The organism is Novosphingobium sp. CCH12-A3 (assembly GCF_001556015.1).
Classification (GTDB): Bacteria; Pseudomonadota; Alphaproteobacteria; order Sphingomonadales; family Sphingomonadaceae; genus Novosphingobium; species Novosphingobium subterraneum.
Genome location: NZ_LSIA01000020.1, coordinates 1 through 104,590, shown reverse-complemented (window position 1 = coordinate 104,590; position 104,590 = coordinate 1). Strand labels below are relative to the sequence as shown.

Here is a 104,590-nt window from a genome sequence, read left to right as displayed (position 1 = left end):
CAAATCCGCTAAAACCCACGCATTCCCAAAGGCTTCAGAGTTTTTCACGGGCGACCAGCTTGGGGACCGAATGCACCAGTTGCTGCTGCCGCCGCGCCGAGAAGGCCCGCCGCATAATCGAGACCGAATGAATTGACGTAGTAATTGTTGTTCGTCGTGATGCCACGCAGGTAATTTGCGCCGATCAGGAAGTTGAACATCCCGTCAAAATCGGAGTCAATGTGCGCCTCGGCAGCGTACTGCTTGTATTCCTGTCCGGACTCGTCGAAATCAAGCGACGTGTTGGCGCAGACTGCCTTGTTGCCCGCACCATAGACGCCGACATTGTTTGGATCGATGTCGGACTGACAAATCTTTCCGGTGGGACCGTTGGGGATCAGCCTTGCTGCAATCGGTGCGAAGGCAAAGCCCAGCGTCGGGCTTTGTGCGAATGCAGCTAGAGCAGCCAGACCCGGGTTGCCGACCAGGCTGCGCTGCGTGGCGAGGTTGTAGTCAGAACGGCTGCGGACCGCATTTCGCGAGAACCCTGCCGTGACGTTCAGCGTCAGGCCGGTGCCAAGGCTTTGCTGCAGCTTGCCCTGGTAGACTTCTTCCTGCGCGAAATAGGTCGGCAGGTAATCGATGTCGACAGTACGGACGTCTGCCGGGTTAACCACACCGGTATTGGCGTCACCGTCGTTGCTGTAGATGCTGCCGAGGCCAAGCGCAGCAAACGCTGGTGAAACGGCAATGCCAAGGAATTCCCGCGAAGAGAGCAGCGAGGCGAGGGTCGAGTCTGCGTTTGTCGTCTCGTTTGCAAGCTTGTCGGGCAAGCACCCCAGAACCCCGGTCGGATCACGATGACAAAGCTGCTTCTGGATGCGGCTGCGATTGTCGTTTTCGCGGAAATAGTATGCCGAAAGATCGATGGTTGTATCGGGGCTTGGCTCCCAGCGGAGCGAACCACGGAATGCGTACATGTCGCGACCGTCGATACGGCTGTTTGTGCCGATGTTGTAGGTATAGCCGTCACGACGATTATACATGCCCGCCACGCGGACGCCCAGCGTCTCGCCCAGTGGGACGTTAACCATACCTTTCAGCCGGACAGAGTTATATTTTCCGTAGTCAGCCTCGCCTGCAGCACCGAAGCCTGACAGGTCGGGCTTCGCTGTAATGATGTTGACCACGCCCGATGTCGCATTTCGCCCGAACAGCGTCCCCTGGGGCCCGCGAAGCACCTCGATACGCTCGAGATCGAAGAATTCGGTTTCGAAAAGTCGGCTGGAAACCATCGGCATGTCATTGAGATGGATGCCAGTCGCGGCGTCGCAGGAGACGCCAACGCACAAGTCACCGATACCGCGGATGGTAAAGCTGGAGGACGTGAAGTTCGTCTTCGTGAATGTCACGTTTGGCAGCGAAAGCTGCAGGTCAGTCGAGTTCTGGATCTGCTGTTTCGTCAGGTTCTCAGCCGAGAATGCCGAGACCGCGATCGGCACATCTTGCAGTGACTGGGCCTGGCGTTGCGCAGTAACGATGATTTCCTGCAAACCAATGCCTTCATCGGCGGATTGCGGCGCACTCTGGGCGAAAACCGGTGTAGCGACGGCTGCGGCGCACACGCCCGCAAGCAGGGAAAGCTTGCCCCTCATAGTCAGACCTCTCTCTCCAGCGGCCCCCGTCATTAACCGCGGGTGACCTGGAGACAGGACATAACTTCAGCAATTCTTTGTCAACCGGATAATTAAAAGTGCGGGTTTCCGTAGGGGAATGCCGTTGCAGAAGAGACCATTCTGGCAAGGTTTGCATGAAAATGCATGACATCTCAATGGGGAAATCTATGCGTGATGCGACATTGTAGTGTGCATATGCTGAATTAGATCGCTATTTCCCGTCACCCAAGCGAATCGGGTGCAAGAATCACCGGCCCAACCATGTCGCCCATGGCCTTCCGGCCAAGCTCGCACTAAGGCGGGCGAAAACGCGCCCTGCGGATGTGCAATCACTGAAGGATCAAGTTCCCATGGCCAAGTTTCTGATCGTCGAAGCCAGGTTTTACGACCACCTCAACGACATGCTGATCGCCGGCGCCACGGCCGTACTAAAAGAAGCAGGCCACAAGGTGGAAGTGCTCACTGTACCCGGCGCCCTCGAGATTCCCGGCGCCATTGCCCTCGCAGATGAGTCAGGCGATTTCGACGGCTACGTCGCCATCGGCGTGGTCATTCGGGGCGAAACCTATCACTTCGAGATCGTTGCCGGGGAAAGCGCACGCGGCATCATGGCACTTACAATGGATGGCGTAGCTATCGGCAACGGTATCCTCACCGTCGAGAACGAAGCCCAGGCCATCGTGCGCGCCGATCCTGCGCAGAAGGACAAGGGTGGCGAAGCAGCGAAAGCTGCACTCGCCCTGCTTGCACTTCGCGAACGCTGGGCCTGACCGATCAGCCGACCGGCGCGCAGCGATCGTCGCGGCGCGCCTTGTCTGCCAGATCAAATTCCTTCTGGGTAGGCGCCAGCCTACGATCGAGAATGATGCCTCGCTCAGTTGGCGTGTAGATGACCGGCAGTTCGCCGGGGTGAACCAGCCCACCTTCCTTTTGAAGGATAAAGCGGATGCCGTCCGGGCTGCGCAGTGAATCCATCACCGCCACGTTGTCTGTATTCGCCGCGAAGACTGATACCGATACGTAGCCCTTATTCGGGCTGGGCGGGACGTCGACAAGTATCGGGCCGGCAGACAAGTCATAGACGCAACTGGCGTAGGCAAGGTCTGGCGACGGACGAACGATCTGCCGGGAAGCTGCGGTCGTGCGATCTGCGAAGCGGAAGACGTTTACGCTTTCTCCGTCGCCGGAGAGCCTCCGCATCGCGATGTGCATTATGACTTGAGGCGCTGCCAACATCGTTGCCACGTGACCGACAGCCACTGCCGCGATGAAGGCGACGCCATATAGCACCCTGCCCCTCACCTGCTTTCTCCGCACGAAATGCGCTCGACCTTCGGGAATGCGATCGAAGCAAAATCCCGCTGTGCTTGCGAAGCAGGATTGTAGATTCGCAGCGTCAGGTCGAACTCGCCCGCTTGCCTGGTTGACAGCCACGGCATGGCCGGATTGGCCGACGGGCCGACTTCCGCCTCCCAGATGCCACGCTGGTCCGGCGTGACTTCCGAGGCGTCGACAGAAAGCGCGTCGTCCTTGTTCTGCGGAAGGTAGTCGTCAGAGGCGTATGCGGTGATTGACCACCACTTCCCCGGCAACGGCCCGCCCACCAGCCGGTAATGGCAGTCCTCTCGCAAAGGTTCGCCAAGATCATCGACCTTGCGTGTGAAATAGATTGCCTGGCTGCGGTTGAGCGCCAGCAGTCCTGTCAGCGCCACTCTGGCACGCAGCAAGGGCCCCGCCTCGGCAGATCCGGTTACGCGGCTGCCGCTCCAACCGCTGCACTCCTCGCCACCCATGCCGACGTGCTTCAGTGCAATGATCGCCGATGCAGCACCGACAACGAGGCCGATCGCGACCATAGCGATCACACCGACAGCCTTTGCGGGGCTACGCACCGGCATCGAAGTATTCAGTAAGGCCCCACGGGCCATATGGGCCGATAACAAGCTGCTCGAAACCACCGATGCCGGTTTCGCCATCGCTGGTGGACACGCGAGAGATGATCTGGACGTGGAGATTGTCGAGCGTTGGAGCCATCGGGTCGAGGTCAGCCAGGACGAAGTCCTCGCGCTCGACGGCGAGCGGCCCATGATAAAGGCCATGCCCCCACTTGGGACTGGTGTAGCCAAGCCCCCTCATCTGAAATCTCACGAGGGGTTCAAACGTCAACGCCAACGAACCTTCGGGCCGCTGGATGGTCAGCGTCCCGCCAGCGGGCCACCGTGTGCCCGGCTGCATCGGGGAGACCATGGCTGCGGCGGGGGTTTCGAAGAACGATTCCGTTCCGCCACCGTCTGGTGCGATCACGGCGCGAGTGTTCCACGGCGCACCATGGCGATCAGCGTTGATGTGGAAAAACAGGCTGCGTTTGGGCAGATTCACTGGCGTCCATTGCCAGAAGAAGGATGAGACCACGCCATGCCCGTGAGGCTGCGCATCGGACGCGCCGACGGGACGCACACCCCAACTGCGGTCACGAGTGCCGCAAGTTCCGGTGGCCAGATCAATTCTTTCGCCATCGACTTCGATCCACCCTGTGTAGCGGCCGTTCTGCGTCAGGCGGGTGTAATCCATGAAGGTCCGCGGGCCGATACGATGGATGAACCGTGGCTCTTCAATCGGAAAAGCGCGGCCGGTGAAAGTGAGGTCCGCCGCCAGCCCTTCCCCGCGCACTCGTACCCGAAGGACGTTCAGGGGTTCGATAATCTCAATGCTGATGGGCCCGACCACCAGATCGAACCGCTCCATGTTCAGTTCGCGGGAGGCATGGAGGTTGTACTGAACTCCCTCTCGAATGCAGGAGAAATGGGCATCAGCGACGTTCAGATGCGGGTAGATGCCGAGTGCAACCGCAAAGAACCCGGAGCCGTCGGGTGCATAGCCATTAAAGAAGTATCGATCGTAGAAGTTACGGTCCGTACCGGCATAGGCAATCGGTTCCGGGGTCTGGTGCAGCGGATAGTCGTCTCCCTTGGTCAACATCAGGCAAGCTCCATCCGGCGCTTCAGCGCCCCGAGACTGTCATGTTCAAGCGCAAGTTCGCAGGCACCGCGAGCCATCGACAGGAAATTGGCATCACCACGGTCCGTGCGCACCACGAAAGCGGCACTGAAAACGGCGGTAGACACACCATGGAGCGCTCCAATGCGATAGTCGTCCCAGACATCGTCTAGAGTAAGTGGCGCGCCCAGACGGGTCATTTCAGCGCAGTAGATGTCGAGCAACGCCCGTTCGTTCGGGCGGCGCAATTCCGAGCCGATGCCGCAGCCAAGGAAGTACCCGACGTCGGTCAAGCCGCATCCTGCCGCCGCCGTCTGCCAATCCACCAAGGCAATGGGCTGCTGACCTCCCATGATCCCGAAGAGCATGTTGTCGAGCCGAAAATCTCCGTGGAGGAAGGACCGGCGTGAATGTTTCCGATCGAACCACAGGTCGAGATTCTCGTTCAACGCCTCGCAGACCCCCATGAGATTAGGCTCCAGGGCATCGGCATAGCGATCCCGAAAGATTGCCTGGGCTTGCGGGTACAGGTCCCGCAACATCTGGCTCGCTTGCGGGTCGGGCTGCAGCCATGCAGCGTCGAGCACGGGATGGTCCATCGTGGGCGCATGCAGGGCTGCAGCCTGGCGCATGGCTGCTTGCGCCTGAGGCAAGGTACATCCCGCCAGTTGGTTTCCGGCACTGCAGGGACCAAGATCTTCGAACAGCAGCACGAAATCGCAACCGTTGTCGTCGAGCATGGCAGCATAGACCTGCGGTACCCGCATCTGTGTCAGAGATGCCACTTCCCGGTAGAACATGACTTCACGTGAATAGAGCGAGAACAGGGCCGCGGTCTGGCGACTGGTAGCATCGCTTGAGGGGAACTTTGCAGCGACACTTGCTGGTGCCCTAGGTGCATTGTCGGCGTATCGCAAAGTGAACCGTGCGGTATCGCCCACCTGCCCCGTACCGATTGCCTGCCATTCGATTTCAGCAATCCGCGCGTCACCCAGCACACCGGCCTCGGCAAGTTGCACTTCAAGCCATGCGACGTCGACCTCGTCAGCGCGCGTCGGAAAATCAGCCATCTCGTTCTCCCGAACGCAGGCTGACAGAGACTGCCATACTTTGGAAGGGCGATTCAAATGACCGATTAAATCAATGCGAGGGAACGGTCCGTCGTCCGCAGTTTTGGCAGAACGACACATGTAGAAAGGACAGCGATGTGGATGGCCCACTCGAATGGTTTGCAGCCCTGGGTACAATTGTCGCGGCGAGTCTCGTAGCGGCAGACCTGGGGCGTCGTTGGACGGGGTGGGGATTCGTCCTGTTCATGGCGGTGGCAATCACGTGGATCGTGTCGGGGTTGAGGAGCAATTCAGGTTCGCTCGTAATACAGAACGGCGCATTGCTGCTCATAAATGCCTGGGGAGTTTGGCGCTACCTGATCTCACCCAAACGTAGACTGTCGCCTGGTCAGCAATGAACCTGCTCCATTCTGGTTCGACTACGGATGAATACAACACGTCATCATTGCATCATATGATTGAAATTTGCGGATATCTTCTTGGCCATGCCCGAAGGACTACGAGCCAGCCCTAAGTGGAACGCCGAATGGCTGCGCCACGCACTCCTGCCAATTTCGCGAAGCTAACAAGGCTGATGGCGGACTGGTCCCGTGAAGCGCTTTGGGGCGCACAGCAGGGGTGATGGGATGGGCAGGGAACAGATGAGGTCACGGGCCAGGCGACTCATTTCAGTCGCCAATGAATTGCTCGCGATGGCCCATGAAATGGAATTGAACGAAGGTGAACTGCAGATCGACAGGGAAGCCATCACCATCCCGAAGGATAGCCACGTCTGGGCCGAAGTCGCCAGAACCGCCTATCGCGACAGGCGCCGGCGGTCGGACATTTTCGCAGACGCGACCCTATTTGGAGAGCCAGCCTGGGACATCCTGCTGGACCTTTTTATCGCCGCGAAAGAACGCAAGCGACTGCCGGTTACCAGCGCATGCATCGGGGCGGCGGTGCCAGCCACCACCGCATTGCGATGGTTGACAGTGCTTGAAGACAAGGGCCTGATCGTCCGTGAAGCCGATGCGACCGACGCCCGCCGTGTGTTCGTCCGGCTGTCGAGCGATGGCTACGAAAAAATGGTGGCCTACTTTTCGAATATCGCCGGTGATCTGCAGAGCGAAGAGGACATCGTGAAGCGCTCACTGAGAATAGCGCATTAAACTGCGTGTGAGAGGGACCGCCTTCAAATTGAGGCTGCCCCTCCTCACGCAAATTCAGGTATTACGAAGATCAGGCACCAAGCCGACCGAAGGCAGCCTTGCCGGCGTAACGGGCCGCTACGCCAAGCTCTTCTTCAATGCGGATGAGCTGGTTGTACTTGGCGAGACGATCGGAGCGGGCGAGAGAGCCGGTCTTGATCTGGCCGCAATTGGTGGCAACCGCCAAGTCAGCGATGGTCGCATCTTCGGTTTCGCCCGAACGGTGCGACATGACTGCGGTGTAGCCATTGCGCTGCGCGATCGACACGGCCTCGAGCGTCTCGGTGAGCGAGCCGATCTGATTCACCTTGACCAGCAGCGAGTTTGCCAAGCCCTTGCCGATGCCCATCTCGAGACGCTTGGGATTGGTCACGAAGAGATCGTCTCCCACAAGCTGCACGCGCTTGCCAACCTTCGCAGTCAGTGCTGCCCAGCCTTCGAAATCGTCTTCGCTCATACCGTCTTCGATCGAGATGATCGGATAGGCGTCGCAGAGCGCGGCGAGATAGTCAGCCATGGCATCGGGCGAGAGCGAAAGGCCTTCTCCGCTGATTTCGTACTTGCCGTTCTTGAAGAATTCCGTTGCGGCGCAATCGAGCGCGAGCATCATGTCTTCACCGGGCTTGAAGCCCGCCTTCTCGATGGACGCCATCACGAAGTCGAGTGCGTCGCGCGTGCTGGCAAGGTTCGGAGCGAACCCGCCCTCGTCTCCGACCGCCGTTGCGAGGCCCTTTTCGTGAAGACCCTTCTTGAGGGTGTGGAACACTTCCGCCCCCCAACGCGCGGCTTCGGCCAGCGACGGCGCGCCGACGGGCATGATCATGAATTCCTGGAAATCGATAGGGTTGTCGGCGTGCTCACCGCCGTTGATGATGTTCATCATCGGCACCGGGAGAACATGAGCAGCCACGCCCCCGACGTAGCTGTAAAGCGGCAGTCCGCGGGCGTCCGCCGCAGCCTTGGCAACTGCGAGGCTGGTGCCGAGGATCGCGTTCGCGCCCAGGCGGCCCTTGTTTTCAGTCCCATCGAGCTCGATCATGGCGAGATCGATGTCCCGCTGATCTTCAGCGTCCATGCCGAGGATGCATTCCGCGATGTCGGAGTTGACCGCAGTGACGGCCTTGGTCACACCCTTGCCCAGATAGCGGGCCTTGTCGCCATCGCGCAGTTCAACTGCTTCGTGGGCGCCTGTTGATGCACCTGAGGGAACAGCAGCGCGGCCAAAGCTTCCGTCTTCCAGAAGGACGTCGACTTCAACGGTGGGATTGCCACGGCTGTCGAGAATTTCACGCGCATGGATGTCGATGATCGCGGTCATTATCTGCTCCCTGCAGTTCGGCGAGAATTGAGCGCCAAGGTTGCCGCGGCTCCTATCGGCTGGAACCGTGGCAAGCAAGCCGCGTTTGCAGTGCAACATGCCTATCCGGGCCGGTCTTGTGCGCCAAGGCTCTTGCATTCCGCTGCAAGGGTCTAGCAAGATGGACAAGACCGCCCATATCGAGGGTCTAGCACCCGTGCGAACTGCCGAAGGGAAACAAACATGGCCGACACCACAATGACCCCCGCTGACACCCCCAAGAAGCGCGCTTCGAAGGCGGCAGAGAATGTGGTCGCCACTGTAGCCGACACCAACGAAAGCGCTGCAGATACTGCAAAGGGCCGCTTTACCAAGGCTATCGAGGAGGCAAAGGCTGGCGCCGAAGCTCTCAAGGGTGAGGCGATGGAAAAGGGTGCTGCCTACAAGGCCAAGGTCAGCGGCACGACCGCAGACTGGGTCGACGAAGCCAAGGTTTACGCGGGGCAGGCAAAGGAAAAGGGCGCTGCCCTTGCCGTAGAAGGCAAAGCCCGGGCCAGCGACGCACTCGGCGCGTTGGGCAAGACCATCTCCGACACTGCGACCACGATCGACGAAAAGCTGGGTGTTCAGTACGGCGACTATGCTCGCAGCGCAGCGCGTTCGATCCAGGAGACCGCGGCAAAGCTCGAAGCCAAGGACCTTGGAGAGCTTGGCGAAGACGTGAAGGAATTCGTGCGCAAGAGCCCGGGCGTGGCAATCGGTGTTGCCGCGGTGGCCGGCTTTGCCATCGCGCGATTGCTGTCGGGCGGATCGGACGACTGACCGCGCTGAACGCGGCGGCATTGGTCCGATGAGCGAGCACAATTCAACCTGGACGCCTGATCCCTCCCCGTCTGAGGCAGGGATCGGTGCAGCCATCAAAGCCCTGATCGATGACGGGCAAACACTCGTTGAAGCCGAAATCGCGTACAGGAAGGCTCAGGCGTCATATGGCCTGGGCGAAGCAAAGGCGATCATCATCTTTCTGCTGCTTGGGTTGGCATTCGGCTTCTTCACCCTGCTGGCAATCGTCGTCGGGCTGTTGCTTGCTCTTGCCCACTACGTGGGCGTTTGGGGAGCTCTTGCCATTGTCGGCGGTGCACTCGCTCTCTTGGCTGTCATATGCCTGGCGCGAGCGACCAAGCGCATCCGCGCTGCCAAGGCGGCGCTCAGCGCAGGAGGGAAGCCATGACCGCCCCACCAGAGTTGGCTGCCGCAAGGGTACTTCGGGATGAAGCGCTGGCCGTGGTCAAGGGCGATCTGGAAATAGCCAAGCTGGAGCTTTCTCCGGGGCGCGTCAAGGAACGTGCGGTGGGGGAAGCCGTTGAAATGCTCGATAGCGCTCGTGCAGTTGCCGACGAGAACAAGGTGGTGATCGGCGTAACCGTCGCTGCACTGTTTGGCTGGTTCCTCCGGGAACCGATCCAGGAATTGGCCGAGCGCGTGATCGACAAAGTCCGATCCGGAGATTGAGATGAGCGAAGAACTGCAAGTGAACGGCGCAGAGACCCTGCGTGAAAAGGTTGACGCGGCCAAGTCGCGCCTGGCGGAACGCACTGCCAGCTCGAAGTCGGTCCAGACCGTCAAGGGGCTGATCGAGGAGCACCCGGTGGCGTCGGTTGCTGCCGGTATAGTTCTGGGCGCGCTGGTGGCGAAGGCCTTGCCCTCTGTCGGCCGGCGCAGCACCAAGGCCAGGGGCGCCGCTGAGGACGCGGCCAGTTCGTTGCGCAAGAGCGCGTCGGGTCTGGCGGCAGTCGCAGGAAAGCTCGCAATCGACTATGCAACCCGTGCGCGGGACGTTGGCCGTGACGGCCTTCACAAGGTCGAGGAGCTCAGTGGCACGGTTGGCGAAAAGATTGCCGACGGCAGCGAAGAGGCCCGTCGCAAGGCTTTCGATCTTTCCGAGATCGTTCGCTCAGCCGCCATAGAGGCGAGCGAAGCGGCGCTGCGCAAGGTGAACGAACTCACTGCGCGCGCTAAGCCTTAAAAAGGGCTCGGGCGAGCCGTTCGCATAGACTTGCGCGCGGCTCGTCTTTTTGTCAGTGGCGCACACGAATCCTCCCCAAAGGAAAGTCGCCAATGCAAAAGCTGCACCTCGTTATGGGCGGGCGGGTCAAAGACCCCCAGGGCCTCGAATTCCAAGATCTCAAGGCAATCGACGTTGTCGGCGTGTTCCCCGATTATGCCAGCGCTGAAGAAGCCTGGCGCGGTGCCGCACAGAGGACCGTGGACGACGCCGAGATGCGCTACGTGATCGTGCACCTCCATCGCCTGCTTGAACCGGCCCTGCCGAAGGATTGAGCAAGCTTACAAAAAAAGGCCCCGGATCGCTCCGGGGCCTTTTTTCGTTAGTGATGCCGATCGCTCAAATGAACTCGATCTTCTGGACAAGGTAGAACTTGTCGCCCGAGGGGACAGTCACCTCGATCTCCTCATCGACCTTGCGGCCGATCAGTGCCTTGCCGAGCGGCGAGTTGTAGCTGATCATGCCCTTCTTGGCATCGGCCTCGTATGGACCGACGATCTGGTACTTCACCGGCTTTTCATCATCGTCGAGCAGGGTCACGGTGGCACCGAAGATGATCTTGTCACCCGAGAGAGTCGCCGGATCGATGATCTGCGCGCGGCTGACGCGATCCTCGAGATCGGCGATCGTCGCTTCGACTTGGCCCTGACGTTCCTTGGCCGCATGATATTCCGCGTTTTCCGAAAGGTCGCCATGGGCGCGCGCTTCCTCGATCGCGTCGACGATCCTGGGCCGCTCCTCGCGCAGCGCTTTCAGCTCGGCAGTCAGCTTTTCATAGCCTTCCGCAAGCATCGGCAGCTTTTCCACACTCGCCATTCGCAACTCTCTTTCCTGTCACGCCCCGGCTACCGCTACGGCAACCGAGGGAAAACCTGCCCCCGCCGACCGGCGCCGAATGCGCCGAGCCGGACCAGTCTCATGACAATGCCGGGGGACTAATAAGGTTCAAGCATAATAGTCCTGCAACGAACGCACTTCAAGTTCGGCAGAGCGAAGTGCCTCGATTGCCTCGACCGCAGCGACGGAAGCAGCAGCCGTCGTGAAGTAGGGAACGCGCGAGTTCAAAGCCGAAGCACGGATCGATTGCGAGTCCTTGTGGCTCTGCCAGCCCTCGGTCGTGTTGAAGATCAGCGCGATGTCGCCATCGATGATCCGGTCGACGATGTGTGGACGACCTTCGGCCACCTTGTTCACTCGTTCGATGATCAGGCCCGCATCGGTCAGATAGCGAGCCGTACCACCGGTGGCCACGATCTTGAAGCCCAGGCTGATCGCCTTGCGCACGGCGGGCAGGATCACCGCCTTGTCGCTATCCTTGACCGAAACGAAGATCGTTCCACCCTGCGGCAGCTTGGTGCCCGCACCAAGCTGCGACTTTGCGAAAGCGACCGCGAAGGTCTTGTCGACGCCCATGACTTCGCCGGTGGACTTCATTTCCGGCGAGAGCACGGGGTCGATGCCGGGGAAACGGGCGAACGGGAACACGGCTTCCTTGACTGCCATGTAGTCGATCTCGCGCTTGATCGCGGGGAGATCGGCCAGTTTCTCGCCCGCCATGACGCGCGCCGCGATCTTGGCAATGGGCGTACCCACGGCCTTGGCGACGAACGGCACCGTGCGGCTTGCACGCGGGTTCACCTCGATCAGATAGACCTCGCCGTCCTTGATCGCGAACTGGATGTTCATCAGACCGCGCACGTTGAGGCCGCGTGCCAGCAAAACCGCCTGGCGCTCCATCTCTGCGATGATCTCGGCTGACAGACTGTAGGGCGGCAAGGTGCAGGCGCTGTCGCCCGAGTGAATGCCCGCTTCCTCGATGTGCTGCATGACCCCTGCAACGGTTACGTCCGTGCCATCTGCCAGAGCATCGACGTCGCACTCGATCGCATCGCGAAGGTATTGGTCGATCAGCACCGGGCTGTCGCCCGAGACCTGAACGGCAGTGGCGATGTAGTCATCCAGCTGCGCCTGGCTGTCGACAATCTCCATGGCACGGCCACCAAGCACGTAGCTCGGACGGATCAGCACGGGATAGCCGATGCGGCTCGCCACCGCGACGGCCTCATCGCGGCTGCGGGCAATGCCGTTGGCAGGCTGCTTGAGGCCGAGCTTGGCGACCAATGCTGCGAAGCGCTCGCGGTCTTCGGCAAGGTCGATCGAGTCCGGCGATGTGCCGAGGATCGGGATGCCTGCATCCTGCAGCGCCTGCGCCAGCTTCAGCGGGGTCTGCCCGCCGAATTGCACGATCACGCCAACCAGTTCGCCCTTCGACTGTTCGACCGCGAGGATTTCCAGCACGTCTTCGGCGGTCAACGGCTCGAAGTAGAGGCGATCCGAGGTGTCGTAGTCGGTCGACACGGTCTCCGGGTTGCAGTTGACCATGATGGTCTCGAACCCGGCGTCACCCAGCGCGAAGCAGGCGTGGCAGCAGCAGTAGTCGAACTCGATGCCCTGACCGATGCGGTTCGGACCACCGCCGAGGATGACGATCTTCTTGGCGTCAGTCGGAGCAGCCTCGTTCTCCGGCTCGCCGAACAGCGCGCCTTCGTAGGTCGAATACATGTAGGGCGTGACCGCCTCAAACTCGGCGGCGCAGCTGTCGATGCGCTTGAACACCGGGCGCACGCCGAGCTTGTGGCGCAACGACCGCACTTCGGCTTCGCTGGTGGCACCGGCCATGGCGCGCAGCGCGTCATGCAGCAGGCCCGAGCGCTTGGCCTGGGTCTCTGCCATGCCACCGGCAACGCCAATCCCGCGCACGGCCAGTGTGGCGAGGCGCTTGTCGGAGAAGCCCATTGCCTTCAGACGGCGCAGGCCAGCCGCATCGTTGGGCAGGCCATCGCGCTGGATGACGATTTCTGCTTCCACGATCTCGTGGATATGGCGCAGGAACCACGGCTCGTACTTGGTGATGGCGTGGACTTCATCGACCGACAGGCCCTCGCGGAAAGCCTGCGCGATCACCAGCAGGCGATCGGGCGTGGCGCGAGCGAGCGCGGCGGTGATCTCGTCACGGCTGGCGCCTTCAAGGCCGACGACGCGATTGAAGCCATCAAGGCCGGTTTCCAGTCCGCGCAGGGCCTTCTGCATCGATTCCTTGATGTTGCGGCCAATCGCCATGACTTCGCCGACCGACTTCATCGCCGTGCCGAGCAGCGGCTCAGCGCCCTTGAACTTCTCGAAGGCGAAGCGCGGGATCTTGGTGACGACGTAGTCGATGGTCGGCTCGAACGCCGCCGGGGTAGCCCCGGTGATGTCGTTCATGATCTCGTCGAGCGTGTAGCCCACGGCAAGCTTGGCCGCGACCTTGGCGATGGGGAAGCCGGTGGCCTTCGAGGCGAGCGCCGAAGAGCGCGATACGCGCGGGTTCATCTCGATGACGATGAGGCGGCCGTCTTTCGGATTGACTGCGAACTGTACGTTCGAACCGCCTGTTTCCACACCGATTTCCCGGAGCACCGCGATCGATGCGTTGCGCATGATCTGGTATTCCTTGTCGGTCAGCGTCAGCGCCGGGGCGACGGTGATGGAGTCTCCGGTGTGGACCCCCATCGGATCGACGTTCTCGATCGAGCAGATGATGATGCAGTTGTCCTTTTTATCGCGGACAACCTCCATCTCGTACTCCTTCCAGCCGAGGAGCGATTCCTCGATCAGGACTTCGGTCGTGGGCGATGCTTCAAGCCCGCCCTTCACGATCTTGACGAACTCTTCCTTGTTGTAGGCAATGCCGCCGCCGGTGCCGCCCATGGTGAAGCTGGGGCGGATGATCGAAGGCAGGCCGGTGCGCTCGAGAATTTCGAGCGCCTCGTCGATGGTGTGCGCAACGCCCGAGCGCGCGGATTCGAGGCCGATCTTGTCCATCGCCTCGCGGAAGCGCTGGCGGTCTTCGGCCTTGTCGATCGCATCGGCATTGGCGCCGATCATCTGAACGCCGTACTTCTCCAGCGTGCCATCGTTGAACAGCGCCAGCGCGGTGTTGAGCGCGGTCTGCCCGCCCATCGTCGGCAGCAGCGCATCGGGGCGCTCCTTCTCGATGATCTTGGCGACGACTTCGGGCGTGATCGGTTCGACATAGGTCGCGTGCGCCATGTCCGGATCGGTCATGATCGTCGCGGGGTTCGAGTTGACCAGGATGATGCGATAGCCCTCTTCCTTGAGCGCCTTCACCGCCTGCGTGCCCGAATAATCGAACTCGCAAGCCTGGCCAATGATGATCGGCCCGGCGCCGATGATCAGGATCGAGGAGATGTCAGTGCGTTTGGGCATTATCGCTCTCGTGTTTCAGCCCCCGTCGCGTTTTACTCGCGCCAGGGGAAGGAATTTTAAGGGTGTCAGCCGCTCAGCCGAGCGACGCTACAAACTTCTCGAACAGATAAAAGCTGTCCTGCGGTCCCGGCGAAGCCTCCGGGTGATACTGCACCCCGAACGCTCGCTTGCCCTTCACCGCGATGCCGCAGTTCGAGCCGTCGAACAGCGAGACATGCGTTTCGATCACGTTCTCGCCCAGCGCGCCGGGGGCGTTGTCGACCGCGAAGCCGTGGTTCATCGAGGTGATCTCGACCACGCCGTCCTCGATGCGCTTGACCGGGTGGTTCGCGCCGCGGTGGCCCTGGTGCATCTTGGTTGTGCGGGCGCCGGCGGCGAGCGCCAGCATCTGGTGGCCAAGGCAGATGCCGAAGATCGGCACGTCGCGCTCGAGCAGCTTCTGGATCACCGGCACGGCATAGGCGCCGGTCGCCGCTGGATCGCCCGGGCCGTTCGACAGGAATACGCCATCGGGCTTGAGGGCGAGGATTGTTTCCAGCGAAGTCTCGGCCGGAACCACCGTAACCGCCGCGCCTGCCTTCACGAGGTTGCGGAAGATGTTGTCCTTCGCACCGAAGTCCATGGCGACGACGTGGGGGCGCTTGTCATGCGGTGAGCGGCCATAGCCCTTGCCGAGATGCCAGACCGAGCCTTCCCAGGCCTCCTGCCCGTCGCGCGTGACGACGCGGGCAAGGTCCATGCCTTCGAGGCCGGGCCAGTTGCGCGCACGCTCGACCAGCGCGGGGATGTCGAACTCGCCCTTGGGATCGTGCGCGATCACCGCGTTGGGTGCGCCGCTCATGCGAATGCGGCGGGTCAGGGCGCGGGTGTCGAGGCCGGAAATGCCGATCTTACCCTGCTTTTCCATCCACTGCTGGAAGGTGCCGGCGCTGCGGAAGTTGGCAGGCGCAGTCACATCCTCGCGCACCACGCAGCCGACGGCGCCGGGCGTGTCATGGCTTTCCATGTCTTCGGGGTTGGTGCCGACGTTGCCGACATGCGGGAAGGTGAACGTCACGATCTGCGCCGCATAGGACGGATCGGTCATCACTTCCTGATAGCCCGTCATCGCGGTGTTGAAGCACACCTCGCCCACGGCAGCGCCCGCAGCGCCGAAACCACGTCCCCAGGCAACAGACCCATCGGCAAGTACGAGGACTCCCGTCGCGCCATCTGGTTGAGGCGCGTGCGAAAGTGCGGGGTCGGCCATGATATGGGGCGCTCCGTTGGCAGGTGTTCTGGCGATGTTGCTAAGGGGCGGCTGCTAGACCCGACTCGACGCAGCGTCAACCTAGCGATTCCCGAAAGTTTGGCCTACATGGAAGGTTTCTCGCCATGACGGCGGAGAACTCCACGGGAAATACGATTACATGATCCGCGATACCATCAAGGCCGCGCAGGTTTCGGCCATGAAAGCGGGCGACAAGCCCCGCCTCGCCGCTGTCCGCCTGATCCTCGCCAAGCTCAAGGACAAGGACATCGAACTGCGCACCGCCTCGGCTGTGCCGGAGGATGACGTGCTCGTCACCGACGTTTTGCAGAAGATGGCGAAGCAGCGCCGCGAATCGATCTCGCTTTATGAACAGGGCGGCCGCCAGGAACTCGCAGACGTCGAGAAGGCCGAGCTTGCGGTGATCGAGGAATTCCTGCCCCAGCAGATGAGCGAGGACGACACCAAGGCCGCCATCGCTGCGATCATCGCCGAAACCGGCGCTGCGGGCATGAAGGATATGGGCAAGGTGGTTGCTGCATTGAAGGCCAAGCACGGCACACAGCTCGACATGGGCAAGGCCAGCGGGCTGGTGAAGGCGTCGCTTTCGGCCTGACCGCGCCATGAGCCTCTCTCCGCAATGGCTGGACGAACTCCGCTCCCGCATCTCGCTTTCGGGCGTGATCGGGCGGAGCGTTCGCGTCACCAAGGCGGGGCGCGAATTCAAGGCCTGCTGCCCGTTCCATAACGAGAAGACGCCCAGCTTCACCATAAACGACGAGAAGGGCTTCTACCACTGCTTCGGCTGCGGCGCGCATGGCGACGTCATCCGCTGGATGACCGACCATCAGGGCCTGCCCTTCATGGACGCGGTGAAGGAACTGGCGCTGCAGGCTGGAATGGAAGTTCCTGCCCCCGATCCGCGCGCAGCAAGGAAGGCCGAGCAGCAGAAGTCGTTGCATGACGTTATGCAGGCGGCGCAGGACTTTTTCGTGCGCTGCCTTGGCGATGAGCGTGGTGCGGAGGCGCGACGCTATCTCGCCTCTCGCGGGTTCCCGGCGCAGATCGTGCGGGATTTCGGCTTCGGCTTCGCTCCGGATAGCCGCACTGCGCTGAAAGAGGCGCTGTCGGCCTTCCCCGATGAGATGCTCATCGAGGCTGGCTTGCGAATCGTGGTCGAAGGAAAGGAACCCTACGACCGTTTCCGTGGCCGCCTGATGCTGCCGATCCTTGACCCGCGCGGTCGCGTGATTGCCTTCGGCGGACGCATCCTCACTGCGGAAAAGACCGACGCGCCGAAGTACCTGAACTCTCCCGATACGCCGCTGTTCGACAAGGGCCGCACGGTCTACAACCTGCATCGCGCCGGGCCTGCTACCCGCCAGAGCGGACGTGTCGTGGTCGTCGAAGGGTATATGGACGTGGTGGCGCTCGCGGCCGCAGGAATCGGCGAAGCGGTCGCCCCGCTTGGCACGGCACTGACCGAGCACCAGATCGAACGCCTGTGGCGACTGGTCGAAACGCCCACGCTTTGCTTCGATGGCGACAGCGCGGGCCAGCGCGCAGCGATGCGGGCGATCACGCGCGCCCTGCCCCTGCTCCGCCCCGGACATTCGCTGCGCATCGTCACGCTGCCAGCAGGCATGGACCCGGACGACGTCGTGAAAAAGCAGGGCGCGGCGGAGATGGAGGAATTGCTGGACGGTGGCCGAAGCCTCGTCGACGTTCTCTGGGAAGCGGAACGCGATGCTGCCCCGCTGGCGACGCCAGAAGACAAGGCAGGATTGAAGGCCAGGCTGCTTGCCCATTGCGAGACCATACAGCACCCAGACATCAAGTCGCTCTACAGGCGCGAACTGACCGAGCGATTTGGCGAACTGGCGTTCGCCCGAAAGGAACGGGCGCCTTTTCAGCCACGACCGTCAGGTTCACGCGCGAAAGGCCAGCCTTGGAAACCGGCACCGCCACCACTTGCCGAGCAGGACAAGGCGAAAATGCTGCGCATCGGCACGGGGCCGAGCAACAGCCTGCTGGCAGCCGTGCTCGACGGTCTGATCTGCCATCCGCAGCACATTGCGCGCCATGCTGACGCCCTCGCCCGCCTTCAGCCCGAGAATCCAGACACTTGCGCGCTGATCGATGCATTGCTTGTCACGTCGGACGGGGCACAACCGCTTGAAAGCGCGACCTTGCGCACCATATTGCTGGAACGTGGGCTCAGGCTCCCGTCGGCGCAGGACTATGCCGGGATGCGATTCGGTTTTTTGGCCAGCGGTGGTGATTCGGCAGGAGACGAACTTGCCGAGGCAATTGCCATTCTGGTTGAATGGCCAGCGGTTGAAGAGGCGCTTGTCGAGGCAAACAAGCGCGTTGAAACCGAGCTTTCGGAAGAAAACTTCGCCGAACAGCAAAGATTGATAGCGCGGAGTATGGCTTTGCGTGCCCGTTTGGGGCAAATGGGCCGTGCTCGTGCTGCGTTATAATTATAGCAATGGCGCAAACCGGGTCGCCTTCGGCCCGGTTCTCAGATGGTGGTACCTGGGTTAAATGGCTTCGAACGACAAGACCGATAGCGGCGACGCTCCGCTGATCGACCTCAACGATGCATCGATCAAGAAGTTGATCGCGCGCGCCAAGCGCCGCGGGATCATCACGTATGACGAGCTGAACGAGGCCCTTCCCCAGGACCAGATGTCTTCCGAGCAGATCGAAGACATCATGGCCGCGATCTCCGAGATGGGCGTCAACATCGTCGAGAGCGACGAGGACGCGGTTGATCCCGAGGAAAAGGCTCAGGACGACGAACTCGACGAAGCCGAGACCGTCGAGGACCGACCGGACGTTATCAAGCGCAAGGAAACGGTCGAGCGGACCGACGACCCGGTGCGCATGTACCTGCGTGAAATGGGCGCCGTTGAACTGCTCAGCCGCGAGGGCGAAATCGCCATCGCCAAGCGCATCGAGGCCGGTCGCGACACCATGATCATGGGCCTGTGCGAGAGCCCGATCACATTCCACGCCATCATCCAGTGGTCCGACGCGCTGAACGCCGGCGAGATGCAGCTGCGCGAGATTCTCGATCTCGACGCCATGCTTTCGAAGGAACCGCAGCCCGAAAACCTGTCGGAAGACGGTGAAGAGGCCGAGCCCGAGATCAGCGAAGCCACCGCCGGCCCCACCTTCAAGGAAGAAGAGGACGTAGAGGAGGAAGAATCCTCCGATGACGAGGACGACGAACTGCGCGAGCGCCGCGCCCGTCCGGCCGAGGAAGAAGAAGAGGACCACACCCTCAGCCTCGCCCAGATGGAAGCGCAGTTGAAGCCGGCAGCGCTTGAGCGCTTTGCCGAAATCACCTCGCTGTTCCGTGCCTTCGAGAAGATCCAGGCAGAGCGTCTCGACGCTCTTGGCATGGGCAATGATTTCCCCGCCGCCAAGGAAGCGCAGTACCAGAAGCTGCGCGAAGACCTGACGGCGCAGGTGGAATCCGTGCAGTTCCACGCTTCGAAGATCGAATACCTCGTCGACAATCTCTACGCCTTCAATCGTCGCCTGACGACGCTGGGCGGCCAGATGCTGCGCCTTGCCGAGCGCCACAAGGTGTCGCGCAAGGACTTCCTCGACATGTATGTCGGGCATGAGCTTGACGACGGTTGGCTGCAGGCCTTGGCCGGCCGCGACAAGAAGTGGGCAGCATTTGCTGCGAACGAGGCAACTCCGGTTGAGCGTATTCGCGCCGAGATTGCCGACATCGCAGCTGCCACCGGCATGTCGCTGGGCGAATTCCGCCGCATCGTGAACATGGTCCAGAAAGGCGAGCGTGAAGCACGCATCGCAAAGAAGGAAATGGTCGAGGCCAACCTGCGCCTCGTGATCTCCATCGCCAAGAAGTACACGAACCGCGGCCTGCAGTTCCTTGACCTCATTCAGGAAGGCAACATCGGCCTGATGAAGGCGGTCGACAAGTTCGAATACCGCCGCGGCTACAAGTTCTCGACCTATGCCACCTGGTGGATCAGGCAGGCCATCACCCGCTCGATCGCAGATCAGGCCCGAACGATCCGTATCCCGGTCCACATGATCGAGACGATCAACAAGCTGGTTCGCACCAGCCGCCAGTTCCTGCACGAGCAGGGCCGCGAACCGACGCCTGAAGAAATGGCCGAGCGTCTGTCGATGCCGCTCGAAAAGGTTCGCAAGGTGATGAAGATCGCCAAGGAGCCGATCTCCCTCGAAACGCCCATCGGCGACGAGGAAGATTCCCACCTCGGCGATTTCATCGAGGACAAGAACGCGATCATTCCGGTCGATGCGGCGATCCAGGCCAACCTGAAGGAAACGGTCACCCGCGTGCTTGCCAGCCTCACCCCGCGTGAAGAGCGCGTGCTGCGCATGCGCTTCGGTATCGGCATGAACACCGACCACACGCTGGAAGAAGTCGGCCAGCAGTTCTCGGTCACCCGCGAACGTATTCGCCAGATCGAGGCCAAGGCGCTGCGCAAGCTCAAGCATCCGTCGCGGTCGCGCAAGATGCGCTCGTTCCTCGACCAGTAAGCAATCCGCTGATGGAAGGCGCTGCCCCCGGACCAGTTCTGGAATGGGGTCATCGTCCCGAAAGTTGGCCATTGCGCGAACTGCGGCGACAATTGCGAGATCTGCAGACGCATTTTCCGGCGGTGCGTCGCGCAAAGTTTTCGGCCTACAACCTTGCCACGCGCCATCTTGGCCTGTTTGTCGACCCCGAGATACGACTGCTGGGAAAGCTCGCCCCGCTGGACCTCGCGATCGACATAGGCGGCAATTGGGGGCAAAGCGTTGTGGCCTTGCAGCGCTATGCACGGCCGCGAAAGATCATCACCATCGAACCGATCCCCTCGCTGGCGGAAGAACTTCGCCAGCGATTCTCAGGGGACAGCGACGTGGATGTGCGTGAGATTGCACTCGGCGCTGCAACTGGCGAACAGCACATCCACGTGCCGCGCTATCGCAACTTCGTCTATGACGGCATTGCCTCTCTTGACCGCGAAGCTGCGATCCAGTGGCTTGATGAGCGGCGCATGGCGCGTTTCACGCCAGATCGGCTTGTTATCGACAGCTACAAGGTAAGGATCGAGAAGCTCGACGCGCTGGAACTCGCCCCGGACATCATCAAGATTGACGTGCAAGGCTTCGAATCGAAAGTCATCGGCGGTGGCATCAAAACGATCGCCTCGCATCAGCCGGTGATCTTGATCGAACGGCCCGACGCGTCTGCCGTTGCGGTCCTCGGCAAACTCGGTCTGTCGCCTTACGGCTGGAACGGAAAACGCCTCGTGCCGGGCGATCTCACCCGAAAGAATGCGATCTTTCTCTCCAGCCGACACCGCGCATTGCTGGACTGACTTCCGGACCGGCAGTCGAAGCTGCTAGTCGATCCTGTAGACCGCCAGACGGACCGTATTCCCAACCTTCCCGCCCTTCGCGATGAACAGGGCGCGGTTGACCCAATCGTATCCGGCATGTCCGGTCTCGAGCCGGATTGCCGTGCGCATGTAGTACTCGGCCGGGTCGACTTCCTCGCCCCCAGCAATGCGCGCATGCACCTCTGCCGTTGCGTGGCGAATGCCTTGGCTGATGACTTCGATCACCGCGCCGTCGCTGGTCTCAATCGCATAGCGCGCATCCAGTTCGGCGATCCCTCCGCGTGAGACGGTCTGCCAGTCGGCCCCGATTGGCAGAATGCGGCCGCGGAGCAGTGATCCGTCCGCGCTACCTCCGACAATCGGGATGATCCGCCGGACACCCATTGGGCATTCGCCCATCTCGTGGGGCCTCGACAGTTCGACAACCAGATCGGTCACATGGGTCAGCGCAATGGTCACGCGGGCACCCTGGCGACTTGCGCACCTTCAGGAATGGTCCTCGGCGCGCCGTTCAGGCGGTGCTTGGCAAAGCCCGCAGCCTGCTGGTAGGCCAGCATGAAGGCACTTCGCTCCGCAGCCGGGATGACATCGTCGATATTCTCGAACTGACCGCCGCAACGTTCGTCCACCATATTGAGCAGGCCGAACGGGCCCGCCCCGCGGTTGCGCATCGCGACCTGGCCGATCGGGCCACAGAATTCGGCGTCGAACTGGGCAAGCGCCTCGGGCGTGACGCCCCGCTCCACCATGATGCGTCCGATCTGGCGTGCGTCGACAATTGCCTGCGAGGCGCCGTTGGACCCCGTGGGATACATCGGATGTGCCGCGTCCCCAATCAGCCCGACCGGCCCATCGACCCAGGTCGGCAAGGGATCGCGATCTATCATCGGGTTCTCGTAAGCCATGTCCGACTTTGCCAGCAGAGCCGGCAGATCAAGCCAGTCATAGACGAACCCGTCGAACTCGTGCGCAAACTCCGCCATTTCGACAGGCCTGAACCATCCCGACTTGGTCCAGTCGTGACTGGTGTCGTACGTCTGCTCGGCGATCCAGTTGATATCGGACAAGCCGTCCGCATCCGGGTGCGAAATCGGGTAGATCACCACGCGATGCCGGCTCGTGCCAAGGCCGACGAACGATGATCCCGAACGGATCGGTACGCCCTTGGCAGTGCCGCGCCACATGATCGTGCCGCCCCAATGGATCGGAGGCTGATCGGGGTGCATCTGCGCGCGGATTGCCGAATGTATGCCGTCTGCCCCGAACAGCAGCGTTCCTGCCGCCTCTTCGACTTTGCCCGAGCGATCCTCGACCAAGGCGGTGACCGAACCATTCGCTTCCATGCGATAGCCCGTAACCTTGCTGCCCAGTCTCACCGCTTGCGGCCCGATGCGCTCGATCACCTTGCGGTAGAGCAGCATGTGGAATTCGCCGCGGTGCACGGCATACTGGTGCCAGTTATACCCGGCCAGCTTGCCACGCGGTTCGGAGTAGATCTCGCGTCCATTCAGCCCGACCAGGGCCCACTCACGCGCCGGAATGCCCACGGCATCCATCTCGGCCTCACCGATGCCGAGGTCTTCGAGTTCGCGAACGGCGTTGGGCTGGAGATTTATGCCGACACCCAGCGGCTTCAATTCACGAACGGATTCGAAGACCGTGCAGGAGACCCCGATCTGGTGGAGCGTCAGTGCGAGCGTGAGCCCGCCAATGCCGCCCCCGGCGATGAGCACGTGTTCCTGCGGCATTCCTGTTCGTCCCGTCCGATCCTGAATGCCGGGCCTTTACGCATCGCGCGATCCGGTCGCAACCGCCATGACGCTCCCACCTGTTAGGATGAGCCCCATCGGGCAGATTTCCTCCAGCGATTTGCGGTGGCTTGTTGCGCTGCAAGAGCCTATGGGCGCGCCAACGAATCCCCTAATACCGCTGTCGAGTAACGATCCCCATGCGTATCGCCATCGCTTCCGATCACGCCGCTGTCGACCTGAAGGCCGCACTGCGTGAGTATCTCATCGGCCTTGGCCATGAAGTTGCCGACCTCGGGCCAGAGACCGCCGATCGCGTCGACTATCCCGACTATGGCTACAAACTGGCCTCGGTGGTAGCCGAAGGCATTGCCGAGCGGGGCGTCGCCCTGTGCGGATCAGGTATCGGCATCTCGATCGCAGTAAACCGCGAACCGGCCTGCCGCTGCGCACTGGTTTCGGAACCGCTCTCCGCAGCACTCGCGCGCGAACACAACGATGCAAATGTCATTGCGATGGGCGCACGCCTGACTGGCGAGGACATGGCCAAGGCCTGTCTTGACGCATTTCTTTCCACCGAATTCGGCGGTGGCCGCCATGCCGGCCGCGTCGAAAAGCTTTCCAACCCCGCAATCTGAAGGAGCCCCAGAGATGACCACCGCCACAGCAGCGCCGGAAATCCGCAAAGCCGGCTTCTTCACCGAGCATCTGGAAACGGCCGATGCCGAAGTGTTCGCCGCCATCAAGGGTGAGCTGCACCGCCAGCAGACCAAGATCGAGCTGATCGCTTCGGAAAACATCACCAGCCGTGCCGTGCTTGAAGCCACCGGATCGGTTTTCACCAACAAGTACGCCGAAGGCTACCCGGGCAAGCGCTACTACGGTGGGTGCGAATACGCCGATATCGTCGAGAACCTGGCGATCGAGCGCGCCAAGCAGCTGTTCGGATGCAACTTCGCCAACGTTCAGCCCAACTCGGGCAGCCAGATGAACCAGGCCGTGTTTCTCGCGCTGCTGCAGCCGGGTGACAGCTTCATGGGCCTCGACCTGAATTCGGGTGGCCATCTCACCCACGGCAGCCCCGTGAACATGAGCGGCAAGTGGTTCAACGTGATCCCTTACGGCGTGCGCCCTGACGATCACATGATCGACATGGACGAGGTCGCCCGTCTTGCCCGAGAGCACAAGCCCAAGCTGATCATCGCCGGTGGCACCGCCTATTCACGCACCTGGGACTGGGCCGCCTTCCGCGCCATTGCCGATGAAATCGGCGCGTGGCTGCTGGTCGACATGTCGCACATTTCGGGCCTCGTTGCAGGCGGCGCCCACCCCTCGCCGTTCCCGCATGCCCACGTCGTCACCACGACGACCCACAAGAGCCTGCGCGGCCCGCGTTCGGGCGTGATCCTCACCAATGACGAGGATCTGGCCAAGAAGTTCAACACCGCCGTATTCCCCGGCCTCCAGGGCGGTCCGCTGGTCCACGTCATCGCAGGCAAGGCGGTTGCCTTTGGTGAAGCGCTGCGCCCCGAATTCAAGGCCTATGCCCATCAGATCGTCGCCAATGCCAAGGCGCTTGCCGAAAGCATCAAGGACGCCGGCCTCGGCATCGTTTCCGGCGGCACCGACAACCATCTTATGCTGGTTGATCTGACTGCCAAGGACGTGACCGGCAAGGCCGCCGAGAAGGGTCTCGATCGCGCCTGGCTCACCTGCAACAAGAACGGCGTCCCGTTCGACAAGCGCTCCCCCTTCGTCACTTCGGGCATCCGCCTCGGCACGCCGGCTGGCACCACCCGCGGTTTCCGCGAGGAAGAGTTCCGCACCATCGGCAAGCTGATCGTGGAAGTGGTCGATGGCCTTGCGCGCAATGGCGATGAGGGCGATGGTCAGGTCGAACAGCGCGTGCGCGATCGCGTCGCGGAGCTTTGCGCGCAGTTCCCGATCTATCCGGAGCTGTAAGCTTATGAACGACCACGACGATCTCGCCGCTCGCGCCAAGCAGGAAATCTCCGGCATGGCCAAGCAGGGCATGGCCCACCCATCGACCAAGCCGGTCCTGACCGGCGCGGCCATCGGGGCGGTGGCCGGTGTGCTCCTTCCTGTCGTCTCGCTCCCGCTTGGCCTTGCCGTGGGTGCTGGCATTGCCTTCTGGCAGAGGATCAAGCGCTAAGCCGTGCGTTGCCCGTTCTGCGCCCATGACAACAGCCAGGTGAAGGACAGCCGGCCGAGCGAGGACAACACCTCGATCCGCCGGCGCCGTCAGTGCGAAGGCTGCGGGGCGCGGTTCACGACGTTCGAGCGGGTGCAGTTGCGTGAGGTCGTCGTAGTCAAGAGCGGGGAACGACGTGAACCGTTCGACCGGTTCAAGATCGAACAATCGGTTTCGCTCGCCTGCCGCAAACGCCCCGTCGCCCAAGAGCGCCTCGACCAGCTCGTGTCTGGCATACAGCGCCAGATCGAAACCATGGGCGATTCAGAAGTCCCATCCAAGGTCATCGGAGAGATGGTCATGGAAGGTCTGCGCCAGCTTGATAGCGTGGCCTACATCCGCTTTGCCAGCGTCTATCGCGATTTCACCGAAGCGCGTGACTTTGAAGAATTCGCTTCAAGCGTCCAGGAAATGAGCGGCCGCGCCTGAACATGACCGATACTGAACAGCGCCAGCCGGTCATCGTCCTGGTCCGCCCCCAGCTTGGCGAGAACATCGGCAAGGCCGCACGTGCCATGCTCAATTTCGGCCTGACCGAGATGCGACTTGTATCTCCCCGTGATGGCTGGCCCAATCCATCCGCCGGTCCCGCCGCTGCTGGTGCCGACAGGGTTCTGGAGAAGGCACAGGTCTTCGATACCCTCGCCGATGCCGTCAGCGATTGCTCGCATGTCTACGCCACCACCGTGCGCAAGCGTGGCGTGACCAAGCCCGTGCTGACGCCGGAACAGGCAGCGAAGGACATTATAGCCGCGCAGGGCCGCAGCGCGATCATCTTCGGACCGGAACGGTCAGGCCTTGAGACCGACGACGTGGCGCTGGCCCGCGCCATCATCACCGTACCGATCAACCCGGAATTCGGTTCTCTCAACCTCGCGCAGGCCGTCATCCTTTGCGCGTACGAGTGGTCCAAGCACGTCGATCTGGTTCAGCCTACCGTAGAGGACATGCTTCCCCCTGCCCCGCAGGAAGAGTTCGAAGGCATGTTCGAACAGCTTTGCACGATGCTTGAACCGCGCGGCTACTTCGAGCCCGAGGCACGCGCGGCCGCCACGCGACGCACATTGCGCACCATGCTGACCAAACCAGGCTGGAACCATCTCGAAGTGCGCACCATGCGCGGGGTGCTGAGCGCCCTGCGCCGCAAGGAAGGCTCGAAGCCGGGGGACGAGCCGCGCAGTTGAACTTCAGTCGTTGATCACGCGATGGTTTCGCTGGGCTTGTACCGCATCTGCGGCGTCCATCAGCCGATCCCAGAAATCGGTTACAAGCCCGACGGGAATACCGAGCTCGAAAGCGCGACGACGAATCACCGCCATCTGGGCCTTGCGCTCGTCGTCAGAAAGCTCTCGTTGAACCGTAGTGCTTGCAGCCAACCCAAATCGTTGAGACAAAAGCGAAAGTATTTGAAGGTCGATCGCCTCCAACCCGCCGGAAAGGGATTCCAACGGCTGCGACTGGTCGGAACGAGGCGGCCCTTCGTGCATCATTTTCGATAGCACCCCAATTTCGCTACCCTGTCTATGGCCGCTGCCCTTGACAAAGGGCTAATTGTCTGTTCTTGGCCGCGCTTCGCAATTGGCCCTGCACTCCCGGTGAAGCGGTGGCCGCACTTCGCAATTGGCAAAGTGGTGCGTGTCCGGGACTTGAAGCATCGGCGCGTTGCCGGTGCAGGCAGATTGAAAGGCAGCGCATGTCCAAGCGCAAGGCATCCAAGTACAAAATTGATCGCCGTCTCGGCGAAAACATCTGGGGTCGTCCCAAGTCGTCGGTGAACCGCCGCTCGTATGGCCCAGGCCAGCACGGCCAGCGCCGCAAGAGCAAGGTCTCGGACTTCGGCATCCAGCTCCGCGCCAAGCAGAAGCTCAAGGGCTACTACGGCGACGTGACCGAGAAGCAGTTCAAGCGCACCTACCAGGAAGCGTCGAAGATGAAGGGCGACACCGGTCAGAACCTGATCGGCCTGCTCGAACAGCGCCTCGACATGGTCGTGTACCGCGCCAAGTTCGCGCCGACCATCTTCTCGGCTCGCCAGGTCGTTTCTCACGGTCACATCTACGTCAACGGCGTGAAGTGCAACATCGCCTCGCGTCGCGTTCGCCCTGGCGACGTTATCAGCCTCGGCAAGAAGGCCAAGGAAATGGCCCTCATCGCTGAAGCGCAGTCGCTGCCTGAGCGTGAAGTTCCCGACTACGTCGCCGCCGAAGGCGACAAGGCCACCTTCACCCGCGTTCCGACGCTGGACGAAGTACCCTATCCGGTGAAGATGGAACCGAACCTGGTCGTCGAATTCTATTCGCGCTGATCGGTATTCCAACCACTGCGACACATGGAAGAGGCGGGGCGCAAGCTCCGCCTTTTTCGTATGTGCAAACAGGCTGTTACGTGTCGTTTCGCAGGTGAAATTTGCAGCAATTTGGGGAACTCTCGAGGCGCGCGACCATTGGGAAGGCATGTGTCTCTATCGCTTCGTCACCCCGCATCGCATCGGCAAATGGTATCCGGACTTGCTCACCGCGCAGCGCCAGGCTTTCGCCATCGGCGCCGGCTTTCTCGATGAGCGTACCGGCGAATTCTATGCCTACAAGGACACGAGGCTGGAGACGCAGGACCCGATGATGCAGGACGGTGCAGAGGGCATTGCCGCCTAACGCGCGAAGTAGTCCCGTCTGAAATCGGCTGCAAAGGCCGCAAAGCGCCCTTCTGCGATCGCCGCGCGCATGCCTGCCATGAGTTGCTGGTAAAACCACAGGTTATGCTCGGTCAGCAGCATGGCCCCAAGCATCTCGCCCGACTTGTGCAGGTGGTGCAGGTAGGCGCGGCTGTACTTGGTGCAAGTCGGGCACGGACAGCGTTCGTCGAGAGGGCCGGTATCTTCCGCATGCCGGGCGTTGCGCATGTTCACCGGGCCGTTCCACGTAAAGCCCTGCCCATTGCGCCCGGACCGGGTCGGCAGGACGCAATCGAACATGTCGACCCCGCGCTCAACCGCGCCGACCAGGTCATCGGGCTTGCCGACCCCCATCAGATAGCGCGGACGATCCGCAGGCAACTGCTGCGGCGCGAAATCGAGCGTAGCGAACATCGCCTCCTGCCCTTCCCCCACGGCAAGGCCACCAATGGCATAGCCGTCGAACCCGATGTCGGTCAGGGCGTCGGCGCTGGCCTTGCGCAAGCCTTCGTCAAGCGCGCCCTGCTGAATTCCGAACAGCGCCGCGCGTTCGGCATGGTCGGCCCCGGCGTTGAAAGCGTCGCGACTGCGCCTTGCCCAGCGCATCGACATTTCCATCGATCTTGCGATCACATCGCGCGGCTGGTCGGCGCGCGGGCATTCGTCGAAGCACATGACGATGTCGGACCCCAGCAGACGCTGGATTTCCATCGAACGCTCAGGGCTCAACAAATGACGCGAACCGTCGAGGTGGCTGGCGAAGGTCACGCCTTCCTCGGTGATCTTGCGCAAGTCCGAAAGGCTCATCACCTGGTAGCCGCCACTGTCGGTCAGGATCGGGCGGTCCCAACCGCCAAACTTGTGCAGGCCACCCAGACGCGCGACACGCTCTGCTCCGGGGCGGAGCATCAGGTGATACGTGTTGCCGAGGATGATGTCCGCACCGCTGGCGCGCACGTCTTCCATCTTCATCGCCTTTACCGTTGCGGCGGTCCCTACCGGCATGAACGCCGGGGTGCGGATGTCACCGCGCATCATCCGGATCGTCCCGGTGCGCGCCTTTCCGTCGGTGGCGTGGATATCGAAGGCAAAACGGGTCATCGTGCGGAGATCTCGGCAAAAAGAGTGTTGCGGCCCTTAGGCGCAATCGCCAAAGCGCGCAAATGCCAGACCTGCTCCTGATAGAACCCGCCAATCTCGATCTCTGGTTCTACCCGGCGTTGACCTGCGTTGCGGTGCTTTCGGGGTTTATCGACGCCGTGGCCGGCGGCGGCGGGCTGGTGATGATGCCGGTGCTGCTGTCCACCCCCCTGCCCCCGCATGTGGTGCTGGGGACCAACAAGATCCAGTCAATGTGCGGCACATCGATGGCCACGTGGCGCTATCACAAGGCAGGTCTGTTCAGTTTCCGCAAGAACGCCGCGACAGCCGCCATCGTTTTTGTCGGCGCAATGGCAGGATCGCTGGCAATTCAGCACCTTAGCGCGGACGTCCTCAAACTCGTCGTGCCAGTGCTGCTGATTGCTGTGGCGCTCTACACTGTCCTGTCGCCGGGCATGACCGACGAAGACCGCAAGGGCCACCTGTCCGAACGCGGCTACATGCCGGTCGGGGCCGGCGTTGCGTTTTACGATGGCTTTTTCGGGCCGGGCGCCGGACAGTTCTTTGCAACAACGCTGGTTGGCTTGCGGGGCATGGGGCTTACCCGTGCCACTGGCCTGACGAAATTTCTCAACGTCACCAGCAACATAGCCAGTGTGATCGTGTTCAGCATCGGTGGCCAGGCGATGTGGATTCTCGGGGCTTGCATGGGCGTCGGTGCCATGACCGGCGCGTGGATCGGCTCGCACTATGCCACTAAGTTCGGCGCCAAGGTGATCCGCCCGCTGCTCGTGGTGGTGAGCATCGGGCTGACCGTGCGGCTGGTATGGGGCTGGTTTTCCTAGGGATTCCAGACCAATGGCAGCGAAGTGCAGGCACCGACGTTGCCGCCCTTCATGGTGACGGGACGCTCCGGATCAAGGCGAACCTCAGGCATGCCAGCGAGCCATTCCTCAAGAAAAACAATCACTTCCATGCGCGCAAGGCCTGCGCCGACGCAGCGGTGGGCGCCCACGCCCATCGTGGTGTGCCGGATCTGGGTCAGGCCGCGGTCGAAACGCACCTCTTCCGGCGCAGAAAAGCTTCTCGGATCAAGGTTATGGAGTACGCTGGGCAAGTAGACAAGGTCACCGGCACGGATCGTGACGCCGTCGATTTGGATATCTCCAACTGCATTGCGACTCACGGCAACTGTCGGGTAGCGACGCATCAACTCATCGGCAACTGCGGGCAACTCTCGCGGGTTGTGGCGCATCCACTTCTGGTGCTCGGGGTGCCTCGCCAAGTGGAGCGCGACCATCCCGATCATCGCAGCAACCGTATCGAGTCCACCGAACAGAAGATTGCGGCACATTCGCCGCGCCTCGTCGACCGTCCATGGCCTGCCGTCGACCGGTTCCGACAGGATGCGGCTGAAGAGGTCGTCGCCGGGCTGTGCCATGCGCCTTTCGATAAAGGGCCACAGGTAATCGTCAGCCGCCTGCCGGAGTTGTTCTACCGTCATCGAACCGTCAGGGCGCGTGAGTTGGACACCGAGCTGGCGAAGTCGAGGACGGTCTTCGAGCGGTACGCCGATCAGGGTGAGGAAGATGTTGAGCGGCAGGATTTCGGCGAAGTCGCTGACGAAATCGCACTCGCCACGCGGGCGCAGCCCCTCGATCAGTTCGCGCGCGACTTCACGCACCTTGGGTTCCAAGGCGACGACAAAACGGGAGGCAAGGCCCTTCATCACCGGCGTGCGATACGCCTTGTGCGCTGCTCCGTCCTCCTGCAGCGGAATGAACTGCATGACTTCGCCAAGGCCCGGAGTCACGGCAAGGCACTGATTGGAGAGCCTTTCTGCATCTCCCCACAGTTGGCGCACAACGTCACCGCGCGCTGCGATCCAATGACCGCCATTGGCCGTAGTCCACACAAGGCCGGGGCCATCAAGCAGCGTCTTCCACGCGGCGAAGTAATCGCTCTCCACCCCCGGCGGATTGAAGATGTCGAAATCCACCACCCGGTCTGCCGGAACGTGTGCCGGTATCATGCCCTTCTCCCAGATCTGTTGGGGGGCAGGCTAGTCGGCACACCGTCGGCCGAAACTGCGCTTTATGGCAGGAGCAGGCTGGAATCGCCGTAGGAGTAGAAGCGGTAGCCGCTGGCAATGGCATGGGCATAGGCCGCCTGCATCCGGTCGAGCCCCATCAGCGCCGAAACGAGCATGAACAATGTGGACTTGGGCAGGTGGAAGTTGGTCATCAGCCCGTCGATTGCGCGGAAGCTGTAGCCCGGCGTGATGAAGATCGCGGTATCGCCTTCGAACGGGCGAATGACCCTGTCTTCGCCCGCCGCGCTCTCAAGCAGGCGGAGCGAGGTGGTGCCGACGGCGATAACGCGGTTGCCGTCCGCGCGGGCGGCGTTGAGACGGTCTGCAGTGGCGGATTCGATCGTGCCCCACTCGGCGTGCATCTGGTGGTCCTTGGTGTCGTCGGCCTTGACCGGCAGGAACGTGCCCGCGCCAACATGCAGGGTGAGCGTTTCAGTGCGGATGCCGCGCTCGGCAATCGCGTCCATGAGGCGCGGCGTGAAGTGCAGCGCGGCGGTGGGGGCGGCGACGGCGCCATCCTTGGCCGCAAACATCGTCTGGTAGTCTTCGCGGTCTCGCTCGTCGGTGGGGCGCTTGCCGGCAATATAGGGCGGCAGCGGCATTTGCCCTGCCCGTTCCAGCAGGACCTCGACGGGCTCTTCGCCGGGAAAGAACAACGTCCAGCTGCCATCGGGAAAGCGGCTTTCTGCAAAGGCAGACACGCCAGCGCCGAACCTGATCTCGTCTCCCTCCCGCAGGCGTTTGCCGTTGCGAACGAAGGCCTGCCAACGGCGCAGGTCGATCCGCTTGTGGAGCGTGGCGCCGATGCGCGCCCCCTCACCGTTCAAGCTTGGACGCTGGCCTTCAAGCTGGGCCGGAATGACACGCGTGTCGTTGAACACCAAAACATCGCCGGGATTCAACAGCGAGGGCAGATCAAGCACTGTGAGGTCACGGAACGGCCCGTCCATGCCAACGCCAAGTAGGCGCGCCGAATCACGCGGCCGGGCGGGACGCAGGGCAATATTTTCCTGAGGCAGTTCGAAGTCGAAGAGATCTACGCGCATGGGCGCGCCCTAGCCGCAATTGGGCAAGGATTCGAGACCCCTTAGTTTGACGTAGAATTGCTGAGCATGTCCGCCGTGATGGCAGCCGGTGCCGCTGGCGCGACCGGCGCCGGGGCCGCCTTGTTGTCAGCCGCAATCGAGGCCTGCACGATCTTGGTCGGGTTCTGCGGCGGTTCACCGCGCACGATCGCGTCCACAAAGTCCATGCCGGCGATCACACGGCCGAAGTTGGTGTACTTGTGATCGAGGGCAAAGCGCGGATAGAAGACGATGAAGAACTGGCTGTTGGCCGTGTCAGGTTCGTTCGTGCGCGCCATCGAAACCGATCCGCGCACGTGCGGAATGGCGTTGAACTCGGCCTTGAGGTCCGGGAGCGGCGAACCGCCCTGCCCAGTTCCCGTTGGGTCGCCAGTCTGGGCCATGAAGCCGTCGATCACGCGGTGAAAGATGATGCCGTTGTAGAAACCCTGGCGGACAAGAGTCTTGATCCGCTCAACGTGGTTGGGCGCCCACTCCGGCATCAGGCGAATGGCCACACGGCCACCGTTCGAAAGATCGAGGTAGAGGATATTCTCGCGATCCACGGACTGATCGGCATTGACCGTATAGGTCAGCGGCTTGGGCGCAGGTGCCGGAGCCTCGTCCTTCGCCATGGCAGGCGAGGCAATCAGGGCAGCGCCAAGCGCAAGTGCGGTGAGAAAGCGCGAAACCATGGAACAGTCGAACTCCGGATAACCTGCAGCGCCGATAGGCTTCTCGCGCTGTCGCTGCAATGAACGATTGCCGTTCTGTTTCAGTAGTCGCCCAGACGACCAAGCTTCTCGACCCTGGCGACCACTTCATCACGGACCATTGGCGTGACGAAATCGGCTATCTCGCCCCCGAAAAGCGCAATTTCCTTCACGAGCTTCGATGCGATGGGCTGAAGGCTGACGTCGGCCATGAGGAACACGGTCTCAATCTCGGCGTCGAGCTGCTGGTTCATGCCGGCCATCTGGTATTCGTACTCGAAGTCCGCAACGGCGCGCAGCCCGCGCACGATCACCGAAGCGCCTTGGGCGCGGGCGAACTTCATCAGCAGCGCATTGAAGCCCACGACCTCGACATTGTCGATTCCCTGGTCCGCCACTTCACGGCTGACCATGGCCATGCGTTCTTCCGGCGTGAACATCGGGTTCTTCGAGGGATTGGTGGTGACGCCGATGATCAGCTTGTCGACCAGCTTGGCTCCACGCCGGATGATATCGAGGTGGCCGAGAGTGATCGGATCGAACGTGCCCGGATAGACGCCGATGCGCTGCGCCATCAGTGATTCCTCTCGACAATGAAGCGCGCCAGTTCGCGCAGGAGATCGGCTTCAGGGCCATAGCTCGCCAGAAACTCGATCGCTTGTTCCACCAGGATGCGCGCCTGTTCGCGTGCCCTCTGTGCGCCCAGCAGCGAGAGGAACGTCTCCTTGCCCTGCGCTTCATCCTTGCGCAGGGCCTTGCCCGCCGCGGCTTCGTCGCCTTCGGCGTCGAGCAGGTCGTCGGCGATCTGGAACGCAAGGCCGATGTCTCGCGCATAGCCGCGCAAGTGCGTGCGGCCTTCTGGCGGAACCTTGGCGAGAATTGCGCCCATCTCAACCGAGGCGGAAAGCAGCGCACCCGTCTTGAGCTGCTGCAGCCGCGTTACGGTAGGCAGGTCGAAGCTCGAGGTTTCGGCAACGATGTCCATCATCTGCCCGCCGCACATGCCGTTCATGCCGCTGGCCGTGGCAAGCGTGCGGATCAGTTCGATGCGGGTGAACGGATCGCCACTGGTTGCAGGATCGGACAGGACTTCGAACGCGAAATCGTGAAGCGCGTCGCCAGCAAGGACCGCCGCAGCATCGTCGAAAGCGAGATGCACGGTGGGCTTGCCGTGCCGCAGGGCGTCATTGTCCATGCACGGCAGATCGTCATGGATCAGCGAATAGACGTGGATTGCCTCGATTGCGGTGCCGACCCGGACCGCGGCTTCGCGAGAAACGCCGAACAGTGCAGCGGTGGCGCAGACCAGCAGCGGACGGACGCGCTTGCCGCCACCGATCGTGGCATAGCGCATGGCTTCGACAAGCCGGTCGCGGGGATCGCCGGGCACGGGCAGGAGCAGGTCGAAGCTCTTGTCGATGTCTTCGGCGATAGCCTTGAGCGCAGGCTTGAGCAGACCGGTTTCGGCCATGACGGAAGCTCCGATCAGCCCTGGGTTTCGTCAAACGGGCGCAGGCCCTGCGGCTTGCCATCACGATCGGCCACGATCGCTTCGATCCGCGCCTGCGCCGCATCGAGCCGCGCCTGGCAGTGCGCGCGCAGTGCATCGCCGCGGGCATAAAGATCGATCGATTCATCAAGCGGGGCATCGCCGCTTTCCAGCCGCCGCACGACTGTCTCGAGTTCCTTCAGAGCCTCTTCAAAGCTGAGGCCAGCGATGCTTGGTGCGATATCAGGTGCGGTTCCCATTGGGGCAGCATTGACGGGGCCATGGGGCGCGGTCAAGCTTCGATCCGCAACAAGTCGGGGACCTGCACTCCATGCAATACGTGATCGCCTATGTCGCTGCCGCCGTGGTGTTTGGCGCAATGGACGCCGTGTGGCTGGGGTGGGCCGGGTCAAAGCTCTATCGCCCCGCGTTGGGCGATCTGCTGGCGCCGCAATTCCGCGCGGGGCCGGCGATCGTGTTCTACCTGCTCTACCTTGGCGGAATGATGTGGTTCGCCGTCCGACCAGGCCTGTCGCAGGGCCTGGGAGCGACGGCGCTGAACGCTGCGATCTTCGGCGCGATGTGCTACATGACCTACGATCTGACCAGCCAGGCCGTGCTGGCGCGCTGGCCGGTGCACGTGACCGTGATCGACGTGATCTGGGGGACGTTCGCGACGACAGTGGCCGCTACGGCAGCAACATGGATCGCGCTCAAATTCGCCTGACAGGACTAGCCTACACGCGCCCACATCGCTAAGGCGCGCGCCATGTCCGAAATCACGCCAGATGTCGTCGCCGCCCATGGGCTGTCCGAGGAAGAGTACCAGCGCGTCCTGAACGCGCTCGGACGCGAGCCGAACCTTGTCGAGCTCGGGATCTTCTCGGTGATGTGGTCAGAGCACTGCTCCTACAAGTCGAGCCGCATCCACCTCAAGAAGCTGCCGACGTCGGCGCCCTGGGTGATCTGCGGCCCCGGCGAGAACGCGGGCGTGATCGACATCGGTGACGGGCAGGCCGCCATCTTCAAGATGGAGAGCCACAACCACCCCTCCTACATCGAACCCTATCAGGGCGCGGCAACTGGGGTTGGCGGCATCCTGCGCGACGTCTTCACCATGGGCGCGCGCCCGGTGGCGAACATGAATGCGCTGCGCTTTGGCCGTCCTGATCACCCGAAGATGAAGCACCTTGTGCAGGGCGTCGTCGCAGGCATCGGCGGCTATGGCAACTGCGTTGGCGTGCCGACGGTCGGTGGCGAGACCAACTTCCACAAGGCCTATGACGGCAACATCCTCGTCAACGCGATGACCGTGGGCGTGGCCGACACCGACAAGATCTTCTATTCGGCGGCCACGGGCCTCGGCAATCCGATCGTCTATGTCGGCTCCAAGACCGGCCGTGACGGCATCCACGGCGCTACCATGGCCTCTGCCGACTTCGACGAGAAGTCCGACGAGAAGCGCCCGACCGTGCAGGTGGGCGATCCCTTTACCGAGAAGCTGCTGATCGAAGCCTGCCTCGAACTCATGGCGACCGATGCGATCGTCGCGATCCAGGACATGGGCGCGGCGGGCCTGACGTCGTCCTCTGTCGAAATGGCGACCAACGGCAAGGCTGGCATCATTCTCGACATGGACAAGGTGCCCTGCCGCGAAGAGGGCATGACGCCTTACGAAATGATGCTTTCGGAAAGCCAGGAGCGCATGCTCATGGTACTCAAGCCCGGCAAGGAAGCCATGGCCGAGGCGATCTTCCGCAAGTGGGAGCTGGACTTTGCCGTGATCGGCGAAGTGACCGACACTGGCCACATGGTGCTGAAGTTCAAGGGCGAGACGGTCTGCGACATTCCGCTGGGTCCGCTCGCCGAAGACGCCCCGCTCTATGACCGCCCTGCCCTATCGCTGGCAGACTACAAGGCGTGGGCTAACGTGGCGCCGCTCGGTTCTGTGCCGGAGAGCGCGGACCTTGGCGCCGATCTGGTCAAGCTGATCGGCTGCCCCGATCTCGCCAATCGCCGCTGGATCTTCGAGCAATACGATTCGCAGGTTGGTGCCGACACGTTGCAGAAGTCGGGCGGCGATGCTGCCGTGGTGCGCATCCACGGCTCGAAGAAGGCGCTGGCGATCAGCACCGACTGCACGCCGCGCTATTGCTATGCCGATCCCTATGAAGGCGGCAAGCAGGCCGTGGCCGAAACGTGGCGCAACATCTGCGCGGTTGGCGCGCGTCCGCTGGCAATCACCAACTGCCTCAACTTCGCCAATCCGCAGCGCCCCGAAATCATGGCGCAGATCGTCCAGGCGCTGAACGGCATGGGCGATGCTTGCCGCGCGCTGGATTACCCGATCGTCTCGGGCAACGTCTCGCTCTACAACGAATCGAAGGCCACCGGCGGTGGTTCGGCCATTCTGCCCACGCCTGCCATCGGTGGCGTCGGCCTGATGCTTGATCACGACGTGATGACCACCGTCGCGTTCAAGAACGAAGGCGACGTTATCTGGCTGGTGGGCAATGAAGGCTCGCATCTCGGCCAGTCGCTTTACCTGCGTGAAGTGCATGGCCGCGAAGATGGCGATGCGCCTGCGGTAGACCTTGCTGTCGAGCGCAAGAACGGCGAACAGGTGCGCGAATGGATCGCGGCCGGCAAGCTCACCGCTGTCCACGACATCTCGGACGGCGGCCTGCTCGTAGCGCTGACCGAAATGGCGCTGGCCGGTGACAAGGGCTGCTCGCTCGACGTGGCGCTGACCACGGCTTCGGCATTCGGCGAGGATCAGTCACGTTATGTCGTCATGACCAAGGCTGGCGAAGTTCTCCAAGGTGCAACCAGGCTTGGCACGGTCGGCGGAACGCAGGTAGCGGGCGTCGAACTGGCAAGGCTGCGCGAGGCCAACGAAGCCTTTTTCCGGGACTGGATGGAAGCGTGACGCACGGGTCCATCCGCGTCGGTATCGGCGGGTGGACCTACGAACCTTGGCGCGGGGGAGCTTTCTATCCGGTGGGCCTCCCGCACCGGCGAGAACTTGAATACGCCGCGTCAAGGCTGAGCTGCATCGAGATAAACGCGACCTACTACCGGCGGCAAAAGCCCGAGAGCTTTGCGCGCTGGGCAGCGGCCACTCCGGAAGGCTTCCGTTTTAGCCTGAAGGCGCTGCAATATACCATGCGGCGCAAGGTGCTGGCGGACAGCAAGGAGATCGTCGGCAAGTTCCTTGATCAAGGGTTCACTGCACTCGGCGACCGGCTGGGCCCGATCCTGTGGCAGTTCCGCGAAGGGAAGCGGTTTGAACGCGAGGACTTTGCGCGCTTTCTTGACCTGATCCCGGATCGCCAGGACGGCGTGGCGCTGCAACACGTGCTCGAGGTGCGCGACGTATCGTTCTGCGATCCAGCTTTCCTTGACCTCTGCCGCGATCGCAATTTTGCCGTTGCATTCTCCGACGACGCCGAGTTTCCGCAGATCGACGAGCAGACGGCGAATTTCTCGTACGCGCGGCTGCAGCAGTCGAATGAAGCTTGCGAGACCGGCTACGAACCCGCGGCGATCGGCAAGTGGGCGAAGCGCGGCCGCGACTGGGCACGGAACGGCAGGGACGCCTACATCCTGTTCATCGCGGGCGCGAAGCAGCGCAACCCGGCCGCAGCGCGGGCATTGATCGCAGCCCTCTGACCGTCAGGCGGCGAGCTTCTTAGCCGCATTTTTTCCGAGCAGGTCATAGGGATCGATTCCCATGCCGCGCCAGATGCCGTGCGCTTCCTTGTAGTGCATGGCAGGAGTGATGTTAAGGCGGGCACGCACCTCTTCGATGGGCAGCGGCAGCAGTTCCTTGATTGATTGTTCGCACAGCCGCGGGCATGCCTTGCCAAGTCGCTGGCCTTCGCGGACTGCGCGCAGGACCGGCGCGCTGCGCTTGGTCTGGCGATTGATGTTCATGCCGGCCATGTAGCCGATGAACAGATGTGCCGGGCTCGGCTGCTGGCTGTAGGTGAACGCAAGGACGCAGGCTTCGCCAAGTGCATCGCGCCCGTAACCGGTCAGCACGTGAAGCATGTCGTGCACGTCGCGCATGCGGTTGAGGTACCACAGGAACTGGTCCTCGAAGCGTTCTCGCTTGGCGGCGAAGCGATCGAACTCGTCGACCAATCCCTGCGCGGTCAGACCCTCGCTCTCCATGAAGTCGCAATAAGCGTGGGCCAGAGAACCCTCAGGCGTCTGCCGGAGCGCGGCGTGATCATCGAGAATCGCTGGGAGATAGGGCTCGGTCAAACGAAGGGCCTGACCGCGCTCGCTACGCAGAAAAGCCTCGGCCCGCCCCCGCAGGTTCCGCCACGGCAGCGCCTCGAAAATGTGGAACACCTCCTCGGTATTTTCCTTGTCTTTCAGGAGGTTCTGGAAATGGTGCCATGCCTTGAGCGGCTGCATCCGCATCTCCGGACGACGCTCATCGTAGATTGGCAGGTCAGCACTCAACGCGCCGGTCATGGCGTTCACGTCGATTCTCCCGGTTTTCTTGCCGCCGGAATACTAACAGCACTGTAAATAGATCGTCAATCGCCGTGCCCGGAGCACTGCTTGCCAGCGCCGACGGTGCAGTGCAGACTAGCAAAAACGTAGGGGGAGAACGGAACATGGCACGGAAGTGGCCAATGGCGCTGGGGCTGGCGCTTTCGTTGCTGGCCTTGGCTGCGGGTCTGGCCGCCGGCACGACGCAACATGAGAGTTGGCACCTCGCCGCACGTTGGACTGCACGAGTGGGCTTTCCGATTTTCCTCCTGACCTACCTCGCCTCCTCGCTCTTTCGCCTTTCCCCCGCCCCGTGGAGCCGTGCGCTGGTTCGTGATCGCAGGTGGTGGGGCCTTGGCTTTGCGGCAAGCCACACCGTCCACCTCGTGGCGCTGGTCGTCGCAGTCAGCCTCGATCCGGAACCGCGCACGTTGGCATCGCTTGTCCCGGGAAGCCTGGCCTACCTGTTCATTCTCGCCATGGCGTTGACCTCAAGCAGCGCTGCGATGCGCGCACTCGGCCGGAACTGGAAACGCCTGCACACAACGGGCATCCACGTGATCTGGCTGATCTTCACGCTGGCTTACGCCAAGCGCATTCCAATGCCGGAGACGCGCGCCATCGGCCTGACGATGACGACGCTCGCCCTGATGGCGCTGCTGGTTCGCGTGCTGGCGTACAGACGACGCAGCACGCCCGCCTTTGCCTGATCAGTCGAAGACCCAGTCCTGACGGGCAATGCCGAAGAGCGACAGGATCGAGGTCAGATCACCGCGGTCGACCCAGCCGTCGGCGGCAGAGCGGGCCTTGGGCTTGGCGCGATAGGCGATGCCGTAGCTTGCAGCTTCGATCATCGGAATGTCATTGGCGCCATCGCCGGTCGCAAGGCTGAACACTTCGCTGCCAAGGCGCTCTGACTCTTCGAGCAGGACCTTCTTCTTCACCGAACTATCCACGATTCCACCAACGAGCCCGCCAGTCAGCATGCCTTCGTGCAGGCCGAGGCGGTTGCCGACCACGCGATCGAACCCGAGCAGTTCCGCCACCGGATCGGCGAAGGAATGAAAGCCGCCCGTGACCAGTACGGTATGGCAGCCACGAGCCTTAAGCGTCGAAACGAGCGTCCGAGCACCCGGCATCGGGCGAATGCGCTCCTCGAGGCACTGCGCGATTGCGGTCTCAGGCAGGTCCTTGAGCAAGCCGACGCGTTCGCGCAGGGCGGATTCGAAATCGAGCTCTCCCTGCATCGCGCGTTCCGTGATTGCCGCGATACGGTCCATGAGTCCGGCGAAATCCGCCAGTTCGTCGATGCATTCCTGCTCGATCATGGTCGAATCCATGTCGGAAACGAACAGGCTTGGCACTTCGATCAGGCCGTTGGAGAGCAGCAGGTCGCTATCGGGGAAGCACTGGTCCAGGATCTTGCGGATGCCTGCGGGATTGCCTTCGACGACTTCGAGTTCGAGCACGTCGTCACAGAAGTCGAGCATCCCGGCACCCGCCACTTCCCAATCGCGCGCCTCGATCATTTCCATCGCAAGCGAGAGATTGTCACCAAGCGTCTCAGGGTCTGCTATCAGGCGCGCGATGATCAACGGGGAATCCTTTTCTGAAAGCACGGGGCACGACGCGGCTGACGGGCCACGCGTGGCGCTAATCGCAGGGCCGACGGCAAGCGGCAAGAGCGATCTCGCTGTGAAGCTCGCCCTCAGGCTGCGAGAGCAAGGCCGGGAGGCGGTGGTTATCAATGCCGACAGCGCGCAGGTCTATGCAGATCTGCGCGTGTTGAGTGCAAGGCCGTCGGAGGAGGAAATGCAGGGCGTGCCGCATGTCCTGTTCGGCGCGTGGGATGGTGCGCAGCCCTGCTCAACGGCAGACTGGGCAACAGCCGCCAAGGTTGAGATCGCTTCAGCCCACGAACGCGGTGCGATGCCGATCCTCGTCGGCGGGACGGGCATGTACATAAACACCCTGCTCCACGGCATCGCACCGGTTCCGGACATCGACCCTACTGTTCGTGCGGAGGTGCGAGCTCTGCCGGTTGAGGTCGCATATGCCGCATTGCGCGAGGAAGACCCGGCGCGCGCTGCACTGCTTGGTCCTGCCGATGTGCAACGCGTGACCCGCGCGCTTGAGGTGGTGCGTTCGACCGGGTATTCCCTCGCACATTGGCAGCAGCAGCGTGTTGGCGGGATCGGCAACGGGGTGGACCTCGCGCCGATCATTCTCCTGCCCGAGCGGCAGTGGCTTTATCGCCGCTGCGATCTGCGCTTCGAACTGATGTGGCAGGGCGGTGCACTCAACGAGGTCGAAGCGCTGCTGGCCCGGGGCCTGCCCGAATCGTGTCCGGTCATGCGAGCAATCGGCGTGCCGGAGATCGCCGCATTCCTGCGCGGTGAAATGTCTCAAGATCAGGCAGTTTCCGCAGGGCAGCAGGCGACGAGGAACTACGCCAAGCGGCAGTATACCTGGCTGAAGAACCAGAATCCCGGCAGTTGGCCACGCTTGACGTACGAAAATTCCATTGACTTCGACTATGCAGCAAGTTTATTGCGCGGTTAGCCGCTTGACACCACCTTTTATGTCAAGTAGCAGGCCGTCAATTGCCTGATCCTTTTTGCATGCCGATCAAGCACCCGAGAGGGAGAGACGGCCCGGCGCAGCCAAGCTGCAGCCGGGCCGAAATTTTTGATGGTTTTTTGTTTTTTCAGCGAAGCATCGGGTCTATCGGCCCGGTCACGCGAAGAAGGATGAAGTAACGTGACAAGCGAGCGCAGCGGCGCCGAGATCCTGGTCGAAAGCCTTGTCGCCAAGGGCGTCGAATTCGTGTTCGGCTATCCCGGCGGGGCGGTACTGCCGATCTACGATGCGCTGTTCGGCGATGAACGCATCCGCCACATCCTCGTCCGCCATGAAGCCGGCGCGGCCCACGCCGCCGAAGGCTATGCGCGCGCTACCGGCAAGCCCGGTGTCGTGCTCGTCACCTCCGGTCCTGGCGCGACCAATGCCGTCACCGGCATTGCCGACGCCTTCATGGATTCGATCCCGATGGTCGTGATCACCGGGCAGGTCCCCACCGGCCTGATCGGGTCCGACGCATTCCAGGAAGCCGATACGGTCGGCATCACGCGCCACTGCACCAAGCACAACTATCTGGTGAAGGACCCGTCGCAGCTTGCCGCGACCATCGACGAGGCGTTCCGCATTGCCACCGAGGGTCGTCCAGGCCCGGTCGTGATCGACATTCCCAAGGATGTGCAGATCGCGACCGCGACGTGGAGCAGCGCGGCGCCGCAGCAGCGCAACCGCTATTCGCCCCAGACCGAAGGCGGCGCCAGCGAGATCGCCGAGGCGATCGAAATGGTCGCCCAGGCCAAGGCACCGGTGTTCTACACCGGTGGCGGCGTGATCAATTCCGGTCCCCAAGCCGCGCGCCTGCTGCGCGAGCTGCAAGCGCTGACCGGCGCGCCCGTCACGTCGACCCTGATGGGTCTGGGCGCATTTCCGGCCGAGCATCCGGCATGGCTCGGCATGCTCGGCATGCACGGCACCTACGAAGCCAACCTGACGATGAACCAGGCGGACCTTATCGTCTGCGTCGGCGCCCGCTTCGATGACCGCGTCACCGGCCGTCTCGATGCCTTCGCGCCCAATTCGAAGAAGATCCACATCGATATTGACCGCGCATCGATCAACAAAACCGTCGCCGTGGACCTGCCGGTGATCGGCGATTGCGGCAAGGTTCTCGCGCAGCTGATCGAAGCATGGCTGGAACGCGGCTACAAGGCGCAGGACCTCTCGGGATGGTATGCGCGCATCGATGGCTGGCGTGGCAGGAAGAGCCTTGCCTACCCGCGCAAGTCCAAGGCGATCATGCCGCAGTATGCGGTCGAGCGTCTGTACGAGCTGACCAAGCATCTCGAGCCGATCATCTCGACCGAGGTTGGCCAGCACCAGATGTGGGCGGCGCAGTATTTCCACTTCATGAAGCCCAACAAGTGGCTGACCTCGGGCGGTCTCGGCACAATGGGCTATGGCCTTCCCGCGGCCATCGGCGCGCAGGCTGGCTTCCCCGAGACGCTGGTCATCGATATCGCCGGCGACGCCTCGATCCAGATGAACATTCAGGAGCTGGGCACGGCCACGCAGTATCGTCTTCCGGTCAAGGTCTTCGTGCTCAACAATGAATGGATGGGCATGGTCCGCCAGTGGCAGGAGCTGACCTACGAGAGCCGCTACTCCAACTCCTATTCGGACAGCCTGCCCGACTTCGTTCGCCTTGCCGAAGCCTATGGCTGGAAGGGCATCCGCATCACCCACGAAAGCGAGCTGGACGCGGGCATCCAGGCGATGATCGACCATGACGGTCCGGTCTTTGTCGATTGCCTCGTCGCCAAGGAGGCCAATTGCTTCCCGATGATCCCGTCGGGGGCTGCACATACCGACATGATCCTCTACGGGGACGAAGTCGCCGGCACGATGGACGACGAAGCCAAGGCGCTGGTCTGAGGGACACTGGAACAATGATGCACATCGCTCAGGAGGCGCAGGAGCGCCACGTCCTCACCATCACGGTCGACAACGAAGCGGGCATTCTCGCCAAGATCGCCGGCCTGTTCACCGCGCGCGGTTACAATATCGACAGCCTGACCGTGGCCGACATCACCGATGGCCACGACGTCAGCCGCATCACCATCGTGACGCACGGCCCCCCGCCGGTCATCGACCAGATCCGCGCGCAGCTTGAACGACTGGTACCGGTGCACAAGGTCACCGACCTCACCGAAGTGGGCCCCTTCGTCGAGCGTGAACTGGCGCTGGTCAAGGTGTCCGGCAAGGGCGAGAACCGCGTCGAGGCGCTACGCCTGGCTGACGTATTCCGCGCCAAGGTGGTCGATACCACGACCTCGAGCTTCATTTTCGAACTCACCGGGGCGCCCGACAAGATCGACAGCTTCGTCAGCCTGATGAAGGAACTCGGCCTCGTCGAAGTTGGACGCACCGGCATCGTCGGCATGATCCGCGGCGCCACCGCGGCCTGAATTTCACCGCTTATCCTTTCACGAATTCATCAAAGATTGGGAACGACATGAAGGTCTATTACGACGCAGACTGCGATCTGAACCTCATCACGGACAAGAAGATCGCGATCCTGGGCTATGGCTCGCAGGGCCATGCCCACGCGCAGAACCTGCGCGATTCGGGCGTCAAGGACGTGGCGATCGCGCTGCGCCCGGGTTCAGCCAGCGCCAAGAAGGCCGAAGCTGCCGGCTTCAAGGTTCTGGCAAATGCCGATGCTGCTGCATGGGCCGACATTCTGATGATCCTGGCACCGGACGAGCATCAGGCCGCGATCTATGCCGACGACCTCCACGCCAACATGAAGCCCGGCGCGGCACTGGCCTTTGCGCACGGCCTCAACATCCACTTCGGCCTGATCGAAGCGCGCGCCGACATCGATGTGATCATGATTGCGCCGAAGGGCCCTGGCCACACCGTGCGCAGCGAATACCAGCGTGGCGGCGGCGTGCCCTGCCTGATCGCGGTGCATCAGAACGTGACCGGCAACGCCCATGACGTTGCACTCGCCTATGCCTCGGGCGTCGGCGGTGGCCGCAGCGGCATCATCGAAACCAACTTCCGCGAAGAATGCGAGACCGACCTCTTCGGCGAGCAGGCCGTGCTGTGCGGTGGCACCACCGCGCTGATCCAGGCCGGTTTCGAAACCCTGGTCGAAGCCGGCTATGCACCGGAAATGGCCTACTTCGAATGCCTCCACGAACTGAAGCTGATCGTCGACCTGCTTTATGAAGGCGGCATCGCGAACATGCGCTACTCGATCTCGAACACCGCCGAATACGGCGACATCAAGACCGGTCCGCGCATCATCACTGAAGAGACCAAGAAGGAAATGAAGCGGGTTCTCGCCGACATTCAGTCGGGCCGCTTCGTGAAGGACTTCGTGCTCGACAACCGCGCCGGCCAGCCCGAGCTGAAGGCCGCCCGCGGTCTCGCCAAGCGCCACCAGATCGAGGAAACCGGTGCAAAGCTGCGTGCGATGATGCCGTGGATCGGAGCGAACAAGCTGGTCGATCAGTCGAAGAACTGATCTTCCCAATCAATTCGGAACTTTTGGAAAGGGCGGCTTCGGTCGCCCTTTCTTTTAGCGAACGACAGGCATCGACGAATGCAGTGGACGACAGAAATGTGATCTATATCACTCCGATCTGGAGAAAATGATCACACGATTCCGCCTTGTACCCCGGCTGACGCTTTGTGCCGCCGCGTTTTGCCTTGATGCCGGGCCAGTTCTTGCCGAGGCCAAGGATATGGCGCAGCGGCCGATACCCCCCGTTGTCAGGACCGAAGCCGGCTTGGTCGACACTTGCGGCCAGCGTTCTGCGCAAAAGCTGGTTGGCGCGATGTTTTCGCCCCAGTCACAGGCAGCCCTGATCAAAACCATCGGACACGACCGCATCCGCGTGATCCGGCCGGGAGCAATTATCACGCAGGATCGCCGCGAAAATCGCCTCAACCTGATCGTTGATGATGCCGGACGCCTGATGGCGGCGCGCTGCGGATAGCCGCGCAGGCTTACGCTACGACGCCGGGACTTTTACTTGCGTCGATCGTAGCACTTTGGCAACCAAGGCGCTCCTCATCCTCCCCAAGGAGATCCCGATGCCGAAGCTCTCGCGTATGCCACGCCCCCTTTTGCTCGCCCTTCCCCTCGCTCTCGCCGCTGCGGCCGCGCCGATGGTAGCGCAGATGCCGGAGGCCCCTGGCAAGGCCGACAAGGCGCGTGTCGTGGCGGGCTCCTACACTGCCGATGCCGGCCACTCACTGGTGGGGTGGCGCGTGAACCATTTCGGCTTCAACGATTACTTCGGCCTGTTCGGCGACGTTTCGGGCACGCTTGACATCGACCCGGCCAATCCCGCCGCTGCCAAGGTTTCGGTCAAGATTCCGGTCAGCAAGGTCATGACGGCCAGCAGCGGACTCACTGCCCACCTGCTCAAGCCGGCAGCTGACGGCAAGCCCGCCGACTTTTTCGGTGCGGCTCCGGCCGACGCGACGTTCGTTTCGACCAGCGTGGCGCCAGGCGCCGATGGCATGAGCGCGAAGATCACTGGCGACCTTACCCTGAATGGCGTGACCAAGCCGGTGACCATTGACGCGACCTTTGCCGGTGCCGGCACCAACCCCTTCAACAAGGCTGCCACGCTCGGCTTCCACGGGAAGGCCACGCTCAAGCGTTCGGACTTCAACGTGAAGTACGGCGTTCCCTTCGTATCCGACGAAGTGAAGCTCGACATCACTGTCGCCTTCGAAAAGAAGTAAGCGTTCAAGGCATCAGCGAAAACGCGGCCCGAAGCTCTTTCACGAAAGCTTCGGGCTGCTCCCACGCGGCGAAGTGCCCACCCTTCTCCTGTTCGCCCCAATAAACCAGCTTAGAGCATGTCCTCTCGAACCACTTGCGCGGGGCCGGGATGATCTCCTTGGGGAACGCGCTGACGGCAACAGGGATGTCGATCTGCACAGGGCTGAAACTGCCGAAACTCTCCCAATATAGACGGGCCCACGATGCGCCCGTAGCAGTCAACCAGTACAACATGAGATTATCGAGAATGTCGTCGCGGCTCAGGGCATCCTCGGCACGCCCGGCATTGTCGGTCCAGGCCCACATCTTCTCGTAAATCCAGCCCGCGAGGCCCACAGGCGAATCCACCAATCCGTAGCCGACCGTCTGAGGGCGGGTGGATTGCTGCTTGGAGTAGCCTGAATCCCACTCCTGATAATGTTGCAAACGCTCGAGCGCCTTCATCTCGTCGGGGCCGGGCGCGGCCATATCCTCGGGCAGCGGTCTTGCGATCGGCATGTTGAGATGGATGCCGGCGCATCCTTCGACCTTCAGCGCGCCGAGCGCGGTCGTCACTGCCGAGCCCCAATCGCCACCTTGCGCCAGCCACCTGTCATAGCCGAGCCGCCGCATCAATTCGCCCCAGCTTTGCGCGATCTTCTGAACGCTCCAGCCCTTGACCGTGGGTTTGCCAGAGAACCCGTAGCCTGGCAGGCACGGGATCACGAGATGAAAGGCATCCCGCGCCGCGCCGCCATGCTCCTCCGGCTGGGTCAACGGGGCGATGCAGCGGCGAAACTCGAGGATCGAGCCAGGCCAGCCGTGGGTTAGGAGCAAAGGTCGCGCGCCTGCGTGGGGCGAGCGTACGTGCAGGAACCGGATGATTACGCCATCGATCTCGGTTTCGAACATGCCCCAGTCGTTGAGCTTCTGCTGGCAAGCGTACCAATCATAATCATGACGCCAGTAGGCGACAAAATCCTGCAGTGCGGCGAGCGGCACGCCTTGCGACCAATCGTCAACCGTTTCCCTCTCCGGCCACCGCGTCATGTCGATGCGCCGGTTCAGGTCTTCGATCGCGGCTTGCGGTATCTCGACGGTGAACGGCGCAATATTCATGGCTCTTCTCTCCCGATCTGCTTGCATTCATTCTGGACAAGTGGCCTGCGATTCACCATAGGCTTGTGGCATGACCGCTCGACTGGACCTTACCCTGCGACTTATCCGCCCTTGGGCGTGAGCTGACGCGCGGGGACTCCCGGCGCGCACGGCGCCCAGGGGATCAGAAGCTCAACCGCCAAAATCCAGAAAATTCGAGTGCACTCTCATGACCATGCTCAAGAACCCTTCGGCCAAGTACCGTCCGTTCCCGCAGATCGACCTGCCCAACCGCCAATGGCCCGGCCGTACGATCACCAAGGCGCCGCGTTGGCTTTCAACCGACATGCGCGACGGCAACCAATCGCTGATCGATCCCATGGACGCGGAAAAGAAGAGCCGGTTCTTCGACCTTTTGCTCAAGGTTGGGCTGAAGGAAATCGAAGTCGGCTTCCCGTCGGCCGGGGCCACCGAGTATGATTTCATCCGGGGCCTGGTCGATTCCGGCCGCATCCCCGATGACGTCTTCGTGCAGGTCCTCACCCAGTCGCGCGAAGACCTGATCAAGACCTCGTTCGAAAGCCTGGCCGGAGCCAAGCAGGCGATCGTCCACGTCTACAACGCGGTTTCGCCGCTGTGGCGGAACGTGGTGTTCGGCATGGACCAAAAGGACGTGCGCGAGATCGCCATAGCCGGGGCCAAGCACTTGCGTGATCAGGCCGCTCGTTTCCCGCAGACCGACTGGCACTTCGAGTACAGCCCGGAGACTTTCTCCACCGCCGAACTCGATTTCAGCATCGAGTGCTGCGAGGCCGTGATGGAGATTCTCCAGCCGACAACGGACAAGCCGATCATCCTGAACCTGCCGGCGACGGTCGAGGCGGCGACGCCCAACATCTACGCCGATCAGATCGAGTACTTTTGCCGCAACCTGCCGAACCGCGATCGTGCAGTGATCAGTCTGCACACCCACAACGATCGGGGCACTGGTGTCGCCGCGGCCGAGCTCGGCCTCATGGCTGGGGCCGATCGCGTCGAGGGGTGTCTTTTCGGCAATGGCGAGCGCACCGGCAACTGCTGCCTCGTCACCGTCGGCCTCAACATGTACACGCAGGGGATCGACCCTGAACTGGACTTCTCGGACATCGACGAGGTGATCCAGACGGTCGAATACTGCAACCAGCTGCCTGTCCATCCCCGCCATCCCTATGGCGGCGAATTGGTCTTCACCGCGTTTTCCGGCAGCCACCAGGACGCGATCAAGAAGGGCTTCGCAGCGCAGGAGCAGCGCAACGACGAGCTTTGGGCAATCCCCTACCTGCCAATCGATCCGGCGGATCTCGGCCGCAGCTATGAAGCGGTGATCCGCGTGAATTCGCAGTCCGGCAAGGGCGGCTTTGCCTGGGTGCTCGAACAGGACCAGGGCCTCAAGCTGCCCAAGAAAATGCAGGCGCACTTCTCGCGCCATGTCCAGGAGCTGGCCGACGAACTGGGCCGCGAACTGCAGGCGGCAGACATCTGGGGCGTGTTCCGCAAGGCCTATCGACTCGATGCGCCGCAGCACTTCCAGCTGGTCGACTATGAGGAGGCGCGGGGCCCTGATGGCACACGCATCTTCGCCGGCAAGATCGAAGTCGATGGCAAGGTCCAGTCGGTATCCGGACGCGGCAACGGCCTGATTTCCTCGGTCGTCGCCACGCTCAAGGACGGCTTCGGGGTCGAGATCGACATCACCGACTATTCCGAGCATGCGATGGGTGCCGGCAGCAATGCCCGCGCCGCAGCCTACGTTGAATGCAAGACCGCCGATGGCCGCACGATCTGGGGCGTCGGCATCGATGAAGACGTGGCGACCGCTTCGGTTCGCGCGGTTCTCAGCGCAGCAAACGCTGCTGCATGAGCGTTAAATGGGCGGCCTCCGCGGCCGCCCGTTCAACCGATCGCTTAAATACCCGCTTGCCCGCGCAGATCCTTGCGCCATAGTCTGCCCGTGCCCGCAAGAGGCGCGCAACGGGACAGGACTTTATGGCCGACGAAGCGATTCTCGAACCCGACCTGCCGATCATTGATCCGCATCACCATCTGTGGGACTTGCGCCCGCTGATCGCGGCTTTCCCGCAGCCCCGCCATCCTTTCATCGAGACGCTGACGCACTCGGCCTATTACACGTTCGACCAGCTGCTGGCCGATGCGCGTGGTGGCCATAACGTGGTAGCCACGGTCTACATGGAATGCGGCGCCTTCTACCGCGCCAATGCGGAACCCGCGATGAAGCCGGTGGGCGAAGTCGAGTTTGTGAACGGCATCGCCGCACAAGGTGCGAGCGGCCTTTACGGAAACTTCCGCCCTTGTGCCGCGATCATCGGCCATGCCGACTTGCAATTGGGCGATGCAGCACGTCCTGTCCTCGAAGCGCTCGCGCAGGCAGGTAACGGGCGATTTCGCGGCATTCGCCACCAGGGCGCCTGGGATGCCAATCCTGACGTACTCGGGCCGCCGTTCCATGCGCCGCCTGAGCTTTATCTATCGGAGAGGTTCCGTGAAGGCTTCCGCCACCTCGGCGAGCTTGGCCTCACTTTCGATGCCTGGCTGCTGGAGCCGCAACTGGGTGATGTGCTCAGCCTTGCCCGCGCGTTTCCGGACCAGCCGATCTGCCTCGATCACTGCGGCACCCCGCTCGGCACCGCAAGCTATCACGGCAGGCTGCACGAGCGCTTCGATGGCTGGCGGAGCATGATCCGGCAGATTGCCGAATGCCCTAATGTCACGATCAAGCTTGGCGGTCTTGCCATGTCGTTCTGCGGACTTCCCGAGCAAGGCCCGATGGCGGGGCTGTCCTCGGAGACACTGGCAGCCATGTGGCGCCCCTATATCGAAACCTGCATCGAAGCCTTCGGGCCGGAGCGCGCGATGTTCGAAAGTAATTACCCCGTCGACAAGTGGGGCGCCAACTACACCGTGCTGTGGAATGCCTTCAAGCGACTGGCCCATGGCGCGTCCGAGAGTGACAAACGCGCGCTTTTTGCTGGCACTGCCGCCCGCTTCTACGGCATTGAGGACATGCTCCCCTAGACAGGCGACGTGTCATCACCTAGCACTTTAACTGCTCGATTAAGAACCTTGTGAAGGACACGCGCTGAATGCCCCTGCCCCCGCTGTTCGCAAACCTGCGTCTGCCGGTTATCGCGTCGCCCCTGTTCATCATCTCCTGCCCGGAACTGGTCATCGCCCAGTGCAAGGCAGGCATTGTCGGATCGTTCCCGTCGCTCAACGCGCGCCCGATCAGCCAGCTCGACGAATGGCTGCATCAGATTACCGAGGAACTTGCCGCCCATAACCGCGCCAACCCTGACCGCCCGGCTGCCCCGTTCGCCGTGAACCAGATTGTCCACAAGACCAACAACCGCCTCGACGAAGACATGGCGCTCTGTGCAAAGTGGCAGGTGCCCATGCTCATCACCTCGTTGGGTGCGCGCGAGGATGTTTACAACGCGGCCCATGGCTGGGGCGGCATTGTCCTGCACGACGTCATCAATGATCGCTTCGCCCGCAAGGCAATCGAGAAAGGTGCCGATGGCCTCATCCCGGTTGCCGCCGGCGCAGGGGGCCACGCCGGTGCGCAATCGCCTTTTGCGCTGATGCAGGAAATCCGCGAGTGGTTCGATGGACTCGTGGCACTATCGGGCGCGATCGCCCATGGACGTTCGGTGCTTGCCGCACAGGCGCTTGGTGCTGACTTTGCCTACATCGGCTCTGCCTGGATCGCGACCGTGGAAGCCAATGCCAATGCGGCCTACAAGCAGGCCATCGTGGACAGCCGGGCCGACGATATTGTCTACTCGAACCTCTTCACCGGCGTTCACGGCAACTATCTGCGCTCCTCGATCGTCAACGCAGGGCTCGATCCCGATAACCTACCCGAGAGTGACCCGAGCAAGATGAATTTCGGATCGGGCGGCAATACCGACGCCAAGGCCTGGAAGGATATCTGGGGTTCCGGCCAGGGCATCGGTGCCGTCACCGCTGTCGAACCGGTCGCAAGCCGCGTGGACCGGCTCGAGCAGGAATATCGCGAGGCAGCAGCGAGACTGACGGAAAATTCTGCCGCGTTCCTGCGTTGATTCAGGTCTAGTTCGCTCGCGCCACGACGGCCGTATCTGTCCAGAACAACTGGGCCATGTCATCGAGATGGCTGAAATCGAGCGACGGGTCGCGCGTGTTCAATGGCATGCGCGACCAATTGCGTGGATCGAGGAAGCGCCGGCGCAACGCGCGCTGCAGCAAGTCAAAGCGCATCAGGGCGGTGAAATCGGCCGTTGCCGAACCCTTGCGTCGTGCAAGAGACCAATCCGCTTCGATCTGACCGATTCGCTCGATTACCAGCTCGTTATAGGCACGGTGCGGGCCGCGATGGAGTGGCAACCCTGCGCGCAGCGCCGCGTGTTCGGACCCGGGCAACAATTGGCCGTTGCGGCGGAAGTCGTGAATCCCGATTCGTTCGTGGCCAAGCGTATCGATCATTCTCCGGAAGGCCGGAAGACTCAGAACCTGACGGGGAACGAGGTGATGGCGCTGCTGGTCCGGGCAATATCCTGCCTGGCCAGGGATATTCACGCTGCCGAACGGCAGAGAGGCCCTTTCAGGTTGAAATTGGTTCCGTTTCAGTCGCACCGGGCAAGGATAGGACTGCCGGACTCCGCCTCAAGACTGACTGCCCCCGTTCCGGCAAGAATTGCCCGTGTCGGCTGCAAAACGGGGCCATGGGCGACCAGCCAATCAACCAGCCGAACAGCGGTGCGAGCCAGCAGCGACGGATCTGCAGAATTGCCTGCTTTCAGGATAAATTCCTGCCCCATCAACAGATTAAGCCCGCGAGACGCCATCGAGCCATCGTCCAGGCGATGCATTGCGACAAAGGCTGGAGCCGGGAAAGGTCCGCCCTCCAGCCATGGCAACACGGCTTGCCTGAATAATCCCGGTTTTAGAACCAGATGGGCGGGAATCCACGAAATCCCTTCCGCCTGGCTCAATTGCGCAAGCTCAGTCAGAAGCATCGCCGCGACTCGGATGACCGGCAAGAGGCCGCCGGCACCTGCGAGGTGTGGCCCAAGTGCAAGCGTCAGCCATCGCATCTCGCCAAGATCCTGTTCGGCAAGACCAAGGGCAGTGGCGATGGGTGGTGCCGCTGCAGGTGGCCCGTCCTTCAAACCGTGCAGATCGAAGGTCAGCCCGCTGGCGAGCAGTTCCACCCAGCCTTCCGAGGCATCGGGCACGTGGGATGCCGAATATCCAAAGCCACGCTCCGGGCCAGCCAGAATATCGGCGAGGGCGGGCAGCATTTCGGCCCTGTAAAGAAGGGCTGCAATGGGTGCGCAAACTGCAGACCGGTCACTCGCGTCCACTTGCCCACCTTTCAGCCACGGCCCCAATTTGCACAGTCCTCCGGATGCGTCGAGTCACGCTGCATCCGGGAAAGCTTGGTTTTGGTCCATAAGCTCGAAAGCTTTAGAAAACTCCCAATGCGAGACCCGCCGCCAAAGCCCGTCCAAGATTTCGGCAATTGTGCAATAGTGCCTCAGGCACGCGCTTAGGGCCAAGGATCTCTTCGGGCGTCTGTGCGCCTGTTCTAATGATCAGAGTTTCTGCCGCCCGCCTGAGCCGCCACCCGGTCACAATACGATCAAGCTGACGTTCCGCGCCGCTTCCATCCGTGCCGGCTGCAATCATGGCGGCAAAGGCCCGGCCCTCGATCCTGCCGAGCAAAGGGTAATAGCACCGATCGAAGAACGCCTTCATCTCTCCGGTCATCGAACCGAGGTTTTCGGGGCAACAGAACAAGTAGCCCGCCGCACCGAGCAGGTCTTCCGGCAAAGCGGAAGCGGCCTCGATCAATCGATAGGCACCTTCGATTTCGGCCCCACTGGCGGCAGCCTCGGCCATTGCCCGTGCAGTGCCGGTGCGGCTGTGCCAGATGATCGCGAGGCCACCTGTCATCGCTTAGCAGCCATCCCCGCCAGTGCCGGGCACACCGATGGCGCCGCCGATCGCGCCTCCGAGCAAGCCGCCCAGCCCTTTTTTCTTCGGCTTGCATTGCGGCTTGGGCGCATCCTGCTGGCTCGCGGCGGCCCCTCCAAAGCCTTCTACCCCGACAAGGAAACCTGTGCTGGACCGATGGCGGATACGCGCCGTCCATTCCGGCACCCATTTGGCCTTCGGATCTGCCGGACGAGGAGGATAGGCGAAGGATTCTTCCGGCCCATAGGCATGGAGCGTTCCGAACATGTAGTCAGGCGCCGCCGCCTTGACTTCTGCAGGGACAGTGCACGTTGTTGTCTGCGGAGACATGACCGTCTTTTCGGCCACCAGTTTCGCAACCGTCGAGGGTGCCAGCCAATCCGACAATCCGCCGCCGAATTGACGCGTGGCGCTCGACGACCACCATACGATGTCCACCATGTCCTGCCCCTTGGGCGCCTGCTTCCCGCCGATGATCATGGCATAGTAGCCTGTGGCATCGGGAACTGCGCCCCAACGCAGCAAGGTGGCGCCAGTGCCCATTGCGCTATTCGAGGCGTTGAGTGGGGCCATGAAGTCCTTGGCCAGGTTGAACGCCAGTTCCGGCGAGTAGTTCGAAACGACACGGTGAGCGCCGATGAGGGATGAATCCGGCTTGGCGGACTTGCCGTCATCGCTTGGCCATGTGCCGTAGGTCCTCGCCGACGAAGGCGAGACCCAGCGGTCCATCGGGACGGCCGTGGTCCATAGGCCCGGGGGGATCTGCCCTGCGGCAAGCTTGCTGAAATCGATGACTACCGGCTGACCCTTCGGCGCGTGTTCGCCGCAGCCCCAGAAGATCAGCATTCGGCCCTTGGGTCGCTGGAACTCCGTCGTTCCCGGTTCGGCGGGCTTGCTGACAGGTGTCTTGAGCAGCACCGATTTCCCGAGCTTTGCGCCGGCCGGCATGAAGTGTTCGGCTTTCGGCTTGCCGTCCGCTGCCGCACGGGACGTTCCGAGATCGAGCCACAGCATGTGCTGGGCCTTTGGCGTCCCTCCCAGGGCCATCGCCAGGGCCGCGCCAGCACCGCCACTGCCAGCGCCCATGCCGCCAAACCCCGACATCGTCTCGGCACGCATCTCGTATCTGGCAACGGGAGCGGTCGCCTGTTGCGCCACGACTCCGGCAGCAATACCGCCAAGCGTCAGTCCGCTTGCAATCACGTAACCGGTCATCACACGCATTCCTGCATCCTCCTCAAGGACTTGCGGCAGACAACCGCCGCGACGGATTCGATGCGACCTTATGCGCCGGGGGCTCTTGCTGGCCGGTGCGCCACCGCACACTCCCTTCCCCTTTCCGCAGGGAGCCCCATGGTATAGCGCAAGATCATGATTCCGGTCACTTCGATAACACGATCTCTTTCGGGCCAGGCCTGGCGCTGGCGCGGAGGCAACATGGACTTTGGGCAAAGCGGCAGCGCCCGAGACGGCGAGGAGGCCATTGTTACCCAATTGCTGCTTTCGCGTGGCGTCTCGCCCGATGATCTCGAACGCCATCGCCGCCCGACTTTGCGCGATTTCCTGCCCGATCCTTCGCTGTTCCGGGACATGGACGAAGCAGCCCGCCGCATCGCCGATGCCATCCAGCGCAACGAGCAGATCACGATTTACGGCGACTACGACGTCGACGGCGCGACCAGCGCAGCGCTGCTGATCCTGCTGCTGCGCGGTCTCGGCGTGAACGCAGGCCACTATATCCCCGACCGCCTGCTCGAAGGCTACGGCCCTTCAGGCGAAGCGCTCGTCCGTCTGGCCCAGCAAGGTAGCGACCTGATCGTCACCGTCGATTGCGGAGCGATGGCGCACGAGGCGCTTGAGGCGGCAGCGCAGGCCGGGGTCGACGTGATCGTTGTCGACCATCACAAATGCCCGCCCGAACTGCCCCGGACAGTCGCCCTGGTTAATCCGAACCGGCTCGACGAATGTGACGAGGCCGCCGCGCACGGCCATCTTGCCGCAGTGGGCGTTGCCTTCCTCCTGGCCGTTGCCATCGTCCGCGAATTGCGGGGGCGCGGATATTTCGAAGGCCGCAAGGCGCCAGACCTCATGGGCCTGCTCGATCTCGTTGCACTCGGCACCGTAGCCGACGTGGCCCAGCTAAAGGGCCTCAACCGCGCGCTGGTAGCTCAGGGTCTGAAGATCATGGCGCGACGCGAAAATATTGGCCTGTCGGCGCTGATTGACGCCAGTCGCCTGTCGCGCGCGCCCACATGCAGTGACCTCGGCTTTGCACTGGGCCCGCGAATCAACGCAGGCGGCCGCGTGGGTGAAGCAACGCTCGGAGTGCGCCTGCTGACAACGCAGGACCCGGATGAGGCTCGGGAAATTGCGGCGCAGCTGTCTCGGCTCAATGAGGAACGGCGCGCGATCGAGCAGGAAGTGCAGGAAGCGGCCGAAGCACAGATCGCCGCGCAGCATAACCGTGCGGTCATGGTTCTGGCCGGGCGCGGCTGGCACCCCGGCGTGATCGGCATCGTGGCCGGGCGAATCAAGGAAAAGACCGGCAAGCCCTCGCTGGTGATCGCGCTTGATGCTGACGAAGCAGGCATGGGCAAAGGCTCGGGCAGATCCATCGCCGGGGTGGACCTGGGCGCTGCAATCATAGCCGCGCGCGAGGCCGGACTGCTCGTGGCAGGGGGCGGGCATGCCATGGCTTGCGGCCTGACGATCGATCCGTCGCGGCTCAATGCCCTGGCAGACTGGCTGGACGAGCGACTCGCGCGCGATGTAACCGGGGCACGAGGCGCTCAATCGCTACTGCTGGATCTGTCGCTGGCGCCCGGCGGCCTGCGCCCCTCGCTGGTCGAAACCCTAGAGGCGGCCGGCCCCTTCGGAATAGGCTGGCCCGGCCCGCGTGTAGCAGTTGGTCCGGTAAGACTGGTGAAATGCGATCTCGTCGGCGCCGATCACGTGCGCATGGTGGCCGCAGGCGCCGACGGCAACTCCTTCAAGGCGATCGCCTTCCGCGCTGCGCAGAGCGAAATGGGCCAGACGCTGCTGCACGGTTCGCGAGGCCGACAGTTCTGGCTGGCGGGGCGTGCAAAGATCGATGACTGGGGCAGCCGCCCCGCCGCAGAACTCCATGTGGAGGACGCTGCATTCGCCGACTGAAATTTTTCTGCAATTCGCCGCTTGACGCCCCGCCATCCTCCCCTTAGAGGCGCGGACCTGCCCAGCGGCGCAAGCCCAGTGGCCCCTTCGTCTAGCGGTCAGGACGCGGCCCTTTCACGGCTGAAACACGGGTTCGATTCCCGTAGGGGTCACCACTTGCTTCCCTCCTTCGGGAGGTGAAGCGGCAGCGCAACGCCAAGGCCTTCCAGCGGAATGGCCCCTTCGTCTAGCGGTCAGGACGCGGCCCTCTCACGGCTGAAACACGGGTTCGATTCCCGTAGGGGTCACCACCGTTCGTGGTGGGAATTTCAAATTCATCGGCAGGCGCGTCGCAAAGACCAAATGTGACATTGCACGCCGCGCGCTTGCGCGCCCCACCTGCTCTCGCCTATCCGCGCTGCAACGAAGCCGACACATGGATCGGCGATTCGCGGGCAACAACAATCCACACGGCATGATTCGATGAAGGGTTTGTCGCTGCCACTCCCCAGCATATTCGTTGCGCTCTGCGCAGCCGTCGTGATGTTTTTGGGCGGCACCGGATTCTGGATGTCGCTCGCTGTGCTCGTCGTCTGGCTGGCAACACTGTGGCTGGCACGCCCCGAACCGGTGGTCGAGACGCTCGATCGCGACGACGGCAGCGTGTCGCGTCAGGCGATGATCGAACTGGTAGAGCCGTTCGGCCTTCCTGTTCTCATGCTTGATGGCCAGCGCATCGCCGCGGCCAATGCCGCTGCCCGAGAGGAACTCGGCGCGCATATCGTCGGGCAGGATGCCCGCGTGGCATTGCGCCATCCAGAAGCCATCAACCTGCTCAAGAAGCCGCAGGGCCGCGCGCTCGTACGAGGGCTGACGGGCGCACGCTCCATCTGGCAGGTAAGCCGCGTGCCGATCGACGAGCGGTTCTCGCTGATCGAAATGGTCAACCGCACCGCCGAAGCCGACATCAGCCGCTCGCATACCGATTTCGTCGCCAACGCCAGTCATGAGCTGCGCACGCCGCTCGCCTCGATCATCGGCTATATCGAAACGCTTGCCGATCCCGATGCCAGGGTCGACGAGGCAACTACCGCCAAATTCCACGCAACAGTGCTGCGCGAAGCTCGTCGGCTGCAGAGCCTGGTCGAAGATCTCATGTCGCTCTCGCGGATCGAGGCCGAGAAGCACGAGCTTCCGCGCGATCGCATCGATCTGGGCCAGATGGTGGGCAGTATCGCCAGCGAAACTGCCATGACCGTCGGCGAAGGCCGGGTCGTGGTGCGCGCCGACGAAGGTGTGGTGCTTGGCGATCGTCAGCAACTGGATCAACTTGTCCGCAACCTGATCGACAACGCCTTGAAATATGGTGACCCGACACAGCCAGTCAGTGTCGACCTTGCCGTCCATGGGAGCGAGGCCGAACTCGTCGTGACCGACAAGGGCGAAGGCATCCACCCAGATCACCTGCCCTACCTGACCCGCCGTTTCTATCGCACCGATCCCGGACGCAGCCGTGCCGCTGGCGGCACGGGCCTTGGTCTCGCCATCGTCAAGCACATCGTGGAACGCCATCGCGGCAAGCTGGATATCGCTTCGACCTTGGGAGTTGGCACAACCGTCACGGTGCGAATCCCGCTGGCGCCAGCAGCTAATGTTTCCGCAGATTGACTGCGCATTTCCAGCCTTGTCATAAACCTGTCATGGAACCGTCGCATTGGGCCCTTGCCAACACGGATGAAGGCCAAAGACCCATGTCGAAGATTCGCACGATTTCGCTTTCCGCTGCTGCCCTTGGCGCGCTTGCCCTGGCCGGCTGCGGAGGCCAGCAAGCCGCTACCCGCGATCAGGTTCGCGCCGTCGGCTCTTCCACCGTCTATCCCTTCGCGAAGGCCGTTGCCGAATCGCTGGCCAAGTCCGATCCTTCGCTGAAATCGCCGATCATCGAATCGACGGGCACAGGCGCCGGCATGAAGCTGTTTTGCGCAGGTGTCGGCGCACAGCACCCCGATATCGAGAATGCGTCGCGCCGCATGAAGAAGTCCGAATTCGAGGACTGCCAGAAGAACGGCGTGAAGGACATTGTCGAAATCCAGGTTGGTCTTGACGGCGTTGCCTTTGCCGAAGCGCAAGGCGGCCCCGGCATCGCGCTGAGCCCGGAAGACGTTTACAAGGCCCTCGCCAAGAACCCCTATGGCAAGCCCAACACCGCCAAGACCTGGAAGGACGTCAATCCTTCGCTGCCGAACGAGCCGATCCTCGTCTACGGCCCGCCGTCGACTTCGGGCACGCGCGATGCCCTCAAGGAACTGATCCTGACCAAGGGCTGCGACGAGAACGCCGAGATGAAGGCGCTCAAGGACAGCGACAAGGACAAGCACGACAAAGTCTGCAGCGAAGTGCGCGATGATGGCGCCTACGTCGACGCTGGTGAAAACGACAACCTGATCGTCCAGAAGATCGAGGCTAACCCGAAGGCCATCGGCATCTTCGGCTATTCCTACCTCGAAGAGAACAAGGGCCGTATCAAGGGCCTGACGATGAAGGGCGTCGAGCCGACCTACGCGACGATCTCGGACTTTTCCTATCCCGGTGCCCGCCCGCTCTACATCTATGTAAAGAAGGCGCACCTCAAGGCAATTCCCGGCCTGCAGGGCTTTGTCACCGAATGGTCAAAGCTGTGGGGCAAGGATGGCGCGCTTGCCAAGCTCGGCATGGTGGTTGCACCTGACGATGTGCTAGCGGGGAGCGCGAAGGCTGTTGCCGACCTGCCGGTCCTTGATGGTTCGCAGCTGAAGTAAGAATTGGAGTAAGTCGGGGGCCATGTCGTCATCCATCCTGCTTTTGCTCGCCTTCGGGTTGAGCCTGTTCGGTTGGCTGGCGGCACGCTCGCGCGCCTGGGCTTTCCGCAAGGCGGCGCCCGGGGTGCGCCTCCACTCGCTGCCGAACTTCCACGGCTGGTACGTCGCCCTGTGGATCGGCGTGCCAGCCCTGCTCTTTGCCGTGCTGTGGAACGCGATCAGCCCGACGCTGATCACCGGGCAGGTCCTGGCCGACCCGGCCGCCTCGTTGCTGCCCGGGTTCGGGTTCGAGCGCGAGACGATGCTGGCAGAAGCCAGGGCCGTTGCCGAAGGCCGCGCTTTCGGAGTGTTCAACGAGGAAGCGCAGGGGCTTGTCGCCCCGTTCCGCGCGGCGATCACGCTTTATAACTCCATCGGTCTTGTCGTGACGATCCTCGTCGCCTTTGCCGGTGGCGCATTTGCATTCCTGCGCCTCAAGCCCGATTTTACCGCCCGTACCCGCGTCGAACGCGCGGTCATGGCGCTGCTGCTGATCGCCTCGCTGGTGGCGATCCTGACAACGATCGGGATCATCGTCAGTCTGGTGTTCGAGACCGTGCGCTTCTTCGGCATGGTCTCGCCGCTGGACTTCCTGTTCGGCACGCACTGGTCGCCCGACCCGATGAGTTCAGGCACGCCGGATGGAGCCGATTATGGCGCGATTCCGCTGTTCTGGGGCACGATCTACATCGGCGCGATCATCGCCATGATCGTCGCCATCCCGCTGGGCCTGATGAGCGCGATCTTCCTCACGCAGTATGCCAGCAGCGGCGTGCGCAAGGTGCTGAAGCCGCTGCTCGAAATCCTCGCCGGCGTGCCCACGGTGGTCTACGGCTATTTCGCGGCTCTCACCGTTGCCCCGATGGTGCGCGACGCAGCGCAGGCCATCGGCATATCCAGCGCATCGACCGAAAGCGCCGTGGCTGCGGGCCTTGTCATGGGCGTGATGATCATCCCGTTCGTCTCCTCGATGGCCGACGATTCCATCGCCGCCGTGCCGCAGGCCATGCGCGACGGCAGTCTTGCGATGGGTGCGACCACTTCGGAAACGATCCGCAAGGTGCTGATCCCCGCTGCCCTGCCCGGCATCGTCGCCGGCGTGATGCTCGCGGTCAGCCGCGCCATCGGCGAAACCATGATCGTCGTCATGGCTGCAGGCGCTTCAGCCAACCTTACCGCCAACCCGTTTGAAAGCATGACCACGGTGACGTTCCAGATCGTCGCCATGCTGACCGGCGAAGGCAGCTTCGACCATCCCGCAACACTTTCTGCGTTTGCGCTCGGCATGGTCCTGTTCCTTGTCACCCTCACGCTGAACTTCATCGCCCTGCGCGTGGTGAAGCGCTACCGCGAAGCTTATGAGTGAGCCTGCGATGACCGAGACCACTTCAGACGTGCAGGCGCGCAGGCGGGCGCTGATGGACAAGGGGCTGGCGAAGCGCCGCGCCGCCGACAGGCGCTTTCGCTGGCTCGGTTTTGTCGCTGTCGCCTTTTCAGCGCTGATGCTGGCATTCCTGCTGATCAACATGAGCTCGGCGGGCATTGCCGGTTTCCAGCGCAGCGAAGTGCGATTCGACATTCCGCTGGCGGGCTCGATGCAGATCGACGCCAAGCGCCTTGCCCAGCCCGATCCCATGGGCGGGCTGGAACTTGCAGGGCTGGAGAAGGTCGTCGGCAATGCTGCGAAGACCGCGCTCGGCCCCGAAGCCGACGACCTTGTCGGCCAGGGTGCCTGGCGCGAGGTCGCAACTGCCATTATCGCGGATCCCTCGCTGTTGGGCAGCACCTACAGCGCCTCGCTCCCTGCGAGCGACGACCTTGCTTCTGCACAGCGCGGCGAAGGTGAACCGGGAATGCAGCAGCTTGCCGTGAAGCTGGCAAGCGAAGGCAAGCTGGTCCGCGTGTTCGACAAGGGCTTCCTGAGCCGGTCGGATGCCACCAGTCCGCAGTCAGTAGGCATCTGGGGCGCCCTCAAGGGCTCGATCCTGACGATGTTCATCACGCTCGTCCTGGCCTTCCCGGTGGGCGTGCTGTCGGCTCTTTACCTCGAAGAATATGCGCCGAAGAACCGCTGGACCGAATGGATCGAGATTTCGATCAACAACCTGGCGGCAGTGCCATCGATCATCTTCGGCCTGCTTGGCCTTGCCGTGTTCCTGGCCATCTTCCCGCACTACCGCTCGGCCCCGCTGATCGGCGGCATGACGCTGGCGCTGATGACCATGCCGGTCATCGTGATCTCCGGCCGCAATGCGATCAAGGCAGTGCCTCCGTCGATCCGGGATGCCGCGCTCGCCATCGGGGCCAGCAAGGTGCAGGTGGTGTTCAACCACGTGCTGCCTCTCGCTCTGCCGGGGATCCTCACCGGCACGATCATCGGCATGGCCCGTGCGCTGGGCGAAACCGCGCCGCTGCTGATGATCGGCATGCGGGCCTTCGTGGCCAGCCCGCCTTCCGGCTTCACCGCGCCTTCCTCGGTGCTGCCGGTACAGATCTTCCTGTGGTCCGACGAGATCGACCGCGGCTTCGTCGAGCGCACCAGCGCGGCGATCGTCGTCCTGCTCGTCTTCCTTCTCCTGATGAACGGTCTTGCGATCTACCTGCGCAACCGTTTCGAAAAGCGGTGGTAAAATGAACGCTGAAGCGATCCAGACTGCAGTGAAGCAGGACGACAAGCCCTACTTCGATGCGCCGTCGAAGATGAGCGCGAAGAACGTCTCGGTGTTCTACGGCGAGAAGCGGGCGATTGACGACGTGTCCATCGAGATTCCGCAGCGCTATGTCACCGCGTTCATTGGCCCGTCGGGCTGCGGAAAGTCCACGTTCCTGCGCACGCTCAACCGCATGAACGACACGATCGCCAGCGCTCGGGTCGAAGGCGATATCCTGCTCGACGGCGAGGACATCTACAAGTCCGGCATGGACGTGGTGCAGCTACGCGCCCGCGTTGGCATGGTATTCCAGAAGCCGAACCCCTTCCCCAAGTCGATCTACGAAAACATCGCCTACGGCCCCAAGATCCACGGCATCACCGGCAGCAAGGCCGAGCTTGACGAGATCGTCGAGCAGTCGCTGCGCCGGGCCGGCCTGTGGGACGAGGTGAAGGATCGCCTGAACGACAGCGGCACCGCGCTCTCCGGGGGGCAGCAGCAACGCCTGTGCATCGCCCGCGCCATCGCCGTCGATCCCGAAGTCATCCTCATGGACGAGCCTTGCTCGGCACTGGACCCCATCGCCACTGCGCGGATCGAGGAGCTGATCGACGAGTTGCGTGGCCGCTATGCCATCGTCATCGTCACCCATTCAATGCAGCAGGCTGCGCGCGTATCGCAGCGGACAGCGTTCTTCCACCTTGGCAAGATCGTCGAATACGGCAAGACTTCCGATATCTTCACCAATCCGCGCGAGGAACGGACGAAGGACTACATCACCGGACGTTACGGGTAAGGGGAAGACATGGTGGCCGAACATACCGTCAAGGCTTTCGACGAGGACATCACCCGGCTGCGCGGCCTTGTCGCGGAAATGGGCGGCCTTGCTGAGCTGTCCGTGTCCGAGGCGATGGATGCGCTGCTGCGTGGCGACCATGACCTCGCCGCCGGCGTAATTGCGCGCGACAAGCGGATCGACCAGCTCGAAGCCGAAGTCGACAAGCTCGCCATCCGCGTCCTTGCCCTGCGCGCGCCAATGGCCGATGACCTGCGCGAAGTCATCGCCGCACTAAAGATCGCTGGCGTGATCGAGCGGATCGGCGATTACGCCAAGAATATCGCCAAGCGCGTCGGCATCATCGAAGGGCGCAAGCGTTTCGAACCGCTGACCCTGATTCCGGCGATGAACGACCTTGCCGCAGAGATGGTTCACGACGTGCTGACAGCCTTTGCAGCGCGCGATCCTGTTGCCGCGGCCGAGATCGTCCAGCGCGATGCCAAGGTCGATGCGTTCTACGATTCGATCTTCCGCAACCTCGTCTCGTTCATGGTCGAAAACCCCGCCACGATCAGCAGCGCTGCCCAGCTCCTGTTCGTCGCACGCAATATCGAGCGCATTGGCGACCATGCCACCAACATCGCCGAAATGGTCTACTATGCCGCCACGGGCATGAACCTGCCGGATCGCGAGGAAGTGCTGCCGCCAGCGTGAGGCCCTTTTGGGGTTTCGTCACAAGGCGGTAACATTGGTCGTGTCTTGGCAAACTGACCGTCAAGGAGGTTTGCGTGCCTGCTCCGAAGTTGCTGCTGGTTGAAGATGACACCGCCCTGGCCGAACTGGTCGAATACCGGTTTCGCGGCGAAGGCTACGACGTGCGCACCACCGACGACGGTGACGAGGCCCTGCTTCTCGCCGCCGAGGATGCCCCCGACCTCGTCCTGCTCGACTGGATGATCGGTGGCACCAGCGGCATCGAAGTATGCCGCCGGCTACGTCGCAACAAGGAGACGGCGCACGTTCCGATCATCATGCTCACTGCCCGCTCTGACGAAGACGATCGCATCCGCGGGCTTGAGATCGGCGCGGACGATTACGTCACCAAGCCCTTCTCCCCGCGCGAGCTGATCGCCCGCGTCGGCGCAGTCCTGCGCCGGGTGCGCCCGGCCTTGGCTGGTGAGACGATCACGGTCGGCGATCTGTCGCTCGACCCGACAGCACACCGCGTCATGCGTCGCGGCACACCGATGAAGGTCGGTCCGACCGAGTTTCGCCTGCTCAAGCACTTCATGGAACATCCCGGTCGCGTATTCTCGCGCGGACAGTTGCTCGACGCGGTTTGGGGAAGCGGCAGCGACATCGAGCTGCGCACGGTCGACGTCCACATCCGCCGCCTGCGTCAGGCCATTGCCATCCCCGGTGCGGCCGATCCCGTACGCACAGTGCGCTCGGCTGGCTATGCTCTGGAAGGCGTTTGACCGCTACTTGTCGATGCGGACCAGCACCGCGTTGTAATCGAGATCACCCGCCGGTTCGGTGCACGGCCCTTCCCGCCGGAATACGCAGTACTGCTGCTCGAACAGCGGCTTTTTCGGCGACATGCAGCCGACGAAGCGATAGGCTGGCGGCAACTCCCCCATGTGTTCGGCCGGTGCCACCGCAACGTTGTAGCGTGCCTGCGCCTGCGCCGCGATACGGGGAGCCTGCCGCCCCTCGATCAACAGCGTCTGCCCCTTGCGGTTGAGCACCGCGCGCGAGACGAACGGCACGTCACGGATGCGATAGGTTGCCAGTCCGCAGAAGTTCGGCTGGCTGCGCACGGTCCGCATAGCCCGCAGCGGCGCCTTGCCAACACCCCAGTTGATCACGAAAGGCTCTGTCGCCGCCACTTGCACCGATGCCGCCAGCCACAGGCCAAGGACGAGAACAAGGCCCATCCGGCCCAGCTCCCGCTTGCGCCTGGCGGCCAGGCGCTGCGCAAGATCGACCGAACCGATGGCGGCCACCTGTATCAGCAGCAGCACTGCAAGCAGTATGAAGCGATACTCCTTGTGGCCGATTGCCGAATGGATGGCGATCACTGCCGCTGCCGTTGCCACCAGCATGGGATAGCGCCTCGCCCCGAACAGGAGGGCAGGCACCAGCGCTACTGCGATCCACTGCCACTGCCAGATCAGTACCTGCAGATACCATTCCGGTGCCTCGACCCCGTAGGCATGGCTGCGGTTGGCGACGACATTGGCAAAGACATTGTTGTAGATCCAGACCAGCGGCATCTCGCCCATGGCAAGGTTGGCCAGCACGTCGCACAGCACACCGCCGGCTGCGCCGACCAGCAGCGGCAGCCATGCGCGACGCAGTTCAAACCGTCCGGCCCACAGGAACGGGATTGCCAAGGCCGGGCCGAGCGGAAACCGCGTGATGAAGCCAAGGCCCAGGAGGAACCCGCCGATCAGCGCGTCGCGGCGATTGCCTTGGTCACGAAAGCGCACCAGCAAGGCGAGACCGGGAAGGATGGCGAGGACCGAGAAAGTATCGCTCGAAGTGCGCGAGGCGAAGTAGGCAAAGTCCACCCAGACCGCGGCAACGAACCCGGCCGTTATCGCATGTGTCCGGCTGATCCGCACGCCAAGCGACCATCCGGCCCAGACCGTCCCCAACGATGCCACCGCCATGCACAGGCGCGGCAGGACCAGGTGCAACTCGCCAGCGGGATCGAGCGCATGCCCAAGCCCGACCGGCCCGACCATGACCAGCGGGATCAACCAGCTGCGAATGCCGAGGCGGATATCCCAGGTGCGGATCCAGTCGCCAGTTATCAAGCCGTAGGCCGGTTCGATATACTGCCAGATCTCGTCTGCGTGATGGTAGACGGTGAACAGCGAGATCGGAATGCGGAAGAAAAGCGCGAGGACCAGCAGCCATGCCAGCGCCGGGTCTATCCGACGCTGCCTTGTCTCCCCACTCGTTCCAGCCCCCCCAGCCACAGTCAGTGCGGGAAGTAGGTCGTCAAATCGAGGTCGGCCACGGTGATCCAGCCATTGAAATAGTTAGCATAGAAGAACGCAAACATCGCGGCCGAAAGGATCGTCGCACGGATCGCGATCTTGCGCGGATTGAAGTTGCCAGGCGCACTGTCGGCCTGCCCGAGCACCTTCTCCTGCCCGAGCTCGTCATGCGTGCGCACACCGAACGGGAGGACAATGAACGCCGCCATCACCCAGAACAGCCCGTAAATCGCAATGATCGACGTGATCTTCATGGGTTCAGCTTTCCCGCAGCAGCACTTGCACGACCGGCTTCTTGCCCGACCAGCGTTGTCCGGTGCGACGGACCGCCAGCCTGACGGCTTCTGCCACGGCCACGCGATCCCGTTTGCGATCACCCTTCAGGTTCCGCACGGCCTGCGATGCCTCGACCTTGGCCTCGGCCACGAAGGCCTCCATGTCTTCGTCCAACGGAATGCCGATCGAGGCGATCTCCACGTCAGAAACCAGTTGCCCATCGTGCCGCACCGCAAGCGCCGCCGTGATCAGTCCGTTCTGCGAAAGCTTGCGTCGCGCCACGACGCCCTCGCCGTCGGCAGGGGCTATGATGTCGCCGTCGAGCACCAGTCGTCCGGCGCGTTCTTCCGAAAGCTTCTTCGGGCCATCGGGTGCAAGCCGGATCAAATCGCCGTTCTTCTGCAGGATCGCCTTGGGAATGCCTTCGTCCAGGCCCAGTTGCGCCTGCTCGGCCATGTGACGAATTTCGCCGTGGACGGGCACGAGGATCTCCGGCCGGATCCAGTCATACAGCGCCACCAGTTCGGGGCGACCGGGGTGGCCGGAGACATGGATCATTGACTGCCTGTCAGTCACGATCCGCACGCCCTTCTCTACCAGCGCATTCTGGATGCGCCCGATGGCAAGTTCGTTTCCGGGGATCTGGCGGCTGGAGAACAGGACCACGTCGCCCTTCTCAAGCCGCACCGGGTGCTGATCGCCGGCAATGCGTGCCAGTGCCGCGCGCGGCTCACCCTGCCCGCCTGTCGCCAGCACGAGCAGTTCGCCGCGCGGCACGTCCATTGCATCGTCGACATGGACAAGATCAGGGAAGTTCTTGAGATAGCCGCACGATTGCGCAACGCGGATGATACGGTCGAGCGAGCGGCCCGCAACGCACAACTTCCTATTGGTAGCCTCGGCCACCTCACCGAGCGTCTGGAGGCGCGCCACGTTGGAAGCGAATGTGGTGACGACGACGCGACGCCCCTTCTGCGCGCCAACCGCCTCGAGCAACCCCGCCCGCACTTCGCCTTCCGAACCCGATGGCTTGGGATTGAACACGTTCGTGGAATCGCAGACCAGCGCCAGCACGCCCTCGTCACCGATTGCGGTCAATTCCTCCTCGGTCGCCGGGGTGCCGATGCGCGGTTCGTCGTCCAGCTTCCAGTCGCCGGTATGGAAGATGCGACCATGCGGAGTGTCGATGAGCAGCGCATTGCCTTCCGCAATCGAGTGCGCCAGCGGCACGTAGCGAATGCCGAACGGCCCCAGTTCGAAGCGATCGAGGTGGTCAATGACGTTGAGCTCGACCTCTTCCTCGATCCCCGCTTCGACCAGCTTCTCATGCACCAGCTTGGCCGTGAAAGGCGTCGCATAAAGCGGCACGCCAAGGTCCTGCGCGAAGTACGGCACGGCACCGATATGGTCTTCGTGCGCGTGCGTCAGGACAATACCGACAAGGTCATCGAGACGCTGCTCGATGAAATCGAGGTCCGCAAAAACCAGGTCGATCCCGGGGTAATACGGGTCGGCGAATGTCATACCGAGGTCGACCATCAGCCACTTGCCGTCACACCCATAAAGGTTGACGTTCATCCCGATCTCGCCCGAGCCACCAAGGGCGAGGAAGAGGAGTTCCTTGGCAGGCTTCACGAATCAGACACTCTTTCAGCAAGGATCGCGAGGCCGTCGAGGGTAAGATCGGTATCCACGTGATCGAAAATCTCGGTATGCTCGTCAAACAGCACGGCGAGGCCGCCCGTCGCAATGATCTTGGCTGGGCGACCGATCTCTGAACGCAGCCGCGCGATCAGGCCTTCCATCATTGCGACATAGCCCCAGAACACGCCGATCTGCATCTGGTCTTCGGTGTTGCGACCAATGACCCGGCGGTCGTTGCCTCGCGGCGGCGCGATTGCAATGCGCGGCAGCTTTGCGGCTGCCGTCACCAACGCGTCGAGCGACAGGTTGATCCCGGGTGCGATGATCCCGCCCTTGTAGGCACCATTGAAGTCTACCACGTCGAATGTCGTGGCTGTGCCGAAATCGACGACGATCAGGTCACCAGCATACTTGGCGTGGGCCGCCACGGTATTGACGGCACGGTCTGCTCCAAGTGAGCGCGGCTCGTCAACATCTGCCTCGAAGCCCCATTCCACGGGAGCTTGCCCTGCGATCAGCGGATCGAGCCCGAAGTACTTTTGCGAAAGGACCTCGAGGTTGTGCTGCGCGCGCGGCACAACTGTCGAGATGATGATCTTGCTCACGGCTTTTCGGTCAAAACCCTGCAATTGCATGAGTTGCAACAGCCAAACTGCGTACTCGTCAGCCGTGCGGCGTGGATCGGTCGCAACACGCCAGCGTGACTTGATCTCGCGACCTTCGAACAGTGCGAAGACGATGTTGGTATTGCCGACGTCAACCGCCAGAAGCATGAGTTCCCACCATATCTATGTCGCCCGCGTGGATGGCACGGACCGCTCCGTCCGCCAAGCGAAGAAGGGCAACGCCGTCATCATCGATACCGGCAAACGCACCCATGATGGTGCCGTGGTCGCTATACTTGACCGAAACAAGCGTCCCCGTGGGCAAGGCGCGTGAAATCCACTGCTGGCGCAGCAGCGGCCATTCGCCGTAGTGCCACCGGTCAACTGCATCGCCAAGCCGCGCAGCCAGATCGGCGGCAAACTGGTCGCGGGAAATATCGATGCCAAGATCGCTCAGCGACGCCGTCGACCGGTCAGGTACTAGTGGTGCTTGTGCGAGGTTTACGCCAATTCCGATGACCACAGCATCACGCTGCCGCTCGAGCAAAATGCCCGCCAGCTTTGCATCACCAACAAGCAGGTCGTTCGGCCACTTCAGCCAGAGATCAGCCAGTGTCGGAGCGATGGCACTGACCGTCTCGTGCACAGCCAGCCCGGCAACCAGAGCCAGCGTCTGCGGCAACGGATCAGGACCACGAAGGTTGACGACCGTCGAACCCATGAAGTTCCCGAAGCCGTCGCTCCATGCGCGCCCTGCGCGCCCACGCCCAGCGCTTTGCCGGTCAGCAACCAGCCAGTAATCTTCGGCCACGGCCTCTCCCCCGCCAAGGCGCGCGAGCAGCGCACCATTGGTCGAGGGAATTTCGGCGACGGTTTCGATCAAGTGATCAGCCGACCGGGAACAGCGCTGCGGCAGCGTATCCAGCGAGCGTATCGAGGCACTTGGTGCCAAGGTAGCCGAGCGGCGAGATTGCGAGGCTCGACAGCACCAACAGCACGGTATGCGAAGTCTCGCCAGTGCCCTTCACCACATCCGCCGGTTCGTCGAAGTACATGACCTTGACGACCTTGAGGTAGTAGAACGCACCGATCACCGATGCAGCGATGCCGATCGCGGCGAGCACGATCATGTCGGCCTGCACTGCGGCCTGGAACACCACGAATTTGCCCCAGAAGCCGAACAGCGGCGGAATACCGGCGAGGCTGAACATCACCGACGCCATCGCAAGGGCAATCCAGGGGCGCGTTTTTGAAAGGCCAGCCAGGTCGGAGATCGCTTCGACCTGCTCGCCGTTCTCGTCCCGCAGGAGCAGTACCGCCACGAAACCAGCAACCGACATCGCCACATAGATCGCGATGTAGACAAGCATCGCCGAAGCACCGGCGCGCGTTGCCGTCGCAAGCCCAATCAGGATGAAGCCGACATTGTTGATCGACGAATAGGCCATGAGGCGCTTGATGTTGTTCTGGCCGATCGCGCCCAGCGCGCCGATAACGATCGACAGCAGCGAGGCGAAGATCACGACCTGCTGCCAGGCATGCGGCTGGCTACCGAAAGCCTCGAAGCTGACGCGCACCAGCAGGCCCAGCGCCGAGACCTTCGACGCAGTGGCGAAGAACGTCGTTACCGGCGTCGGCGCGCCTTCGTAAACGTCGGGCGTCCACATGTGGAACGGCGCCGCGCTGATCTTGAAGGCAAGACCTGCCAGCACGAAGATAAGGCCGAACGTCGCTCCGGTCGACAGGCCGCCCGCAAGCGCAGCATTGATCCCGCCAAAGCTGGTCGTGCCGGTGAAGCCGTAGGTCAGGCTCATGCCGAACAGCAGGATACCTGAAGCCAGCGAGCCAAGCACAAAGTACTTGAGCCCGGATTCCGCCGACCGCTCGTCGGTGCGCAGGAACGAAGCCAACACATAGGACGCAAGGCTGTTCAGCTCGAGGCCGATGTAAAGCGCCAGCAGATCACCTGCAGACACCATCATGCCCATGCCGAGCGAGGCGAACAGCACGAGCAGCGGGAATTCCGCGCGCATTGCGCGAGCCTTGTCGAAGAACGACTGCGCAACGATCAGCGTCACGCCAGCGCTGGCGTAGATCAGCAACTTGGCGAACGCGGCGAAGGCATCGGCGCGATGCTGGCCACCGAACGCGGTCACGTCCGGCCCCATTGCCTGCCCCCACAGTGCAGGCGCAGTAAGAATGGCGCAAACCGTCAGGACAGCAACGGCAAGGATCGAGATCAGGCGCGAGGCCTTGTCACCGCCCCAGGCGGCGATCAGCAGCAACACCAGACCCGAAACCGAAAGCAGAATTTCGGGCGTGGTGAGCGCGAGCGAACGGGCGAAGTCCATCAGTGTGCCTCCCCGTGCGCGGCTTCATGTTCAGAATGGGCAGCAGCCATCGGCTTTCCAGCAGTTACTTGCGCATCGCCCTTGGGCTTGGCTTGCGCGAGGCGCGCATCGAGCGCGGCAATATCCTTGCGCATCGGCGCGATGAAGCTTTCAGGGTACACGCCCATCCAGAGCACCACGGCAGCAAGCGGCACCATCATCGCCCACTCGCGCTTGTCGAGGTCGAGCATCGCGGCGGCATCGGCGTTCTTCTGCTCGCCATAGGCAATGCGACGATAAAGGTAGAGCATGTATGCCGCACCAAGGATGATCCCGGTGGTGCAAATCAGGGCAACCCAGCTCGAGATCTGGTAGACGCCCATCAGCGACAGGAACTCGCCAACGAAACCGCTCGTACCCGGAAGCCCGATCGAAGCCATCGTGAACAGCAGCAGGAATACCGCGTAATACGGCATGTTGATCGACAAGCCGCCATAGCGCGCAATCTCGCGCGTGTGCAGACGGTCATAGATCACGCCGACGCTGAGGAAGAGCGCGCCTGCAACCAGGCCGTGGCTCAGCATGATCAGCATCGAACCTTCGAGACTCTGTTGATTGAAGGCAAACAGGCCAATCGTCACGATCGCCATGTGCGCGACCGAGGAATAGGCGATCAGCTTCTTCATGTCGTGCTGCACCAACGCGATCAGCGAGGTGATGACCACGGCCGCCATCGACATGCCGAAGATCAGCGGCGCGAACTGCGCCGAGGCTTCTGGGAACATCGGCAGTGAGAAGCGAATGAAGCCATAGCCACCCATCTTCAGCAGCACGCCTGCAAGGATCACCGAACCGCCGGTGGGCGCCTGCACGTGCGCGTCGGGCAGCCAGGTGTGGACAGGCCACATCGGCATCTTCACGGCAAAGCTCGCGAAGAAGGCCAGCCACAGCCAGGTCTGCGCCTGAGCCGGGAAGTTGTAGGCCATCAGCGTCGGGATGTCGGTCGTGCCGGCTTCGTTAACCATCCAGAACATCGCGATCAGCATCAGCACCGAGCCGAGAAGCGTGTAGAGGAAGAACTTGTAGCTGGCGTAGATGCGCTCCGCCCCGCCCCACACGCCGATGATCAGGTACATCGGGATCAGGCCGGCCTCGAACATGATGTAGAACAGAAACAGGTCCTGCGCCGCGAACACGCCGATCATCAGCGTTTCCATGAGCAGGAACGCCGCGTAATACTCGCCCTGGCGCTTGTCGATCGAGGTCCAGCTGGCTCCGATGCAGATCGGCATCAGGAATACCGTCAGCGCGATCAGCAGCAGCGCGATGCCATCGATGCCGAGCTTCCACGAGAAGCCCGAGAAGATCGCGGCGCTTTCCGTGAATTGCCACTGCGCGCCGCCGATGTCGAACTGTGCCCAGAGGATCACCCCCAGAACGAAGTCGATCAAAGTGGCGACAAGCGCAACGGAACGCGCCTGTTCACGAGGAACGACAAGGCAGGCCACTGCCGCAACCAGCGGCACCAGCAGCATCAGCGAGAGGATCGGAAAACCGGTCATTGTGCGATCACCCAGCTGATCGCGCCGACAAGGCCGACGAGCATGACCAGCGCATAGCTATAGAGATACCCCGACTGGAGCTTGGCGGCGGCGCGGCTGCCTTGAGCGACGACCCATGCGGCACCATTGGGGCCGAAGCGGTCAATCACGCCCTGGTCGACAACCTTCCAGAACACGCGGCCCAGCCACATCGCCGGAACGACGAAGACATAGTGGTAAAGTTCGTCGAAGTACCACTTGTTGAGCAGGAACTTGTAGAGGAACCCGAACTGCTCGACGAACGCGGCCGGGAACTTCGTGTTCTTGATGTAGGCGTACCAGGCGATCAGAAGGCCGGTGGCCATGACCGCGAACGGCGCCCACTTAACCCATGTCGGCACTTCGTGCATTGCATGGATCGTGTGTTCCGCGAACACGAGCGAGCCCTTCCAGAAATGTCCGGTGCCTTCGCTCACGAAGCTGTGATGGAAGACAAAGCCTGCCAGCACCGCGCCAAGCGACAGCACGCCCAGCGGAACCAGCATGTTCAGCGGGCTTTCATGCGGGTGATAGCCTGCCGTGCCATCGTTGTGCTCATCATGATGATGCGCATGCGCATGGTCATCGTGCCCGTGAGCATGATCGTCATGCCCATGAGCATCGTGTACCGCGTGCTGGACATGCTCGGATTGCTCCCAGCGCGGCTTGCCGAAGAAGGTCAGGAACACCAGACGCCACGAATAGAAGCTGGTCAGCAGCGCTGCAAAGATACCGATGAAGAAGGCAAAGTGCCCCAGTTCGGTGCCCTTGGCATAGGCCGCCTCAAGGATCGCGTCCTTCGAGTAAAAACCTGCAAAACCGAACACATCGACAATGCCGACGCCGGTAATCGCCAGCGTGCCCATCATCATCGCCCAGTAGGTAAGCGGAATGCTCTTACGCAGGCCGCCATAGTACCGCATGTCCTGCTCGTGGTGCATCGCGTGGATCACCGAACCGGCACCCAGGAACAGCAACGCCTTGAAGAAGGCGTGGGTGAACAGGTGGAACATCGCCGCGCCATAGGCCGAGACACCTGCCGCAAAGAACATATAGCCCAACTGCGAGCAGGTCGAATAGGCGATCACGCGCTTGATGTCGGTCTGCGTCGTGCCCACGGTCGCCGCAAAGATGCAGGTCATCGCACCGATGAAGGTCACGAACGACAGCGCCGTTGGGCTGACTTCGAACATCGGCGACAGACGGCAGACCATGAACACGCCCGCTGTCACCATGGTGGCAGCGTGGATCAGCGCCGATACCGGAGTCGGGCCTTCCATAGCGTCAGGCAACCACGTGTGCAGACCAAGCTGCGCCGACTTGCCCATCGCGCCGATGAACAGCAGCAGGCACAGCACGGTCATCGTGTCGAAGCGGTAGCCAAGGAAACCGATGGTCGAGCCGGCCATGCCGGGCGCGGCTTCAAGGATCGCCGGGATCGACACTGTGCCGAACACCAGGAACGTCCCGAAGATGCCCATCATGAAGCCGAGGTCGCCGACGCGGTTGACCACGAAGGCCTTCATAGCGGCGGCGTTGGCGGAAGGCTTGCGGAACCAGAAGCCGATCAGAAGGTAGGAGGCAAGACCCACGCCTTCCCAACCGAAGAACATCTGCACGAGGTTGTCCGCCGTCACCAGCATGAGCATGGCGAAGGTGAACAGCGACAGGTAGGCGAAGAAGCGCGGCTGATCCGGCTCCTCGCTCATGTAGCCCCACGAGTACAGGTGGACGAGCGCCGAGACGCTGGTGATGACCACCAGCATGACTGCCGTAAGCGTGTCGACCCGGAGCGCCCATGCGAAGTCGAGCGCGCCCGACTTGACCCAGTGCAGCACCGGAGTGACGCTTGCCTCGGCCGTTCCGCCCAGGAAAGAGATAAAGATCGGCCAGGACAGCGCGCACGAGATGAACAGCGCGCCAGTGGTCACCACCTTGGCCGGAACTGTGCCCAGCTTCTTGTTGCCGAGGCCTGCGACGATCGCTGCCAGAAGCGGCAGGAATACAATGATCAGGATGGAAGACATTGGTTCAGCCCTTCATCCGGTTGACATCGTCGACGGCAATGGTGCCGCGGCCACGGAAGTAGATGACGAGAATGGCAAGCCCGATTGCTGCCTCGCCCGCAGCCACCGTCAGCACGAACATCGCGAAGACCTGGCCGACAAGGTCGTGCAGGAACGCGCTGAACGCGACGAGGTTGAGGTTCACCGAAAGCAGGATCAGTTCGATCGCCATCAGGATGATGATGACGTTCTTCCGGTTGAGGAAGATGCCAAGCACGCCCAGCACGAACAGGATCGAGCTGACGACGAGGTAGTGTTCGATGCCGATCATCAGATCTGGACCCCCTTGCCCACTTCCGGCTGGAGATTGACGGTCGCCTCTTCCGGGCGACGTGCGTTCTGCTTCGAGACGTTCTGGCCACGCGTGTCGGTGCGCTGGCGATGCGTCAGCACGATCGCGCCGATCATCGCAACCAGCAGGACAATGCCCGCCGCTTCGAACAGGAACAGGTAACGGCTGTAGAGCAGTGCACCGATTGCCTCGATGTTCGAGGCTTCGGCCAGCGGCGCGGCCGAGCCATCGGCCTTGCCCAGCGCAACCGAACCCGCGCCGCGCACGATCAGGCCGACGAACAGCTCGACGAAAAGCACGACGGCCAGCGCCAAACCGAGCGGGAAGTTCTTGATGAATCCGGCGCGCAGTTCGGCAAAGTCGATGTCGAGCATCATCACGACGAACAGGAACAGCACCGCAACCGCACCGACATAGACGATGACCAGCAGCATCGCGATGAACTCGGCGCCCACCAGCACCATCAGGCCGGCGGCATTGAAGAACGCGAGGATCAGCCAGAGCACCGAATGCACCGGATTGCGCGCAAGAATCGTCACCGCACCGCTGAAGATGCAGAGCGTGGCGAAGAGATAGAAGGCGAATACCTGGATCATCAGCGCGGCCCCCTAGCGATACGGCGCATCGGCTTCAAGGTTCGCGGCTATCGCCCGCTCCCACTTGTCCCCGTTCGCGAGCAGCTTGGCCTTGTCGTAGAGCAGCTCCTCGCGCGTTTCCGTCGCGTATTCGAAGTTCGGCCCCTCGACGATGGCATCGACCGGGCAGGCTTCCTGGCAGAAGCCGCAGAAGATGCACTTCGTCATGTCGATGTCGTAACGCGTGGTGCGGCGGCTGCCGTCCTCGCGCGGTTCGGCTTCGATCGTGATCGCCTGCGCCGGGCACACCGCCTCGCACAGCTTGCACGCGATGCAGCGCTCCTCGCCGTTGGGATAACGGCGCAGGGCATGTTCACCACGGAAGCGCGGGGAAAGCGGGTTCTTCTCGAACGGGTAGTTGATCGTCGCCTTGGGCTTGAAGAAATACTTCAAGGTCAGCCAGTGCGCCTTCACGAACTCCCAAAGGGTGAAGCTCTTGATGAGCTGTCCGACGGTCATGCGAAGTGTCCGGTAGCCATGAGGTAGCCGCTGACGAGGAACACGAACAGCAGCGATACGGGCAGGAAGATCTTCCAGCCCAGGCGCATCAGCTGGTCATAGCGATAGCGCGGGACAGTGGCTTTCACCCAGCTGAAGATGAAGAAGAAGAACAGGATCTTGAGCAGGAGCCACACGAAGCCCGGCACGAGGTAGAGCACCGGAATGTCGAGCGGCGGCAGGTATCCGCCCCAGAACAGCACGGCGTTCAGCGCGCACATCAGCAGCACGTTGGCATATTCGCCGAGCCAGTAGAGCGCGAAGGCCATCGACGAGTATTCGGTCTGATAGCCCGCCACCAGCTCCGATTCCGCCTCGGTCAGGTCGAACGGCGCGCGTGCGGTTTCGGCCAGGCCCGAGATCAGGAACATCACCCACATCGGGAACAGCAGCGGGTTCGCGACGAAGCCGTTGATGATCCAAACGTGGCTCTGCTGCGCCTTGACGATGTCGTTCAGGTTGAACGTCCCCGCCCACAGCACCACGCAGATCAAGATGAAGCCGATCGAGACTTCATAGGAGATCATCTGCGCCGAGGCGCGCATCGCCGAGAAGAACGGGTACTTCGAATTCGACGACCAGCCCGCGATCACCACGCCGTAAACACCCAGCGATGAGATCGCGAGGACGTAGAGCAGGCCGACATTGATGTTGGCCAGCACCGCGCCCGAATTGAACGGGATCACCGCCCAAGCCATCAGCGCAACGGTGAAGGTGATGATCGGCGCGATCAGGAACAGGCCCTTGTTCGCCGCCGAAGGAATGATGGTTTCCTGCAGGAACACCTTCAGGCCGTCGGCAAACGACTGCAGCAGGCCCAGCGGCCCCACCACGTTCGGCCCTTTGCGCAGCGCCATCGCCGCCCAGATCTTGCGGTCGGCATAGATGATCATGGCAACGCCGAGCATTAGCGGGAATGCGATCAGCAGGATCCCGCAGACGGTGGCAATGCCCCAGGCCCACTCGTACGAGAGGCCAAGACCCATGAAGAACTCGGTCATTCCGCGGCCTCCGCGAAGCTTGTCCCGTGGAGCAGTTCCGCCGAACAGCGCTGCAGCGTCGGGCTGGAACGGGCGATGGCGTTGGTCAGGTAGCGATCCTTGATCGGGTAACCCGCGATCACACCCTCAGCCCTGGCACCAGCGGGAGCCGAGGGCAGAGCACCGTAATCGGCCAGACCTTCCAAGCCCAGCGCCGGAACTTCGGCCACCATCGCGGCGCGAAGCTGCTCGAAGCTGTCGAAGCCTACCGAAACGCCAAGCGCGTCGGCCATCGCGCGCAGGATCGTCCAGTCCTCGCGGGCATCGCCCGGCGCGAACACGGCCTTTTCCGCATACTGCACGCGGCCTTCGGTGTTGACGTAAGTGCCGTCCTTCTCGCTGAACGCGGCGGCAGGCAGGATCACATCGGCAGCGTGCGCCGCCTTGTCACCATGATGGCCGATATGCACGATCATGCTGTCGGCAAACTTTGTAAAGTCCACCTCATCCGCACCCAGCGAGATGACCATCTTTGGCTTGGCCGCAACCAGATCGGCAATGCCGCCCGCTTGCGCATAGCCGAGCATCAGCCCGCCCATGCGGCTTGCTGCCATGTGCAACGCGTTGAAGCCGTTCCAGCCCTCACGCACCAGATTGAACTGCTCGGCAAAGGCCAGACCTGCGCCCAGCGCGCCATTGCCCAGAGCCGCACCACCCAGAATGATCGCAGGCTTCTGGGCCGCGCCGAACGCATCGCTGACTTCGGCAGGCAGGTTGCCCAGCACCGCCAGATCGTCACCCAGGAACGTCGCCGGATAAGTCGGATCCCACTGCGGGCCGACCACGAAGACCTTCGCGCCCTTCTTCACCGCCTTGCGCAGGCGGGTGTTGAGCAGCGGCGCTTCGTCGCGGATCATCGAACCGACGATCAGCACCGCGTCGGCATCCTCGATGCCAGCCAGGCCCGAGTTGAAGTTCACCGCCGCAAGGTTCGACGTGTCATAGGCCAGACCCGTCTGACGGCCTTCGAGCAGCGTGGACCCCAAGGCCCCTGCCAGCTTCTTGGCCGCAAACATCGTCTCGCAATCAACCAGATCGCCCGCGATCACCGCCACCGACGAACCCGGATTGATCTTCGCCACAGCCTCGAACGCCTCGGCCCAGGCCGCCGCGACCAGCTTGCCATCACGGCGCAGCCATGGCTTGTCGAGACGGCGGCGGGTCAGTCCGTCGACCATGTAGCGGCCACGGTCGGACAGCCATTCCTCATTCACGTCGTCGTTGACGCGCGGCAGGATGCGCAGCACTTCGCGGCCACGGCAGTCGAGCCGGATGTTTGATCCCAGCGCGTCGGAAACGTCGATGGACAGCGTCTTCTTCAGCTCCCACGGACGCGCTTCGAACGCATAGGGGCGGCTGGTCAGCGCGCCGACCGGGCAGAGGTCGATCACGTTGGCCGAAAGCTCGTGCGCCGCGGCCTTTTCCAGATAAGTGGAAATCTGCATCGTCTCGCCGCGATAGAGCGCGCCGATTTCGTCCACGCCCGCCACTTCTTCACTGAAGCGCACGCAGCGGGTGCAGTGGATGCAGCGCGTCATCGTCGTCTTGATGAGCGGGCCCATGTACTTCTCGGTCACCGCGCGCTTGTTCTCGTGATAGCGCGAGGCACCACGACCATAGGCGACCGACTGGTCCTGCAGGTCGCACTCGCCACCCTGATCGCAGATCGGGCAATCGAGCGGGTGGTTGATCAGGAGAAATTCCATCACCCCTTCCCGCGCCTTCTTGACCATCTCGGAATCCGTGCGGATTTCCTGGCCTTCCGTGGCGGGCAGCGCGCAGGACGCCTGTGGCTTGGGCGGTCCGGGCTTCACTTCGACAAGGCACATGCGGCAGTTGCCGGCAATGCTCAGCCGCTCATGATAGCAGAACCGCGGGATTTCCTTGCCGGCCAGCTCGCACGCCTGCAGGACAGTAGCGCCTGCCGGGACTTCGAGCTCTACGCCGTCGACTTTGACTTTAGGCATTATTCTGCTGCCTCTGACAGTTCTGGCCGAGCGTTTTCGGCAATCCGGCGCTCGATCTCAGGGCGGAAGTGCTTGATCAAGCCCTGGATCGGCCATGCGGCGGCGTCACCCAGAGCGCAGATGGTGTGGCCTTCGACCTGCTTGGTTACGTTGAACAGCATGTCGATCTCCTCGACATCCGCATCGCCCGTGCGCAGCCGCTCCATCACGCGCCACATCCAGCCTGTGCCTTCGCGGCACGGCGTGCACTGGCCGCAGCTTTCATGCTTGTAGAAGTACGAAAGGCGGCTGATCGCGCGGACGATGTCGGTCGACTTGTCCATGACGATGACGGCGGCGGTGCCAAGGCCCGAACCCAGCGCACGCAGACCGTCGAAGTCCATCGGCGCGTCCCAGATTTCTGCAGCCGGAACCAGCGGGACCGACGAGCCGCCGGGGATCACGGCGAGCAGGTTGTCCTTGCCGCCACGGATGCCGCCGCAGTGCTTCTCGATCAGCTCGCTGAACGGAATGCTCATCTCTTCCTCGACCACGCAGGGCCGGTTCACATGGCCGCTGATCTGGAAGAGCTTGGTGCCCTTGTTGTTTTCACGACCGAAGGAGGAGAACCACGAAGCGCCGCGACGCAGGATCGTTGGCGCAACCGCGATCGATTCCACGTTGTTGACCGTGGTCGGGCAGCCATAAAGGCCCGCGCCGGCCGGGAACGGCGGCTTGAGGCGGGGCTGGCCCTTCTTGCCTTCGAGGCTTTCGATCATCGCGGTCTCTTCGCCGCAGATGTAGGCGCCTGCGCCGCGATGGACGAAGACGTCGAAATCGTAGCCCGACCCACTCGCGTTCTTGCCGATCAGGCCCGCGTCATAGGCCTCCTGCACGGCGGCGAACAGCGTCTCGGCTTCGCGGATATATTCGCCGCGAATGTAGATATAGGCCGCGCGCGCGCGCATCGCATAGCCTGCGATCAGCGCGCCTTCGATCAGCTTGTGCGGATCGTGGCGGATGATCTCGCGATCCTTGCACGAACCCGGCTCGGATTCGTCGGCGTTGATCACGAGGAAGCTCGGACGGCCGTCCTTCGATTCCTTGGGCATGAACGACCACTTCATGCCGGTGGGGAAGCCCGCACCGCCACGGCCGCGCAGGCCCGAAGCCTTGATTTCCTCGATGATCGCGTCCTGCCCGCGCTCCATCAGGGCCTTGGTATTGTCCCAGTCCCCGCGCTGGCGTGCGGCAGCAAGGTTCCACGGCTGGAAGCCGTAGACGTTGGTGAAGATGCGATCCTTGTCAGCGAGACTCACAGGGCACCTCTAATCGCAAAAATCCGCTCATCCTGAGCCTGTCGAAGGATGATGGCAAAACGCGACGGCAGCGGGCGGGCTTCGACAAGCTCAGCCTGAGCGGGGTTGGGGTGTTGGTTCATCCTACCACTCCCCTCGATAGTCGTGGTTGGCATCGACCATCGCCGTCAGGTTGCTCAAGGCACCTGCCGGTTCCACCGTATGACGGCCCGGCAGTTGCGTGCCGGTCTTCGGCTGCTTGCCTGCGGCCAGCTCGTCAAGGATGCGCTCCATGTCGGCGGCGGTGAGGTCTTCGTAGTTGTCGTCGTTGATCTGGACCATCGGAGCAGACGCACAGTTGCCCATGCACTCGACCTCGGTCAGCGTGAACAGGCCGTCAGGCGTCGTGTGGCCCTTCTTCAGGCCCTTGCCCTTGCAGGCGGCCATGATGTCGTCGGACCCGCGCAGCATGCACGGCGTGGTGCCGCAGACCTGCACGTGGAAGCGGCCGATCGGGGCGATGTTGTACATCGTGTAGAACGTCGCCACCTCGACCACGCGGATCACCGGCATGTCGAGGTACTTGGCCACGTATTCCATCACCGGGATCGGCAGCCAGCCTTGCGTGTTCAGCTCCGCCCCCACCTGGCGCTGCGCCAGATCGAGGAGCGGCATCACCGCCGAGCGCTGACGCCCCGCCGGATAGCGGCCGACGATGACCTTGGCCTGCTCGGCATTCTCGGGCGTCCACGCAAAGCCGCCCCAGCGGGCGCGCAGCTCGGGAGTGTCGGGTTCGATGAAGCGATCAGCCATTGCTCCGCCCCCGCTTGATCAGGATGTCCTGCGCATAGTGGAACAGCTCGAACCCGCCGATCGCGGCGATCAGCATCGGCAGCGTCTCGGTCGCCTGCGCGCCGAGGTACAGTTCGCCGAAGTACCACGCGGCGAGCGCGAGGCCCGTCAGCATAGCCCAGAGGCGCATGAGGTCAAACGTGGACTTCACCGGATAAACTCCACCCGAGAGCACTTTGCGCCCTCGAAAGAATAGACTGCGATCACATCGAACGGCTCGACCAGCGCCGAACCATCGGTCGCGGGACCGCGCGTCACATGCTCGCGCATCAGCACGTAGTTGCCGATGGCCTGAGCCTCGACAATCTCGGCATGGTTCTGCGGCCAGCGCGCAAACGCGGCGGCGAGGCCCGAGCGCGTGCCTTCCTTCCCCTCACGCACCACGTCCCCGCGATAGTTCGCCTCGCAGGCATCGTCGGTCATGTAGGAGACGTAAGTATCCACGTCCTGCGCGTTGTAGGCGGCGATCATCGCCTTCGCGGTTTCAAGGTTTGACATCAGAGCTGCCCCCTCAAGCGATGCTCTGCCCTCTGCATAAGCTCTTCCCAAGGATAAAAGCTTGGTCCAGTCCTGAGAACAATCCCAGCGGCTGCGGGAATAATCTCCACGGGGAAACGGTCGTCCGGGTAATCATTATCATCCATCGTCCGAACAATAATTTCACCGGGTCGGTCCGACCGAAGCCCCGCAACAACGTTGAATGTTTCGCCGCCAACAACCACGGGCTGTCGACAGAAAATCATCAGATCTTCGCCGCTCACCGGTCACACTCCCCGAACACCACGTCGATCGCGCCGAGGATGGCGGTGGCGTCGGGCAGCATGTGGCCCTTGCACATGAAGTCCATCGCCTGGAGGTGGCTGAACGCGGTCGGGCGGATCTTGCAGCGGTAGGGCTTGTTCGAACCGTCCGAGACCAGATAGACGCCGAATTCGCCCTTGGGGCTTTCGGTCGCCACATAGACTTCGCCCGCCGGAACGTGGAAGCCTTCGGTGTAGAGCTTGAAGTGATGGATCAGCGCTTCCATCGACTGCTTCATCTCGGCGCGCTTGGGCGGCACCACCTTGCGGTCTGTGCTGGCAATCGGGCCTTCGGGCATCTGCGCGATGCACTGGCGCATGATGCGGGCCGACTGGCGCACTTCCTCGACGCGGACCATGAAGCGGTCATAGCAGTCGCCGCTGGTGCCGACGGGAATGTCGAACTCCATGCGGTCATAGACGTCGTAGGGCTGGCTCTTGCGCAAGTCCCACGGAATGCCCGAACCACGGATCATCGGGCCGGAGAAGCCCCAGCGCAGCGCGTCTTCCTTGGAAACCATGGCGATGTCGACGTTGCGCTGCTTGAAGATGCGGTTGTCGACCACGAGGCTCATCGCGTCCTCGAACAGCGGGAACAGGCGGTCGTCAATCCAGTCCGCCATGTCGGTCAGCAGCTTGAGCGGCACGTCCTGGTGCACGCCGCCAGGGCGGAACCATGCCGAGTGCATGCGCGCTCCGCTAGCGCGCTCGAAGAAGTTGAGGCAGTCCTCGCGGATCTCGAACAGCCACAGGTTCGGCGTCATCGCGCCAACGTCCATGACATGGCTGCCGAGGTTAAGCATGTGGTTGCAGATTCGGGTCAGTTCCGCGAACAGCACGCGCAGGTACTGGGCGCGCAGCGGAACCTCGATGTTCAGCAGCTTTTCGACCGCGAGCACATAGGAGTGCTCCATGGCCAGCGGCGAGCAGTAGTCGAGCCGGTCGAAGTAGGGCAGCGCCTGCAGGTAGGTCTTGTGCTCGATCAGCTTCTCGGTGCCGCGATGGAGCAGGCCGACGTGCGGGTCGATGCGTTCGATGATCTCGCCGTCAAGCTCCATGACCATGCGCAGCACGCCGTGCGCCGCCGGGTGCTGGGGCCCGAAGTTGATCGTGTAGTTGGAAATGACCTCGTCGCCGGTGGTCGGCGACTGTTCGAGGCTCAGGCTCATGCGCCTTCTCCATCGGTCTTCTTCGCGCGCGTCCGCTTGGGCTTGTCGGCCGCTTCGGTCGCGCCCTCGGTATCGGCAGTCTTCGTTGCGCGCGGCTTCTTCGCCGGGCGAGCCTCGGTCGGCTCGGGCGCATCGGGAGCGTCAATTTCGGTCTTCACCGCAACCGGCTCGCCCTGGCCCTGACCCGCGACAGTGCCGCCGGTGGCCTTCGCATCAGAAACCGGCTTGGCCGCCTCGGCATTGGCCTTCTCGCCAGCGCCGGTGTCGGCAGGCTTGTCGGTCGTCTTGGGCACGTCGGCCTTCGGATCGCCCTTGGTGTCGGGCTTGGTCGCCACCGGAGCCGAAGCAGGCGGCGGGGTCGCAGCCTTCTCGTCACCCGGCAGCACATAGTCCGCGCCTTCCCATGGGCTCATGAAGTCGAACTGGCGAAGATCCTGCGCCAGCTGCACCGGCTCATAGACCACGCGCTTGTCTTCTTCCGAATAGCGCAGCTCGACATAGCCGGTCAGCGGGAAGTCCTTGCGGAACGGGTGTCCCTGGAAGCCATAGTCGGTGAGGATGCGGCGCAGGTCCGAATTGCCCGAAAACAGCACGCCGAACATGTCGTAGACTTCGCGCTCGTACCAGCCGGCGTTCGGCCACAGCGTCGTCACGGTCGGCACCGGCGTCGCCTCGTCGGTCGAGACCTTGACGATCACGCGGTGGTTCTTCGTCACCGAGAGCAGGCAGTAGCAGACGTCGAAGCGCTCGGCCCGCTGCGGATAGTCGACGCCTGCGATGTCCATCAGCTGCTGGTATTCGTGCTCGTCACGCAATCGGCGCAGCGCATCCTCGACGCTGTCACGCGCGACGGTGAGCAGGATTTCGCCATGCTCCTCGTCAGCCGAAACCAGCATCGCGCCCAGTGCAGCCGCCAGCGCATCCTTCACGCCCTCGTTCGAGAACCAGCGCGGCGCGGAGTGGAGAACGGTCATTGTTCCTTGCTCCTCAGCGCTCGATCGTGCCGGCGCGGCGGATCTTCCGCTGCAACTGCATCACGCCATAGAGCAGCGCTTCGGCAGTTGGCGGGCAGCCGGGCACGTAGATGTCCACCGGCACGATGCGATCGCAGCCGCGCACTACCGAATAGCTGTAGTGATAGTAGCCGCCGCCATTGGCGCACGAACCCATCGAGATCACGTACTTGGGGTCCGACATCTGGTCATAGACCTTGCGCAGTGCCGGGGCCATCTTGTTGCACAGCGTGCCGGCCACGATCATCACGTCCGACTGGCGCGGCGAGGCGCGCGGGGCAACGCCAAAGCGTTCCATGTCATAGCGGGGCATGTTGACGTGGATCATCTCGACCGCGCAGCAGGCAAGGCCGAAGGTCATCCACCACAGCGAGCCGGTGCGGGCCCACTGGAACAGCTCTTCGGTGCTGGTGACGAGGAAGCCCTTGTCGTTCACCTCGGCATTGAGGCTGTCGAAAAACGCCTGGTCCGGCGCCGTAACGGCACCGGCATTGGCAGTAACGAGCGGGTTAGTGGCCATGTTGCTCATTCCCAGTCCAGCGCGCCCTTCTTCCAGGCATAGATGAAGCCGATCACCAGTTCGCCGAGGAAGACCATCATGGTCGTCCACCCGGCCCAACCGGTTTCCTTCAGGCTGACCGCCCACGGAAACAGGAACGCGGCTTCGAGATCGAAGATGATGAACAGGATCGCGACGAGATAGAACCGCACGTCGAACTGGCTGCGCGGGTCTTCGAACGCGGGGAAGCCGCATTCATACTCGCTGAGCTTTTCCGCGGTGGGATTGTGTGCGCCGGTCAGGCGCGACACGCCCATCGGCAGGAACACGAATGCGGAAGAAAGCGCCAAGGCGATCCCGAGAAAGATCAGGATCGGCAGGTATTGAGACAGATCGACCAAAGGGCTGACTCGCGAAGCTGCAGGTTCGCCTGCGCCCTAGTCCCGACCGCGCCTGTACGCAAGTGGGGTGCATTGCACTAAGGGCGGAATTGCCTGCCCTTTTCCCAGTGCAGCGTGATTGGGCGACGTACGGCCGCCGCCCTGCCATTCGTATGCCTTGCTTACTTCAGCTGCATCTTCAGCGTGCGCGCCGTGGCAGCACCGTATGGCGGCTTGAGGCCCGCGATCCTGGCGAGGTCGATCTTCGGTTGGCTGTAGACGGCACGGGCATGGCTGAACGAACGGAAGCCTTCCACGCCATGATAGCTCCCCATGCCGGAAGGCCCCACTCCGCCGAACGGCAAGTCGTCGGCCGAGACATGAAAAATAACATCATTGACGGTCACCCCGCCCGAGATCGTCCGGCTGAGCACTGCCTCACGCTCGACCCGATCCTCGCCAAAGTAATAGAGCCCCAGCGGTCGGTCGTGGGCATTGACGTAATCGATGGCTTCATCGATCCGCGAATAGGTCTTCACCGGCAGGACCGGCCCGAAGATCTCGTCCTGCATGACCTTCATGTCGTCACTGACGTTGCGCAGGATCGTCAGGGGCAGCTTGTAGCCGTTCGCCCCTTCGAAGTTCTCGTTGCCCGGATTTACGACAATCGCCTCGGCGCCCTTTGCCACGGCATCGTCGACCAGCCCCGCCAGTCGATCACGGTGACGCCGGTTGATCACAGAGGTGTAATCGTCGTTCGCCAGCAGCGTCGGATACATCCGCGCCACGCTCGCCTGCACCGCTCCGATGGCCTTGTGCTCCAGTTCCTCGGGCACCAGCATGTAGTCCGGCGCCAGGCAGATCTGGCCTGCGTTCATCATCTTGCCGAGCGCGATCCGCTCCGCCGCCTTGGCAACGTCGGCGCTGCGTCCGAGAATGGTGGGCGACTTGCCGCCCAGTTCCAGCGTCACCGGCACCAGATTGTCCGCCGCCGCGTGAAGCACGTGCTTGCCGATCGAGGTCGCCCCGGTGAACAGGAGGTGATCGAACGGCAGCGAGCAGAAGTCCTGTCCCGTCTGAGGCCCGCCCAGAATGACGGCCACCTCGTCATCCCCGAAGAACTTCGGAAACAACTCCGCCATGAGTTCCGAGGTCCGCTCGGTAAACTCGCTTGGCTTGAGCATCGCCCGGTTCCCCGCCGCAAAGGCCTGCGCCAGCGGCCCCATCGTCAACCCGACCGGGAAGTTCCACGGCGCGACGATGCCGATCACGCCCTTGGGCTCATAGCGCACCTCGGCCCGCGCCCCCAAAAGGTTCAACGGAAAGTTGACGTGGCGCTTCTCGGGCTTGCTCCATGCCTTCATCCGCTTCTGCGAATAGCGGATCAGGCTGATCGAGGGCATGATATCGGTCAGCATCGACTGCTCGTGGCTGCGGTGGCCGAAGTCGGCGCTCATCGCTCTGGCGAAATCCTCGCCATGGGCCAGCAGCATCCTGGCGCAGCGCTCCAGACGGTCGTTGCGCGTCGACAGAGGCTCGGGCCGGGCTGCCATAAAGGCCTCGCGCTGCTTGCCGAGCGCAGTCATCATTTCGTCGCGCGCCGTTTCCTTGAACATGTCGCCCCGCTCCCCGAATCGCTTTCAGCCCGGCCCCTGCAAAAGGAAGAGCAGCCATGCCGTAGCGGCAAGGCAGGTCCCCAGCGGCAGTGCCGTGTCAACGTCGATCTTACGATTGCTGACAAGCATGACAATAGCCGCTGCAATGCCGATGATGCTTGCACCAAGCATCGTCTCGACGACACCCAGCGGCCCCAGCCAGAGCCCGATCGCGCCGAGCAGCGGAGGATCGCCCGAGCCCATCCCCTCGCGCCCGCGAGCCTTGAGATAGAACCTCGCGATCAGCCACAGCAGAGCATAACCCAACACGCCCCCGGCAACGGCTATACCGATCACTCCTGCGTCATCGATCACTCTGGCGCGGGCGATTGACACAAGCAGCCCGCTTGCGGCCAGCCAGCCCACAAGCAACCGCGGCAACCACAAGTGTCGCAGATCGAGCAACGCCAGCAGCAGCAACTGCCACCCCAGCAGCATGGCGGCGAGCGCCAGGCCTTCACGCGCCAGCAACAGCGATGCCACGCCAATGGCGGCGCCGCCCAGTTCGCAGGCAAGCTGCCATCCGCCGATGCGCGCACCGCAGGAGCGGCACTTCCCCCATTGCATCATCCACGACAGAACAGGCACCAGTTCGACCACCGTCAGAGCCTTGCCGCACCCGTCGCAGGCGGACCGACCGGTCACGACCGAACGTCCCGAAGGCAAACGCTCCAGAGCAGCGCCTAGAAAACTCCCGACAATTGCGCCCAGAATGGCCGAACCGACCAGCGGAACGCCTGCAGGCAGGCTCGAAAATGCAGGACCCAGCATCTGTTCGACCAATGCCCCATTTGCGTTCGCTGCAGTGCAGCACTATGTACGCGGATGAACGCGGGAGCACACAAGCCCGCGCATCAGCGCCCAGACACAAGGGCCAAATGCAAAGGTCAGTCAAGACATGGCACAGTTCTCGTCAGCCGATCCCGTCGTCATCCTGTCCTATGCCCGCACCCCCATGGGCGCGATGCAGGGAGCCTTGGCAGATGTTTCTGCCACAGATCTCGGCGCCACCGCAGTCAAGGCCGCGGTCGAGCGCGCAGGCGTATCGCCCGATGGCATCGACCGCATTTACATGGGCTGCGTGCTTCCTGCAGGCCTCGGTCAGGCCCCTGCTCGCCAGGCGGCTATCAAGGCTGGCCTGCCCAAGTCGGTTCAGGCGACCACGGTCAACAAGGTTTGCGGCTCGGGCATGCAGACGATCATCATGGGCGCCGAAGCCCTCGCCTCGGGCAGTGTCGATGTCGTTGTTGCCGGCGGGATGGAATCGATGACCAACGCGCCGTACCTGCTCAAGAAGCACCGCTCGGGCGCGCGCATCGGCCATGACACCGCCTACGACCACATGTTCCTCGATGGCCTCGAAGATGCCTATGAAGCCGGCCGCGCCATGGGCACTTTCGCGCAGGACACCGCCAACGCCTATCAGCTGACCCGCGAACAGCAGGACACCTACACCGTCGAATCGCTGCGCCGCGCCCAGACTGCTGTTGCCGATGGCACCTTCAAGGACGAGATCGCCCCCGTCACCGTCAAGACGCGCGGCGGCGAAGTCACTGTCGACACCGACGAGGCACCCGGCAAGGGCCGCCCGGACAAGATTCCGTCGCTGAAGCCTGCCTTTGCCAAGGACGGCACGATCACCGCAGCCACGTCCTCGTCGATTTCAGACGGTGCCGCCGCTGTCGTGCTGGCCCGTGAAAGCACTGCCAAGGCGGCGGGCCTCGCCCCGGTCGCAAAGGTCGTCGCGCTTGCCGCCCACGCCCAGGAACCCAAGGACTTCACCACGGCCCCCGTCGGTGCGATCCAGAAGGTTCTCGACAAGGCCGGGTGGTCGATCGCCGATGTCGACCTGTTCGAAGTCAACGAAGCCTTCGCCTGCGTTGCCATGTTCGCGATGCACGACCTCGGCATCCCGCACGAAAAGATCAACGTCCATGGCGGCGCAACGGCGCTCGGCCATCCCATCGGTGCGTCGGGCACCCGCATCGTCACCACGCTGATCGCCGCCCTCAGGAAGCATGGCAAGACCAAGGGCGTTGCCAGCCTCTGCATCGGCGGCGGTGAAGCGACGGCCCTGGCCATCGAACTGGTCTGATCGGCAACAGTCCGGCACAACGCCCGGAACAACGAAAGACCCCGACCGCAAGGCCGGGGTCTTTTCGCATCAGGAACAAGGCAGCGTCAGGGCTTGCCCGCGCCCCACACGGTCGTCGCCTTGATATAGCCTTTGCGACCGTCAACGTCGAAGCTGCACCAGCCAGCCTTGCAATCGCCGATCTTGCCCATGACCCCCGGGGCGACGCGCCAGAGCAGACGCCCGGATCCGTCCTTGTTTTCGCGCAGGCCGGTGATGGCGCCCTTGACGATTCCGGTCTGGTCCCTGCTCAGGAATTGCGCGAGCATCCAGCCGCGCGCCCCATCGGGATCTTCGACCAGGCGCCACCCCCCCATCACGCGCAGCACTTTCATGGGTACGCCCTTGCGCGTGTAGGTCCAGTTTATCCGATATTCCCGACCCGGTCCCACGCGCATGTTCGCGGTGTCCTTGCGGGTCGATACCCAATACGGCACGCCGTCTTCTGCGTCCTGCGCAAGAGCCGTCGGCGCAAGCAGGGCCCAGGCGACTGATGCGATAACGGCAGCAGGGGCACGACTGTAGCGATTGATCATGTACCAGCCGTCGCAAAAATGACCGGCAAGAGCAACACCACAGCGTGCTCTGTCCACGATGGCGGGCCGTCACCATGCTTGACCGCTGCCCCACCCCGGGCCTAGCTTTGCATCCATGCCGAGTTCCGCCGACTATCGCCCGACCCGCCGCGTCGATGGCACCCCGCGCGTCGCCGTCACCCGCCGCCTGCTCCCGGAAACGGAAGCGCGGATGAACGAACTTTTCGACGTATCCCTGAATGCCGAAGACCGCGCCATGTCGCGCCATCAGCTTGTTGCGGCGATGCAATCGGCCCATGTCCTCGTCCCCACCGTAACGGATCGCATCGACGCGGCAATGATCGCCGAAGCGGGTCCGCAGCTCGGCCTGATCGCCAACTTCGGTGCGGGCACCGAACATATCGACCTTGCCGCCGCCCGAGCGCGCAAGATCATCGTCACGAACACGCCCGGCGTATTTACCGACGACACCGCGGACATGACGATCGCCCTGATCATCTCGGTCGCCCGCCGCTTGAACTATGGCGGCCGCACGCTGCGCGCCGGCAAGTGGGAAGGCTGGGCTCCTTCCACCATGCTTGGCCACCGGCTCGCCGGAAAGACGCTGGGCATCATCGGCATGGGGCGCATAGGCCAGGCCGTGGCGCATCGCGCCAGGGCCTTCGGCCTCAATGTCCTCTACAACAGCCGCCACCGTCTGCCCGAAGCGCTCGAGACGATGTTCGGCGCAAGTTTCGAGCCCGACCTCGACAGACTGGTCGCCGAGGCGGACATTCTGACGCTGCACTGCCCGGCAACGCCCGAAACGCATCACATGATCGACGCGCGACGCATCAGCCTGATGAAGCCGCACGCCTACATCGTGAACACGGCAAGAGGCCAGCTGATCGAGGAGGAGGCCCTCATCGCGGCGTTGGTCGATGGCCGCATCGGTGGTGCCGGCCTGGACGTGTTCGAACACGAACCGCAGGTCGATGCGCGTCTCCTGGCCCACCACAACGTCGCAATCCTGCCACACATGGGCAGCGCCACATTCGAGGGCCGCATCGCTTCGGGTGACAAGGTCATCGCCAACATCCGCTTCTGGGCAGATGGTCATCGCCCGCCAGACCAGGTGCTCGAGGGTCTCGTCTGACGACTTGCAATTGTCCGAAACTGGAACCGTTCGTCGCGTTTCGCACAACAAACGGTTGCTGGCGCGCTTGTGCGCTGCCGCAATGTTGCTCTAAAGCCCCGCGCGGAGACGATCTGGTGCAGCACCGCTGCGCGAGGGGGAGAGTCACGCATGCGTAAACTACTGGCGATGGCCTGCGCTGCAGGAGCAATCCTGCTGCCCGCATTGGCCCATGCCCAAGGCGCTGTCAGCGTCGAAGACGTTGCCGATACCGGCGACACCGCCTGGATTCTGGTTTCCTCGGCCTTCGTGCTGATGATGGCGATGCCGGGGCTTACACTGTTCTACGGAGGTCTCGTCCGCGCCAAGGGCTTCCTTGCCGTGCTCGTGCAAGTGGGTGCAATCGCGGCCGTCGCGTCTGTGCTTTGGGTGATGGTCGGCTATACTCTGGCCTTCGGCGACGTCTCGGGCGGATGGCTCGGCGCTGGCAACGCCTGGATGCTCCTGAACCTCGGCAACGTCCGCGCCAACACTGCCATTCCCGAAAGCGCCTTCGCCCTGTTCCAGATGTGCTTCGCACTCATCACGCCCGCGCTGATGGTCGGTGCCTGGGTCGATCGCGCGCGCTTCGGCTGGGTCGTCGCCTTCTCCGCACTGTGGAGCCTGCTGGTCTATGCACCGGTCGCACACTGGGTCTGGGGCGGCGGCTGGCTGGCAAGCCGCTTCGGCACGCTCGATTTCGCGGGCGGGATCGTGGTTCACACCACTGCCGGCGTATCGGCGCTGGTCGTCGCGATGCTGCTGGGCAAGCGCTCCGGCTTCCCCAAGACGTTGATGCTGCCGCACAGCCCTGCCCTCACCATGGCGGGGGCCGCCCTCCTCTGGGTCGGCTGGTTCGGCTTCAACGGGGGCTCGGCCCTCGCCGCCAATGACGATGCCGCCTCGGCCATCATCAACACGCATCTCGCAGCCTGCGTCGCGGCGCTGGTCTGGATCGGCATCGAAAAGCTCAGCGTCGGCAAGGCCACCTCTGTCGGCTTTGCCACCGGCGCCATCGCCGGCCTCGCCACCGTGACGCCTGCCGCCGGGTTCATTGCCCCCGGTTCGTCCATGCTGTTCGGCGTGGTGGCTGCGGCTGTCTGCTATCCCATGATCCAGCTGGTCAAGCAGCGGCTCGAGATCGACGATTCGCTCGATGTCTTCGCCGTGCACGGCGTTGGCGGAATGATCGGGTCCCTGCTGCTGGCCGTGTTCATCTCGCCATCCTTCGGCGGCACCGGCTTTGCCGAGGGCATGACACTCGGCCGCCAGGTCGTCGCCCAGGTTGCCGGCGTCGGGATCGTGGCGATATGGAGCGGCATAGCGACCGTCGTCTGTTCGCTCATGGTTTCGATGGTCATCCCCATGCGCGTCAGCGAAGACGAGGAGCGCGAGGGGCTCGACATCACCAGCCATGGCGAACGCGCCTGGGAATTCGATTGATCGGTCGCTGGCAAGGCGTGGCTTGCCCAAGTCGCGCCTTGCAGCGGCCAAAGCCCGGCCATAGTCTGCTGCCATGACCGCAACCGAGGCCAAAGCCCCGTCCCTCCTCGAACAGGATCTGTGCACAGGCTGCGCAGCCTGCTGCGACGGCACGATTTTCACATACGTCGAAGTCAGCCGCGACGAGGAGCAGGCGCTTGGCGATCGTTTCGCGATGCAATCGCGCGAAACCGATGCGATCTTCTTCCAGCCTTGTCCGCATTCGGTCTGCCAGAGCTGCCAGATCTATCCGATCCGCCCCGAAACCTGCCGGAAGTTCCGTTGCAAGACGCTGAAAGCCTTGCGCGCCGACGAGATCGAGAGTGCCGAGGCGTTCCGCCGCGTGGACGAAATGTTGAGGGCGCGCGAACAGTTGCAACCATTCCTGATCGCAGGCGAGACCCTCAACGCTGCACGTGACCGCCGCGGACAGCTCGCCGCCAGCGCCGAGCGCACCGCATCAGAAACGGCTTTCGTGCTCAAGCTGACCGCGTTCGACCTCCTCCTGGACCGCTATTTTCGCGATCCCCGCAAGGCGATGTTCCGTCAAGAGCCTTCCGGACAGCAGGCCGCGTAACCTCCACGACCCAACACCGCCTTCCTTTAGTTATGATCGGCACCCTGTAGAATTTTCTGTGATTCCATGACCTTCGATAAGTAGCGAGCCTGCGCTGCCGTCAGTATCATCATGCCGATGCCCGATGCTGACGACCTTTCCACGGCAAGCAGGCTTTGCCTGGCCTGCGGTCTGTGCTGCGATGGTACAGTGTTCGGCTTTGCCCACATCGAGGAAGAAGAGGTCGAGGACACGGCAGGGATCGGCCTGCAGACCATACGCACGACCAATGACGAGCCGGCATTTCTGCTTGGCTGCCACTATCTCGATGGTACGGCCTGCACCCGATACCGGGATTGGCGGCCGTCGGTCTGTGGCGATTACTTCTGCCAGGTCCAGAAGCGCGTAGGCAAGCAAGAGCTGGCCGAGGATGAAGCTTTCAGCATCATTGCTCGCGCCCGGCAGATGACTGAGGAAATCAAGGCCTTGCTGCCACCGGGGGTGCCAATCTCGCAGGCGCGCAGGCTCTTCAAGGATCTCGCAGCGAAGCGCCCGGATATCGCGCCCGATGAAGCCACCTTCGTCGTCAAGATGTTCGTGCTGGAACGCTTCCTCGATAGCGCGTTCAGAGGAGCGAAGCGTGCTCATCTGCGCAGTGCGGCACAACCGGCACTCTCCCGGCAAGACGCGGGCGCAGCTTAGCGAACCTCGGTCGCGGCCTTGCCTAAAGTTATTCGGGCTTGGTGACTAATTTCCCCGCCATGCTTGCCTTCCGACAAATGGCGGCGCGCCGATGTCAAATATATGCTCGCCGGATGTCGGCACTCGCACCTGATCTCACGCTGGAAAGCAGGCTTTGCCTGGCATGCGGCCTGTGTTGTGACGGCACGCTCTACGAAGATGCCAAGATCCGCGAAGACGAAGTCCGCGATGTCGAAAGCATCGGTCTGACGACATCGCGCAACGCGCAAGGCCATCCCACTTTCGTATTTGCCTGCCGATATCTCGATGGTGCCTGTTGCGCCCGCTATGAACAATGGCGCCCATCGGTCTGTTCAAAATTCTTCTGCAGGGTCCAGCAAAGGGCGCGCGCAGGGGAATTGACCGAGGAACAGGCCATGGAAAAGATCGCAGCTGCTCGCCAACTCGTCACCGAGGTCAAGGCTACGCTGCCTGCAGGCATGCCGATAGTCGAAGCGCGTCACCATTTCACGCGCATCGCGGCGAAGAAGCCCGATCTTTCGCCCGTGGAAGCCCGCTTCGCGGTCAAGATGTTCGTGCTCGAACGATTTCTCGATCTCGAATTCCGCAAGCCAGACAAGGGTCATCTGCCAGCCGAACGCAGGTCCAGCATTCCGGCCTGAACGGAGCGTCGCGCCGGCAAAGCGCGGGACGCTCCGTTGGCCGGCAAGTGTCAGTCCCCGGTCAGGATCCGGTCGACGAGCTGCTTCACCGTCGGGGTGAAGTTGTTCGAATAGAACGGATCCTGCTTGAAGCGATAGGCCGCGTGGCCTGCGAACATCAGGTTCTTGTCGATGTCGCCGCCGTGCGCGATGTCCTGCAAGGTCTTCTGGATGCAGAAGCTGCGCGGGTCAGCGAGGCGCCCGGTGGTGTAATCGTCATGGTCTTTCCATGAAGAGAACCCGCAGTGCGACAGGCAACCCATGCAGTCTTTCTGATCCTGCTGGATCTCGTCACGCTCTTCCGGCGTCACGAACACCATGGTGTCGTCCGGCGTGCGCAACGCGTGCACAAACCCCGCGCCATGCCATTCACGCGCCCGGGCCAGATCGTTCGGCGTCACCCAGAAGTTCTTGCCCCGCACACCAACGTCCAGCTGCGCGGTATGCTCACCGGCCTCGACGCGCGAGTACGGGATCTGCCGCTCGGAACGTGCTTCCAGGGCGCGCAGGAAAGGATTGCGCACGGCCGAGGAATAGAAGCCCGTGGGCGAGAAGCGGTGCAGCAGTACGTCGCCCGGCTCAAGCGTGCGCAAGTGATCCTTCCACCCCTGCGGGATCGGACTTTCCTCGGTCAGCAACGGGCGCGTGCCAAACTGGAAGGCAATCGCGCCCAGTTCCGGATTGTCGATCCAGTCGTTCCACTCGCGCAGGAACCACACGCCACCTGCCATAACGATCGGCACGTCATCCGAGACACCCTCGGCGCGCATCACGTCGCGCAGTGCCTTGACGCGGGGATAGGGATCTTCCGGCTTCCTGGGATCTTCCGCGTTGGAAAGACCGTTGTGCCCACCCGCCAGCCACGGATCTTCGTACACCACCGCCGCCAGCAGGTGCGAGACCTTGTGATAGGCCCGCTTCCAAAGCGCACGAAATGCACGGCCTGAGGACACGATCGGCAGATAGTTCACGTTGAACCGCGCCGCGATCTCGGAAAGCTTGTAGGGCATGCCCGCCCCGCAGGTCACGCCCGTCACCAGCCCGCGGGTCTTTTCCAGCACGCCTTCGAGCACGGCTTGCGCGCCGCCCATTTCCCACAGCACGTTGATGTTGATCGCGCCCTTGCCACCGGCAATGTCATAGGCACGCCTGACCTGTTCGACCGCGCCATCGATGGCGTACTTGATCAGTTCCTCGTGGCGTTCCTTGCGCGTGAGGGCATTATAAACCTGTGGAATGATCTTGCCTTCGGCATCGTAGCTGTCGGCATTGACCGCGCTCACCGTGCCGATCCCCCCGGCAGCGGCCCACGCGCCCGAGCTCATGTGATTGGTCGCCGCAACACCCTTGCCGCCCTCGACCAGCGGCCAAACCTCGCGGCCACCATAGAGAATCGGCTTCAACCCCTTGAACGCAGACATCAATTTCCTTTCAACGCGCTTGTCGCGCTCGCACCCTTGGCCGTCTTCAGACGGCACGGCTTTATCTCGCCCGGTTCGGGACGGCTCTTCGCCGCGACGAACTGGGCATAATACCCCGCAATCTCTGGTTTACGGTGAAATTCATCCAAGCGAAAGCCCACGGCTTCCAGTTCGCAGATCAGCAACGCCGGAGGAATGCCGTGCCGGTCGGTCGAACGATCGAGATCGACCACCACGATCTTACCCCCCGCCTTCAATGAAGGCCACATCCGCCACAGGAACGCATAAGGCTCAGTCACTTCGTGATACATATGGATCATCAGCACGCGGTCGAAGCTGCGTTCGGGCAAGCGCGGATCGTCCACGCCGCCTGGCTTGATCGAGACGTTGTCCAGCCGGTCATGTTCGACACGTGACCCAAGCCGCCGCAAGGCGTCGCCATCGATGTCCTGCGCCAGCACGCGCCCCTTGCTGCCGACCCGCTCGGCAAGGCGTACGGTGTAGTAACCTTCGCCCGCCCCGATGTCGGCAACGCTCATGCCCGGCTGTATCCCGGCCAGGTTCATCACCATGTCCGCCTCGCCCAGGCGGTCACGTTCCTGCTCGTTGGAAAAAGCGTTGCTGACCACGCCGGAAACGGGGCGGTCAGCGGTAGGAAACTCACGCGACGTTTCAGGACGCTTGTCGTCCACCTGCGGCTTGCACGCAGCAATGGCCAGCGACGCCAACACGGCGAGTGCGACTGAACGATGGGCCGAAGCCCGCCGCATCAGTCGTCATCCTCCACGGTCACCTTCTCGCCCGTCACCTTCTGCGAAAGTGCGGCAGCCATGAACGGGTCAAGCGCGCCATCGAGAACTTCGGTCGGGTTGGTGGAGACCACCCCGGTCCGCAGGTCCTTCACTTGCTGATAAGGCTGCAGCACGTAGGACCGGATCTGGTGTCCCCAGCCGATCTCGGTCTTGGCGGCATATTCGCCGCTCGCCGCGGCCTCGCGCTTGGCCAGTTCTGCTTCGTAGATACGCGCCTTCAGCATGCCCATCGCGGTTGCGCGGTTCTTGTGCTGGCTGCGGTCGTTCTGGCTGGCAACGATGATCCCGGTCGGAATGTGCGTGATGCGCACCGCCGAATCGGTGGTGTTGACGTGCTGCCCGCCCGCACCCGAAGCGCGATAGGTATCGATCTTCAGGTCCGCCGGGTTGATCTCGACCTCGATGTTGTCGTCGATCTCGGGATAGACCCAGACCGAGCTGAACGAGGTGTGCCGCCGCGCCGAACTGTCATAGGGGCTGATGCGAACCAGACGGTGCACGCCGCTCTCGGTCTTGGCATAACCATAGGCGTTCTCGCCCTTGATCAGCAGGGTGGCAGACTTGATGCCTGCGGCTTCGCCCGCGTGATAATCGACCAAATCGACCTTGTAGCCATGGCGCTCCGCCCAGCGCGTATACATGCGCTGCAGCATTTCCGCCCAGTCCTGGCTTTCTGTCCCGCCGGCGCCGGCATGGACTTCAAGGAAGCAGTTGTTGGCGTCAGCCTCCCCGGCAAGCAGGGCCTGCACCTTGTCGTTGTCGGCGCGGTCGGCCAGCGCGGCCAGCGTGGCAAGGCCTTCGTTCACCGTGGCCTCGTCGCCTTCCATTTCGCCAAGCTCGATGAATTCTATCGCATCGGCCATTTCCTGACCGATCTCGTTCACCGTCCCGATCGAGGCCTCGAGCCGCCTGCGCTCGCGCATCACCTCTTCGGCCTTCTTGGGATCATCCCACAGCTTCGGGTCCTCGACGCGGGCGTTCAGCTCGTCGAGACGGCGCACGGCGCGATCCCAGTCGAGGAACTTGCGCACCAGCGCCAGCGCGGCATTGATGCGGTCGATATGGGCCTGCCCTTCGGCACGCATGGGGCTGAACTCCGGTCAATTCGAAACAAGAACGAACTGCGCCGCTTAGCGAAGCGGGCAGGCATGTAAAGCCCAAGCGTGAAATGCCGAGTGCGTAATGGGGCGCGCGTTCAGCCCTTGAGCTTGCGCACCGCAGCAAGCGTCATCTTCACGTGGTCGCGATAGTCCATGTCAGAATGAACCATCACGATCTTGCCGTTGCGGGCGATGACATAGCTGGTGCGCTTGGTCAGTCCGGTCGAGGAACCATCAGGCTTGCGCAGGTCCACATCATAGGCCTTGATCAGCGCGGGGCTGGCGCTGGCTACAGCGAACTTGTCGCGGCAGGCCTCGGTCGAGAACTTCTGCAGCGTCGCCACGTCGTCGTTCGACATGCCGATGACCGTCGCGCCCGCCGCCTTGAACTGCGCGGTCGCTTCGGCAAAGGCGTGCGCTTCCAGCGTGCACCCTTGCGTGAACGCCTTGGGGTAGAAGTACAGCACCACCGGTCCCTTCTTCAGCGCCTGATGCAGCTTGAACGAGAACGGCTTGCCAGCCAGCGCCCCTTGCGCTGCGAAATCCGGCGCTCTCGCACCGGTCGGCAGCTCGGCAAGGGCCGGAGCGGAAACGGAAACGGCGAAGGCTGCGGCGGCAGCAAAGAGGGTGCGGATCGTCATGCGGGGACGCTAACAGACCTCACCCCTCATCGCCAATGCCTTTCGGGGCAGCTCTCCGCTCTTCGGCTGATCAGTAGATTCCGCCCCGCTCCTCCAGGAAGTCCTGCTCCACCGGCGCCTCCTCGGCGCCGCCTTCCGGAATGCCGCGCGCGGCACGCGCTCTGCGCAATGCGTCAATCACCGCCTGCTTGGCACTGACTTCACCTTCGCGGGCCGTGCGGCGGGGTTCGGTGTCCGGCTTGAAGGCTTCCCAGATGACCGACGCCTTCGCCACGTCGTTCTCGGGCGTCCCACCGAACACGCGCTTGCCTGAAACGCGGTCGATCTTGACCATTCGCACGCCCTCGGGAACTGCGAAGGGAATGTCCTTCCAGCGCGCCCGGGTCTCCTGTACCAGCTGCTTGAAGACCGGCGCCGCGATGCGCCCCCCCTGTGCGTATCCGCCAAGGCTGCGCGGCTGGTCGTAACCGATATAGACGCCCGCGATGATGTCCGGCGAGCCCCCCACGAACCACACGTTGGTCGGGCCGGAGGTCGTCCCGGTCTTGCCGAACAGCGGCAGGTTGAGATCGCACAACGTCACCGCCGTGCCGCGCACCACCACGCCTTCAAGCATGTGGACCACCTGATAGGCCGTGCGCGCGTCCATGACCTGCTTGCCGGTCGGCTTGAAGCGCGGCATCGGCTTGCCGTCCCACTGCGCCATGGAGCAGTTGTCGCAGCGGCGGTTGTCGGCGCGCCAGATCACCTTGCCGTTGCGGTCCTGCACGTAGTCGATCAGGCTCGGGTTGTGCTGACGCCCCTGGTTGGCCAGCGCCGCGTAGGCGTTGACCATCTTGAGCACCGTAGTGTCCCCGGCGCCAAGCGCCATTGAAAGGTAAGGCTCGTACTCGCCGATCCCGACGTTCTTGATCGTGCGCACCACCTTGTCCATGCCCACGTCGTTGGCCACCCGCACCGTCATCAGGTTGCGCGATTGCTCGAGCCCCCAGCGCATGGTGTGACTGCCCGATCCGCCTTCGTTGCCGAAGTTGCGGAAGCATTTCTCGCCCAGTGCCGCGCCCTGATAGACGCAGAAGGTCCCGTCGACGACCATCGAGGCCGGCGTCATCCCGTTGTCCAGCGCCGTGGCATAGACGAACGGCTTGATCGTCGAGCCCGGCTGGCGGTTGGCCTGCGTCGCGCGGTTGAACGAGCCCAGCCGCGCGTCGAACCCGCCCTGCATCGCCAGCACGCGGCCGTTCTGCGGGTCCTCGACCACCATGCCGCCCGAAACCTCGGGTACCGTGCGCACGGCGTAGGTCGAGCCATTGACCGGCGCCACCGCCGTCACGTCACCCGGCTTGATGCTGTCCGGCAGCCCGATCAGACTGGCAGTCTGTCCATCCGAAAAACCCACCTTGCCCGAAGAGCCGCTGCGCGAAAGCAGCACGCCGATCCGCCAGTTCTGGTAGTTGATCGAGATGTTGCTGGTGATCAGCTCGGTCTGCCAGCGATCGTTATCCACATCCAGCCGTGCGATTGGCCCATGCCAGGCGCGACCACCGGAGTAGCGCAGCAGAGCCGCCCGCAGCGAATTCTGCGCCGCGGTCTGCAACTGCGTATCGAGCGAAGTGCGCACCCACAGCCCCCCGGCATAGACGCTGTGCGGGCCGTCCTCGGCCTTCTCGCCGAATTTCTCGATCAGCTGGCGGCGCACTTCTTCCAGGAAGTAGCCCGCATCGGCCGTGTAGTTCTCCGCCCGACGCGGCTTGAGGCCCAGCGGCATGGCCTGCGCGGCGGCGGCTTGTTGCGGCGTCGCCCAGCCGTTCTTGACCATCTGGTCGAGCACCCAGTTGCGACGCTCGATCGCCATGCTTTCATACTGCGCGCGCCCATAGCGTTCCGGGGCCTTGGGCAGGATCGCAAGGAACGCGGCCTCATGCAGCTGCAGGTCACCCACGTCCTTGTCAAAGTAGGCGCGCGCTGCAGCCTGCACGCCGAAGCTCTGCCGTCCCAGCGGAATCTCGTTGAGATAAAGCTCAAGGATCTGCTGCTTGTTCAGCACGCCCTCGATCCTGCGCGCGAGGACCATTTCCTTGAGCTTGCGCGTGATCGAATACTCGTCGCCGATCAGGATGTTCTTGGCCACCTGCTGGGTGATCGTCGATCCGCCGCGCGCACGTTCGCCCGAGCCGTACTTGGTCACATAGTCGACCACCGCCCCGGCAAAGCCGAGGTAGTCGATCCCGCCATGGCTCCAGAAGGTCTTGTCCTCGGCCGAAAGGAACGCATTGATCATCGGCTCGGGGAAATCGACGAAACGCAGCTGCACGCGGCGTTCGCGGGCATAGCTGGAAACGATTTCGCCATCATTGCCCCGCACCATCGTCGGCAAGGGCGGCTGGTAGGTGAGCAGCGTGTCAGCCGAAGGCATCGTGCGGATCACCGCCACCCACAGCACGAACCAGCCTACCAGAATCGCGCCAATGGCGTAGTTCAGGAAGCGGAAGCGGCGGCTCTCGCCCCACTTTGTGCGATACCACCGGGAAAGGTTACCCCACCGTGCACGACCTTCGTCGCGGATGAGCTTGAACCGGGATTGCTGGGACGTCTCTTCGGCCATGTTGCAGGGCCTCTAGCACGCCCGCGCCGTGGCAAGCCAGAGCGAACCTGCAGCCAATGCACTCAGGGCATCGCACTATTCGGCGAAGCGCCAACCTGCCCCTCGGCAAGGAAAATCTCGATCGCCCGCGCCACCGATCCGGAAAACGCGCGCCGCCACGCCGGATCGCGCATCTTCTGCGCATCGTCCACGTTGCTAATATAGCCTGCTTCGATCAGGGCAGAAGGCAAGTCCAGCGACTTCAGAACAACAAAAGCCGCTTCGCGCTGCGGCGTCTGGTGAAAGCGTACCGTCTCCTGCCCTTCCCGGACGACCAGTTGCCCGAACCGCAACGACCGTTCCCGCATTTCTCGCCGGGCCAGATCGACAAGGATCGAGGACACTTGCGCCCCCTGCCCTTCAAGGTTCACGCCATTGACAGTGTCGGCCTTGTTCTCCCGCGCCGCCAGCGCTTCGGCAACACCGTCCGACGCCTTGCCGGAAAGCGTGTAGACCGTCGCACCTTGCGCGAGGTCATTCTGCGCAGCGTCGGCATGGACCGATATGAACAAGTCTGCCGCAAGGCGGTGCGCAATGTCGGCACGCTCTTCCAGCACCAGAAACCGGTCCGAGTTCCGGGTCATCGCCACCCGTACCTTGCCATCGGCCAGCAGCGCATCGCGCAGGGATTGCGCCAGCAACAGGGTCAGGTCCTTTTCGCGCTCCCCCGCCGAACCGCTCGCACCGGGATCGTGGCCGCCATGCCCGGCGTCGATAACCACCAGTGGCCGGCTGACATCGGCCGGCCCTTCGACCGGCGGAAGCCCGACACGCCCACTGCTTGGCGGCATCTCCAGCCGCAGCACGGATCGCGGTTCGATTTCGGCAAGGCCCGATGAAAATGCCGCCCACATCAGTGCCGCCGCCGCAACCGGCGCGGCAAAGACCGCGATCAGGACCCCCTTGTTCTCCATCTGAACCGGTCTATGCCCCGCCCCACCCCTGCCGGTCCAGACCCAAAACGTTGGCATGGTTAACGGGCCGTTCCCGGCATTGTTTTAATTGCCGGTTTGCAATTGGGGTGCTAGCACCCATCTACCGGGGCAAGCCAGCACCGGCGCATCCACGCCGAAACCGCCGGAAAGCGCACATCTTGCGCCGCGGTGGGCGAGGGAAAGCCCGCTGGTGAAGATCCCGCCAACGTGGAGAGAAAGAAGCGCAAGCGCCCTCCTCCACGCCACAAGGTTGATGCCGTGATGATGAGCCGCGTTTCGTTCCTGCCTAGCTGCCCCACCGGGGCGGTCGCGGCTTGGACGCTTGCCGGCACGCGCACTTCGCCGCGAGTTGTCTTCACAGCAGACACAAACCAACCGCCGCCGGGCGGCGAGCGACAGGGCAAGGCAGTCGATACGCTGCGCGCCGCAACGCTCCGATCCGGCAAACCCGCATTCGCGAATGGTATTCGCAACGGAGTGATCCGTGCAATTGCCGTTCGTGCATCCCAAACGAACCGCGCCAGAAACGCATTGGTAGCCCCAGAGGCAATCCAGCGGCAGCGCGGCTGGAGTATTTGTAATGACCACGCGCATGCTGATCGATGCGCGCCACCAGGAAGAAACCCGGGTGGCGGTGCTGAAGGGCAATCGGATTGAAGAATTCGACTTTGAATCTGCTGATCACAAGCAGATCAAGGGCAATATCTACCTCGCCAAGGTAACCCGTGTAGAACCCTCGCTTCAGGCGGCGTTCGTCGATTTCGGCGGCAATCGCCACGGTTTCCTGGCGTTCAGCGAAATCCACCCTGATTACTACCAGATCCCCAAGGAGGATCGCGAGGCCCTGCTGGCGGAAGAAGCCGCACACGCCGAAGAAGAAGCCGCCCTGCGTGCCGCTGAAGACGCGGAAGACGAAGACTACGCCGATGGCGAAGGGTACGATTCTGATGAAGGCGTGACCGAAGTCGACACGTCCGAAAAGGACCAGGTCGCCACCATCGAAGGCGGCGTCGTCGAGAACGGTTTCGACCACGAAGGTGAAGAGGGCGACGAAGGCGAGGAAACCTCGCAAGCTTCGGACGAAGGCGAAGAGGGTGACAGCAACCGCCGTCGCGGCCGTCAGGGCCGTCGCCGTCAGGGCGGTCGTTCGCAGGGCAAGGAAGCCGACGAACTGCGCGCCAAGCGCATGGCGCTGCGCCGTCGCTACAAGATCCAGGACGTGATCCAGCGCCGCCAGGTCCTGCTCGTCCAGGTCGTCAAGGAAGAGCGCGGCAACAAGGGCGCCGCCCTCACTACCTACCTCAGCCTCGCCGGCCGCTACTGCGTGCTCATGCCGAACAGCAGCCATGGCGGTGGCATCAGCCGCAAGATCAGCTCCTCGGCCGATCGCAAGCGCTTGAAGACGATCATCTCCGAAATGGAACTGCCGCGCTCGATGTCCTGCATCGTCCGCACGGCCGGCCTCCAGCGCACCAAGCCCGAAATCAAGCGCGACTTCGACTACCTCGCCCGCCTGTGGGACGAGATCCGCGAACGCACCATGAAGTCGGTCGCGCCCGCCCTGATCCATTCGGATTCCGACCTGATCAAGCGCGCCATACGCGACATCTACAATCGCGAGATCGAGGAAGTCGTGGTCGAGGGCGAGCATGGCTATCGCGCCGCCAAGGACTTCATGAAGCTCCTGATGCCGAGCCACGCCAAGCGCGTGAAGGCCTATGCCGATCCGGTGCCGCTGTTCCAGCGCTATGGGGCCGAAGACCAGCTCACCGCGATGTACGACCCGGTCGTGCAGCTCAAGTCTGGCGGCTACCTCGTCATCAACCCGACCGAGGCCCTGGTCTCGATCGACATCAACTCGGGCCGCTCCACCAAGGAGCACGGCATCGAGCAGACCGCGGTTGCCACCAACCTCGAAGCCGCGCGCGAAATTGCCCGCCAGCTCCGCCTGCGCGACATGGCCGGCCTCGTCGTGATCGACTTCATCGACATGGAATACGGATCGAACATCCGTAAAGTCGAAAAGGCGATGAAGGACGCGCTCAAGAACGATCGCGCCCGTATCCAGGTCGGTCGCATTTCCGGCTTCGGCCTGATGGAAATGAGCCGCCAGCGCCTGCGCACCGGCGTGCTCGAGGCCACCACCCGCGCCTGCCCGCACTGCGACGGCTCGGGCCTCGTCCGCACCGCTTCGTCGGCCGGCCTGTCCGCGCTGCGCCTGATCGAAGACGAAGCCGCCAAGGGCAAGGGCAACGTCGTCACGCTCTACGCCAGCCAAGAAGCCGCAATCTACGTCCTCAACGCCAAGCGCGGCGATCTGGCCGAGATCGAGGAGCGCTACGGCGTCACCGTCGAAGTGATCCCCGAAGGTGAGAACGAAGGCGCCAAGATGCGCGTCGCCTCGCGCGGGCCCAAGCCTGAATTCGTCCCCCGCTTCGAACCGATCATCGAGCCCGAAGAGGACGATCTGGTCGAAGAGGACTTCGACGACGAGGAAGAAACCGAAGAGCAGCCCCGTCAGCAGCGCTCGCGCGACGGTGACGAGGGTGACCGCGAGAGTCGCCGCAAGCGCCGCAAGCGCCGCCGTGGCCGCAACCGTGATCGCCGCGATGAGAACGGCGAGACCGAAAGCTCAGCCGAAGAAGGTGACGAGGCCGAAGGCGAAGAAGCTGAAGGCAGCGAAGCCGAAGGCACCGAAGGCGCTCACACCGACGAAGGCGATGACGGCAACGACCGTGGTCCGCGCAAGCGCCGCCGTCGCGGTCGTCGTCGGCGCGGTGGCCGTGAGAACGGCGAAGGCGCTGGCGAACACGCTGAAGGCGATCAGGGCGAAGTTGGTGCCGAGCAGGGTGAACCTGCCGAAGCCTCGGCAGAGCCCGCCCCGACCGAACCCGTCGTCGCCGAACCGGTCGTCGCCGAACCGGTCGTCGCCGAACCGGTCGCAGCCGAAGCGCCTTCTCCGGTCGAGGCCGAAGCCGCTCCTGTTGCAGAAGCAGCACCGGCCAAGCCCAAGCGGACGCGCAAGAAGAAGGCTGATGTCGCAGGTGAAGCCGAGGCTGCCCCTGTAGCCGAGGAAGCTCCGGTTTCTGCCCCTGCAGTCGAGGAAGCTGCGCCTGCGCCGGCCAAGCCCAAGCGCACCCGCAAGAAGAAGGTGGAAGCCGCTCCTGAAGCGCCTGCACCTGAAACCGAAGCTGCGCCCGTCGAAGCTGCGCCAGTAGAAGCTCCTGCGTCCGAAGCTGAAGCCCCGGCGGAAAAGCCCAAGCGCACGCGCCGCAAGAAGGCCGATGCCGTGGCTTCCGAAGCTGCTCCGGCAGAAACGGTCAGCGCAGAAGCGCCGGTCACCGAAGACGTCGCGGCAGAAGCAGAAGCCGGCGAACAGTCTGCACCCCGTCGCGGCTGGTGGCAGCGCACCTTCGGCGCCTGACCACAGGCTCCGGCCCCAGACAGAAAGGCCCCGCCAGCAATGGCGGGGCCTTTTGCTATCCGCTCAGCACCCATGCTGCTCTGGTTGACCGGCGCTGTCGGCCCC

The 104,590-nt window shown here is 62.8% G+C and carries 105 protein-coding genes and 2 tRNA genes; 49 read left to right on the top strand and 58 right to left on the bottom strand.

Annotated elements, in window-relative coordinates:
• Window positions 1-44 precede the first annotated feature (44 nt).
• Window positions 45-1,634 carry a TonB-dependent receptor gene (locus AX703_RS01780; protein ID WP_231735311.1) on the bottom strand — a complete coding sequence of 530 codons (1,590 nt, stop codon included), beginning with the start codon at window positions 1,632-1,634 and terminating at the stop codon, window positions 45-47.
• Between the two features lie 371 nt (window positions 1,635-2,005).
• Between AX703_RS01780 and ribH the strand changes: the two genes are divergently transcribed.
• Window positions 2,006-2,425, top strand: a complete 420-nt coding sequence (gene ribH / locus AX703_RS01775; protein ID WP_062342213.1) for a 6,7-dimethyl-8-ribityllumazine synthase — start codon at window positions 2,006-2,008, stop codon at window positions 2,423-2,425.
• A 4-nt stretch (window positions 2,426-2,429) separates the two neighbouring features.
• Here ribH and AX703_RS01770 read toward each other — a convergent pair whose 3' ends face one another.
• Genes AX703_RS01770 through AX703_RS01755 form a run of 4 tightly spaced genes read right to left on the bottom strand, consistent with a single transcriptional unit; the run spans window position 2,430 to window position 5,722 of the window.
• A complete protein-coding gene (locus tag AX703_RS01770; protein ID WP_156451872.1) occupies window positions 2,430-2,957 on the bottom strand; it encodes a DUF1254 domain-containing protein in 528 nt (175 codons plus the stop codon).
• Entirely contained in the window at window positions 2,954-3,547 is a 594-nt protein-coding gene (locus AX703_RS01765; protein WP_197423577.1) for a DUF1214 domain-containing protein, read from the bottom strand. Before AX703_RS01765 ends, AX703_RS01770 begins: the two co-directional genes overlap by 4 nt.
• A complete protein-coding gene (locus AX703_RS01760; protein WP_156451871.1) occupies window positions 3,540-4,634 on the bottom strand; it encodes a hypothetical protein in 1,095 nt (364 codons plus the stop codon). The genes AX703_RS01765 and AX703_RS01760 overlap by 8 nt, the downstream gene beginning before the upstream one ends.
• Complete coding sequence (locus AX703_RS01755) at window positions 4,634-5,722, bottom strand: phosphotransferase family protein (RefSeq protein ID WP_062342206.1); 1,089 nt, start codon at window positions 5,720-5,722, stop codon at window positions 4,634-4,636. The genes AX703_RS01760 and AX703_RS01755 overlap by 1 nt, the downstream gene beginning before the upstream one ends.
• Before the next feature lie 626 nt (window positions 5,723-6,348).
• On the opposite strand from AX703_RS01755, the gene AX703_RS01750 reads away from it, so the two are divergent.
• The gene (locus AX703_RS01750; RefSeq protein WP_062342204.1) at window positions 6,349-6,873 is read left to right on the top strand and encodes a hypothetical protein; all 525 of its coding nucleotides are present in this window, start codon (window positions 6,349-6,351) and stop codon (window positions 6,871-6,873) included.
• A 70-nt stretch (window positions 6,874-6,943) separates the two neighbouring features.
• Here AX703_RS01750 and eno read toward each other — a convergent pair whose 3' ends face one another.
• Window positions 6,944-8,230 (bottom strand): phosphopyruvate hydratase, encoded by a 1,287-nt coding sequence (gene eno / locus AX703_RS01745; protein ID WP_062342203.1) that lies wholly within the window; start codon window positions 8,228-8,230, stop codon window positions 6,944-6,946.
• 222 nt (window positions 8,231-8,452) lie between these two features.
• On the opposite strand from eno, the gene AX703_RS01740 reads away from it, so the two are divergent.
• The 5 genes from AX703_RS01740 (at window position 8,453) to AX703_RS01720 (ending at window position 10,549) form a co-directional block, all read left to right on the top strand.
• Window positions 8,453-9,031, top strand: coding sequence for a hypothetical protein (locus AX703_RS01740; RefSeq protein WP_062342201.1), 579 nt, complete (start codon window positions 8,453-8,455; stop codon window positions 9,029-9,031).
• Between the two features lie 28 nt (window positions 9,032-9,059).
• The gene (locus tag AX703_RS01735) at window positions 9,060-9,440 is read left to right on the top strand and encodes a phage holin family protein (protein WP_062342199.1); all 381 of its coding nucleotides are present in this window, start codon (window positions 9,060-9,062) and stop codon (window positions 9,438-9,440) included.
• Window positions 9,437-9,721, top strand: a complete 285-nt coding sequence (locus AX703_RS01730) for a hypothetical protein (RefSeq protein WP_156451870.1) — start codon at window positions 9,437-9,439, stop codon at window positions 9,719-9,721. Before AX703_RS01735 ends, AX703_RS01730 begins: the two co-directional genes overlap by 4 nt.
• A 1-nt stretch (window position 9,722) precedes the next feature.
• Window positions 9,723-10,235: a hypothetical protein gene (locus AX703_RS01725; RefSeq protein ID WP_062342195.1), complete on the top strand. Its 513-nt coding sequence runs from the start codon at window positions 9,723-9,725 to the stop codon at window positions 10,233-10,235.
• Window positions 10,236-10,327: 92 nt separating this feature from the next.
• The gene (locus AX703_RS01720; RefSeq protein WP_062342193.1) at window positions 10,328-10,549 is read left to right on the top strand and encodes a DUF4170 domain-containing protein; all 222 of its coding nucleotides are present in this window, start codon (window positions 10,328-10,330) and stop codon (window positions 10,547-10,549) included.
• A gap of 64 nt (window positions 10,550-10,613) precedes the next feature.
• Here AX703_RS01720 and greA read toward each other — a convergent pair whose 3' ends face one another.
• The 3 genes from greA to carA all read right to left on the bottom strand — a co-directional run bounded on the left by greA (window position 10,614) and on the right by carA (window position 15,792).
• Window positions 10,614-11,090 carry a transcription elongation factor GreA gene (gene greA, locus AX703_RS01715; protein ID WP_062342191.1) on the bottom strand — a complete coding sequence of 159 codons (477 nt, stop codon included), beginning with the start codon at window positions 11,088-11,090 and terminating at the stop codon, window positions 10,614-10,616.
• Window positions 11,091-11,219: 129 nt separating this feature from the next.
• On the bottom strand, window positions 11,220-14,543 hold the full coding sequence (gene carB, locus AX703_RS01710; RefSeq protein ID WP_062342189.1) for a carbamoyl-phosphate synthase large subunit: 3,324 nt from the start codon (window positions 14,541-14,543) through the stop codon (window positions 11,220-11,222).
• A gap of 73 nt (window positions 14,544-14,616) precedes the next feature.
• A complete protein-coding gene (gene carA, locus AX703_RS01705; protein WP_062342187.1) occupies window positions 14,617-15,792 on the bottom strand; it encodes a glutamine-hydrolyzing carbamoyl-phosphate synthase small subunit in 1,176 nt (391 codons plus the stop codon).
• 160 nt (window positions 15,793-15,952) lie between these two features.
• Between carA and AX703_RS01700 the strand changes: the two genes are divergently transcribed.
• The 4 genes from AX703_RS01700 to AX703_RS01685 all read left to right on the top strand — a co-directional run bounded on the left by AX703_RS01700 (window position 15,953) and on the right by AX703_RS01685 (window position 21,170).
• Window positions 15,953-16,408, top strand: coding sequence for a GatB/YqeY domain-containing protein (locus tag AX703_RS01700; RefSeq protein ID WP_062342185.1), 456 nt, complete (start codon window positions 15,953-15,955; stop codon window positions 16,406-16,408).
• A 7-nt stretch (window positions 16,409-16,415) separates the two neighbouring features.
• Window positions 16,416-18,275 (top strand): DNA primase, encoded by a 1,860-nt coding sequence (gene dnaG, locus AX703_RS01695; protein WP_062342182.1) that lies wholly within the window; start codon window positions 16,416-16,418, stop codon window positions 18,273-18,275.
• 64 nt (window positions 18,276-18,339) lie between these two features.
• Window positions 18,340-20,343, top strand: coding sequence for an RNA polymerase sigma factor RpoD (gene rpoD / locus AX703_RS01690; protein ID WP_062342180.1), 2,004 nt, complete (start codon window positions 18,340-18,342; stop codon window positions 20,341-20,343).
• A gap of 92 nt (window positions 20,344-20,435) precedes the next feature.
• Complete coding sequence (locus tag AX703_RS01685; protein ID WP_062342178.1) at window positions 20,436-21,170, top strand: FkbM family methyltransferase; 735 nt, start codon at window positions 20,436-20,438, stop codon at window positions 21,168-21,170.
• 24 nt (window positions 21,171-21,194) lie between these two features.
• Here the strand turns inward: AX703_RS01685 and AX703_RS01680 are convergent, their stop codons facing one another.
• Both AX703_RS01680 and AX703_RS01675 read right to left on the bottom strand, forming a co-directional pair.
• Window positions 21,195-21,650, bottom strand: coding sequence for a DUF3237 domain-containing protein (locus tag AX703_RS01680; RefSeq protein WP_062342176.1), 456 nt, complete (start codon window positions 21,648-21,650; stop codon window positions 21,195-21,197).
• Entirely contained in the window at window positions 21,647-22,939 is a 1,293-nt protein-coding gene (locus AX703_RS01675; protein ID WP_062342174.1) for a flavin-dependent oxidoreductase, read from the bottom strand. Before AX703_RS01675 ends, AX703_RS01680 begins: the two co-directional genes overlap by 4 nt.
• A 200-nt stretch (window positions 22,940-23,139) precedes the next feature.
• Between AX703_RS01675 and rpiB the strand changes: the two genes are divergently transcribed.
• Genes rpiB through AX703_RS01650 form a run of 5 tightly spaced genes read left to right on the top strand, consistent with a single transcriptional unit; the run spans window position 23,140 to window position 26,335 of the window.
• Entirely contained in the window at window positions 23,140-23,577 is a 438-nt protein-coding gene (rpiB, locus tag AX703_RS01670; RefSeq protein ID WP_039331261.1) for a ribose 5-phosphate isomerase B, read from the top strand.
• Window positions 23,578-23,590: 13 nt separating this feature from the next.
• On the top strand, window positions 23,591-24,901 hold the full coding sequence (gene glyA / locus AX703_RS01665; RefSeq protein ID WP_039331262.1) for a serine hydroxymethyltransferase: 1,311 nt from the start codon (window positions 23,591-23,593) through the stop codon (window positions 24,899-24,901).
• Window positions 24,902-24,905: 4 nt separating this feature from the next.
• Complete coding sequence (locus tag AX703_RS01660; RefSeq protein WP_062342172.1) at window positions 24,906-25,112, top strand: hypothetical protein; 207 nt, start codon at window positions 24,906-24,908, stop codon at window positions 25,110-25,112.
• A 3-nt stretch (window positions 25,113-25,115) separates the two neighbouring features.
• Window positions 25,116-25,580 carry a transcriptional regulator NrdR gene (gene nrdR, locus AX703_RS01655; protein ID WP_039331266.1) on the top strand — a complete coding sequence of 155 codons (465 nt, stop codon included), beginning with the start codon at window positions 25,116-25,118 and terminating at the stop codon, window positions 25,578-25,580.
• Window positions 25,581-25,582: 2 nt separating this feature from the next.
• Complete coding sequence (locus tag AX703_RS01650) at window positions 25,583-26,335, top strand: RNA methyltransferase (protein WP_062342169.1); 753 nt, start codon at window positions 25,583-25,585, stop codon at window positions 26,333-26,335.
• A 3-nt stretch (window positions 26,336-26,338) separates the two neighbouring features.
• On the opposite strand, the gene AX703_RS01645 is transcribed toward AX703_RS01650, so the two are convergent.
• Window positions 26,339-26,641: a chorismate mutase gene (locus tag AX703_RS01645; protein ID WP_052241883.1), complete on the bottom strand. Its 303-nt coding sequence runs from the start codon at window positions 26,639-26,641 to the stop codon at window positions 26,339-26,341.
• Between the two features lie 203 nt (window positions 26,642-26,844).
• Here AX703_RS01645 and rpsD point away from each other — a divergent pair, with 203 nt between their 5' ends.
• Window positions 26,845-27,456, top strand: a complete 612-nt coding sequence (rpsD, locus tag AX703_RS01640) for a 30S ribosomal protein S4 (RefSeq protein WP_039331270.1) — start codon at window positions 26,845-26,847, stop codon at window positions 27,454-27,456.
• A gap of 94 nt (window positions 27,457-27,550) precedes the next feature.
• Window positions 27,551-27,802 carry a hypothetical protein gene (locus AX703_RS01635; protein ID WP_231735310.1) on the top strand — a complete coding sequence of 84 codons (252 nt, stop codon included), beginning with the start codon at window positions 27,551-27,553 and terminating at the stop codon, window positions 27,800-27,802.
• Here the strand turns inward: AX703_RS01635 and tgt are convergent.
• Window positions 27,799-28,923: a tRNA guanosine(34) transglycosylase Tgt gene (tgt, locus tag AX703_RS01630; RefSeq protein WP_062342168.1), complete on the bottom strand. Its 1,125-nt coding sequence runs from the start codon at window positions 28,921-28,923 to the stop codon at window positions 27,799-27,801. The genes AX703_RS01635 and tgt overlap by 4 nt on opposite strands.
• 62 nt (window positions 28,924-28,985) lie before the next feature.
• On the opposite strand from tgt, the gene AX703_RS01625 reads away from it, so the two are divergent.
• Window positions 28,986-29,768: a TSUP family transporter gene (locus AX703_RS01625; protein WP_062342165.1), complete on the top strand. Its 783-nt coding sequence runs from the start codon at window positions 28,986-28,988 to the stop codon at window positions 29,766-29,768.
• On the opposite strand, the gene AX703_RS01620 is transcribed toward AX703_RS01625, so the two are convergent.
• From AX703_RS01620 to AX703_RS01595, 6 genes are all read right to left on the bottom strand, one after another.
• A complete protein-coding gene (locus AX703_RS01620; protein WP_062342164.1) occupies window positions 29,765-30,955 on the bottom strand; it encodes a cytochrome P450 in 1,191 nt (396 codons plus the stop codon). The two genes, AX703_RS01625 and AX703_RS01620, sit on opposite strands and share 4 nt — an antisense overlap.
• A gap of 62 nt (window positions 30,956-31,017) precedes the next feature.
• Entirely contained in the window at window positions 31,018-32,061 is a 1,044-nt protein-coding gene (queA, locus tag AX703_RS01615; protein ID WP_062342162.1) for a tRNA preQ1(34) S-adenosylmethionine ribosyltransferase-isomerase QueA, read from the bottom strand.
• A gap of 41 nt (window positions 32,062-32,102) precedes the next feature.
• Entirely contained in the window at window positions 32,103-32,774 is a 672-nt protein-coding gene (locus AX703_RS01610) for a peptidylprolyl isomerase (protein ID WP_039331493.1), read from the bottom strand.
• A gap of 80 nt (window positions 32,775-32,854) precedes the next feature.
• Window positions 32,855-33,367 (bottom strand): pantetheine-phosphate adenylyltransferase, encoded by a 513-nt coding sequence (coaD, locus tag AX703_RS01605; protein WP_039331280.1) that lies wholly within the window; start codon window positions 33,365-33,367, stop codon window positions 32,855-32,857.
• The gene (locus AX703_RS01600) at window positions 33,367-34,263 is read right to left on the bottom strand and encodes a polyprenyl synthetase family protein (RefSeq protein ID WP_062342160.1); all 897 of its coding nucleotides are present in this window, start codon (window positions 34,261-34,263) and stop codon (window positions 33,367-33,369) included. The genes coaD and AX703_RS01600 overlap by 1 nt, the downstream gene beginning before the upstream one ends.
• Before the next feature lie 14 nt (window positions 34,264-34,277).
• Window positions 34,278-34,541 (bottom strand): exodeoxyribonuclease VII small subunit, encoded by a 264-nt coding sequence (locus AX703_RS01595; RefSeq protein ID WP_039331283.1) that lies wholly within the window; start codon window positions 34,539-34,541, stop codon window positions 34,278-34,280.
• A 71-nt stretch (window positions 34,542-34,612) separates the two neighbouring features.
• Here AX703_RS01595 and AX703_RS01590 point away from each other — a divergent pair, with 71 nt between their 5' ends.
• From AX703_RS01590 to AX703_RS01580, 3 genes are read left to right on the top strand one after another with little or no spacing between them, the layout of a single operon-like run.
• Window positions 34,613-35,008, top strand: coding sequence for a DUF2177 family protein (locus AX703_RS01590; RefSeq protein WP_039331284.1), 396 nt, complete (start codon window positions 34,613-34,615; stop codon window positions 35,006-35,008).
• Between the two features lie 42 nt (window positions 35,009-35,050).
• Window positions 35,051-37,210, top strand: coding sequence for a phosphoribosylformylglycinamidine synthase subunit PurL (gene purL, locus AX703_RS01585; protein ID WP_062342158.1), 2,160 nt, complete (start codon window positions 35,051-35,053; stop codon window positions 37,208-37,210).
• Window positions 37,207-37,953 carry a DUF72 domain-containing protein gene (locus AX703_RS01580; RefSeq protein WP_062342157.1) on the top strand — a complete coding sequence of 249 codons (747 nt, stop codon included), beginning with the start codon at window positions 37,207-37,209 and terminating at the stop codon, window positions 37,951-37,953. The genes purL and AX703_RS01580 overlap by 4 nt, the downstream gene beginning before the upstream one ends.
• Window positions 37,954-37,956: 3 nt before the next feature.
• Here AX703_RS01580 and AX703_RS01575 read toward each other — a convergent pair whose 3' ends face one another.
• On the bottom strand, window positions 37,957-38,766 hold the full coding sequence (locus AX703_RS01575; protein WP_062342155.1) for a Coq4 family protein: 810 nt from the start codon (window positions 38,764-38,766) through the stop codon (window positions 37,957-37,959).
• A gap of 146 nt (window positions 38,767-38,912) precedes the next feature.
• Here AX703_RS01575 and AX703_RS01570 point away from each other — a divergent pair, with 146 nt between their 5' ends.
• Window positions 38,913-39,497: a hypothetical protein gene (locus AX703_RS01570; protein WP_156135687.1), complete on the top strand. Its 585-nt coding sequence runs from the start codon at window positions 38,913-38,915 to the stop codon at window positions 39,495-39,497.
• Here AX703_RS01570 and serB read toward each other — a convergent pair whose 3' ends face one another.
• A complete protein-coding gene (gene serB / locus AX703_RS01565; protein WP_062342153.1) occupies window positions 39,498-40,382 on the bottom strand; it encodes a phosphoserine phosphatase SerB in 885 nt (294 codons plus the stop codon). It lies immediately after the preceding gene.
• Between serB and miaA the strand changes: the two genes are divergently transcribed.
• The 6 genes from miaA to AX703_RS01535 all read left to right on the top strand — a co-directional run bounded on the left by miaA (window position 40,375) and on the right by AX703_RS01535 (window position 46,128).
• Window positions 40,375-41,349 carry a tRNA (adenosine(37)-N6)-dimethylallyltransferase MiaA gene (gene miaA, locus AX703_RS01560; protein ID WP_062342151.1) on the top strand — a complete coding sequence of 325 codons (975 nt, stop codon included), beginning with the start codon at window positions 40,375-40,377 and terminating at the stop codon, window positions 41,347-41,349. The two genes, serB and miaA, sit on opposite strands and share 8 nt — an antisense overlap.
• A gap of 198 nt (window positions 41,350-41,547) precedes the next feature.
• Window positions 41,548-43,296, top strand: coding sequence for a biosynthetic-type acetolactate synthase large subunit (ilvB, locus tag AX703_RS01555; RefSeq protein ID WP_062342149.1), 1,749 nt, complete (start codon window positions 41,548-41,550; stop codon window positions 43,294-43,296).
• A 17-nt stretch (window positions 43,297-43,313) separates the two neighbouring features.
• Window positions 43,314-43,829: an acetolactate synthase small subunit gene (gene ilvN / locus AX703_RS01550; protein WP_039331295.1), complete on the top strand. Its 516-nt coding sequence runs from the start codon at window positions 43,314-43,316 to the stop codon at window positions 43,827-43,829.
• A 47-nt stretch (window positions 43,830-43,876) separates the two neighbouring features.
• A complete protein-coding gene (ilvC, locus tag AX703_RS01545) occupies window positions 43,877-44,896 on the top strand; it encodes a ketol-acid reductoisomerase (protein WP_039331297.1) in 1,020 nt (339 codons plus the stop codon).
• A gap of 127 nt (window positions 44,897-45,023) precedes the next feature.
• Window positions 45,024-45,371, top strand: coding sequence for an I78 family peptidase inhibitor (locus AX703_RS01540; protein WP_062342147.1), 348 nt, complete (start codon window positions 45,024-45,026; stop codon window positions 45,369-45,371).
• Window positions 45,372-45,468: 97 nt separating this feature from the next.
• The gene (locus AX703_RS01535) at window positions 45,469-46,128 is read left to right on the top strand and encodes a YceI family protein (protein WP_082734346.1); all 660 of its coding nucleotides are present in this window, start codon (window positions 45,469-45,471) and stop codon (window positions 46,126-46,128) included.
• A 4-nt stretch (window positions 46,129-46,132) separates the two neighbouring features.
• Here the strand turns inward: AX703_RS01535 and AX703_RS01530 are convergent, their stop codons facing one another.
• A complete protein-coding gene (locus tag AX703_RS01530; RefSeq protein WP_062342146.1) occupies window positions 46,133-47,266 on the bottom strand; it encodes an epoxide hydrolase family protein in 1,134 nt (377 codons plus the stop codon).
• A gap of 208 nt (window positions 47,267-47,474) precedes the next feature.
• On the opposite strand from AX703_RS01530, the gene leuA reads away from it, so the two are divergent.
• From leuA to AX703_RS01515, 3 genes are all read left to right on the top strand, one after another.
• Entirely contained in the window at window positions 47,475-49,145 is a 1,671-nt protein-coding gene (gene leuA / locus AX703_RS01525) for a 2-isopropylmalate synthase (RefSeq protein ID WP_039331306.1), read from the top strand.
• A gap of 125 nt (window positions 49,146-49,270) precedes the next feature.
• The gene (locus AX703_RS01520; protein WP_062342143.1) at window positions 49,271-50,317 is read left to right on the top strand and encodes an amidohydrolase; all 1,047 of its coding nucleotides are present in this window, start codon (window positions 49,271-49,273) and stop codon (window positions 50,315-50,317) included.
• 68 nt (window positions 50,318-50,385) lie between these two features.
• Window positions 50,386-51,366, top strand: a complete 981-nt coding sequence (locus tag AX703_RS01515; RefSeq protein ID WP_039331310.1) for a nitronate monooxygenase family protein — start codon at window positions 50,386-50,388, stop codon at window positions 51,364-51,366.
• Window positions 51,367-51,373: 7 nt separating this feature from the next.
• On the opposite strand, the gene AX703_RS01510 is transcribed toward AX703_RS01515, so the two are convergent.
• The 4 genes from AX703_RS01510 to AX703_RS01495 form a co-directional block, all read right to left on the bottom strand.
• Window positions 51,374-51,859, bottom strand: coding sequence for an AHH domain-containing protein (locus AX703_RS01510; RefSeq protein WP_231735308.1), 486 nt, complete (start codon window positions 51,857-51,859; stop codon window positions 51,374-51,376).
• A 47-nt stretch (window positions 51,860-51,906) separates the two neighbouring features.
• Window positions 51,907-52,584, bottom strand: coding sequence for a hypothetical protein (locus tag AX703_RS01505; RefSeq protein WP_062342141.1), 678 nt, complete (start codon window positions 52,582-52,584; stop codon window positions 51,907-51,909).
• A gap of 166 nt (window positions 52,585-52,750) precedes the next feature.
• Window positions 52,751-53,185: a flavodoxin family protein gene (locus AX703_RS01500; RefSeq protein ID WP_369820978.1), complete on the bottom strand. Its 435-nt coding sequence runs from the start codon at window positions 53,183-53,185 to the stop codon at window positions 52,751-52,753.
• Between the two features lie 57 nt (window positions 53,186-53,242).
• A complete protein-coding gene (locus tag AX703_RS01495) occupies window positions 53,243-54,484 on the bottom strand; it encodes a hypothetical protein (RefSeq protein ID WP_231735306.1) in 1,242 nt (413 codons plus the stop codon).
• A 147-nt stretch (window positions 54,485-54,631) separates the two neighbouring features.
• Here AX703_RS01495 and recJ point away from each other — a divergent pair, with 147 nt between their 5' ends.
• The 10 genes from recJ to phoB all read left to right on the top strand — a co-directional run bounded on the left by recJ (window position 54,632) and on the right by phoB (window position 64,136).
• Entirely contained in the window at window positions 54,632-56,413 is a 1,782-nt protein-coding gene (recJ, locus tag AX703_RS01490; protein WP_062342136.1) for a single-stranded-DNA-specific exonuclease RecJ, read from the top strand.
• Between the two features lie 80 nt (window positions 56,414-56,493).
• Window positions 56,494-56,568: transfer RNA gene (locus AX703_RS01485), tRNA-Glu, on the top strand.
• 60 nt (window positions 56,569-56,628) lie between these two features.
• Window positions 56,629-56,703 (top strand) — tRNA-Glu (locus tag AX703_RS01480).
• A gap of 259 nt (window positions 56,704-56,962) precedes the next feature.
• Entirely contained in the window at window positions 56,963-58,060 is a 1,098-nt protein-coding gene (locus AX703_RS01475) for a cell wall metabolism sensor histidine kinase WalK (protein ID WP_231735305.1), read from the top strand.
• A gap of 83 nt (window positions 58,061-58,143) precedes the next feature.
• A complete protein-coding gene (locus AX703_RS01470) occupies window positions 58,144-59,190 on the top strand; it encodes a substrate-binding domain-containing protein (RefSeq protein WP_082734345.1) in 1,047 nt (348 codons plus the stop codon).
• A 22-nt stretch (window positions 59,191-59,212) separates the two neighbouring features.
• A complete protein-coding gene (gene pstC, locus AX703_RS01465; protein ID WP_062342132.1) occupies window positions 59,213-60,595 on the top strand; it encodes a phosphate ABC transporter permease subunit PstC in 1,383 nt (460 codons plus the stop codon).
• 7 nt (window positions 60,596-60,602) lie between these two features.
• Window positions 60,603-61,859: a phosphate ABC transporter permease PstA gene (gene pstA, locus AX703_RS01460; RefSeq protein ID WP_231735304.1), complete on the top strand. Its 1,257-nt coding sequence runs from the start codon at window positions 60,603-60,605 to the stop codon at window positions 61,857-61,859.
• 1 nt (window position 61,860) lies between these two features.
• A complete protein-coding gene (gene pstB / locus AX703_RS01455) occupies window positions 61,861-62,676 on the top strand; it encodes a phosphate ABC transporter ATP-binding protein PstB (protein ID WP_062342130.1) in 816 nt (271 codons plus the stop codon).
• A gap of 9 nt (window positions 62,677-62,685) precedes the next feature.
• A complete protein-coding gene (phoU, locus tag AX703_RS01450; RefSeq protein WP_039331329.1) occupies window positions 62,686-63,372 on the top strand; it encodes a phosphate signaling complex protein PhoU in 687 nt (228 codons plus the stop codon).
• 74 nt (window positions 63,373-63,446) lie between these two features.
• On the top strand, window positions 63,447-64,136 hold the full coding sequence (gene phoB / locus AX703_RS01445; RefSeq protein ID WP_039331331.1) for a phosphate regulon transcriptional regulator PhoB: 690 nt from the start codon (window positions 63,447-63,449) through the stop codon (window positions 64,134-64,136).
• Window positions 64,137-64,139: 3 nt separating this feature from the next.
• On the opposite strand, the gene AX703_RS01440 is transcribed toward phoB, so the two are convergent.
• The 24 genes from AX703_RS01440 to AX703_RS01325 all read right to left on the bottom strand — a co-directional run bounded on the left by AX703_RS01440 (window position 64,140) and on the right by AX703_RS01325 (window position 87,015).
• Window positions 64,140-65,645 (bottom strand): glycosyltransferase family 39 protein, encoded by a 1,506-nt coding sequence (locus AX703_RS01440; RefSeq protein ID WP_062342128.1) that lies wholly within the window; start codon window positions 65,643-65,645, stop codon window positions 64,140-64,142.
• A gap of 2 nt (window positions 65,646-65,647) precedes the next feature.
• Complete coding sequence (locus tag AX703_RS01435) at window positions 65,648-65,920, bottom strand: DUF1467 family protein (protein ID WP_039331332.1); 273 nt, start codon at window positions 65,918-65,920, stop codon at window positions 65,648-65,650.
• 4 nt (window positions 65,921-65,924) lie between these two features.
• Window positions 65,925-67,577, bottom strand: coding sequence for a ribonuclease J (locus AX703_RS01430; RefSeq protein WP_062342126.1), 1,653 nt, complete (start codon window positions 67,575-67,577; stop codon window positions 65,925-65,927).
• Window positions 67,574-68,359 (bottom strand): type III pantothenate kinase, encoded by a 786-nt coding sequence (locus AX703_RS01425; protein ID WP_039331337.1) that lies wholly within the window; start codon window positions 68,357-68,359, stop codon window positions 67,574-67,576. Before AX703_RS01425 ends, AX703_RS01430 begins: the two co-directional genes overlap by 4 nt.
• Entirely contained in the window at window positions 68,343-69,074 is a 732-nt protein-coding gene (locus AX703_RS01420; RefSeq protein ID WP_062342124.1) for a biotin--[acetyl-CoA-carboxylase] ligase, read from the bottom strand. Before AX703_RS01420 ends, AX703_RS01425 begins: the two co-directional genes overlap by 17 nt.
• Before the next feature lie 4 nt (window positions 69,075-69,078).
• The gene (gene nuoN, locus AX703_RS01415; RefSeq protein WP_062342122.1) at window positions 69,079-70,542 is read right to left on the bottom strand and encodes an NADH-quinone oxidoreductase subunit NuoN; all 1,464 of its coding nucleotides are present in this window, start codon (window positions 70,540-70,542) and stop codon (window positions 69,079-69,081) included.
• Window positions 70,542-72,083, bottom strand: a complete 1,542-nt coding sequence (locus AX703_RS01410; protein WP_062342120.1) for an NADH-quinone oxidoreductase subunit M — start codon at window positions 72,081-72,083, stop codon at window positions 70,542-70,544. Before AX703_RS01410 ends, nuoN begins: the two co-directional genes overlap by 1 nt.
• Entirely contained in the window at window positions 72,080-74,128 is a 2,049-nt protein-coding gene (gene nuoL, locus AX703_RS01405; protein ID WP_062342117.1) for an NADH-quinone oxidoreductase subunit L, read from the bottom strand. Before nuoL ends, AX703_RS01410 begins: the two co-directional genes overlap by 4 nt.
• Window positions 74,129-74,132: 4 nt before the next feature.
• Window positions 74,133-74,438, bottom strand: coding sequence for an NADH-quinone oxidoreductase subunit NuoK (gene nuoK, locus AX703_RS01400; protein ID WP_011445933.1), 306 nt, complete (start codon window positions 74,436-74,438; stop codon window positions 74,133-74,135).
• Window positions 74,438-75,055 (bottom strand): NADH-quinone oxidoreductase subunit J, encoded by a 618-nt coding sequence (locus AX703_RS01395; protein WP_039331347.1) that lies wholly within the window; start codon window positions 75,053-75,055, stop codon window positions 74,438-74,440. Before AX703_RS01395 ends, nuoK begins: the two co-directional genes overlap by 1 nt.
• Window positions 75,056-75,067: 12 nt before the next feature.
• Complete coding sequence (gene nuoI, locus AX703_RS01390) at window positions 75,068-75,553, bottom strand: NADH-quinone oxidoreductase subunit NuoI (RefSeq protein WP_039331348.1); 486 nt, start codon at window positions 75,551-75,553, stop codon at window positions 75,068-75,070.
• Window positions 75,550-76,593, bottom strand: a complete 1,044-nt coding sequence (nuoH, locus tag AX703_RS01385; RefSeq protein ID WP_062342115.1) for an NADH-quinone oxidoreductase subunit NuoH — start codon at window positions 76,591-76,593, stop codon at window positions 75,550-75,552. The genes nuoI and nuoH overlap by 4 nt, the downstream gene beginning before the upstream one ends.
• Window positions 76,590-78,599 carry an NADH-quinone oxidoreductase subunit NuoG gene (nuoG, locus tag AX703_RS01380; protein WP_062342113.1) on the bottom strand — a complete coding sequence of 670 codons (2,010 nt, stop codon included), beginning with the start codon at window positions 78,597-78,599 and terminating at the stop codon, window positions 76,590-76,592. The genes nuoH and nuoG overlap by 4 nt, the downstream gene beginning before the upstream one ends.
• Window positions 78,599-79,897, bottom strand: a complete 1,299-nt coding sequence (nuoF, locus tag AX703_RS01375; RefSeq protein WP_062342111.1) for an NADH-quinone oxidoreductase subunit NuoF — start codon at window positions 79,895-79,897, stop codon at window positions 78,599-78,601. Before nuoF ends, nuoG begins: the two co-directional genes overlap by 1 nt.
• 123 nt (window positions 79,898-80,020) lie before the next feature.
• Complete coding sequence (locus AX703_RS01370; protein WP_062342109.1) at window positions 80,021-80,689, bottom strand: NAD(P)H-dependent oxidoreductase subunit E; 669 nt, start codon at window positions 80,687-80,689, stop codon at window positions 80,021-80,023.
• Entirely contained in the window at window positions 80,682-80,879 is a 198-nt protein-coding gene (locus AX703_RS01365; RefSeq protein WP_062342107.1) for a hypothetical protein, read from the bottom strand. Before AX703_RS01365 ends, AX703_RS01370 begins: the two co-directional genes overlap by 8 nt.
• Window positions 80,876-81,226: a nuclear transport factor 2 family protein gene (locus AX703_RS01360; RefSeq protein ID WP_062342105.1), complete on the bottom strand. Its 351-nt coding sequence runs from the start codon at window positions 81,224-81,226 to the stop codon at window positions 80,876-80,878. Before AX703_RS01360 ends, AX703_RS01365 begins: the two co-directional genes overlap by 4 nt.
• The gene (locus AX703_RS01355; RefSeq protein WP_062342103.1) at window positions 81,226-81,489 is read right to left on the bottom strand and encodes a hypothetical protein; all 264 of its coding nucleotides are present in this window, start codon (window positions 81,487-81,489) and stop codon (window positions 81,226-81,228) included. The genes AX703_RS01360 and AX703_RS01355 overlap by 1 nt, the downstream gene beginning before the upstream one ends.
• Window positions 81,486-82,697: an NADH-quinone oxidoreductase subunit D gene (locus AX703_RS01350; RefSeq protein WP_062342101.1), complete on the bottom strand. Its 1,212-nt coding sequence runs from the start codon at window positions 82,695-82,697 to the stop codon at window positions 81,486-81,488. The genes AX703_RS01355 and AX703_RS01350 overlap by 4 nt, the downstream gene beginning before the upstream one ends.
• Window positions 82,694-83,671: an NADH-quinone oxidoreductase subunit C gene (locus AX703_RS01345; RefSeq protein ID WP_062342099.1), complete on the bottom strand. Its 978-nt coding sequence runs from the start codon at window positions 83,669-83,671 to the stop codon at window positions 82,694-82,696. Before AX703_RS01345 ends, AX703_RS01350 begins: the two co-directional genes overlap by 4 nt.
• 13 nt (window positions 83,672-83,684) lie before the next feature.
• Window positions 83,685-84,239 carry an NADH-quinone oxidoreductase subunit B family protein gene (locus AX703_RS01340; RefSeq protein ID WP_039331362.1) on the bottom strand — a complete coding sequence of 185 codons (555 nt, stop codon included), beginning with the start codon at window positions 84,237-84,239 and terminating at the stop codon, window positions 83,685-83,687.
• Window positions 84,236-84,610, bottom strand: a complete 375-nt coding sequence (locus AX703_RS01335) for an NADH-quinone oxidoreductase subunit A (RefSeq protein WP_039331365.1) — start codon at window positions 84,608-84,610, stop codon at window positions 84,236-84,238. The genes AX703_RS01340 and AX703_RS01335 overlap by 4 nt, the downstream gene beginning before the upstream one ends.
• A gap of 161 nt (window positions 84,611-84,771) precedes the next feature.
• On the bottom strand, window positions 84,772-86,205 hold the full coding sequence (locus AX703_RS01330) for a coniferyl aldehyde dehydrogenase (RefSeq protein ID WP_082734340.1): 1,434 nt from the start codon (window positions 86,203-86,205) through the stop codon (window positions 84,772-84,774).
• Window positions 86,206-86,229: 24 nt separating this feature from the next.
• Window positions 86,230-87,015, bottom strand: a complete 786-nt coding sequence (locus tag AX703_RS01325) for an A24 family peptidase (RefSeq protein WP_062342097.1) — start codon at window positions 87,013-87,015, stop codon at window positions 86,230-86,232.
• A 127-nt stretch (window positions 87,016-87,142) separates the two neighbouring features.
• Here AX703_RS01325 and AX703_RS01320 point away from each other — a divergent pair, with 127 nt between their 5' ends.
• The gene (locus AX703_RS01320) at window positions 87,143-88,339 is read left to right on the top strand and encodes an acetyl-CoA C-acyltransferase (protein WP_062342095.1); all 1,197 of its coding nucleotides are present in this window, start codon (window positions 87,143-87,145) and stop codon (window positions 88,337-88,339) included.
• An 86-nt stretch (window positions 88,340-88,425) separates the two neighbouring features.
• Here the strand turns inward: AX703_RS01320 and AX703_RS01315 are convergent, their stop codons facing one another.
• Complete coding sequence (locus AX703_RS01315) at window positions 88,426-88,914, bottom strand: SH3 domain-containing protein (protein WP_082734339.1); 489 nt, start codon at window positions 88,912-88,914, stop codon at window positions 88,426-88,428.
• A gap of 115 nt (window positions 88,915-89,029) precedes the next feature.
• Here AX703_RS01315 and AX703_RS01310 point away from each other — a divergent pair, with 115 nt between their 5' ends.
• The 5 genes from AX703_RS01310 (at window position 89,030) to AX703_RS01290 (ending at window position 93,469) form a co-directional block, all read left to right on the top strand.
• Window positions 89,030-90,049: a D-glycerate dehydrogenase gene (locus tag AX703_RS01310; RefSeq protein WP_062342093.1), complete on the top strand. Its 1,020-nt coding sequence runs from the start codon at window positions 89,030-89,032 to the stop codon at window positions 90,047-90,049.
• A 150-nt stretch (window positions 90,050-90,199) separates the two neighbouring features.
• The gene (locus tag AX703_RS01305) at window positions 90,200-91,510 is read left to right on the top strand and encodes an ammonium transporter (protein ID WP_039331372.1); all 1,311 of its coding nucleotides are present in this window, start codon (window positions 90,200-90,202) and stop codon (window positions 91,508-91,510) included.
• A 73-nt stretch (window positions 91,511-91,583) separates the two neighbouring features.
• Complete coding sequence (locus AX703_RS01300) at window positions 91,584-92,126, top strand: zinc/iron-chelating domain-containing protein (protein ID WP_062342091.1); 543 nt, start codon at window positions 91,584-91,586, stop codon at window positions 92,124-92,126.
• A 111-nt stretch (window positions 92,127-92,237) separates the two neighbouring features.
• Window positions 92,238-92,807: a YkgJ family cysteine cluster protein gene (locus tag AX703_RS01295; RefSeq protein WP_062342090.1), complete on the top strand. Its 570-nt coding sequence runs from the start codon at window positions 92,238-92,240 to the stop codon at window positions 92,805-92,807.
• Window positions 92,808-92,920: 113 nt separating this feature from the next.
• Window positions 92,921-93,469 (top strand): YkgJ family cysteine cluster protein, encoded by a 549-nt coding sequence (locus tag AX703_RS01290; protein ID WP_062342088.1) that lies wholly within the window; start codon window positions 92,921-92,923, stop codon window positions 93,467-93,469.
• Window positions 93,470-93,519: 50 nt separating this feature from the next.
• On the opposite strand, the gene AX703_RS01285 is transcribed toward AX703_RS01290, so the two are convergent.
• The 7 genes from AX703_RS01285 to AX703_RS27720 form a co-directional block, all read right to left on the bottom strand.
• Entirely contained in the window at window positions 93,520-94,929 is a 1,410-nt protein-coding gene (locus AX703_RS01285; RefSeq protein ID WP_039331378.1) for a nitronate monooxygenase family protein, read from the bottom strand.
• Complete coding sequence (locus AX703_RS01280; protein ID WP_039331380.1) at window positions 94,929-95,699, bottom strand: methyltransferase domain-containing protein; 771 nt, start codon at window positions 95,697-95,699, stop codon at window positions 94,929-94,931. The genes AX703_RS01285 and AX703_RS01280 overlap by 1 nt, the downstream gene beginning before the upstream one ends.
• Window positions 95,699-96,826: a peptide chain release factor 2 gene (gene prfB / locus AX703_RS01275; protein ID WP_039331382.1), complete on the bottom strand. Its 1,128-nt coding sequence runs from the start codon at window positions 96,824-96,826 to the stop codon at window positions 95,699-95,701. Before prfB ends, AX703_RS01280 begins: the two co-directional genes overlap by 1 nt.
• Before the next feature lie 110 nt (window positions 96,827-96,936).
• Window positions 96,937-97,482 carry a peroxiredoxin gene (locus tag AX703_RS01270; protein ID WP_062342086.1) on the bottom strand — a complete coding sequence of 182 codons (546 nt, stop codon included), beginning with the start codon at window positions 97,480-97,482 and terminating at the stop codon, window positions 96,937-96,939.
• Window positions 97,483-97,552: 70 nt separating this feature from the next.
• Complete coding sequence (locus AX703_RS01265) at window positions 97,553-100,087, bottom strand: penicillin-binding protein 1A (RefSeq protein WP_062342084.1); 2,535 nt, start codon at window positions 100,085-100,087, stop codon at window positions 97,553-97,555.
• A gap of 62 nt (window positions 100,088-100,149) precedes the next feature.
• Complete coding sequence (locus tag AX703_RS01260) at window positions 100,150-101,040, bottom strand: N-acetylmuramoyl-L-alanine amidase (protein ID WP_231735301.1); 891 nt, start codon at window positions 101,038-101,040, stop codon at window positions 100,150-100,152.
• Between the two features lie 84 nt (window positions 101,041-101,124).
• A complete protein-coding gene (locus AX703_RS27720; RefSeq protein WP_197423576.1) occupies window positions 101,125-101,655 on the bottom strand; it encodes a hypothetical protein in 531 nt (176 codons plus the stop codon).
• On the opposite strand from AX703_RS27720, the gene AX703_RS01255 reads away from it, so the two are divergent.
• On the top strand, window positions 101,642-104,485 hold the full coding sequence (locus tag AX703_RS01255; RefSeq protein WP_062342080.1) for a ribonuclease E/G: 2,844 nt from the start codon (window positions 101,642-101,644) through the stop codon (window positions 104,483-104,485). The genes AX703_RS27720 and AX703_RS01255 overlap by 14 nt on opposite strands.
• Window positions 104,486-104,590 lie beyond the last annotated feature (105 nt).

What these genes read in the sequence shown, in the direction of transcription:
- AX703_RS01320 (WP_062342095.1), top strand. Translation starts at nt 87,143, where the DNA reads ATGGCACAGTTCTCGTCAGCCGATCCCGTCGTCATCCTGTCCTATGCC.
- AX703_RS01350 (WP_062342101.1), bottom strand. Translation starts at nt 82,697, where the DNA reads ATGAGCCTGAGCCTCGAACAGTCGCCGACCACCGGCGACGAGGTCATT.
- AX703_RS01520 (WP_062342143.1), top strand. Translation starts at nt 49,271, where the DNA reads ATGGCCGACGAAGCGATTCTCGAACCCGACCTGCCGATCATTGATCCG.
- AX703_RS01755 (WP_062342206.1), bottom strand. Translation starts at nt 5,722, where the DNA reads ATGGCTGATTTTCCGACGCGCGCTGACGAGGTCGACGTCGCATGGCTT.
- AX703_RS01530 (WP_062342146.1), bottom strand. Translation starts at nt 47,266, where the DNA reads ATGAATATTGCGCCGTTCACCGTCGAGATACCGCAAGCCGCGATCGAA.
- AX703_RS01315 (WP_082734339.1), bottom strand. Translation starts at nt 88,914, where the DNA reads ATGATCAATCGCTACAGTCGTGCCCCTGCTGCCGTTATCGCATCAGTC.
- AX703_RS01650 (WP_062342169.1), top strand. Translation starts at nt 25,583, where the DNA reads ATGACCGATACTGAACAGCGCCAGCCGGTCATCGTCCTGGTCCGCCCC.
- AX703_RS01740 (WP_062342201.1), top strand. Translation starts at nt 8,453, where the DNA reads ATGGCCGACACCACAATGACCCCCGCTGACACCCCCAAGAAGCGCGCT.
- miaA (WP_062342151.1), top strand. Translation starts at nt 40,375, where the DNA reads ATGATCAACGGGGAATCCTTTTCTGAAAGCACGGGGCACGACGCGGCT.
- AX703_RS01300 (WP_062342091.1), top strand. Translation starts at nt 91,584, where the DNA reads ATGACCGCAACCGAGGCCAAAGCCCCGTCCCTCCTCGAACAGGATCTG.
- AX703_RS01285 (WP_039331378.1), bottom strand. Translation starts at nt 94,929, where the DNA reads ATGTCTGCGTTCAAGGGGTTGAAGCCGATTCTCTATGGTGGCCGCGAG.
- AX703_RS01330 (WP_082734340.1), bottom strand. Translation starts at nt 86,205, where the DNA reads ATGTTCAAGGAAACGGCGCGCGACGAAATGATGACTGCGCTCGGCAAG.
- rpiB (WP_039331261.1), top strand. Translation starts at nt 23,140, where the DNA reads ATGCGTATCGCCATCGCTTCCGATCACGCCGCTGTCGACCTGAAGGCC.
- nuoI (WP_039331348.1), bottom strand. Translation starts at nt 75,553, where the DNA reads ATGACCGTCGGACAGCTCATCAAGAGCTTCACCCTTTGGGAGTTCGTG.
- AX703_RS01290 (WP_062342088.1), top strand. Translation starts at nt 92,921, where the DNA reads ATGTCGGCACTCGCACCTGATCTCACGCTGGAAAGCAGGCTTTGCCTG.
- AX703_RS01410 (WP_062342120.1), bottom strand. Translation starts at nt 72,083, where the DNA reads ATGACCGGTTTTCCGATCCTCTCGCTGATGCTGCTGGTGCCGCTGGTT.
- AX703_RS01700 (WP_062342185.1), top strand. Translation starts at nt 15,953, where the DNA reads ATGATCCGCGATACCATCAAGGCCGCGCAGGTTTCGGCCATGAAAGCG.
- coaD (WP_039331280.1), bottom strand. Translation starts at nt 33,367, where the DNA reads ATGGCGCAGCGCATCGGCGTCTATCCGGGCACGTTCGATCCGATCACT.
- ilvC (WP_039331297.1), top strand. Translation starts at nt 43,877, where the DNA reads ATGAAGGTCTATTACGACGCAGACTGCGATCTGAACCTCATCACGGAC.
- AX703_RS01625 (WP_062342165.1), top strand. Translation starts at nt 28,986, where the DNA reads ATGCCAGACCTGCTCCTGATAGAACCCGCCAATCTCGATCTCTGGTTC.
- AX703_RS01360 (WP_062342105.1), bottom strand. Translation starts at nt 81,226, where the DNA reads ATGTCAAACCTTGAAACCGCGAAGGCGATGATCGCCGCCTACAACGCG.
- AX703_RS01620 (WP_062342164.1), bottom strand. Translation starts at nt 30,955, where the DNA reads ATGATACCGGCACACGTTCCGGCAGACCGGGTGGTGGATTTCGACATC.
- AX703_RS01280 (WP_039331380.1), bottom strand. Translation starts at nt 95,699, where the DNA reads ATGCGGCGGGCTTCGGCCCATCGTTCAGTCGCACTCGCCGTGTTGGCG.
- AX703_RS01270 (WP_062342086.1), bottom strand. Translation starts at nt 97,482, where the DNA reads ATGACGATCCGCACCCTCTTTGCTGCCGCCGCAGCCTTCGCCGTTTCC.
- AX703_RS01720 (WP_062342193.1), top strand. Translation starts at nt 10,328, where the DNA reads ATGCAAAAGCTGCACCTCGTTATGGGCGGGCGGGTCAAAGACCCCCAG.
- AX703_RS01310 (WP_062342093.1), top strand. Translation starts at nt 89,030, where the DNA reads ATGCCGAGTTCCGCCGACTATCGCCCGACCCGCCGCGTCGATGGCACC.
- AX703_RS01340 (WP_039331362.1), bottom strand. Translation starts at nt 84,239, where the DNA reads ATGAGCAACATGGCCACTAACCCGCTCGTTACTGCCAATGCCGGTGCC.
- AX703_RS01265 (WP_062342084.1), bottom strand. Translation starts at nt 100,087, where the DNA reads ATGGCCGAAGAGACGTCCCAGCAATCCCGGTTCAAGCTCATCCGCGAC.
- AX703_RS01595 (WP_039331283.1), bottom strand. Translation starts at nt 34,541, where the DNA reads ATGGGAACCGCACCTGATATCGCACCAAGCATCGCTGGCCTCAGCTTT.
- AX703_RS01760 (WP_156451871.1), bottom strand. Translation starts at nt 4,634, where the DNA reads ATGTTGACCAAGGGAGACGACTATCCGCTGCACCAGACCCCGGAACCG.
- tgt (WP_062342168.1), bottom strand. Translation starts at nt 28,923, where the DNA reads ATGACCCGTTTTGCCTTCGATATCCACGCCACCGACGGAAAGGCGCGC.
- pstC (WP_062342132.1), top strand. Translation starts at nt 59,213, where the DNA reads ATGTCGTCATCCATCCTGCTTTTGCTCGCCTTCGGGTTGAGCCTGTTC.
- nuoN (WP_062342122.1), bottom strand. Translation starts at nt 70,542, where the DNA reads ATGGACTTCGCCCGTTCGCTCGCGCTCACCACGCCCGAAATTCTGCTT.
- ilvN (WP_039331295.1), top strand. Translation starts at nt 43,314, where the DNA reads ATGCACATCGCTCAGGAGGCGCAGGAGCGCCACGTCCTCACCATCACG.
- AX703_RS01370 (WP_062342109.1), bottom strand. Translation starts at nt 80,689, where the DNA reads ATGGCTGATCGCTTCATCGAACCCGACACTCCCGAGCTGCGCGCCCGC.
- AX703_RS01540 (WP_062342147.1), top strand. Translation starts at nt 45,024, where the DNA reads ATGATCACACGATTCCGCCTTGTACCCCGGCTGACGCTTTGTGCCGCC.
- AX703_RS01600 (WP_062342160.1), bottom strand. Translation starts at nt 34,263, where the DNA reads ATGGCCGAAACCGGTCTGCTCAAGCCTGCGCTCAAGGCTATCGCCGAA.
- AX703_RS01475 (WP_231735305.1), top strand. Translation starts at nt 56,963, where the DNA reads ATGTCGCTCGCTGTGCTCGTCGTCTGGCTGGCAACACTGTGGCTGGCA.
- rpoD (WP_062342180.1), top strand. Translation starts at nt 18,340, where the DNA reads ATGGCTTCGAACGACAAGACCGATAGCGGCGACGCTCCGCTGATCGAC.
- AX703_RS01515 (WP_039331310.1), top strand. Translation starts at nt 50,386, where the DNA reads ATGCCCCTGCCCCCGCTGTTCGCAAACCTGCGTCTGCCGGTTATCGCG.
- nuoG (WP_062342113.1), bottom strand. Translation starts at nt 78,599, where the DNA reads ATGCCTAAAGTCAAAGTCGACGGCGTAGAGCTCGAAGTCCCGGCAGGC.
- greA (WP_062342191.1), bottom strand. Translation starts at nt 11,090, where the DNA reads ATGGCGAGTGTGGAAAAGCTGCCGATGCTTGCGGAAGGCTATGAAAAG.
- AX703_RS01345 (WP_062342099.1), bottom strand. Translation starts at nt 83,671, where the DNA reads ATGACCGTTCTCCACTCCGCGCCGCGCTGGTTCTCGAACGAGGGCGTG.
- AX703_RS01780 (WP_231735311.1), bottom strand. Translation starts at nt 1,634, where the DNA reads ATGAGGGGCAAGCTTTCCCTGCTTGCGGGCGTGTGCGCCGCAGCCGTC.
- phoU (WP_039331329.1), top strand. Translation starts at nt 62,686, where the DNA reads ATGGTGGCCGAACATACCGTCAAGGCTTTCGACGAGGACATCACCCGG.
- AX703_RS01470 (WP_082734345.1), top strand. Translation starts at nt 58,144, where the DNA reads ATGTCGAAGATTCGCACGATTTCGCTTTCCGCTGCTGCCCTTGGCGCG.
- nuoH (WP_062342115.1), bottom strand. Translation starts at nt 76,593, where the DNA reads ATGACCGAGTTCTTCATGGGTCTTGGCCTCTCGTACGAGTGGGCCTGG.
- prfB (WP_039331382.1), bottom strand. Translation starts at nt 96,826, where the DNA reads ATGCGTGCCGAAGGGCAGGCCCATATCGACCGCATCAATGCCGCGCTG.
- AX703_RS01495 (WP_231735306.1), bottom strand. Translation starts at nt 54,484, where the DNA reads ATGCGTGTGATGACCGGTTACGTGATTGCAAGCGGACTGACGCTTGGC.
- AX703_RS27720 (WP_197423576.1), bottom strand. Translation starts at nt 101,655, where the DNA reads ATGCGCGTGGTCATTACAAATACTCCAGCCGCGCTGCCGCTGGATTGC.
- AX703_RS01325 (WP_062342097.1), bottom strand. Translation starts at nt 87,015, where the DNA reads ATGCTGGGTCCTGCATTTTCGAGCCTGCCTGCAGGCGTTCCGCTGGTC.
- AX703_RS01750 (WP_062342204.1), top strand. Translation starts at nt 6,349, where the DNA reads ATGGGCAGGGAACAGATGAGGTCACGGGCCAGGCGACTCATTTCAGTC.
- AX703_RS01505 (WP_062342141.1), bottom strand. Translation starts at nt 52,584, where the DNA reads ATGCTGCCCGCCCTCGCCGATATTCTGGCTGGCCCGGAGCGTGGCTTT.
- AX703_RS01575 (WP_062342155.1), bottom strand. Translation starts at nt 38,766, where the DNA reads ATGACCGGCGCGTTGAGTGCTGACCTGCCAATCTACGATGAGCGTCGT.
- AX703_RS01675 (WP_062342174.1), bottom strand. Translation starts at nt 22,939, where the DNA reads ATGCCGCAGGAACACGTGCTCATCGCCGGGGGCGGCATTGGCGGGCTC.
- carA (WP_062342187.1), bottom strand. Translation starts at nt 15,792, where the DNA reads ATGGCCGACCCCGCACTTTCGCACGCGCCTCAACCAGATGGCGCGACG.
- carB (WP_062342189.1), bottom strand. Translation starts at nt 14,543, where the DNA reads ATGCCCAAACGCACTGACATCTCCTCGATCCTGATCATCGGCGCCGGG.
- AX703_RS01255 (WP_062342080.1), top strand. Translation starts at nt 101,642, where the DNA reads ATGACCACGCGCATGCTGATCGATGCGCGCCACCAGGAAGAAACCCGG.
- AX703_RS01260 (WP_231735301.1), bottom strand. Translation starts at nt 101,040, where the DNA reads ATGGAGAACAAGGGGGTCCTGATCGCGGTCTTTGCCGCGCCGGTTGCG.
- nuoK (WP_011445933.1), bottom strand. Translation starts at nt 74,438, where the DNA reads ATGATCGGCATCGAACACTACCTCGTCGTCAGCTCGATCCTGTTCGTG.
- AX703_RS01395 (WP_039331347.1), bottom strand. Translation starts at nt 75,055, where the DNA reads ATGATCCAGGTATTCGCCTTCTATCTCTTCGCCACGCTCTGCATCTTC.
- AX703_RS01295 (WP_062342090.1), top strand. Translation starts at nt 92,238, where the DNA reads ATGCCGATGCCCGATGCTGACGACCTTTCCACGGCAAGCAGGCTTTGC.
- AX703_RS01435 (WP_039331332.1), bottom strand. Translation starts at nt 65,920, where the DNA reads ATGAAGATCACGTCGATCATTGCGATTTACGGGCTGTTCTGGGTGATG.
- AX703_RS01500 (WP_369820978.1), bottom strand. Translation starts at nt 53,185, where the DNA reads ATGGCCGAGGCTGCCGCCAGTGGGGCCGAAATCGAAGGTGCCTATCGA.
- rpsD (WP_039331270.1), top strand. Translation starts at nt 26,845, where the DNA reads ATGTCCAAGCGCAAGGCATCCAAGTACAAAATTGATCGCCGTCTCGGC.
- pstB (WP_062342130.1), top strand. Translation starts at nt 61,861, where the DNA reads ATGAACGCTGAAGCGATCCAGACTGCAGTGAAGCAGGACGACAAGCCC.
- nuoL (WP_062342117.1), bottom strand. Translation starts at nt 74,128, where the DNA reads ATGTCTTCCATCCTGATCATTGTATTCCTGCCGCTTCTGGCAGCGATC.
- pstA (WP_231735304.1), top strand. Translation starts at nt 60,603, where the DNA reads ATGACCGAGACCACTTCAGACGTGCAGGCGCGCAGGCGGGCGCTGATG.
- AX703_RS01645 (WP_052241883.1), bottom strand. Translation starts at nt 26,641, where the DNA reads ATGATGCACGAAGGGCCGCCTCGTTCCGACCAGTCGCAGCCGTTGGAA.
- recJ (WP_062342136.1), top strand. Translation starts at nt 54,632, where the DNA reads ATGATTCCGGTCACTTCGATAACACGATCTCTTTCGGGCCAGGCCTGG.
- AX703_RS01305 (WP_039331372.1), top strand. Translation starts at nt 90,200, where the DNA reads ATGCGTAAACTACTGGCGATGGCCTGCGCTGCAGGAGCAATCCTGCTG.
- ribH (WP_062342213.1), top strand. Translation starts at nt 2,006, where the DNA reads ATGGCCAAGTTTCTGATCGTCGAAGCCAGGTTTTACGACCACCTCAAC.
- AX703_RS01425 (WP_039331337.1), bottom strand. Translation starts at nt 68,359, where the DNA reads ATGCTTCTGGCGGTTGACGTCGGCAATACCAACATCGTCTTCGCACTG.
- AX703_RS01590 (WP_039331284.1), top strand. Translation starts at nt 34,613, where the DNA reads ATGCAATACGTGATCGCCTATGTCGCTGCCGCCGTGGTGTTTGGCGCA.
- AX703_RS01730 (WP_156451870.1), top strand. Translation starts at nt 9,437, where the DNA reads ATGACCGCCCCACCAGAGTTGGCTGCCGCAAGGGTACTTCGGGATGAA.
- AX703_RS01725 (WP_062342195.1), top strand. Translation starts at nt 9,723, where the DNA reads ATGAGCGAAGAACTGCAAGTGAACGGCGCAGAGACCCTGCGTGAAAAG.
- eno (WP_062342203.1), bottom strand. Translation starts at nt 8,230, where the DNA reads ATGACCGCGATCATCGACATCCATGCGCGTGAAATTCTCGACAGCCGT.
- purL (WP_062342158.1), top strand. Translation starts at nt 35,051, where the DNA reads ATGTCCGAAATCACGCCAGATGTCGTCGCCGCCCATGGGCTGTCCGAG.
- glyA (WP_039331262.1), top strand. Translation starts at nt 23,591, where the DNA reads ATGACCACCGCCACAGCAGCGCCGGAAATCCGCAAAGCCGGCTTCTTC.
- queA (WP_062342162.1), bottom strand. Translation starts at nt 32,061, where the DNA reads ATGCGCGTAGATCTCTTCGACTTCGAACTGCCTCAGGAAAATATTGCC.
- AX703_RS01535 (WP_082734346.1), top strand. Translation starts at nt 45,469, where the DNA reads ATGCCGAAGCTCTCGCGTATGCCACGCCCCCTTTTGCTCGCCCTTCCC.
- AX703_RS01735 (WP_062342199.1), top strand. Translation starts at nt 9,060, where the DNA reads ATGAGCGAGCACAATTCAACCTGGACGCCTGATCCCTCCCCGTCTGAG.
- AX703_RS01610 (WP_039331493.1), bottom strand. Translation starts at nt 32,774, where the DNA reads ATGGTTTCGCGCTTTCTCACCGCACTTGCGCTTGGCGCTGCCCTGATT.
- leuA (WP_039331306.1), top strand. Translation starts at nt 47,475, where the DNA reads ATGACCATGCTCAAGAACCCTTCGGCCAAGTACCGTCCGTTCCCGCAG.
- dnaG (WP_062342182.1), top strand. Translation starts at nt 16,416, where the DNA reads ATGAGCCTCTCTCCGCAATGGCTGGACGAACTCCGCTCCCGCATCTCG.
- AX703_RS01570 (WP_156135687.1), top strand. Translation starts at nt 38,913, where the DNA reads ATGGCACGGAAGTGGCCAATGGCGCTGGGGCTGGCGCTTTCGTTGCTG.
- AX703_RS01660 (WP_062342172.1), top strand. Translation starts at nt 24,906, where the DNA reads ATGAACGACCACGACGATCTCGCCGCTCGCGCCAAGCAGGAAATCTCC.